Source organism: Qipengyuania qiaonensis (assembly GCF_019711515.1).
Lineage (GTDB): Bacteria > Pseudomonadota > Alphaproteobacteria > Sphingomonadales > Sphingomonadaceae > Qipengyuania > Qipengyuania qiaonensis.
Genome location: NZ_JAIGNO010000008.1, coordinates 1 through 115,343, shown reverse-complemented (window position 1 = coordinate 115,343; position 115,343 = coordinate 1). Strand labels below are relative to the sequence as shown.

Annotated in this window: 86 protein-coding genes and 1 riboswitch (1 of these 87 running past the window's edge); of the genes, 36 read left to right on the top strand and 50 right to left on the bottom strand. The window is 59.8% G+C overall.

Annotated elements, in window-relative coordinates; all coding sequences use genetic code 11:
- From gcvT to K3174_RS12730, 5 genes are all read right to left on the bottom strand, one after another.
- Positions 1–691 carry the 5' portion of a glycine cleavage system aminomethyltransferase GcvT gene (gene gcvT, locus K3174_RS12750; RefSeq protein WP_221559076.1) on the bottom strand. The gene continues 485 nt to the left of window position 1, outside the view, so the window shows 691 of its 1,176 coding nt (coding positions 1–691); its start codon is at positions 689–691; its stop codon lies beyond the left edge, outside the window.
- A 149-nt stretch (positions 692–840) separates the two neighbouring features.
- Positions 841–936: riboswitch (glycine riboswitch) on the bottom strand.
- A gap of 56 nt (positions 937–992) precedes the next feature.
- A complete protein-coding gene (gene metH / locus K3174_RS12745) occupies positions 993–3,596 on the bottom strand; it encodes a methionine synthase (RefSeq protein WP_247712153.1) in 2,604 nt (867 codons plus the stop codon).
- 102 nt (positions 3,597–3,698) lie between these two features.
- Complete coding sequence (locus tag K3174_RS12740) at positions 3,699–4,739, bottom strand: homocysteine S-methyltransferase family protein (RefSeq protein WP_221559072.1); 1,041 nt, start codon at positions 4,737–4,739, stop codon at positions 3,699–3,701.
- A complete protein-coding gene (metF, locus tag K3174_RS12735; RefSeq protein WP_221559152.1) occupies positions 4,736–5,641 on the bottom strand; it encodes a methylenetetrahydrofolate reductase [NAD(P)H] in 906 nt (301 codons plus the stop codon). Before metF ends, K3174_RS12740 begins: the two co-directional genes overlap by 4 nt.
- 17 nt (positions 5,642–5,658) lie before the next feature.
- Complete coding sequence (locus K3174_RS12730; RefSeq protein ID WP_221559070.1) at positions 5,659–6,630, bottom strand: ArsR/SmtB family transcription factor; 972 nt, start codon at positions 6,628–6,630, stop codon at positions 5,659–5,661.
- Positions 6,631–6,762: 132 nt separating this feature from the next.
- On the opposite strand from K3174_RS12730, the gene K3174_RS12725 reads away from it, so the two are divergent.
- Together K3174_RS12725 and moaA are read left to right on the top strand one after the other, a co-directional pair.
- The gene (locus K3174_RS12725; RefSeq protein ID WP_221559068.1) at positions 6,763–8,793 is read left to right on the top strand and encodes a glycoside hydrolase family 3 C-terminal domain-containing protein; all 2,031 of its coding nucleotides are present in this window, start codon (positions 6,763–6,765) and stop codon (positions 8,791–8,793) included.
- A 102-nt stretch (positions 8,794–8,895) separates the two neighbouring features.
- Positions 8,896–9,873: a GTP 3',8-cyclase MoaA gene (moaA, locus tag K3174_RS12720; RefSeq protein WP_221559066.1), complete on the top strand. Its 978-nt coding sequence runs from the start codon at positions 8,896–8,898 to the stop codon at positions 9,871–9,873.
- Between the two features lie 66 nt (positions 9,874–9,939).
- Here the strand turns inward: moaA and K3174_RS12715 are convergent, their stop codons facing one another.
- From K3174_RS12715 to K3174_RS12695, 5 genes are all read right to left on the bottom strand, one after another.
- Complete coding sequence (locus K3174_RS12715; protein WP_221559064.1) at positions 9,940–11,976, bottom strand: glycoside hydrolase family 97 protein; 2,037 nt, start codon at positions 11,974–11,976, stop codon at positions 9,940–9,942.
- Positions 11,977–11,978: 2 nt separating this feature from the next.
- Positions 11,979–13,598: an alpha-amylase family glycosyl hydrolase gene (locus K3174_RS12710; protein ID WP_221559062.1), complete on the bottom strand. Its 1,620-nt coding sequence runs from the start codon at positions 13,596–13,598 to the stop codon at positions 11,979–11,981.
- Positions 13,595–15,424, bottom strand: a complete 1,830-nt coding sequence (locus tag K3174_RS12705; protein WP_221559061.1) for an alpha-amylase family glycosyl hydrolase — start codon at positions 15,422–15,424, stop codon at positions 13,595–13,597. Before K3174_RS12705 ends, K3174_RS12710 begins: the two co-directional genes overlap by 4 nt.
- Positions 15,421–16,938, bottom strand: coding sequence for a tryptophan halogenase family protein (locus K3174_RS12700; RefSeq protein ID WP_345719649.1), 1,518 nt, complete (start codon positions 16,936–16,938; stop codon positions 15,421–15,423). The genes K3174_RS12705 and K3174_RS12700 overlap by 4 nt, the downstream gene beginning before the upstream one ends.
- A 104-nt stretch (positions 16,939–17,042) precedes the next feature.
- On the bottom strand, positions 17,043–19,844 hold the full coding sequence (locus tag K3174_RS12695) for a TonB-dependent receptor (RefSeq protein ID WP_221559060.1): 2,802 nt from the start codon (positions 19,842–19,844) through the stop codon (positions 17,043–17,045).
- Positions 19,845–20,145: 301 nt separating this feature from the next.
- On the opposite strand from K3174_RS12695, the gene K3174_RS12690 reads away from it, so the two are divergent.
- From K3174_RS12690 to K3174_RS12650, 9 genes are all read left to right on the top strand, one after another.
- A complete protein-coding gene (locus tag K3174_RS12690) occupies positions 20,146–21,186 on the top strand; it encodes a LacI family DNA-binding transcriptional regulator (RefSeq protein ID WP_221559059.1) in 1,041 nt (346 codons plus the stop codon).
- 115 nt (positions 21,187–21,301) lie between these two features.
- The gene (locus tag K3174_RS12685; RefSeq protein WP_247712152.1) at positions 21,302–22,834 is read left to right on the top strand and encodes an MFS transporter; all 1,533 of its coding nucleotides are present in this window, start codon (positions 21,302–21,304) and stop codon (positions 22,832–22,834) included.
- A 2-nt stretch (positions 22,835–22,836) separates the two neighbouring features.
- Positions 22,837–23,787, top strand: a complete 951-nt coding sequence (locus K3174_RS12680; RefSeq protein ID WP_221559058.1) for a sialate O-acetylesterase — start codon at positions 22,837–22,839, stop codon at positions 23,785–23,787.
- On the top strand, positions 23,778–25,172 hold the full coding sequence (locus K3174_RS12675) for an alpha-amylase family glycosyl hydrolase (RefSeq protein WP_221559057.1): 1,395 nt from the start codon (positions 23,778–23,780) through the stop codon (positions 25,170–25,172). The genes K3174_RS12680 and K3174_RS12675 overlap by 10 nt, the downstream gene beginning before the upstream one ends.
- Before the next feature lie 453 nt (positions 25,173–25,625).
- The gene (locus K3174_RS12670; protein WP_221559056.1) at positions 25,626–26,423 is read left to right on the top strand and encodes a LuxR C-terminal-related transcriptional regulator; all 798 of its coding nucleotides are present in this window, start codon (positions 25,626–25,628) and stop codon (positions 26,421–26,423) included.
- A gap of 223 nt (positions 26,424–26,646) precedes the next feature.
- A complete protein-coding gene (locus K3174_RS12665; RefSeq protein WP_221559055.1) occupies positions 26,647–27,948 on the top strand; it encodes a UDP-glucose dehydrogenase family protein in 1,302 nt (433 codons plus the stop codon).
- Positions 27,949–28,261: 313 nt separating this feature from the next.
- The gene (locus tag K3174_RS12660; protein WP_221559054.1) at positions 28,262–29,398 is read left to right on the top strand and encodes a glycosyltransferase family 4 protein; all 1,137 of its coding nucleotides are present in this window, start codon (positions 28,262–28,264) and stop codon (positions 29,396–29,398) included.
- A gap of 17 nt (positions 29,399–29,415) precedes the next feature.
- Entirely contained in the window at positions 29,416–30,363 is a 948-nt protein-coding gene (locus K3174_RS12655; RefSeq protein WP_221559053.1) for an ATP-grasp domain-containing protein, read from the top strand.
- Complete coding sequence (locus tag K3174_RS12650; protein ID WP_221559052.1) at positions 30,341–31,042, top strand: HAD family hydrolase; 702 nt, start codon at positions 30,341–30,343, stop codon at positions 31,040–31,042. Before K3174_RS12655 ends, K3174_RS12650 begins: the two co-directional genes overlap by 23 nt.
- Here the strand turns inward: K3174_RS12650 and K3174_RS12645 are convergent.
- The 6 genes from K3174_RS12645 to K3174_RS12620 form a co-directional block, all read right to left on the bottom strand.
- Positions 31,039–31,605: a sugar transferase gene (locus K3174_RS12645; protein ID WP_221559051.1), complete on the bottom strand. Its 567-nt coding sequence runs from the start codon at positions 31,603–31,605 to the stop codon at positions 31,039–31,041. The two genes, K3174_RS12650 and K3174_RS12645, sit on opposite strands and share 4 nt — an antisense overlap.
- Positions 31,606–31,620: 15 nt before the next feature.
- The gene (locus K3174_RS12640; RefSeq protein WP_221559050.1) at positions 31,621–33,966 is read right to left on the bottom strand and encodes a GumC family protein; all 2,346 of its coding nucleotides are present in this window, start codon (positions 33,964–33,966) and stop codon (positions 31,621–31,623) included.
- A 204-nt stretch (positions 33,967–34,170) separates the two neighbouring features.
- On the bottom strand, positions 34,171–35,403 hold the full coding sequence (locus K3174_RS12635) for an outer membrane beta-barrel protein (protein ID WP_221559049.1): 1,233 nt from the start codon (positions 35,401–35,403) through the stop codon (positions 34,171–34,173).
- Positions 35,403–35,939: a polysaccharide biosynthesis/export family protein gene (locus K3174_RS12630; protein ID WP_247712151.1), complete on the bottom strand. Its 537-nt coding sequence runs from the start codon at positions 35,937–35,939 to the stop codon at positions 35,403–35,405. The genes K3174_RS12635 and K3174_RS12630 overlap by 1 nt, the downstream gene beginning before the upstream one ends.
- Positions 35,940–36,191: 252 nt before the next feature.
- On the bottom strand, positions 36,192–37,391 hold the full coding sequence (locus tag K3174_RS12625; RefSeq protein WP_221559048.1) for a DegT/DnrJ/EryC1/StrS family aminotransferase: 1,200 nt from the start codon (positions 37,389–37,391) through the stop codon (positions 36,192–36,194).
- On the bottom strand, positions 37,381–39,402 hold the full coding sequence (locus tag K3174_RS12620) for a polysaccharide biosynthesis protein (protein ID WP_221559041.1): 2,022 nt from the start codon (positions 39,400–39,402) through the stop codon (positions 37,381–37,383). Before K3174_RS12620 ends, K3174_RS12625 begins: the two co-directional genes overlap by 11 nt.
- A 473-nt stretch (positions 39,403–39,875) precedes the next feature.
- Between K3174_RS12620 and K3174_RS12615 the strand changes: the two genes are divergently transcribed.
- From K3174_RS12615 to K3174_RS12605, 3 genes are read left to right on the top strand one after another with little or no spacing between them, the layout of a single operon-like run.
- On the top strand, positions 39,876–41,096 hold the full coding sequence (locus K3174_RS12615) for a glycosyltransferase family 4 protein (protein ID WP_221559039.1): 1,221 nt from the start codon (positions 39,876–39,878) through the stop codon (positions 41,094–41,096).
- Between the two features lie 6 nt (positions 41,097–41,102).
- On the top strand, positions 41,103–42,020 hold the full coding sequence (locus K3174_RS12610; protein ID WP_221559038.1) for a methionyl-tRNA formyltransferase: 918 nt from the start codon (positions 41,103–41,105) through the stop codon (positions 42,018–42,020).
- Positions 42,017–42,706 carry a PIG-L deacetylase family protein gene (locus tag K3174_RS12605; RefSeq protein WP_221559036.1) on the top strand — a complete coding sequence of 230 codons (690 nt, stop codon included), beginning with the start codon at positions 42,017–42,019 and terminating at the stop codon, positions 42,704–42,706. Before K3174_RS12610 ends, K3174_RS12605 begins: the two co-directional genes overlap by 4 nt.
- Positions 42,707–42,860: 154 nt before the next feature.
- On the opposite strand, the gene K3174_RS12600 is transcribed toward K3174_RS12605, so the two are convergent.
- Positions 42,861–43,127, bottom strand: coding sequence for a hypothetical protein (locus K3174_RS12600; protein ID WP_221559034.1), 267 nt, complete (start codon positions 43,125–43,127; stop codon positions 42,861–42,863).
- A 121-nt stretch (positions 43,128–43,248) separates the two neighbouring features.
- Here K3174_RS12600 and K3174_RS12595 point away from each other — a divergent pair, with 121 nt between their 5' ends.
- From K3174_RS12595 to K3174_RS12585, 3 genes are all read left to right on the top strand, one after another.
- Complete coding sequence (locus tag K3174_RS12595; protein WP_221559032.1) at positions 43,249–44,670, top strand: hypothetical protein; 1,422 nt, start codon at positions 43,249–43,251, stop codon at positions 44,668–44,670.
- A 207-nt stretch (positions 44,671–44,877) separates the two neighbouring features.
- Positions 44,878–46,089: a glycosyltransferase family 4 protein gene (locus K3174_RS12590; RefSeq protein WP_221559030.1), complete on the top strand. Its 1,212-nt coding sequence runs from the start codon at positions 44,878–44,880 to the stop codon at positions 46,087–46,089.
- A gap of 36 nt (positions 46,090–46,125) precedes the next feature.
- The gene (locus tag K3174_RS12585) at positions 46,126–47,073 is read left to right on the top strand and encodes a class I SAM-dependent methyltransferase (RefSeq protein ID WP_221559028.1); all 948 of its coding nucleotides are present in this window, start codon (positions 46,126–46,128) and stop codon (positions 47,071–47,073) included.
- A gap of 9 nt (positions 47,074–47,082) precedes the next feature.
- Here the strand turns inward: K3174_RS12585 and K3174_RS12580 are convergent, their stop codons facing one another.
- Together K3174_RS12580 and K3174_RS12575 are read right to left on the bottom strand one after the other, a co-directional pair.
- The gene (locus K3174_RS12580) at positions 47,083–48,231 is read right to left on the bottom strand and encodes a glycosyltransferase (protein WP_221559026.1); all 1,149 of its coding nucleotides are present in this window, start codon (positions 48,229–48,231) and stop codon (positions 47,083–47,085) included.
- Between the two features lie 28 nt (positions 48,232–48,259).
- Positions 48,260–49,624: a pectate lyase family protein gene (locus tag K3174_RS12575; RefSeq protein WP_221559024.1), complete on the bottom strand. Its 1,365-nt coding sequence runs from the start codon at positions 49,622–49,624 to the stop codon at positions 48,260–48,262.
- Between the two features lie 274 nt (positions 49,625–49,898).
- Between K3174_RS12575 and K3174_RS12570 the strand changes: the two genes are divergently transcribed.
- Positions 49,899–51,257 carry a hypothetical protein gene (locus K3174_RS12570; RefSeq protein ID WP_221559021.1) on the top strand — a complete coding sequence of 453 codons (1,359 nt, stop codon included), beginning with the start codon at positions 49,899–49,901 and terminating at the stop codon, positions 51,255–51,257.
- Positions 51,254–52,609 carry a lipopolysaccharide biosynthesis protein gene (locus K3174_RS12565; RefSeq protein WP_221559019.1) on the top strand — a complete coding sequence of 452 codons (1,356 nt, stop codon included), beginning with the start codon at positions 51,254–51,256 and terminating at the stop codon, positions 52,607–52,609. The genes K3174_RS12570 and K3174_RS12565 overlap by 4 nt, the downstream gene beginning before the upstream one ends.
- Positions 52,610–52,617: 8 nt before the next feature.
- Here K3174_RS12565 and asnB read toward each other — a convergent pair whose 3' ends face one another.
- The 4 genes from asnB to K3174_RS12545 form a co-directional block, all read right to left on the bottom strand.
- On the bottom strand, positions 52,618–54,561 hold the full coding sequence (gene asnB, locus K3174_RS12560; RefSeq protein WP_221559017.1) for an asparagine synthase (glutamine-hydrolyzing): 1,944 nt from the start codon (positions 54,559–54,561) through the stop codon (positions 52,618–52,620).
- Between the two features lie 114 nt (positions 54,562–54,675).
- Entirely contained in the window at positions 54,676–55,809 is a 1,134-nt protein-coding gene (locus K3174_RS12555; protein WP_221558997.1) for a nitroreductase family protein, read from the bottom strand.
- Positions 55,810–55,949: 140 nt separating this feature from the next.
- Positions 55,950–57,164: a polysaccharide pyruvyl transferase family protein gene (locus tag K3174_RS12550; RefSeq protein WP_221558995.1), complete on the bottom strand. Its 1,215-nt coding sequence runs from the start codon at positions 57,162–57,164 to the stop codon at positions 55,950–55,952.
- A 443-nt stretch (positions 57,165–57,607) separates the two neighbouring features.
- A complete protein-coding gene (locus K3174_RS12545; protein ID WP_221558992.1) occupies positions 57,608–58,549 on the bottom strand; it encodes a sulfotransferase family protein in 942 nt (313 codons plus the stop codon).
- Between the two features lie 318 nt (positions 58,550–58,867).
- Between K3174_RS12545 and K3174_RS12540 the strand changes: the two genes are divergently transcribed.
- From K3174_RS12540 to K3174_RS12525, 4 genes are read left to right on the top strand one after another with little or no spacing between them, the layout of a single operon-like run.
- Entirely contained in the window at positions 58,868–60,373 is a 1,506-nt protein-coding gene (locus K3174_RS12540; protein ID WP_221558990.1) for an MBOAT family O-acyltransferase, read from the top strand.
- Positions 60,264–61,598: a hypothetical protein gene (locus tag K3174_RS12535; protein ID WP_221558988.1), complete on the top strand. Its 1,335-nt coding sequence runs from the start codon at positions 60,264–60,266 to the stop codon at positions 61,596–61,598. Before K3174_RS12540 ends, K3174_RS12535 begins: the two co-directional genes overlap by 110 nt.
- A 25-nt stretch (positions 61,599–61,623) precedes the next feature.
- A complete protein-coding gene (locus tag K3174_RS12530) occupies positions 61,624–61,869 on the top strand; it encodes an acyl carrier protein (protein ID WP_247712150.1) in 246 nt (81 codons plus the stop codon).
- Positions 61,866–63,755, top strand: a complete 1,890-nt coding sequence (locus tag K3174_RS12525; RefSeq protein ID WP_221558986.1) for an HAD-IIIC family phosphatase — start codon at positions 61,866–61,868, stop codon at positions 63,753–63,755. Before K3174_RS12530 ends, K3174_RS12525 begins: the two co-directional genes overlap by 4 nt.
- A 330-nt stretch (positions 63,756–64,085) precedes the next feature.
- Here K3174_RS12525 and K3174_RS12520 read toward each other — a convergent pair whose 3' ends face one another.
- The 14 genes from K3174_RS12520 to K3174_RS12455 all read right to left on the bottom strand — a co-directional run bounded on the left by K3174_RS12520 (position 64,086) and on the right by K3174_RS12455 (position 82,297).
- Complete coding sequence (locus K3174_RS12520; protein WP_221558985.1) at positions 64,086–64,784, bottom strand: carbonic anhydrase; 699 nt, start codon at positions 64,782–64,784, stop codon at positions 64,086–64,088.
- Positions 64,781–66,361, bottom strand: a complete 1,581-nt coding sequence (locus K3174_RS12515) for a SulP family inorganic anion transporter (RefSeq protein WP_345719647.1) — start codon at positions 66,359–66,361, stop codon at positions 64,781–64,783. The genes K3174_RS12520 and K3174_RS12515 overlap by 4 nt, the downstream gene beginning before the upstream one ends.
- A 141-nt stretch (positions 66,362–66,502) precedes the next feature.
- Positions 66,503–67,186, bottom strand: a complete 684-nt coding sequence (locus K3174_RS12510) for a carbonic anhydrase (protein ID WP_221558981.1) — start codon at positions 67,184–67,186, stop codon at positions 66,503–66,505.
- Positions 67,187–67,271: 85 nt separating this feature from the next.
- Positions 67,272–68,621 (bottom strand): sensor histidine kinase, encoded by a 1,350-nt coding sequence (locus K3174_RS12505; RefSeq protein WP_221558979.1) that lies wholly within the window; start codon positions 68,619–68,621, stop codon positions 67,272–67,274.
- Positions 68,618–69,343, bottom strand: coding sequence for a response regulator transcription factor (locus K3174_RS12500; RefSeq protein ID WP_221558976.1), 726 nt, complete (start codon positions 69,341–69,343; stop codon positions 68,618–68,620). The genes K3174_RS12505 and K3174_RS12500 overlap by 4 nt, the downstream gene beginning before the upstream one ends.
- Before the next feature lie 616 nt (positions 69,344–69,959).
- Positions 69,960–70,169 carry a hypothetical protein gene (locus K3174_RS12495; RefSeq protein WP_221558975.1) on the bottom strand — a complete coding sequence of 70 codons (210 nt, stop codon included), beginning with the start codon at positions 70,167–70,169 and terminating at the stop codon, positions 69,960–69,962.
- Positions 70,166–70,630, bottom strand: a complete 465-nt coding sequence (locus K3174_RS12490) for a thiol-disulfide oxidoreductase DCC family protein (protein WP_221558973.1) — start codon at positions 70,628–70,630, stop codon at positions 70,166–70,168. Before K3174_RS12490 ends, K3174_RS12495 begins: the two co-directional genes overlap by 4 nt.
- Positions 70,631–70,868: 238 nt before the next feature.
- Complete coding sequence (locus K3174_RS12485) at positions 70,869–73,619, bottom strand: TonB-dependent receptor (protein ID WP_221558971.1); 2,751 nt, start codon at positions 73,617–73,619, stop codon at positions 70,869–70,871.
- Between the two features lie 116 nt (positions 73,620–73,735).
- Positions 73,736–75,277: a CehA/McbA family metallohydrolase gene (locus K3174_RS16895; RefSeq protein ID WP_221558969.1), complete on the bottom strand. Its 1,542-nt coding sequence runs from the start codon at positions 75,275–75,277 to the stop codon at positions 73,736–73,738.
- A 23-nt stretch (positions 75,278–75,300) separates the two neighbouring features.
- Positions 75,301–77,808: a TonB-dependent receptor gene (locus K3174_RS12475; RefSeq protein ID WP_221558967.1), complete on the bottom strand. Its 2,508-nt coding sequence runs from the start codon at positions 77,806–77,808 to the stop codon at positions 75,301–75,303.
- Positions 77,809–78,042: 234 nt separating this feature from the next.
- Complete coding sequence (locus K3174_RS12470) at positions 78,043–79,011, bottom strand: FecR family protein (protein WP_221558965.1); 969 nt, start codon at positions 79,009–79,011, stop codon at positions 78,043–78,045.
- Positions 78,978–79,568 (bottom strand): RNA polymerase sigma factor, encoded by a 591-nt coding sequence (locus K3174_RS12465; protein WP_221558963.1) that lies wholly within the window; start codon positions 79,566–79,568, stop codon positions 78,978–78,980. The genes K3174_RS12470 and K3174_RS12465 overlap by 34 nt, the downstream gene beginning before the upstream one ends.
- 379 nt (positions 79,569–79,947) lie before the next feature.
- Positions 79,948–80,847: an alpha/beta hydrolase gene (locus tag K3174_RS12460; RefSeq protein ID WP_345719646.1), complete on the bottom strand. Its 900-nt coding sequence runs from the start codon at positions 80,845–80,847 to the stop codon at positions 79,948–79,950.
- Between the two features lie 571 nt (positions 80,848–81,418).
- Positions 81,419–82,297 carry a LysR family transcriptional regulator gene (locus K3174_RS12455; RefSeq protein ID WP_221558960.1) on the bottom strand — a complete coding sequence of 293 codons (879 nt, stop codon included), beginning with the start codon at positions 82,295–82,297 and terminating at the stop codon, positions 81,419–81,421.
- A gap of 104 nt (positions 82,298–82,401) precedes the next feature.
- On the opposite strand from K3174_RS12455, the gene K3174_RS12450 reads away from it, so the two are divergent.
- Positions 82,402–83,262 carry an alpha/beta fold hydrolase gene (locus K3174_RS12450; RefSeq protein WP_221558957.1) on the top strand — a complete coding sequence of 287 codons (861 nt, stop codon included), beginning with the start codon at positions 82,402–82,404 and terminating at the stop codon, positions 83,260–83,262.
- Positions 83,263–83,584: 322 nt separating this feature from the next.
- Here the strand turns inward: K3174_RS12450 and K3174_RS12445 are convergent, their stop codons facing one another.
- The 6 genes from K3174_RS12445 to K3174_RS12420 form a co-directional block, all read right to left on the bottom strand.
- Positions 83,585–84,454: an alpha/beta hydrolase gene (locus tag K3174_RS12445; RefSeq protein WP_345719645.1), complete on the bottom strand. Its 870-nt coding sequence runs from the start codon at positions 84,452–84,454 to the stop codon at positions 83,585–83,587.
- 328 nt (positions 84,455–84,782) lie between these two features.
- Positions 84,783–85,748, bottom strand: a complete 966-nt coding sequence (locus tag K3174_RS12440; protein WP_221558947.1) for a CPBP family intramembrane glutamic endopeptidase — start codon at positions 85,746–85,748, stop codon at positions 84,783–84,785.
- A 107-nt stretch (positions 85,749–85,855) separates the two neighbouring features.
- Positions 85,856–87,901 carry a prolyl oligopeptidase family serine peptidase gene (locus K3174_RS12435; protein ID WP_221558944.1) on the bottom strand — a complete coding sequence of 682 codons (2,046 nt, stop codon included), beginning with the start codon at positions 87,899–87,901 and terminating at the stop codon, positions 85,856–85,858.
- A 219-nt stretch (positions 87,902–88,120) separates the two neighbouring features.
- Complete coding sequence (locus tag K3174_RS12430; protein ID WP_221558942.1) at positions 88,121–88,732, bottom strand: TetR/AcrR family transcriptional regulator; 612 nt, start codon at positions 88,730–88,732, stop codon at positions 88,121–88,123.
- Between the two features lie 78 nt (positions 88,733–88,810).
- Positions 88,811–89,026 (bottom strand): hypothetical protein, encoded by a 216-nt coding sequence (locus tag K3174_RS12425; protein ID WP_221558939.1) that lies wholly within the window; start codon positions 89,024–89,026, stop codon positions 88,811–88,813.
- Between the two features lie 25 nt (positions 89,027–89,051).
- Positions 89,052–89,261, bottom strand: coding sequence for a M24 family metallopeptidase (locus tag K3174_RS12420; protein WP_221558937.1), 210 nt, complete (start codon positions 89,259–89,261; stop codon positions 89,052–89,054).
- 193 nt (positions 89,262–89,454) lie between these two features.
- Here K3174_RS12420 and K3174_RS12415 point away from each other — a divergent pair, with 193 nt between their 5' ends.
- The 3 genes from K3174_RS12415 (at position 89,455) to K3174_RS12405 (ending at position 91,773) form a co-directional block, all read left to right on the top strand.
- A complete protein-coding gene (locus tag K3174_RS12415) occupies positions 89,455–90,129 on the top strand; it encodes a response regulator transcription factor (RefSeq protein ID WP_221558936.1) in 675 nt (224 codons plus the stop codon).
- A 41-nt stretch (positions 90,130–90,170) separates the two neighbouring features.
- Complete coding sequence (locus K3174_RS12410) at positions 90,171–91,481, top strand: sensor histidine kinase (RefSeq protein ID WP_221558934.1); 1,311 nt, start codon at positions 90,171–90,173, stop codon at positions 91,479–91,481.
- A 145-nt stretch (positions 91,482–91,626) separates the two neighbouring features.
- Entirely contained in the window at positions 91,627–91,773 is a 147-nt protein-coding gene (locus K3174_RS12405; protein WP_221558932.1) for a DUF4177 domain-containing protein, read from the top strand.
- Between the two features lie 28 nt (positions 91,774–91,801).
- Here the strand turns inward: K3174_RS12405 and K3174_RS12400 are convergent, their stop codons facing one another.
- Positions 91,802–92,482, bottom strand: a complete 681-nt coding sequence (locus K3174_RS12400) for a CPBP family intramembrane glutamic endopeptidase (protein WP_221558930.1) — start codon at positions 92,480–92,482, stop codon at positions 91,802–91,804.
- 242 nt (positions 92,483–92,724) lie between these two features.
- Here K3174_RS12400 and K3174_RS12395 point away from each other — a divergent pair, with 242 nt between their 5' ends.
- The gene (locus K3174_RS12395; RefSeq protein WP_221558928.1) at positions 92,725–93,087 is read left to right on the top strand and encodes a hypothetical protein; all 363 of its coding nucleotides are present in this window, start codon (positions 92,725–92,727) and stop codon (positions 93,085–93,087) included.
- Positions 93,088–93,192: 105 nt separating this feature from the next.
- Here the strand turns inward: K3174_RS12395 and K3174_RS12390 are convergent, their stop codons facing one another.
- Entirely contained in the window at positions 93,193–94,092 is a 900-nt protein-coding gene (locus tag K3174_RS12390; RefSeq protein WP_221558926.1) for a LysR family transcriptional regulator, read from the bottom strand.
- Between the two features lie 106 nt (positions 94,093–94,198).
- On the opposite strand from K3174_RS12390, the gene K3174_RS12385 reads away from it, so the two are divergent.
- Positions 94,199–94,924 (top strand): NAD(P)H-dependent oxidoreductase, encoded by a 726-nt coding sequence (locus tag K3174_RS12385; RefSeq protein WP_221558924.1) that lies wholly within the window; start codon positions 94,199–94,201, stop codon positions 94,922–94,924.
- On the opposite strand, the gene K3174_RS12380 is transcribed toward K3174_RS12385, so the two are convergent.
- Positions 94,907–97,549: a TonB-dependent receptor plug domain-containing protein gene (locus tag K3174_RS12380; RefSeq protein WP_221558922.1), complete on the bottom strand. Its 2,643-nt coding sequence runs from the start codon at positions 97,547–97,549 to the stop codon at positions 94,907–94,909. The two genes, K3174_RS12385 and K3174_RS12380, sit on opposite strands and share 18 nt — an antisense overlap.
- 119 nt (positions 97,550–97,668) lie before the next feature.
- On the opposite strand from K3174_RS12380, the gene K3174_RS12375 reads away from it, so the two are divergent.
- Positions 97,669–98,958 carry an aminotransferase class V-fold PLP-dependent enzyme gene (locus tag K3174_RS12375; RefSeq protein WP_221558920.1) on the top strand — a complete coding sequence of 430 codons (1,290 nt, stop codon included), beginning with the start codon at positions 97,669–97,671 and terminating at the stop codon, positions 98,956–98,958.
- A 661-nt stretch (positions 98,959–99,619) separates the two neighbouring features.
- Here the strand turns inward: K3174_RS12375 and K3174_RS12370 are convergent.
- The 3 genes from K3174_RS12370 to K3174_RS12360 form a co-directional block, all read right to left on the bottom strand.
- Complete coding sequence (locus tag K3174_RS12370) at positions 99,620–100,768, bottom strand: PepSY-associated TM helix domain-containing protein (protein WP_221558918.1); 1,149 nt, start codon at positions 100,766–100,768, stop codon at positions 99,620–99,622.
- Positions 100,768–102,774, bottom strand: coding sequence for a TonB-dependent receptor (locus tag K3174_RS12365; protein WP_221558916.1), 2,007 nt, complete (start codon positions 102,772–102,774; stop codon positions 100,768–100,770). The genes K3174_RS12370 and K3174_RS12365 overlap by 1 nt, the downstream gene beginning before the upstream one ends.
- A 1,288-nt stretch (positions 102,775–104,062) precedes the next feature.
- The gene (locus K3174_RS12360; protein WP_221558913.1) at positions 104,063–104,446 is read right to left on the bottom strand and encodes a response regulator; all 384 of its coding nucleotides are present in this window, start codon (positions 104,444–104,446) and stop codon (positions 104,063–104,065) included.
- 157 nt (positions 104,447–104,603) lie between these two features.
- Between K3174_RS12360 and K3174_RS12355 the strand changes: the two genes are divergently transcribed.
- A complete protein-coding gene (locus tag K3174_RS12355; RefSeq protein ID WP_221558911.1) occupies positions 104,604–104,864 on the top strand; it encodes a hypothetical protein in 261 nt (86 codons plus the stop codon).
- Positions 104,865–105,168: 304 nt separating this feature from the next.
- Entirely contained in the window at positions 105,169–105,342 is a 174-nt protein-coding gene (locus tag K3174_RS12350) for a hypothetical protein (RefSeq protein ID WP_221558909.1), read from the top strand.
- Positions 105,343–105,680: 338 nt separating this feature from the next.
- Here the strand turns inward: K3174_RS12350 and K3174_RS12345 are convergent, their stop codons facing one another.
- On the bottom strand, positions 105,681–106,811 hold the full coding sequence (locus K3174_RS12345; protein ID WP_345719644.1) for a YihY/virulence factor BrkB family protein: 1,131 nt from the start codon (positions 106,809–106,811) through the stop codon (positions 105,681–105,683).
- 108 nt (positions 106,812–106,919) lie between these two features.
- Here K3174_RS12345 and K3174_RS12340 point away from each other — a divergent pair, with 108 nt between their 5' ends.
- From K3174_RS12340 to K3174_RS17160, 4 genes are all read left to right on the top strand, one after another.
- On the top strand, positions 106,920–109,151 hold the full coding sequence (locus K3174_RS12340) for an autotransporter assembly complex protein TamA (protein WP_247712149.1): 2,232 nt from the start codon (positions 106,920–106,922) through the stop codon (positions 109,149–109,151).
- Positions 109,151–113,359, top strand: coding sequence for a translocation/assembly module TamB domain-containing protein (locus tag K3174_RS12335; protein WP_221558900.1), 4,209 nt, complete (start codon positions 109,151–109,153; stop codon positions 113,357–113,359). The genes K3174_RS12340 and K3174_RS12335 overlap by 1 nt, the downstream gene beginning before the upstream one ends.
- Positions 113,360–113,574: 215 nt before the next feature.
- Positions 113,575–114,746, top strand: a protein-coding gene (locus K3174_RS12330; protein WP_221558898.1) for an IS3 family transposase whose coding sequence is annotated in 2 segments (ribosomal slippage) — positions 113,575–113,827 and positions 113,827–114,746 — 1,173 coding nt in all. Because the reading frame shifts where the segments join, the coding sequence is not laid out codon by codon here.
- 36 nt (positions 114,747–114,782) lie between these two features.
- The gene (locus K3174_RS17160; protein WP_221558896.1) at positions 114,783–115,094 is read left to right on the top strand and encodes a nucleotidyltransferase family protein; all 312 of its coding nucleotides are present in this window, start codon (positions 114,783–114,785) and stop codon (positions 115,092–115,094) included.
- Positions 115,095–115,343: the final 249 nt, after the last annotated feature.

The following is a 115,343-nucleotide window of genomic DNA, read 5'->3' as shown; positions in this document are numbered from 1 at the left end:
GCGCTTCGGCGAACTCGGCGGGGACCGATATCTCGAACCCATCCTCGCCGGTATAGCCCGAGCGCGTGATGCGCAGTGGCCATTCGCCGAAATCATGCGTCACGCTCTCCATAAACACCATGTCGTCGATGACATTGCGCATCACGCGGTTGAGCGCAGTGGCCGCATTGGGCCCCTGCAACGCGATAAGCGCATGCTCGTCCATGTGGGTTAGTGTTACTTCATCATCGATAAACTCACGCAAATGACCGATGTCGTCCCACTTGGTCGCGCCGTTGACGACGAGGTAATAGGCCGGTTCACCCCAACGGCCTTCGGAGCCGGCCTCTTCGTCGCCCTCGATCCAGGGCGTCGCGTTGGTGACCATGAGATCGTCGAGAATGCCGCCATTCTCGTCTACCAGCAGCGAGTAGCGGACTTTGCCCGGCTTCAGCGAGGCGATCGCCCCCGGAAGCAGTTTCTCCAGCTCTTCGGCCGCCTTCTCGCCGGTAACCAGCAGTTGTCCCATGTGGCTGACGTCGAACAGGCCCGCCTGCTGTCTCGTCCAGTTATGTTCGGCGACGATCCCTTCGAACTGGATCGGCATGTGATAGCCGGCGAACGGAACCATTCGCGCGCCCTTGCGGCGATGCCACGCATCCAGTGGCAGCGTCTCGGTTTCCGGTTCCTCGAATTCGTCCTGGTCGCTCATCAACTATCCCGACAGCATGGCGGCCCCGTTGCCGGAGCGGCTGTGATCCATGCCCCCTCTGTCGGGAAACCTGAGAGACTGGCGCACTGATGAGTACGCTTACCCCTTCGGTGGCCACCGCATGTGCAGAGGCGCTTTCCAGAGTGTCGATGGTGCGCACGGTCCCTTGGCCTGAGAGTTTCCGGGGCGGTTGCTCCTTCGGCGCCGGATGGACGTCGCCGTCCGGGCTCTCCCATGCGCGCCTGCCGCAGAATCGCTCCTGCAGCCGACAGAACAGCCCTGCGCGATTACCGCGCCCCGGTCAATCCAGGTTTGGCCGCAGCCAGCGCTCCGCAGTGGCGATGTCCACACCGCGGCGGGCAGCATAGTCTTCCAGCTGGTCGCGCCCGATCCGGGCCACACCGAAATACTCCGCCTCTGGATGACCGAAATAGAAGCCGCTGACCGCCGAGGTGGGATACATGGCGAAATTCTCGGTCAGACTGATGCCCGTCTGCGCTTGCGCATCTAGCAGGCCGAACAGAATCGGCTTGAGGCTGTGATCCGGGCAGGCGGGATAGCCCGGAGCCGGACGGATGCCGCGATATTCTTCCTTGATCAGGGCCTCGTTGGTCAGCTGTTCCTGCGGTGCATAGCCCCACAGGTCGGTACGGACATGCTGGTGCAGCCGCTCGGCGAATGCCTCGGCAAAGCGATCGGCCAGCGCCTTCAGAAGGATGTCCGAATAGTCGTCCTTGTCGGCAAGGAAACGCTTCGAATGCTCCTCGATGCCGTGGATGCCGACCGCGAAACCGCCGATCCAGTCACCTGCCGGATCGATGAAGTCGGCCAGACACATATTCGCCCGGTCGCGGCTCTTTTTCACCTGTTGGCGCAGGAACGGCAGAACCGTGTGCGTTTCGCCTTCTGCATCGTGAATGGTAACGTCGTCGCCGTCGCGCGCGCAGGGCCAGAACCCGACCACCCCCTTGGCTGTCAGCCACTTCTCACCGATTATCCGGTCCAGCATGGCATCGGCATCGGCTTTGAGCTGCCGCGCAGTTTCCCCCACCACCTCGTCGTCGAGAATTTTCGGATAGGTGCCATGCAATTCCCAGGCCCGAAAGAACGGGGTCCAATCGATGTAATCCCGCAGATCGGCAAGCGCCCAATTCCCGAACCTATGTAAGCCGGGCTGCAAGGGAGGCGCCGCCTTGTCGCTCAGATAGGCATCGAAGTAGTTGGCGCGGGCTTCGTCGAGGGTCAGCAGTACGCTCTGCGCCTTCCCCTCACGTGCCTCACGAACCTTGGCGTACTCGGTCGCCGTTTCGTCCACGAACCCGTCGCGCTGGGTGTCGGACAGCAGACGACTGGCGACGCCAACCGCGCGGCTCGCGTCGAGCACATGGATGACCGGCCCCGGATAGGCCGGATCGATCCGCAGCGCCGTATGCACCTTGCTGGTCGTCGCCCCGCCGATCAGCAGGGGCATGGTCATGTTCGCCGCCTTCATCTCTTCCGCAACGGTCACCATCTCGTCGAGCGAGGGCGTGATCAGGCCCGACAGACCGATCATATCGGCATCGTTTTCGTTGGCCGCCTCGAGAATCCTCGACCACGGCACCATTACGCCCAGATCGATTACTTCGTAGCCGTTGCACTGCAGGACGACGCCGACGATATTCTTCCCGATATCGTGAACGTCGCCTTTGACGGTCGCCATCACGATCTTGCCCTTGGCGCGCGCGCCTTCTTCCTTTTCCGCCTCGATGAACGGGATCAGGTGGGCCACTGCCTTCTTCATCACGCGGGCGGATTTGACCACCTGCGGCAGGAACATCTTGCCGCTGCCGAACAGGTCACCGACGACGTTCATGCCGTCCATCAGCGGGCCTTCGATCACTTCGATGGGGCGGTCGAATTGCTGGCGTGCCTCCTCCGTATCGGCGACGACATGCGCATCGATGCCCTTGACCAGCGCATGCTCCAGCCGTCGGCGCACATCCCATCCGCGCCATTCCTCCGCCGCCTTTTCATCGGCCGCGCTCTTGCCCTTGTAGCTTTCGGCAAGCTCGATCAGCCGCTCGGTCGCATCGTCGCGGCGCATCAGGATCACGTCCTCGCAGGCCTCGCGCAATTGCGGATCGATCTGGTCATAAACGTCGAGCTGTCCCGCATTGACGATCGCCATGTCGAGCCCGGCGGGAATCGCGTGAAAGAGGAACACCGAATGCATCGCGCGGCGGACGGTCTCGTTGCCGCGGAAGCTGAAGCTCAGATTGGACAGGCCCCCGCTCGTTTTCGCATGCGGGCAGCGCGCCTTGATCTCTTCCACCGCCTCGATGAAATCCAGGCCATAGCGATCATGCTCCTCGATCCCGGTCGCCACGGCGAAGATATTGGGATCGAAGATGATATCTTCGGGCGGGAAGCCGATACCGGTGAGCAGATCGTAGGCCCGCGCGCAGATTTCGACCTTGCGCTCCTTCGTATCGGCCTGCCCGGTCTCGTCGAACGCCATGACGACAACGGCAGCACCGTAGGCCATGCATTTGCGGGCATGGCCGAGAAACGCGTCCTCGCCTTCCTTCATGCTGATCGAATTGACGATCGGCTTGCCCGATACGCATTTCAGCCCGGCCTCGATCACGCTCCATTTGGAACTGTCGATCATCACCGGCACCCGCGCGATATCGGGTTCGGCGGCGATCAGTTTGAGGAAGGTGGTCATGGCCTTTTCTGCATCGAGCAGGCCTTCGTCCATATTGACGTCGATCACCTGCGCGCCATTCTCGACCTGATCGCGCGCGACCTCGACGGCGGTTTCGTAATCGTCCGCCATGATCAGCTTCTTGAACCGGGCTGACCCGGTCACATTGGTGCGTTCGCCGATATTGACGAACCGGGCGGTCGTGCGATCGTTCATAGATTCAGGTCCGTTCGAAATCGCGCGCCGGCACGACTGCGTCGTAAAGGGTTTCGCCGACATCGAAGTCACGCTTGACGATGCGTTCGAACCGTCGTTCGGTCATGCTGCCACCGAAAATGGTTCGAGCCCGGCCAGCCGCATATCGGGTGCAACGGTCGGCAACACGCGCGGTGCGAGGCCCTTCATGGCTGCAGCCATCGCTGCGACATGCTCGGGCGTCGAACCGCAGCAACCACCCAGCGCGTTGACGCGGCCATTCTGCGCCCAGATGCGGGTCAGCGCGGCAGTCGTCTCGGGCAGTTCGTCATATTCGCCGAGATCGTTGGGCAGGCCGGCATTGGGGTAAGCCATCAACCAGGTGTCGGCGATGTCGGACAGCAGTTGAACATGCGGGCGCAACTGCTCCGCACCGAAGCTGCAATTGAGCCCGATCGTCAGCGGTCTAGCGTGCCTGACCGTGTACCAGAAGGCTTCCACCGTGTGACCCGACAGATTGCGGCCGGAGAGATCGGTAAGCGTGAGCGAAATCATCAGTGGGATATCTCGATCGAGCTCACTTTCAAGCTGCTTCACAGCCATGATCGCGGCCTTGCAGTTGAGCGTATCGAACACCGTCTCGACAAGAATGAAATCGGCCCCGCCTTCGATCAGCGCGAGACATTGTTCGCGATAGACCTCGACGATTTCATCGAAGGTCACCTCTCTGAATCCCGGATCTTCAACGTCCGGCGACAGCGACAAGGTCTTGTTCGTCGGCCCGACCGCGCCCGCGACAAAGCGCGGCACACCGTCATCGCAGGCATCGATAGCTGCGCGAATGATGCGCGCGGCAGCGACGTTGATCTCGTGTACCAGGTGTTCGGCGCCATAATCGGCTTGGCTGATGCGATTGGCATTGAACGTGTTCGTCGCGAGGATATGCGCCCCGGCGTCGATATAGCTGTCGCAAATTCCGCGTATCACATCCGGCTGGGTCAGATTGACGAGATCGTTGTTGCCCTTCTGCTCCTGCTCGAGATCGGTCCCTGCGGCATAGTCCTCGGGCGAAAGCCTGGCCCGCTGGATGGCAGTGCCATAGGGTCCGTCCTTGATCAGAATTTGCTGCGCGGCGGCAGCTTCGAATTCCTCGCGCTTGGTCATGATTCTATCCTGGGGCGCAGTCCGAGCATGTGGCAGATCGCATAGCTCAGCTCCGCGCGGTTGAGCGTGTAGAAATGGAACTGGCGTACCCCGCCGGCATACAGACGGCGGCACAGTTCGGCGGCGATGGTCGCGCTGACCAGCTGGCGTGCTTCGGGACGATCGTCGAGCCCGTCGAACAATCCTTCCATCCAGGACGGGATGGCCGTGCCGCACAGGCCAGACATGCGCTGGACCGCCGCGAAACTGAGAACGGGCATGATACCCGGCACGATTTCGCCTTCGATCCCGGCCGCCACTGCCCGATCGCGGAAATCGAAGAAGCATTGCGGATCGAAGAAGAATTGGGTGATCGCGCGCGTCGCCCCCGCATCGAACTTGGCCTTGAGATTGTCGAGATCGGCCTGACGGTCGGGCGAATCCGGATGGGTTTCGGGATAGGCGGCAACCGAAATCTCGAAATCGGCCACATTCTTCAGCCCCGCGATCAATTCCGCGGCGTTCGCATAGCCGCCGGGATACGGGGCGTAGCGCGATTGGCCGTCGGGTGGGTCCCCACGGAGCGCGACAATGTGACGAATGCCCTCTTCCCAATAATGACGCGCGACCTCGTCGACCTGCTCACGCGTCGCCTCGACACAGGTCAGGTGCGCCGCAGCCGGAATGCCCGCCTCGCTCTGGATACGCACGACCTGTTGGTGGGTGCGCTCACGCGTCGAGCCGCCGGCACCGTAAGTGACGCTGGCGAAACGCGGGCCGAGAGGAGCGAGCGTTTCCACGCTGCGCCACAGCGTGCCGTTCATCTTTTCGCTCTTGGGCGGAAAGAACTCGAAACTTACGTCGATATCGCCTGGCAGGCCGGAGAAAAGGGGCGCTTCGAGCGCGCGCTGGGCCTCGCGCATCTGATCGAGGGTCGGGCTCACAATTCTGCCTTCCTGCTTTCGGCGCTTCGCTGCGCAATCCAGATTTTCACTATCAGTTCGCCATCGTCGAGCGCGATCGGCGCGGTGGGTTCGAACCCCGCTCCATCGAGCAATCCCGTCATCTGGCCGTCCTCAAAACCAAGGCGCGCATGGGCATGCCGGTCCCGCAGTTCTTCGCGCTGGTGCGCGGCGAAATCGACGATTGCGATCCGTCCGCCAGGTCGGGTGACCCTTGCGGCTTCCCCCAGCACCGCGCCGGGCATCTGTGCGAAGTGCAGCACCTGGTGGAAAAGCACGGTATCGAAGCTCGCGGCGGCGAATGGCAGCGAGCCGAAATCGCCCTGCACCAGTTCAACCCGCTCCGTCGGGAAATGCTGTAATTTGGCCCGTGCCACGCGGAGCATTGCGAGGCTCTTGTCGAGCGCGACGATCCGTTCGGCGCGTTCGGCGAACAGTTCCGCCATTCGCCCCGTGCCCGTGCCTATGTCGAGCAGGCGACCCAACGGCGCATCGCCAAGGGCATGGGCCAGCTTCTTTTCGACAGCTTCGTCCGGAGAATGAAGGCGACGCAGTTCGTCCCAGTCATGTGCATGGTCGGAAAAATAGGCCTGGGCCTCACTCTCCCGATGCTGGCGGATTTCGGCGAGCCTGCGCCGATCATGGTCGCATTCCTCGGCGAACCGATGATCGACGGCTTCCGCTTCGGCCAACAGGTTGACGATCGCAACATTAAGCGGCGGCGCTTCGCCGATACTGGCGCACGCGCGCAGGAACACCCAGCTGCCTTCGCGTCGACGTTCGGCAAGGCCAGCATCGCACAAAATACCGATATGACGCGATACCCGCGGCTGGCTCTGACCGAGAACCTGCGCCACTTCTCCGACGGCCAGTTCCATCGAACCGAGCAGACGCATTATCCTGAGACGCGTCGGATCGGCCAGGGCGCGAAAGAGGGTGTCGGTGCGCATCGCAGCAGGTGATATAAAGATATTTTTATATCTGTAAATCACCTGAGGATGTTGGCGACCAATTGTGCTTTCGCAGCGACGAAATTTCAAATCCAAACCTGATATTTACCATTCTGCCGGAAACCGGTGGGCATGGCCCTACGCCCAACCCAGAACGCCGCCGAACGCGAGCGCTTCGTCGAAGACCTGCTCGATATCATGTCGACGGAAGAGAAAATCGGTCAGCTCGTGCTGCGCCCGGTCCCGGCCCAGGGCGATACCAGCGATACGCGATATCTGCGCGATCAGTTGAAGCGTGGTCAACTCTGCGGTCTGGTCGGCAGCGGATCGCAGGTCGAACTCGCCAAGTTCAGACGCATTGCCATCGAGGAAACACGCCTTGGCATACCGCTGCTTATCGCGGACGAATTGGGCCGGGGCGACACGGTCGTCATGCCCAGCCCTTTCGCGCTGTCAGCCAGCTGGGCACCCGATATCGTCGAGAATGCGACTAGAATCATAGCCGGCGAAGCACGCGATGCGGGGAAGAACTGGCTGCTCGGACCGGACGTGTCGCTGAGCAGTTGGCCTACCGAAGCGGACATTTCGTCGACCTGGAGCGCATCCGAACTACTGGCGCGGTCGCTCGCATCGGCCAGCGTGCGGGGAATCCAGCACGACGATGGTAGTGACGAAGGTTCTCTCGCCTGCCTCAGGGTGGACGATGCGTCATGGACCAATCGTCGCATGCCTCACACGATAGCGGAGAAATTCAGGCTGGTAGCCGGTGTTCTGCGCGAATCGCAGCCTGCAAGCGTGGCGCTCGACCCGGTCACTCAGGATGCCTTCGACATTGGCGGCGACGCCGATGGCCCAGCCTTCTCGATCGGCGGACCCGGCGGATACGAGGGGATCGATCTGGCCGAATGGGGCGAAGTCGCACGCGGAGCCGGTCAGGACAGTCGCCGCGCACCTTATGTCGGCCTTTCGGTCGGCGCCGTCATGGCGGCGCTCAACGAAGGCCGGATTACCGCGCTGCAAATCGACGATGCGGTCCGCAGAGTACTGGGCGCGAAATACGATCTTGGCCTGTTTCGCGCGGATGGCCCGGACGAACGCCCGTCGCGGTCACAAACACCCCGCGACGCACGTACGGTTGCGCTCGACGCGGCGCTGCATTCGATCGTTCTCCTGCGCAACGAACCGGCCCTGCTTCCGCTGAGCGTCGACTCCGGCGCAATTCTCGTCGTGGGCCTCGCCGCAACGGACCGTTCGCTGCCTACCGCCCAAGCGAACCGCGATGGGGCCAGCCTCATCGACGGTCTCGACGCGCTGGGTCTCAGGCACAAATACGTTCCGGGCCTGGCCCTTCGCGAAGAGCGCGACCAATCGCAGTCGGGCAGACTGGTCAATGCCGACAGAATGGCAATCGGCATGGCCAGTGAGGCTGCCCGCCGTTCCCGAACGGTGATCGTGGTTCTTGGCGAGACGGACGAGCTGGGTGAAGCACAGCAGACCCTGCTGGAAGCGCTGCGGGTTGCAAACGGCAACGTCGTGCTGGTTACGCTGGGCTCGCGCCCGCTCGATCCCGATATCGGGGGGGAGAAACTGCCATGCGTGCTGCATGCAGGGCAGTTGGGTACAACGTCGGGCCATGCCATCGCTCAGGTGCTGGCCGGGAAATTTGCTCCGTGCGGACGGCTATCTATAGGCCTGATCGACAAGGGCCGCACCGGTCTTTCGCTGGGCCATGGGCTGGGATTTTCGGAGTTCGCGCTCGAAGACCACAGTGCCGAACTGGGCCATGACCGCGTAGTCGTCAGCACGGTGCTGCACAATGTGGGTGATCGCGAAGGACTGGAGACGGTCCAGCTCTATTTGAAGCGTCCAGCGGGCAGAGGATACGGGCGTTCCGAACTGTCGGATTTCCAGCGCGTGTCCCTCTTGGCAGGCGAAAGCCGCAGGCTACTGTTCGAGATCGGCGGCAATCAGCTCGGACGTTTCGAGAGGAACGGCAAGTTCGTTATCGATCCCGGCAGTTACATGGTCGCGGTAGGCCTCAGCGAGGGTCAAGCACACGCGGCGGAAATCTCCATTCCACCCGCATTGGCGCAAGCGATGGGCAAAGCGCGCTCCATCGACCCGTTTCCGGCGCTGTTCGGACGGATGCGAAATTCCGCGTAAGGTCTCGAGGCGGCACCTTCGGGCAATCTCAGACCATCGCCAAAGCCCGGCGAGCCGATTATTCCGTTTCGACATGTGCTGCCACTGTGTAAAGATGTGTGCATGCACGACGCGCACGGTCGCAGAATTGACTATGTCCGCCTTTCCGTCACGGATCGTTGCAACCTGCGCTGCTCCTATTGCATGGCCGAGGACATGCAGTTCGTTCCGCGGCGCGAATTGCTGACCTTCGAAGAAATCGAGAAACTGGCCCGGCACTTGGTCCGGCGCGGAGTGAAGCGGATCAGGCTCACCGGAGGCGAACCGCTGGTGCGCAAGGGGATAGTCGATCTCATCGCGCGGCTCACAAAGCTGCGGCAACGTGGCCTGGAAGAAGTGACCCTGACCACGAACGGTACACGCTTGCCGGAACTGGCTGGGGATCTGGCCAAGGCCGGGGTCCGCCGGATCAATGTCAGCCTCGACACGCTCGATCCGGCAGGTTTTGCGCGACTTACCCGGCGCGACGAATTCGCCCGGGTCCTTGCCGGAATAGAGGCGGTCCGCGAAGCCGGCCTTGCCATTCGTATCAATACTGTGGCCATGCGTGGTCTGAACGAGCGGGAACTGCCCGCTCTGCTTGCCTGGTGCGGCGAGCGCGGCTTCGATCTCGCCTTGATCGAAGCCATGCCGCTGGGCGAAGTTTCGATCGATCGCCAATCGACCCATCTACCGCTGGCAGAAGTGCGTGCGGCGCTGGAGCGGGATTTCACGCTGATTCCGTCCGCTCACCGAACCGGCGGTCCGGCGCGCTATTTCGACATTGCCGAAACCGGCACGCGTATCGGCTTCATCACGCCGCTGAGCGACAATTTCTGTTCCGGCTGCAACCGCATTCGCATCGCTGCGACTGGGACGGTGTATGGATGCCTAGGGCACGATCAGAAGGTCGAATTGCGCGACATCATCCGAACAGGCGGACCTGACGGGCTGGATCAAGCGCTCGATCGACTGCTTGCCGGCAAGCCGTTGAGGCACGAATTCGACATCACGCGCCGTGCACCGGCATTGGCCCGGCATATGAGCGCAACGGGTGGTTAGAATACCGTAGCGGATTGATCGTTTCACCGGTCGATACAGCTACGGCATTCATCAACGGCCGTTCGATCAATTGCGCGGTGTCATCCGCACCGCCAGACCGCCTGCAGGAGCCAGCCGGACGGTAAACGTATCGCCCTGCTTCACGGTCAGTGTGTCATAAGCAATCTGATGCCGCGCCTCGGTCTCGTAGTTCGCGTCCGGGCCATCCTTCCAGACAGTGGCGGTGTAGGTCTTGCCCGGCTCGAGGAAATCGAACGTCAGCGTTACGGTGCGCTCGGTGGCATCGTTGACGCCGCCGACATACCAGTCCGCGCTGTTCCGGTCCTTGCGGGCGAATATGGCATAATCGCCGATCTCGCCTGCAATCAGGTGGCTTTCGGCCCAGTCCGCGGGAACCTGCTTGATGAATTCGAGCTCCTTGGGATGTTCCGCAAGGCTTTCCGGGAAGTCTGCGGCCATCTGGATCGGCGAGTAGATCGCGAGATACAGACCAAGCTGTTTCGCCAGCGTCGAGGACATGGGTACACCATCGCCGCCGACCAGTCCGAGAACGCCCGGGGTGAAATCCATCGGCCCCGACAGCATGCGGGTGTAGACCAGCGTCGGTTCGTGATCCGGTCCGTTGCCGTATTTGCTCCAGGCATTGTATTCCTGTCCGCGTGCGCCCTCACGCGCGACCCAGTTGGGATAGGTGCGGCGGAGACCCGTATCCTTGATCGGTTCGTGCGGATTCACCGCGACTTTGTTCTTCGCCGCTTCCTGCACGACCTTTAGGTGGTGCTGCACCTGACGCTGACCATCGTGCCACTCGAAAATTTCCTCGCCGCACGGGTCGGCAATGTCGGCATTGCAGGAGATGATCCCGCCAGCATCGGCGACGTAACCGGTCTTGACTACATCGACGCCCAGTTCGCCGTACAGTTTCATGGCATCGGCCAGTTGCGCTTCGTAAACCTGAATATTGCCGCCGGTTTCGTGGTGACCGATCAGGTGGACGCCCTTGCCGCGCGCGTAATCGGTGACTTCTTTCAGGTCGAAATCCGGATAGGACTGGGTAAAGCTGTAGTCGCGCCCATTGCCGAACCAGTTACCGTCCCAGCCGACGTTCCAGCCCTCGACCAGCACACCGCGGAAACCATGCTCGGCGGCAAAGTCGATAACCTGCTTGGTTCGTTCGGTCGTGGCGCCATGATCGGGACCTTGTGCCCAGCTCCAGTCGCCGCGGATCATGCCCCACCAGATACCGATGTATTTTGCCGGCTCGAACCAGGAAACGTCGCCAAGCTTGTTCGGTTCGTTGAGATTGAGATCGATATCGCTTTCGACCAGAGTGGCCGGTGTCTCGCCAATTCGTATGGTACGCCAGGGTGTTACGACGGCGCCTTTGCGAACGACCTTTGCGCCGCGGCTCGAAGGGGCCAGCAGTGCGCGCAGGCGCGTCCCGTCCATCCGCTTGAGCCACATGCCCGAATAATCCACCAGCGCCGCTTCATGAAAGGCCAGATAGGTGCCGCCATCTAGCTTCATCGTCACCGGAGTGTGGACGGTGGAAAGCGCGCTTATCGGGGTTTTGGAATAGAGATATTCGTAGCGGTTCCAGTCCCCCGCGGGGATCGACCATGCCGTGCCATCTTCCGCGATGTTGAACTCGGTCAGTTCCTCGGCGATGCGGTATTCGGGCTGGGCGGCACTTTCGGGAAGTTCGTAGCGGAACCCGACGCCATCGTCGAATACGCGCATCCGCACCGTTACCTGCCGCGCTTTCTCGTCGCGCTGGCGGAACGTCAGTGCCAGTTCGCTGTGATGGTCATCGACCCATTGACGCTCGCCCCAGGGCTGTTCCCAGCGCGTTTTTACGCTATTCTTCGTTTCGCCTGCGACTTCGAAATTGCGGCGCATCGGATCCGCATCGGTAAAATTGAAACCGAGATTGGATTTGGCGATCAGCGCCTCACCGTCGCGGGTGATCTCGTAATAGGGAACACCTTCCGCGTCGGCGTCGAGCGTGGCGACTATCCGGCCATTGGGAGAGGTCACGGTCCCGGCATTGGCGGCGGCTGCAGGCACGCATAGTGCGCAGGCGAGCGCGATCAGGCGGTTCATCGTTAAATCTCCCAGATCAACGTGCCGAAGGGGGGAAGGGCATCTGCCGATGCGCCGTTTTCGGCGTGTAGAATGTTCCCGTTTGCCGGTTTCAGTGCGATAGTGCCGGCTCCCAGGTTGAAGCGGCATCCGATGGTCTGCCCGGCAGCCTCGCGCCGGAATTCCAGAAGGTCGCCTTCCACATGGCAATCGACGACCTTGCCGTAGCGCAGCGCCGCATGTGCGTTGCGGAGCGCAATCGCCAGCCGGGTTGCGTTGAAGAGCGAATGCTCGTCAAGCTCCTGGATATCGGCGGCACGGGCCAGATTATCCTCACCCATCGGCAGCCAGGGCGATAGCGAACCGAAACCGCCATCCGCCGCATTCGAATTCCATGGCATTGGCGTACGGGCGCCGTCGCGCGACAGGGTCAGCGGCCAGTTGGCGATGGCCTCGGGATCGTGAAGCTGGTCGAACGGAATATCGACCTGGCCCAGCCCCAATTCTTCACCCTGATAGAGGATGATGTTTCCCCGCAGGGAGGAGAGCAGAAGAATCTTCATGCGCAATGCGGCATCGCGGTGTTCTTCCGGCCACCAGCGGCTTGCTGCACGCGGCGCATCGTGATTCTCGAAGGCCCAGCTCGGCCAGCCCACATCCGGCGCATCGGGCCACTCGGCCAGTGCGGCGCAGACCAGGCCCGGCGTCAGCTTCTCGGCATAGAGGAAATTGAAGCCATAGGCGGAGTTGAGATGGCTTTCCCCGGTCGTGAATGCCTTCATCTCCGCTTCCGCTTCGTCGCCACCGACCTCCGCGACCGTGAAGATGCCGTCATATTCTTCCGTCAATGCCCGGATCCGGGTGATGAATGCCGGTATGTCGGGATGCGACATATTGTATTTCTTGAGCTGGAAATCGAACGGCCGGGTGCGCGGCCTGTCGGTCGCCGGTGCAGGCGGATTGTCGCGCAATTCGGGATCGTGCATCGCGAAGTTAAGCGCATCGATACGGAAGCCGTCCACCCCGCGATCCAGCCAGAACCGCATAACGCCCAGGATCGCGTCCTGCACGGCCGGGTTGTGCATATTGATCTGCGGCTGGGAACTGAGGAAATTGTGCAGATAGTACTGACCGCGCCGGGCATCCCACGTCCATGCCGGCCCCCCGAACACCGATTGCCAGTTCGATGGCGGCGACCCGTCGGGCTTGGCGTCGGCCCAGACATACCAGTCGCTCTTCGGATTGCTTTTGCTCGAGCGGCTCTCGGCAAACCAGGGATGTTCGTCCGAGGTGTGCGAATAGACCTGGTCGATAAGGAGTTTAAGCCCGAGCTCGTGCGCACGGGCCACGAGTGTATCGAAATCGGCGATCGTGCCGAAAATCGGATCGACATCGCAATAATCGGCAACGTCGTATCCAAAATCCTTCATCGGCGATTTGAAGAAGGGTGATATCCAGACCGCATCGACCCCGAGGCTGGCCACATACGGCAGACGCTGCGTTATGCCGGGAAGATCGCCGATGCCGTCGCCGTTGGAATCCTGAAAGCTGCGCGGATAGATCTGGTAGATCGTTGCACCCTTCCACCAGGGCATGGCAGACAACTCCGAGCTGACGTTTTCGAAGGTGGCGGCGCGGTTCATTCGGCTGTCTCCGTCACGCGGCAAAGCGCCCAACCGAACGCTGGCAAGGTAAATGCAGCACTTCCGGGTGCTGTCACGGCGCCCGGACAATCGCCGGTTAGCTGCTCGAAGCTGCGCGCCGCGTAACCCACGGCAATATTCGCGCTGCGCTCAGCCCCGGTGGTGTTGAAAGCGGCAAGATATTCCGTTCCCGTGTCGGGATCGAACCGGCTGACGGCAAAGATGCCGGGCTCCTGTTCGTACTGACGGACCAGCTGCCTGCCACGCATCAAAGCCGGGTGTGCTTTGCGGATGGCCGAAAATTCCGAGATCAGCTTGAAAAGCGGATGCTGCTCGTCGAAATTGCTCTGCGCCGTAGTGGCATCGGTGCCAATCAGGTCGTTGTCGTTGTAGACGGCGGTTTGGGAAGGAAACATGTCTTCGCGCGCCGACTGATCGTTGCCGTCGCCGACGAAGCCCTGTTCGTCACCGTAATAGATCACCGGCGAACCGCGCAGGCTGAACATCATGGCGTGGCCCAGCATGACGCGCTGGAGCAGTTCCTCTTGGGAGATATCGGGCATGTCCGCTTTGATCAGCGTGGAGAAGCGGCCCATGTCGTGATTGCCGAGGAAGGTCGGCAGACCGAGCGCAGTTTCCTCGCCGCCTTCATAAAGCACGTCGCCATCGAACATATGCGCCAGCACCACCGTACCCTTTCCCCGGCCGAGCACGTCGCGCATCGCTGCCTGAAAAGCGAAGTCCAGCACAGCGGGCAGCCTGTCGCGGCGGGTATACTCCGCTATGTATCCGCTCTCGGGAGCTTCCTTGTAGACCTCGCCGAACATGTGGAAGTTCGGGATACCGTTCTCCGTGGCCACCCGTTCAAGGGCCGGGACGAAGGTCTGCCAGAAACCCGGATCGACGTGCCGCGCAGTATCGATGCGAAAGCCATCGACGCCGAAATCGCGCACCCAGTTCGAAAAGATCTCGATCATCCCGGCGCGCACGCGCGGATGTTCGGTAAACAGATCGTCCAGTCCCGCAAAATCGCCGAACCTGCTATCCTCGCCCGTAAAACTGCTGTTGCCGCGATTGTGGTAAAAGATCGGATCGTTGAGCCAGGCGGGAATTTTAACTTCCCGTTCCGCGACCGGCACTTCGGGCGTGTATGCGTAGTTCGGATCGACCAGCTTCGCGAAGTTTTCCTCGCTAGAGTCCTCATCCCCCATGAAACCGGGATTGATCGGCGCACCTTCGGGCCCGCCGCGGGTTGAATAGGGATAATCGCCCTTGCTGCGATATTCGAAGTTGGTGGCATCGCCGTCGGCGTAACTGATGACGTCGGCCGTATGGTTGGTGATGATGTCCATATAGACCTTCATCCCCCTGCCATGCGCGGCATCGACGAACGCCTTGAACTCCTCACGCGTGCCGAAATGCCCGTCAGGCCGGGTGAAGTCGGTCACCCAGTATCCGTGATAGCCCGCGCTTTCGTCGCCCGCCGGGCCTTGCACGGGTTTGTTCTGGAAGATCGGCGCGAACCAGATGGCCGTGACGCCGAGCCGTTCGAGATAGTCCAGACGCTGGGTCAAGCCCTTCAGGTCACCACCATGGAAGAAGCCCTTGGCTGTCGGATCGTAGCCCGTGGCGAGGCGGTCGCCGGTGAAGTCGCCCGTGTCGTTCGACGGATCGCCATTCTCGAACCGGTCGGGGAGCACGAAATAGACGATCTCGTCGGACGGCGCGCGCTCACGGAAGCTCCTTTCGGCGGGCTCCGGCGCGGCCTGCGCATGGACGCATGCGGGAAGGACGAGCGCGAGCAGCGGCAGGGCGAAACGGATCATGCGAGTACTTCCTGTGACTGGAGCGAATTAACGAGGTGCTGCACGAAATCGAGATGGCGGGGCATGTGTCCGACCTCTTCGACCAGTGCGGTTTCGGTATCGTGGAGCAGCTTGCGCAGATCGCCTTCTGACAATGCATCGGCCAGCGGATTGTAGCGGCGGGCCTCGACGCCCTGCCCGGCCAGCACCTGAAACCAGCCTACTTCGGTGAACAGTTCCTCGTGCTCGCGATGGATGAAGCCTGTGCCTTGCCACTGGTCTATCTTGGCGGAGAGCGTGTCGGGCAAGTCCATGGCGCGCACTGCGTCCCAGAAGGGTTCGCCTTCGCGTGCATTGGCGGTGTAGTGGAGCACGAGGAAATCGCGGATGCGCCTCCATTCGAAATCGCTTTGCGCGTTAAACCAGTCGATCGCGGCCGGGTCGGGAGCGCCCGATGGTAGCACGCTCAGGAACCGGCTGATGCTACTCTGGATCAGATGGATGCTGGTTGATTCGAGCGGTTCCATGAATCCCGCCGCGAGGCCGAGCGCGAGACAGTTGCCGACCCACATCCTGCGGCGCTTGCCGGTGGTAAAGGGGATCGCGCGCGGCTCGCCCAGTGGTTCGCCGTCGAGATTGCCCAGCAGCATATCGGCGGCTTCCTCGTCACTCATATGTGCGCTGGAATAGACTAGGCCGTTGCCGATCCGGTGCTGCAGCGGAATGCGCCATTGCCAACCCGCCTTGCGTGCGATCGACCGCGTATAGGGCGTGAAATCGCCGCCGTTCGCGCAGGGTACCGCCAGCGCGCGGTCGCAACGCAGCCAGTCGGTCCAGTCCTCGTAACCGGTGCCGAGCGCCTGGTCGATAAGCAGCCCGCGAAAGCCAGTGCAGTCGATGAAGAAGTCACCCTCGACCGTGCGGTCGCCGTCGAGCCGCAGAACGGTGATCGCGCCGCTTTGGCCGTCCTGTTCGACGTGCTCGATCAGACCTTCGTGGCGGACCACCCCGCGGGCCTCGGCATAGCGGCGCAGGAAGGCGGCGTAGAGCCCGGCGTCGAAATGGTAGGCGTAGGGCATCTCGTGCATGCGCGCTGCGCGTCGCCCGCGCTGCATGCGCAATTTTCGCGCCGCCTGCTCGTTGAGCGAATAGCTGCCCACCGGCTTGGCGAGACCGAGGCCTTTCGCACGTAGCCAGTAATGGTGGAACGACAGCAGGCCTGAGGCGCGCCCCACCGGGCCGAAGGCGTGCATGTAGCGTTCGCCTGCGCGCGACCAGCCGTCGAATTCGATGCCGAGCTTGAAGCTCGCCTTGGTCGCCTGCACGAACTCCGCTTCGTTCACGCCGAGAGCGCGATGCAGCAGATGGAGTTGCGGGATGGTGGCTTCGCCGACCCCGACGGTGCCTATGCTGTCGCTCTCGACCAGCGCGATGTCCGTTCCCCGCGGGACGAAACGCGCCAGTGTGGCCGCTGCCATCCAGCCGGCGGTGCCGCCGCCGGCAATCACGAATCGAGGGGGAGTGCGTTGGGTCACAAAGACTTTCCCTCATCGCCACGTCCAGCATCGGCTGCAAGCGCGACGAACCGCTCGGTGGGCGGAGAGAGGCGCATTTGCATCTCTCCGCCCACCCTTAGCGGTCAGAACTTGTAGGTGAACCCGGCGAGGAAACGGCGACCGTATCTCTGGTTGTCGATCACCGCTTCGGGTACCGGTACATCGAATTGCGAAACGAACGGCGCGTTGGTCAGGTTTTGCCCCTGTATGTAGAGCGACAGACCTTCAAGCGCGCTGCCCGACTGGAATTCGTAGCCGATCTGCGCGTCGACGATGGTCTCCGCCCGGGCCAGACGACGTGTCGCCGAACCGCCGAAGCCGGTGAAGTCGGCAAGAAACTCCGAGCGATACCGAACGCTGCCGCGTGCGCTGAACCCGTTCAGGTCGTAATACAGCGTGCCGTTGGCGACCCATTCCGAATAGCCGGGGATCTGGTCGACATCACCTTGAGCGTTCTCGATCTTGGTCTTCGTATAGCCGACGCCGCCCGTAGCGCCGAAGCCGTTCAAGGCGCCGGTAAAGATGTCGAACGGGATAGTTGCCGACAGTTCCGCGCCGTAGAAATCGCCGCCACCGGTGTTGATCTCGGTATCCAGGAAACCGATCGGCGTGGCAGGCGTCTGGCCCGCCGGGACCGGGAAAGCGCTATAGTCGAATATCGTCCGCGAGCCGTCGATATAGCTGACGATGTCCTTGTAGAAAGCCTGGAGCGCGACCACGCCCGCACCGCCCGCGAAGTATTTCTCAACATTGAAATCGACGGCGTTCGCCCGATAGGGACGCAACAGCGGATTGCCGCCGCTGCCGCTGATGAAGGGCGCAAGGCCGGTCGGGCTTTCGGCCTCGTTGTTGTTGATGCCGTAGCTGATCGCAACGCGCAGGTCGTCCAGCTGTGGGCGCTGTATCTGGCGGCTGGCGGCGAAGCGGAAGACCCACCCGCTGTCGAAGCGTAGCGAAAGGTTCATGCTCGGCAGCACGTCCCAGAAATTGTCGCCGAGCGACAGGTCGACACGATCCTGGGTACCGTCATTATCAAGATCGATGAAGGCGAGACCGGTAGAGTTCTGCTCGGTGTTGATGGCCTGCACGCCGAGATTACCGGTCAGCACCCCTGCGCCGAGCTCCTGCTCGATATCCACCTGGAGATAGGCGGCCATGAGCTTTTCCGAAATCTGGTAGGCCTTGGCCGGAATGTCGTTCGACGTGTTCGGGTCAAGGATCAGAGTGCCGTCGGCGATCAAGTCGCGGGCATCATAGCTGACGACAGGTCCCAATCCGAGATAATCCAGATTGGTACTCCGCAGCAGCGCGCTTTGCGGAATCGGCGCCTCGGTCGCACCATCGGGAAGCGACACGAAGAATTCGTCCGGCGTCAGGCCTTTGGCGCGATCGGTATAATTCAGTCCGAAACGGATCGCCGAGAAGAAGCCTTCGATCTCCTTGGCCACGCCGAGACGATACTGGAACAGCTCGTCTTTGATGATGCGGTTGTTGTAGTAGCCGGCCTGAATCCGGCTTCCGCCCCAGCCGAGAGGGTCGGTCAGCACGATCAGGTTCGGATCGCTGTAGTCGAGCGTCGGATTGAAGCTCGTTCCATTGCTGTCCGAAATGAAGTCGATCGTGTCGGACAAGCTGGTGCCATCCCCCTGAGGATCGAAACCGTCGCCATTGTAGCCAGTGCCCGAATAGCTCTCGATGCTCAGCTCGTTGCGGTCGGTACGCGAATAACCGAAGTCGAAGAACGCGCTCCAGCCATCGTCGCCCTCGTAATCGAGATTGATGCCGCCCGAGTAGAGATCGGCTTTGCGCTGGAAGATATCGTTGCGGACAACACCCCGGACGTCGGTAAAGGTTCCGCTGTTTGCAAACTCCCCGAAGGCTGTGCTGGTCGTAGTCCCGGTCGCGGGATCGTATGGATCGACATCGAACCCACCGCCGAAGGCCAGGGGAAGCTCGATGCCGCGCTTCGACTGGTCGTCATTGAAGTTCGAATAAAAACCGTCGACCGTTACCATAAAGGTCGGCGAGGCTTCCCATTGAACCGTGCCGTTGACGCCGAAGCGCTTGAGCTGGGTCGAGGTGACGAAGCTCTTGCTGCCGCCGATCACGAATGGGTTACCCGCGGTTCCGTCGCCCGCATAGCCCCAAGCGTTGAATTCCTGCAGCTGGTAGGGTTCGTCGGTATAGGCGGCCGCCAGCGCAACGCCCAGCGTGTTGTCAGCGAATTGGTCGACATAGGTCGCATTGACGCGATAGCCGAACTCTTTCGACCCGGCGTTGAGCGCACCCAGATCCGCATAGGACCCCTTCGCACCGATCGCGATGACCCGCTCGGATGTTTCGAGCGGCCGGATCGTGCGCACGTCGATCGTGCCGACCAGTCCCTGGCCCACAAGGCTGGCAGAAGGCGTCTTGTATACCACCACCTGATTGACGACCTCGGACGGGTACTGGTCGAATTCCACCGCCCGATTGTCGCCGGTCGAGGTTTGCTCGCGTCCATTGAGCAGCGTCTGCGAGAAATCCGGGCCGAGGCCGCGGATCGCGATGGCGTTGGCGCGACCGTTCAGACGCTGCGAGGTTACACCAGGCAGACGCGCGATCGATTCACCGATCGAATCGTCGGGCAGCTTGCCGATGTCTTCGGCCGTCACCGATTCCAGGATCAGGTCGCTACGGCGTTTTTCGGCAACCGAGCTTGCCAGCGATTCACGAAAACCGGAAACGATGATGACATCGTCAGAGCTCTCGCCCGCCTCTTCGGTCGGCTGAGTCTCAGCGGTTTCGTCGACGTCCTGCCCAAAAGCCGGCACTGCTATACTGCCGAGCACCACCGCGCATGCCGACAGGCTGACGGTTGCAGAAAGCTTGCTGCGAATTGCCATTTCAATGCACTCCCCAAGTGCCCGGAACCTTGCGCGGTTGCCTAGGCTGTATTTCCTCGCTCCCACGGACTTCGCATTCTGTTGCGATTTCCGTTCGAGAACCGCATATGTCGGGATCAGGCGGTTGCGATAGAGAGCATACGTATGTGATTGCGTGGCAACACCCGACGGTGCAACTTTACAATATCATCACGAAACGGATGGAATCCGGGACTTCCCAAGGCCTTGTCGTTGCTTTGGCGCGGCGGTCTTTCTATGCAAGTGTCTTAGAGCCCGGGCATGGCCCGAGCGGGAGAGAGCCATGGGCCGAAAGCCGACCGGTCGGCCGACCAGTTTCGATATTGCCTACGAGGCCGGGGTGTCGCAACCCACTGTCAGTCGTGCGCTCCGCGGCGACAAATCGGTCAGCGCCAAGACTCGCGCCAGGATCGAACAGATCGCGCGTGAACTGAACTATACGGTCGACAAAAATGCGTCGTCGCTGCGCAGCCAGCGCTCGAATACCATCGCGCTGTTGTTTTTCGAGGACCCCACACCCGACGAGAGCATGATAAATCCGTTCTTCCTCGCAATGCTGGGTTCGATCACACGGGCCTGCGCCGACCGGGGGCTCGACCTGCTGATCTCGTTCCAGCGGATGGAGGACGACTGGCACGTTCAGTATCAGGATAGCCACCGCGCCGATGGGCTGATCCTGCTCGGTTATGGCGACTACACCCAGTACCGCGAGCGGATGGAGCAACTCGCGCGGCAGGGCACGCATTTCACCCGGTGGGGTTCGGTATCGAGCGATGCGAGCGGGGTAACCGTAGGAACCGACAATGTTTCGGCCGGCAGGCTGGCAGGCGAACACCTGATCGAACGCGGACGTCGGCGGATTGCTTTCCTCGGCCATGCCGACGATCACTATCCCGAATTTGCCGGGCGCTACCGCGGATTGGTCGAAGCGCTGGAGGCGGCCCGTATCGCACCTGATCCCGCGTTGCAGTTCGATGCGCTCACCACCGAGGAGGAGGGTCACGCAGCCGCGCAGGCACTGATCGACAGTGGGACAGCGTTCGACGCCATCTTTGCCGCCAGCGACCTGATCGCCATCGGTGCCATGCGTGCGCTGACCGAAGTAGGCTGCAAGGTTCCGCAGGACGTTGCCGTGGTTGGCTTCGACGACATCCCCACCGCCAGCCTCACCACCCCACCGCTAACCACGGTGATGCAGGACATTCGCGGCGCCGGGCAAGCGCTGGTAGAAACGCTGATGGCGCAGATCGAAGAACGCGATCTCCCACCCCGCAGGCTGCCCGGCCGGCTCGTCGTGCGGGGCAGCAGCGGGACCGCAAACTAGTCCAGCGTATTCGTATACGCACTTGGCGCTGACGGCACGCCGTGCCAGCAATCCTGTGCTGGCAATTCCATAGCGGCACCAGAAAAACCGCATGGACAGGGACGAGGAACTTTGCATGGACCAGATGCTGCGGGAAAAGCCGCGTCAGAATTTCGCCGGACTGTGGAATATCAGCTTCGGGTTCTTCGGCATCCAGATCGGTTTCGCGCTGCAGAACGCGAATATGAGCCGCGTCTTCCAGACACTCGGCTCGAGCATCGATGACCTGCCCGCCTTGTGGGTTGCCGCTCCTCTTACCGGCCTGCTCGTTCAGCCTATCATCGGCCATCTGTCTGACCGCACCTGGAACCGCCTCGGGAGGAGACGCCCCTATTTTCTGACCGGCGCGATCCTGTCGGCGATCGCGCTGTTCCTGATGCCGCTAAGCCCGGCCATGGGCGCACCGCTGCTGTTCGCGGCTGCGATGCTGTGGATGCTGGATGCCTCGCTCAATATCTCTATGGAGCCGTTTCGCGCCTTCGTCGGCGACATGCTGCGCGCGGACCAGCATGCGGCAGGTTATGCCGTGCAGACCGCGTTTATCGGCGCGGGCGCCGTCGTCGGTTCGATCTTTCCCTGGTTCCTCGAACACCTGGGGGTGAGCAACGTTGCCGCGGATGGCGGCCTCCCAGATACGGTCAGGTGGAGCTTCTGGGGCGGTGGCCTCGCACTGTTTGCCGCTGTGATGTGGACCATACTCACGACCCATGAATACAGCCCGGAAGAGCAGGCCGCTTTCGCCGGGGCCGAGCCGGAGGAAGCATCGCTGCAACCCGTCCGTGCGCTGGCGAGCAAGAGTTATCTGGGCAGCGCGCTGTGGATCGCCGCAGGCCTGGTGGTCATCCTCACGGTCGACGGCTTTGGGCTGGAAAAGGAAGTGCTGCTACTCGGTGCCTTGCTCGCCCTGTACGGTCTCTTGAGCGCCTTCGGCATTCACTTCGCCAAACGAGGCAGGACAGCCAACATGCTCTCCAGCATTGTCGGCGACTTTTCGGGCATGCCCGAGGTGATGAAGCGCCTCGCGTTGGTACAATTCTTCAGCTGGTCGGCGCTGTTCATCATGTGGATCAACACCACCCCCGTGGTCACGCAATATGTCTTCGGCAGCACCGATACCGCGAGCGCCGCGTACAATGAAGGCGCGAACTGGGTGAATGTGTTGTTCACTGTCTATAACGGCGTCGCCGCCGTCGCAGCCCTCGCTCTGCTACCCTCGCTAAGTCGCAGATTCGGGCAGGTGATCACGCATTCGATCTGCCTGACGCTGGGCGCGACCGGTTTCCTGATGTTCTTCCTTGTTCGCGATGCGAATATCCTCTTGCTGGCCGAAATCGGCATTGGCATCGCTTGGGCAAGTATCCTCGCGATGCCCTACGCCATCCTCGCCAGCAACCTGCCGCAGGCCAAGCTCGGCATTTACATGGGGTTGTTCAACATTTTCATCGTCGTGCCGCAATTGCTGGTGGCGACAGTGATGGGATCGGTCATGCAGGCCTTTTTCCCGGGCGAACCGATCTGGACGATGCTGTTCGCCGCCATTTTGTGGCTGATCTCGGCTGCCGCGATGCTCCGGGTACGCACCACCATCTCATATGGAGGGGAGAAGTAAATGTGACGCGCTTCGCTCCATTGCTCGCCGCAACAAGCCTTTTTGCCTGTGCGCCAATGCAGATCGAAACCACCGCCGCACAAGCGGACGTGGGCAATCCCGGCCATGTCTACGAGTTATATTTCCTCGGCGGTCAGTCGAACATGGAGGGGTTCGGCTATGTCGCGGAAATCGATCCGGCGCTGCGTTCAACGCCCGACAATGTCGTTATCTACCACGGCAAATCGGTAGAGGACGGCAAGGATGGCGGCGGTGCCGGGCTGTGGGCACCACTCAAGCCCGGCCATGGCCTCGGTTTCGACACCGATGGCACCACGAACATGCTTTCCGACAGGTTCGGCCCCGAGCTGACCTTCGCCCACAGCATGAGCGCAGCCGCGCCGACAGCACGCATTGCCATTGTCAAGTTTTCGCGCGGGGGCACCGGCTTGATCGACGGCGTTTCTGGGTTCGGTTCATGGGATCCCGACTACACCGACGCAAACGGCCGCAACCAGTACGACAACGCGCTCACCGCAATCTCCGAAGCCCTGCGTACCCGCGATGTAGATGGCGACGGTCATGCCGACCGGCTGGTGCCCGCCGGGATCGTCTGGATGCAGGGCGAAGCCGACGCCTTCGACAATCAACCCGCCGCCGTCAACTACGCCGCCAACCTGGCACGGTTGATATCGCTGTTTCGCGCAGCACTGGGCGACGACGACCTGCCGGTGGTGATCGGGCGCATAAAGGACTCGGGCGACACCGAGGAAACTCGGGTAATGACCTATTCACCCGTCGTCCGCGCGCAACAGAAAGCCTTCGTCGAAGGCGATCGCTGCGCCACGCTTGTCACCGCGAGCGACAATTTCGGCTTTCTGCCCGACGGTTGGCACTATCGTTCGCAGGACTACGTGACTCTAGGCAGGGAGTTCGCCGCCGCGATGCGCGAACTGCAAACACAATGCGGATAGCAAAGACACTCGCCCCGATACTCTTCGCGTTGTCGTCGGCGGCATATGCTTCCGGCGCCCAGGCGAGCAACGATCCATGGACGCCGCAGTCGCTCGTCGAAATCGAGAACCCCGATTGGGCCCGCGATGCGGTACTCTACCAGATCAACACCCGCCAATTCACACCGGAAGGCACCTTCAAGGCCGCACAAGCGGAACTTCCGCGCCTGAAGGAACTGGGTGTCGATATCCTCTGGCTGATGCCGATCCACCCGATCGGCGAGGAAAATCGCAAGGGCACGCTGGGCAGCCCCTACTCGGTACGGGATTATTACGAAGTAAACCCCGAATTCGGGACAAAGGAGGAATTCAGGGCCTTCGTCGATGCGGCGCATGCGCAAGGGTTCCATGTCATCCTCGACCTCGTCGCCAACCACACGGCGTGGGACAACGACCTCGCGAAAGAGCACCCCGACTGGTACGAAAAGGACTGGAAAGGCGATTTTCGCCCCACTCCCTGGTGGGACTGGTCGGACATTATCGATCTCGACTGGTCCAAGCCCGGCGTGCGCGAACATGTCGGCGGGGCGATGGAATATTGGGTGCGCGAGTTTGACATCGACGGCTACCGGGCCGATGTCGCCGGATATGTCCCGCTGGATTTCTGGGAAACGGCCCGCGCCCGGCTCGAGGCGATCAGACCGGTCTTCATGCTCGGCGAAGTGCAGCAGGCAGGTTTCCACCACGCTGCCTTCGATGCGACCTATGCCTGGGACTGGCACAACGCGTCCAAGAATGTCGCGCAGAGCAAGGGAAACGCCACCAGTTTCTATGGCTACTACGCCGAGAACGAAAGTCTGTGGCCGCGCTCAGCGATGCGCATGACCTATATCGAGAACCACGATTCCAATGCCTGGGAAGGCACCATGGAGGAGAATTACGGCCCTGCACTCGAAGCGATGACCGTGCTTTCCTTTACGGGCGAGGGCCTCCCCCTCATCCACAACGGGATGGAAGCATGCAATGCGAGGCGATTGGAGTTCTTCGAAAAGGACCCAATCGAATGGGGCAAGCGCGAGAATTGCGATTACGGCAAGCTCCTTCACGACCTCATCGCCTTCCGCAAGGCCAACCCGGCCCTGGCCAATGGCGAGTGGGGTGCGCGCATGCACAAGCTCGAAACAGACATGCCAAAGCAGGTCTTCGCCTGGGTACGCCAAGCGGACGGGAACAAGGTTGCCGGTCTATTCAACTTCAGCGGCAATGCGGTGAACGTGACCCCGACAAGTGCCTTGGCCGATGGCATCTACGAAGCCTTTGGCCAAGATCGGTCGGTCGCAATAGGGCAAGGCAAGGCGATAACCATCCCGGCCTGGGGCTATCTACTCCTGTCGTCGAACGAATGAGCTCTTGTCGCATTTGGCGGCGAGGGAGGGAGTGTTCGCACCCTCACGGTCATGCCGATAAAAGCCGTCGCGCGCCTGACAAATAGTTCAAACTGACCCTGCGCATCGACCTGGAAATAAGCTCGGCGACCTCGATCGCCCGAACCTTCGCCTGCCGGCTGTCTATCCCAAGGATCGGTCATAGGATTGTCGTGAAAGTGTCCCGACCGAGGAGGAGCACCAATTGGAGAGGCATCATTCCAACACGGTCCCCATCTGGGACATGACGGCCAAAATGGCGTAAATCTACTAGCCCGTGAAGCAGAATTGGGTTAGCCAACCGTTAACGAATCAAACAACTTGGCTACTTTCAAAGATCGATCAGATCACGAAGTTGGCGTAGATCACCGATTTATGCGCAGCCAAGGATATAAAAAATGGGAAGCATAGTTTAGGCAACCGGGGGGCGCAATCATGCGTACGGTATCAACAAGTGTTTCTCTTATCTGTTCCAATTCTATCACAAGCGAAGGACTGAAGTCTATTTTGCTTGACGAAGAATTCTCAATTGTCGGTCAACATAAAAATTGTGCAGCGCTGATCACCGCCAAAGAAGAAGGCGGGGTAGACGTGGGTATGATCGTTGTCGACGCCGACGCGCTCGGCAACGTGGCGAAGGAAGTGGTAGAGGTCCGTCAGGCCTTTCCCGAATCTCGTGTCGTAGTCTTGCATGAAGATCTCACGGTCGAAAGGCTCGTCGATGTCTTCGACGCTGGCGCAGACGGCTATATCCTCAAGGAAATCTCCTGCGAATCACTCGTCAACTGCTTGCAGCTGGCGGCCCGCGGAGAGAAGGTCGTCCCGGGTCAGCTCGTCAAGCAACTGCCTCACTTTGCTCGCGCCACGGCCGATCAAGCCAAGGCCGAAGGTGAGCTTTCGGAACTGCTCTCCGAACGCGAAATTGCAACGCTGCGCTGTCTCGTCATGGGCTACCCGAACAAGGTCATCGCTCGTCGTCTCGACATCGGCGAAGCGACAGTGAAAGTCCATGTGAAGGCCATTCTGCGCAAATTGAATGTACAGAATCGCACGCAGGCAGCGATTTGCGCGGTCAATCACGGCGTGCAAGCCACCATGTCCGACCTCAATCTGCGCGCACTGGGCACTAAAGCCAATGACGCGATGGGGCTTGAGGAAACATGTGACACGAACGGCGTGGCACCCTTTATGTTGGCGGACAACCACGCTCAGGCCCGCCCAGCGAGCGCCTGAACACCGCAACGGCAAACGGCCCAGACCGCCAAAGAAAACCGTATCCCGCAGGTCGAAATGTATCCTGTTTCGACCTGCGGGATATTGGAGATGGCTGTCGTCGCATGGTCAAACTGCGGTCCATGATCTAATCCATCCAACTCTCCCGAAGCGGCAAATCGGTGATTTGTTCGGTAGTTGTCGGTCGCAGGTTCCAGATCCCACTTGGTGAAACGGAAATGCTATGAAGATCACGATGATCGGTTCCGGCTATGTCGGCCTGGTTTCAGGGGCCTGCTTTGCCGATTTCGGCCACGATGTCGTTTGCGTCGATCTGGACAACGCCAAGATCGATGCACTCAAGGGCGGCAAAGTGCCCATATACGAACCCGGGCTCGCGGAACTGATCGAGCGCAATGTAAAGGCCGGAAGAATCTCGTTCACCACCGAACTGGTTCCGTCCGTCGCTCGCGCGGACATCGTGTTCATCGCGGTCGGCACGCCGTCACGTCGAGGCGACGGCCATGCGGATCTCAGTTTCGTCGAAGCTGCCGCGGCGGATATCGCCCGCGCCATGGACGGCTTTACCGTAGTCGTGACCAAGTCGACCGTTCCTGTCGGCACCGGCGACGAGGTCGAGCGGATCATTGCGGCCACGCGGCCCGACGGTGATTTTGCGGTGGTTTCCAACCCCGAATTCCTGCGCGAAGGGGCCGCGATCGAGGACTTCAAACGGCCCGACCGAATAGTGGTGGGCAGCGAAGATCCGCGTGCGCTTGCGGCTATGCGCGAGGCTTACCGCCCGCTCAGCCTCAACAAGTCGCCGATTCTCGAAATGAACCGCCGCTCCGCAGAACTTACCAAATATGCTGGAAACGCGTTCCTGGCGACCAAGATCACTTTCATCAATGAAATCGCCGACCTGTGCGAAAAGACCGGCGCCAACGTGCAGCAGGTGGCGCGCGGGATAGGACTCGACAACCGCATCGGCAGCAAGTTTCTCCATGCCGGCCCCGGTTACGGAGGCAGCTGTTTTCCCAAGGATACGCTGGCGCTGCTCAAGACAGCCCAGGATTTCGAGGCCCCGCAGGCCATAGTCGAAGCCGTCGTGCAGACCAACGAGAAACGCAAGCGCGCAATGGGCCGCAAGGTGATCCAGGCGATCGGTGACGACGTCCGCGGCAAGGTAGTCACCGTTCTTGGCCTCACCTTCAAGCCCAACACCGATGACATGCGCGACAGCCCGGCAATCGCTATCGTTCAGACGTTGCAGGATGCGGGCGCCGTGGTCCATGCTTACGATCCGGAGGGCATGCCCAACGCCCGCGATGTCCTTCGAGATGTTGTCTATTTCGACGATCCCTACGAAGCCATGGACGATGCCGAAGCGATCACCATCGTTACCGAGTGGGACGAGTTCAGAGCGCTGGACCTTGGCAAGGTACAGGCCAAGCTCAAGGGAATGGTCCTTGTCGACCTCAGAAATATCTATGATCGGGACGAAATCGAAATGCTCGGCATCAAATATATCGGTGTCGGCCGTTGACCGTCTACCCGAAGGCCGTGAACCTGCGGGGCGTTGGGTTTCGCCTGCCTGACGGCATCGGAACGCGTTCTCCGGTCGGTGTCGGCGCCGGCTCGATATTTTCGAAGGCACTGTGAAACGCCATGGACAACCGGTTGGCCGTCTGCCCCCCAACGGCCAATCGCATGGCAGCATCAAGAGAGATGCTCTTCCGGGTAGCGATCTGTCCAATCGTGGTATCTCTGATGCATACGCATCGACGACTGCTTGTCTGTTATAAGAGTTGTCAGATCTTTGGAGGGCGCCAGGCGCCGTGGACACGACAAGGTATGCGATGCCCAAGGCCATGTTTGTCATCTCGGGGCTCGGCGCGGGCGGCGCGGAACGTGTGATCTCGCAGATTGCCGACCACTGGCAGGCGCGCGGCGTCACAGTTGGGATTGCGAGTTTCGATTCCCCCGCAGATCCCGAATTTCACCAGTTCGGCGCCGAGATCGCCCGCTACCGACTGAGACGGGCCGATGGCGGTAGCTTTAGCGGCAGACTTTCTAAATTGCATAATCTGCGCGATCTCAGGCAGCTATTGCGCAGGGAAAGGCCGGATGTGGTCATCCCCTTCCTCACAAAGAACAACCTGCTCGCTTTGATTGCAACGGCTGGCCTGTCGATACCGGTGGTCTGCTGCGAGCGGAACAATCCCGAGCGGCAGAAAAAGCACCCTGCATGGAATGCCATGCTCGGCCTGGCATATCGTCGGGCCCGGCTGATCATCTGCCAGACAGAGGCGGTCAAGCGCTGTTTTTCAGAGGATATTCACGACCGTCTGCGCGTCATTCCCAATCCCGTCAGCGCCTGGCCGCAACGGCGCAAGGACAGCGAACATTTGCGAATGGTTGCGGTGGGGCGGCTGACCGAACAGAAGGGCTTCGATATCCTGCTGGATGCATTCGCCGCACTTGGGACACGGGCGGCGAATTGGCGATTGGAGATTTTCGGAGAAGGTCCGCTCCGCGGCGCGCTCGAAGCGCAGATCGCCCGCCTCGATATCGCCGACAAAGTGCAACTGGCGGGCAATAGTGCCGCACCGGGTGCGTGGGTGGAAAATGCCGATCTGTTTATCCTGTCATCGCGCTACGAGGGCTTCCCGAACGTGCTCGGCGAGGCGATGGCCGCAGGACTGCCGGTAATCGCCAGCAACTGCGAATTCGGGCCCGCCGAAATGATCGAACACGGTCGATCTGGTCTGCTCGTGCCACCTGAAGATGTAGACGCGCTGTCCAGAACCATGCAGGTCTGCATCGAGGATGCGGAACTGCGCGAGTTGCTGGGCACCACCGCAAAAAGCGCAATCGGCAAATTTGCTCCGGCATCGGTGATGCGGCGATGGGATGCGGTACTTGCCGAGGCGCTTTCTTCGCATATCGCCACTCCGAAGGGGTCGGTAAACAGCCTTGAAGAGCCTGCCGAATGAGCAAGCCAGCGCTGAAAATGCTTATTACCTCCGCCGGCAGGCGCGCAGGTCTGGTCGAATGTTTTCGTGCTTCCGCAGCGCGTATGGACGTGGCGCTGGAAGTACACGCCTGCGATCTCTATCCCGAGCTGAGCGCAGCCTGCGCGTTGGCCGACGCGCGCTTCGCCGCGCCGCGTTGCACCGATGCAGATTATATTCCCAGGCTGCTCGATTACGTGCGCGACAACGGCATCGGGCTGGTCGTACCTACGATCGACACCGAACTGCAGCCGCTCGCCGCCGCGCGCACGGACTTTGCCTCCCAGGGCACCTATGTGCATGTCTCTTCCGAGGAGGCGATCGATATCGTGCGCGACAAGAAGCGCACTATGGATGTGCTGGCCAAGGCGGGCGTTCCGGTTCCTCGAACAGCGACGCTCGAACAGTTCCGGCAGGATCACGAAGGCTGGGCCTGGCCACTGTTTATCAAGCCCGTCGCTGGCAGCGCCAGCAGGGGCATCGCGCTGCTGCAGGACCTGTCCGAGTTGAAGGGCGCATACTCCGAGCCAATGCTGGTGCAAGAAGCGCTTGGCGGCGACGAGTATACTATCAACCTCTTTGTCGGTGAAGACGGCGTCATGCACGCTGCGATCCCGCATCTGCGGATGTCCGTGCGCGCCGGCGAGGTGGAAAAGGGCCGCACTGTCCGCCGTGCCGATTTCGAAATCATCGCTCGTGATCTCGCCACAGCTTTGCCTGGGGCGCGGGGGGTTCTCTGCTTCCAGCTGTTCGACGATCCGCGGTTGGGCCCGCGGATCATCGAGATCAACGCCCGCTTCGGCGGCGGCTATCCGCTGGCCGATCGGGCGGGCGGACATTTCGCCGAGAACGTCCTGCGCACTGCCATCGGGCTGCCGCTGGTGGCTTGCGACGACTGGCAGGATGGGCTGACTATGCTGCGCTATGACAATGCCGTTTTCGTCTAGCAGTACGGTCGTGCGCGTCCTCGTCTTCGACCTCGACGACACACTCTATCTCGAGAGGGACTTCGCCTTTAGCGGCTTTGCCGCGGTAGAGCGGCATTTGCGTGTCCTGCATGGCGATGCGGTAGTTCCCGGCACCTGCCGAACCTTGTTCGAGCACGGTGTGCGCGGCGAAATCTTCAATCGTGCACTCGAAAGGTTCGGGATCGCGTCCGACGCGAACACAATAGCCACGCTGGTCGAGGTCTATCGCGGGCATACACCGCGAATCCGCCCGTGCCCCGATACTGCGCGCTTCCTCTCCGCCGACAGCCGTCGCCGTGCGATCATCACCGATGGCCCGGCCGCAATGCAACGCGCCAAGATCGACGCGCTCGGCATTGCCGACCAGTTCGACCTTGTCATCCCGACAGGGGAGCTACCGCATGGTATGGGCAAGCCGCATCCGCGGGCCTTCGAACAGGTGATGGCGTGGTCGGGAGAAACGGGGGCTGCGCATGTCTACATCGCCGACAACCCCATGAAGGATTTCATCGCCCCTCGCGCGCTCGGCTGGCGTACAGTGCAGATTGACCGCGTCGGGCGAGTACACTCACCAGAACCGCAATCTTCCGATCACGCGGCGGAGATGCGAATTGGCTCTCTGGATGAACTGGCTTCGGTGCTGGCCACGGCTGGCTAGTTTCCCGTTTCGCGCACCGCGGAGCCGGTCCGCCGTTCACCGCCGACCATGACCAGCAGCGTCCGCAGGATGATCTGCAGATCGAGCCAGACGTCCCGATTGTCGATATACCAGATGTCGAGCGCCATCTTCTCGTCGAGCGTGAGTAATGTGTTGCCGTTGACCTGCGCCCAACCGGTGAGCCCGGGACGGACCTCGCCGCGCCGCCGCCCCGCCTGCCCCTTCTGTGCGATGGTATGCGGCAGCAGCGGGCGTGGCCCGACGAAATTCATTTCGCCACGCACGACATTCAGCAGACCCGGCAATTCATCGAGCCTCGTGCGACGCAAGAGGCTGCCCACCGTCGTAGTGCGATCGGCGTCGGGAAGAAGTTCGCCTTGCGCATCGCGCGCATCGTTCATGCTGCGGAATTTGATGAGAACGAAGTCTGCCCCGTTCTTGCCGGACCGGATCTGGCGAAAAATGACCGGCCGACCCATTGAAAGTCTCACCAGCAGCGCCAGCAGGGCCAGCAGCGGAAGCGCCAGGATCAGCAGAAACAAGGCAACCAGTCGCGACACCATGATGCTTCGCGAAGGCTAGTAGGCGAACTCATCTTCGGCCCGCTTCTTGCGGAAAATTCGCATGATGCGGTCCTTGAGCGATGGCGGGCCTTCGTGATGATCGGAGTAATAATCCGATGCGGCAACGTAGAACTGGATGGCATCGCCATACTGCCGGCGCGCGTGTTCCGCATAGTCCACATGGTCGAAGACGACCCCGTCGGCGCGACCGGAGAGCGTCTCCAGCGTGGCACTCATTTGTTCGATGGTGGTCCTTCCCCAGCGCGAAACCACCAGCGTATGATCGGTAAAGTCGCACATGGCACGCGCGTCGCGTACGGCAAGCGCAGCGGGCGCGTTGATGATCAGCAGATCGAAGTGGTTCTTAAGCTCGGTCAGCAATCGCCGCAGGCTCTGTGCGTTCAGTATCGCAGCGGGATTCTCGACCGCCCGTTTGGCGCTCAGAATTACTATACGGCCATTGTCCTGCGCGAACGCGCTGTCGATTTCGTCGGGGCTCAAGCCATCGGGGGTATCGAGCATGGGTTTGACTTCCGGATCCCGCAGCAATTCAGCCAGATCCGCACGACCGGTCAGGACATCGACGATATCCGGGGTATCCAGGTTGCTTTGAACCTCTTTGAGCAAGCCTTGGACACGAAGGTCGAGATCGACCAGCACCACGCTCTGCCCCATCACCTTTGCAGCGGCGGCCAGCGTGAGGGATACGGTCGACTTGCCATCATTGGGAAGTGGGCTGGTGATCAGCACCGATTGCGGCCCACGCTGCGTTCGTAGCGAGCGCATCTCCGAATAAGTCGAACGCGCGGCCTCGGCGAACAGCGAATGAGGGTCCTGGATCACCGGGCTCTCGCCGATCTTGTCGGACAATCCGGCTTCGATGCGCGGCAACATGCCGAGTGTCGGCAGACCGAAGTGCCGCGCCACATGTGCGGATGTCCGCAACCGGCCATCTGCCAGCTCGAGCCCCAATGCAATCATCACCGCCAGCACGGCCGAGCCGAGCATCGCCATCAGAGTCATTTTCGCCGGCGCAGGCGAGATACGATCGTAGTTCGCAACCGCCGGCGAAACCACCGTGGTATTCACCCCTTCGAGCTGCATCTGCGCGCGCACCTGCTCGATACGTTCGACGATCGATGCAAAGGCTGCATTGGCAAGCGCGTCATTGCGCTCGAGCTCCGACAACCGGACCGAATTCTCGTTGTTCTGGAACGCCTGCGACCGCACAGAGGCAAGCGCCCCTTGCAAACGGCTTGCACGCGCCGCGTCTTGCGCTGCCTGGCTGCGTGCCATTTCCCGCATTTGAGCCGATTCGGCGTCGGCAACGGCTTGGGCCGCGCTGCGCGCATCGGCGCGTTGCGAAGCCAGCGCCGCTTCGACAGAGGCCAGTTCGCTGGTTACCCGCATCATGTCGGGATGACCGGATCCGAACGTGGCTCCCAGCCGCGCCCGTTCGGCGACCAGCGTGGCCTGCTGGCGCTCGAGCTGCTGGACTGCGGCGGAGGTTGCCTGCGCGGTACTGCGAAGGCCAGCCGCACCCGCAATGACCGCGCTCCGCGACGACGACCCGGCGCTGTTGGCGCTGGCAGAGGCCGCTTCGGCGGCGATCTGGTTCATGTATGACAGGTTCTCGTTCGCCCCGAGGCCGAAGGGCATGCGCGCTTCGCTCCGGAAGGCCGCCAGTTCGTTCGAAGCGCTTCGGGCAGCTTCTTCGCGTTCGTCCCGCTCGGCGAGCAGCGATTGCAGCAGCTCTCCCCGCTGTTCGGCACCGCGCTGCGTGCGAACCTTGCTCACCGATAGCGGATACTGATTGGCAATTCGCGCTGAAAGCTCGGGCGATTCCGTTGTGATGGTCACCTGAATGAGGTCGGAATTCGGCTCGCTGGTCACGGTGAGCTTGTCGAGCAGCGTGTTGATCGCTCTGTGCATTTTCACCGTGCCGCCTTCGGCGGACTCACCCATTTCGTGGAGAAATTCGGGATCGTTAATAAGGTCGAGGTCGAGAACCACCGCTTCGGCCGAAGATCGCGAACGATGCAGGCGCACCGCATTCGTCACGCGCACCTCGTTGCGGTTACTGACGTCGGCCTGGTTGATACCGACCTCGTCAATAAGCTGAACCTGGACTTGCGAGGTAGAGCTATACAGGTTCGGCGAAAGCAGCTGATATGCGAGGACCGGCAGGGTGATCAGCGCAATCACAGCCAGGATCATGCGCTTGTGCCGTTCGAGCAAACGCACAAAATCGCGCAAAGAGAGTGTATGGTGCGCAACGGCTTCGGGCCGATAGGTCCAGGGGAGGCGCCGCTCCGCTGGCAGATTGTTCTCGAATTCGTTGACTTCTACCAGATTTGCCATGCGATTTTCAGCCTGCTGCTACCTGTTCGAAAGCAGCCCCCTTGAAAGTTTCCTGCGCCAGATAATGAGCACATCGCGCGCATTTCGGCACTTCATCATCGGTATCGCGGGCGACTTATATAGGTTAGCCCATTTTGATATGCCTGTCGGGCAATTGTGCGCCGGATTTCGCAAGCCCGCGGTAACGGCGCTGCATTCGGGTCGTCAGAAACGCAGCCTCAAGCCCGCACCTGCCTGGAAACGGCTGTATTCATCCAGCGGGTCGTCGCTGTTGCGGTTGCTGTAGCTCACCCTGCCGAACGCCGACAGATGACGGTTCAAAAGATATTCCAGGCCGCCGGTCGCTCGCCACCGCTCCTGGTTGGAGCTCCCGCCGGAGAACTTGACCCGCTCCCATTCGGCGCCGATCGATCCGAGCAGATTGTGGCGAATTTCCTGATCGACCGTCAACCCGATGTTCGTTTCGATTCGCGTCGAACCACCGGAGCGGAAGGATGTAACGTCCCCGTTGAACAGATTTAGCCTGATCGCGGTCCGTTGGCGCGGGCGATAGGTCAGTTGGCCCTGCAAGGAGAAGCCCGTGCGGCCTTGGCGGGCCGGATCGTCGGCTGTCAGCCTGAAGACGCCCGCCCCCACTCTGCCTTCGATCAGCCCCCCATCGTCGAAGCGGATACCCAGGAGACCTCCGATCGTGGACACATCGCGATCGATATTGGTGATCGCCTCGGGAAGCCGGAATTCGCGCCTAGTATAATAGCCGGTGCCAGTGAAGTAGAACGGCCCGCCGGAGCGATAACCCAAAGTCACCCGGCCCGAATAGGTATCGTAATCGCGATCGTCGTCTATTGCTGCGAGTGCGTCGACATTCTGGATATCGCCCGTGACCTCGACCAGGAAACGAGATCCGCGGCGACTATAGCCGGCCGTGCCCCCCAATATGCGATAGATGCGTGGCCCGATGCCCTGAATCTGCCGCGCTTCAGGGTCCCCGCGATCTTCGACCACGCGATTGGCCGAGCCACTGATATAGAACGATTCGCCCTCTTGCGGGCTCCACAGCGTGGTGAGCTGTGCCGTTGCCGCTTCCGCATTCTCGATGCCGAAATCCGCGTAGCGACGCAGATCGAGCCTTGTCGAAAGCGTGGTCTTAAACGCTCCGGCCGTGTGCTCTATCTCGGCATATGGGCGGATCCGGGCCACGACGTCGCTCTCGGTATCGACGGGCTCGGCGTAGATGTTGCTGTTGTATTCGAGCTGCGCTTCGCCCCCCACCTCGATGGTGAAAGGGCCGACCGAGATCGGGTCCCGCCGAAATTCCGGATCGTCTCCGAATACGCTAGCAGCCGTCGATCCGATCTCCTGCGCCGAAGCAGAAGTCGAGGAACCGGCGATAGCGCAAACCGCTGCTGTTGCGAGCCAGCAGTGCTGGCGGCGCATCAGAACCACTTCTCGTACACGCGAATCCGGTCACCCGGCAGAATGGGTGCATCTTCGCTCGCCCGCGAGCGGACCTCTCGACCGTTCACCGAGCGGACCACCTCGACCTCGCCTTCTTGCGCGCGGTAGGTGTAGCCGCCGGCCGCTGAGATCGCCGAAAGAATCGTCATGCCCTGACGATAGGTGAATTCGCCCGGCGACGTGACTTCGCCGATCACGTAAAACGGCCGCAAAGCTCCCGGCTGAACCGATATTATCGGACTGGTCAGTACATTGCGCGAGCGATATCCTTCCGCAATGCGTTCTTCGATTGCGCGCAAATCGAGCCCCGCGACCTCGACTTCCTGCAATAGCGGCAAAGAGATCATCCCGCCGGCATCGATGATGTAGGAACGATCGGCTTGTTCGACATCCTGGATCGTCACCAGCAGTTCGTCGCCCGGTTGCATCCGATAATCCGCCATGCTTGCGGGCGGCGTCGATGGCAGACTGGAAAGCGAGGTGGTGCACGCGGCAAGCAGGGCGAATCCCGCCATGCACATCAAAGCTCGTATCAGGTCCCTGGTGCGTTGCATCATGTCAAAGCCCTCCCCATTTTTTCAATCTGCCGGAAAGTCGATGTCCGGATCAGTCCGGCAGCTCCCCGGCCCCATATCGTGGCCAGTTCGAGATACACCCGCAACTTCGCCACTCCCTCATGTAGAGAAAACCTTAGTTTCGTTTCAGTCAAGCCCATCGAATTCGAATCCCGTTTCCAGCAGGCCAGGGTCGCGATATTGTGGCGCTATTCACGTCGCGAGCTCCCACAGGGCCTCCGCGACAAGCGCCATGTCTTGCTGATCGAGCGTATGATCGACCAGAAGCATCAGCGTCTGATGACCCAGCATATGCGCATTCGCCAGCGTGCCATCGCGTCGGCAACCAAGGCCTTGAAGGCCCAGCTCGAGGCTCATGTCGGGGCACGAACCTGTACCGCAGGGAATACCCTTCGCCACCAATTGGCCGATCATTGCCGCCCGACGCGCTTCGGTATCGGCCGCATCGGGACGCAACAGCAGATAGAACTTGTACCAGGCATGCGTGATGGCCGCGTGAACCTCGGGCACGATCAGCAGCGGATGGCCCGTCAACGCTTCCGATAGAAATTCCGCATTTGCCCTGCGCGCCGTTAGCCAATCGGGCAATTTTCTCAGTTGCACCCGCCCGATTGCCGCCTGCATCTCCGTCATTCGGCCATTGCTGCCCAAGCTGTCGTGGATGTAGCGGAACTGCCCGGGCGCACCCTTGCCGTCGGCGATCTTCGTCGGGTTCTTGCCATGATCTTTCAAGGACCAGGCGCGCTGGTGAGCCGCCTCGTCGCGCATGATCAGCAGCCCGCCTTCGCCACCGGTCGACATGATCTTGTCGGTGCAGAACGAGAAGGAGGCGGCGTCACCGAAGGTGCCGACCTTGCGCCCGTCGATTGCTGCGCCGTGAGCCTGTGCGCAATCTTCGATCAGGAACAGGCCGTGCCGCTCGGAAATGTCGCACAGCGCTGCCATGTCGCAGGGCCAGCCCGCGAGGTGCACGCAGATCACGGCTTTGGTGCGCGAGGTGATCATCCGTTCGACAGAAGCCGGATCGATGTTCTGGGAAGGCGACAGCACGTCGGCGAACACGGGCAAGGCGCCCACCGCTGCAACGCAGCTGGCGGTGGCGAAAAAGCTGCGTGCCGGAACAATGACCTCGTCCCCCGGCCCCACGCCGAGCGCGCGCAGCGCGATCTCGAGCGTCACCGTGCCGTTGGCCATGCAGATCGCCTGGTTGGCACCGATAAACTCGGCAAATTCATCGGCGAAGCCGTTGCACTCGTCGCCATGGACCAGCGCATTGACCTTGCCCGTGGTGAGAACCTTCATCACGGCCTCGCGCTCGTCTGCCTCGAAGAGCGGCCAGGATGAACGGACCTGTTGCGGCACGGCCGCTATCGGCATGGCGTTAACGGTCATTGTTAGCCTCGGCCAGATAGGCTCGTTCGAACAGCATGGTCAGATCGGCGGCCGACGAATATAGCAGCAGATCCTGGTGATTGCCGTTGGCAGGATAGCGCGCCAGCCCATGGACGAGCCTCACGATACCCTCGTCCTCCCCGGCTGCCGCACGTTCGGCAATACGATTGATGGCCATGGTGATGAAGGGCAGCGGGATCGGCCGGGAGCGCGCCTCGAATATGCCCTCGATTCCCGATTCCACCTGCTCCTCGCAAATGTCGAACAGCTCTTCGTAGAGTTTTTCGCCCGGCCGGAGGCCGACGAACTCGATCGGCACGTCCTCTTCCGGTTCGAGACCGTACAGCGCAATCATGCGCCGGGCGAGATCGACGATCCGCACCGGGTTGCCCATATCGAGTACGAAGATCGATCCTCGCTGGGTTTTGGATTCGAGCGCGCTCGAGCTGCTCTGCAGGATCAGTTGCACCGCCTCGCGCACGGTCATGAAGAAACGTTCGATGTCCGGATGGGTCACGGTAAGCGGCTTGCCTTCGCGCAACTGGCGCTCGAACAAGGGGACGATCGATCCGCTCGATCCCAGGACGTTGCCGAACCGCACGGTCATGAAGCGCGGGGCATCCTGGTCGTCCACCCCGCACATGTCGAGCGCCTGGCAATAAAGCTCGCCGACGCGCTTGGTCGCGCCCATCACCCCGATCGGGTTGACCGCCTTGTCGGTCGAAACCTGAATCATGGCCTTCGCGCCGTACAGACACACCGCGTTGGAAACGATGCGGGTCCCAACGATATTTGTCATTGCTCCAGCACAGGGGTTGGCTTCCACGATCGGCACATGTTTCAGTGCGGCAGCGTGGAATACCATCAGCGGCCGGTTCGCTTCGAACACGCGATTGACCGCCGCCGCATCGCAGATGCTGGCGATTTCGGCTACGATATCGATATCGGGATAGAGCTCCCGCAAGCTCATCTCGATTTTATAGAGATTGAACTCACTCGAATCGAGCAGCACCAGTTTCGATGGTTTGATCTGCGCGATCTGGCGGCATAGCTCCGAACCGATGGTTCCGCCTGCCCCGGTCACCAGGATGCTGCGGCCGGCGATCTGTCGCGATACGCTCTTGTTGTCGAGCTTGTACTCGCTGCGGCCCAACAGTTCCTCGATCGGCAGGCCTTGCGCTTTGGGCCCGGAAGAATGCTGTAGCAGCTGCCCCCAGGGGTCGCGCACCCGGGAAACCTCCACCTCATTTTCGCGGCATGTATGGATAATGCGCGTCACGTCTCGGTTGCTGAGGAAAGTCCCGTCGTCGCAGACGATCACATAATCGGGCAGGTTGCCTTCGAATTCGAGTTGGCGCAACACCGCCGCAAGTTCGTACTGACTGCCCAGAACCGGAACATCATCTACCCGCACGAGCGAGTCTTCTTGGCGCGGGAGGAGCACGCCTTGGATTTCCACCGAGGATCCATGGTCGGTCTGCGCAAGGTCTATGGACAATCGCGCCCATTGCCACGACCCGACCAGAATTGCTTTCTTGCGGACGGTTACCTTGGGCCGTTGGCGGACAGCCGACCTCTGCCGCACGGAAAACTGCCGCTCGGAAAATTGCCGCTCGACCCGCCGGATCATTCGCACGCTGAGCATGCCGAGAGTCGCGAATGCCCACTGAACCGCAGCCACCGGAACCAGCGCCGCCGCGTCCGCTCGGGTCACCGACAGGGCAAAGGCAGCCAGCCAGGCCAGCACGAGCCCGCCCAGGATAACCAGGCCAAGGAAGCTGGAATGGGTGAAATCCACAAACCTCCAACTGCGCCTGTAGAGCCCCGAGAGGACAAAAACAGTGGTCGCGACACCCGCAAAGGCCAAAGAAAATACCGCAAGACCGGGCCACGGATCGAAGATGCCCACCGGATGCAGGATGAGCGCGACATAGAGCGTTACGAAAACGATGGTAAAGTCGATGCCTATCACCGCCATGTCGCGGGTCAGGCGCCGAACCCTCTTTCGCATGCGTGACGAAACGTAGCCGGCCTGCTCGTCCCCGAGCTGCGGATTCCTGCTTTGAATTATCTTCTCAGGCTTGTTCATCAGCTCTGGTCCATTCCCCTGTTGCCCGATCCCGCATCTTTTCGTTGGGCACGACAACTTCGTGCTGGGGGGATATGCTAGCGCACCGGACCGACACTGGGGCATGAGCAAGCAGGCAATAGCCGGATTAGTCGTCAGCCCGCATGAAGCACCCGGTCAGCTAAGGTTGCAACATTTTGGCTGAACTTCACTACCCACGGTACAGGACGATATTCCAAATGGTCCGCCCGAACATATCGAAAGGATAGTAGCCGTCTGCCGTGGTTGCTTGACCAAGGCCTTTGCCCTCATATCGCGAGAGTGACTTTTGGGATTGATCACCGATTACCGGGCGCTCGACGTGCTCGTCAGAACCCCTGCGGTGCCAAATCCGGGTTTGCGCGAGATTGGCTTCGGTGAAAGTCCTTGTTTTCTCGAGCTTAGCCTATTCGCTAATCAATTTTCGCGGTGACTTGCTCAGGGCGATGGTCGACAACGGGCACACTGTCATCGCCTGCGCGCCCGACCGTGATGAAGATACCGAGAGCAAGTTGGCAGCGATGGGCGTCCAGTTTCGGATCACACCCATGCAGCGCACGGGCACCAATATCCTGTCCGATCTCGGCCTGGTGTTCGACTACATTCGACAGGTGCTGCGGGAGAGGCCCGATATCGTCCTTGCCTATACGCAAAAGCCGATCATCTACGGGGGCGTAGCGACCCGGATAGCCGGACTCGTCGGCGCGAAATCGCGGTTCTTCGCGCTGATGTCTGGCCTTGGCCAGGTGTTCAGCATGGACGGCGGCTATTCCAACCGACTGCAGGCGGTCGTAGCCCGGCTCTATCGCGCTGCCCTTGCACGGGCGCAGGCCACATTCGTTTTCAACGCCGACGATCGCGACGATATGATCGAATTGGGAATCGTCGACCGCAAGCAGAAGGTGATCCAGGTTCCCGGGTCGGGCGTGTCGCTGGATCGTTTTCCCGCCTGCCCTCCCGTTATCCGGTCGATAAGGTTTCTCATGATCGGTCGACTCATGCGCAACAAGGGAATCATGGAATTTCTGGAAGCTTCGCGCATCGTGCGCCGAAAATACCCGGCGTGCGAGTTTCAGATCGTCGGCCGATGCGAGGACGAAAATCCTGCCGGCATTTCCCGCAGGGAAAGCGAGAAACTGGCCGCCGAATACAATGTCGAATTCGTGCCCGGCACCAATGACGTGCGCCCCTATCTGGCCGCTTGCTCGGTATTCGTCCTCCCCTCCTATTATCGCGAGGGACTGCCCCGTACGATCCTCGAAGCGCTGGCCAGCGCGCGCCCGGTGATCACTACCGATCTACCCGGATGTCGCGATGCCATTGAGGTGGACGTCAACGGTTTCCTGGTTCGCCCGCGCGATGCCGGGGACTTAGCGACGGCCATGATGCGGTTTGCTGCGGAACCGGGCCTCGTCGAGGAAATGGGCGAAGCCTCGCTGAAAGTGGCGCGGGAGACATACGACGTGCATAAGGTCAATCGCCAGCTGCTTGGCGAAATGGGCCTGTTGCGCATCGTCGGCGAGCGGGCATCTGCTGGAGTGCATGGCTCACCGGAACATGTGCCGCCGGGCCATTCTTTCGCCAGCCCCGGGGACTGAATTTTTATGCTTAAGGCAGCCCTTGTTGGATGTGTTGGCAGTACAGCGCTAGCCGCCGAAATCCTGGCCCGCTCACCGGACTGGTCGCTCGAGCTGGTCGTGACGCTGGAACTGGCGGCTGCAAAACGCCATTCGGATTTCGTAGATCTTGCCGGGATAGCCGATGCCGCCAGCGCCAGGCTCTTCCGCACGCTCAGTTCCAACAGTGCCGAATGCCTGCAGGCGATAGTCGAAGCCGATGTCGACTTTATCTTCGTTATCGGCTGGTCCCAGATTTGCCGCGCGGAGTTCATGAACCTGAAGCCGGACAGGATCATCGGCTATCATCCAGCCGCTCTTCCGAGGCTGCGCGGGCGCGCGGCACTGCCCTGGACGATCCTGCTGCAGGAACCGATTACGGCTGGCTCACTGATGTGGCTCGGCGACGATGTCGACAACGGCGACCTGATCGATCAGCAATTCTTCCACGTAGCCGCCGACGAGACTGCGGAATCGCTCTACGCGAAACACCAGGCCGCGCTGGCGGAAATGCTCGAAAGGTCGCTCGCCACCATCGCCAGCGGGCAATTGCCGCGCCAGCCACAGGATGCGCGTTACGCCACCTATGCGGCGAAGCGGACGCCCGCTGACGGGCTGATCGACTGGAACGACAGTGCCGGCACAATAGAACGTCTGGTGCGCGCGGTCGGCAAGCCCTACCCTGGGGCTTTCACTAGCAACGGCGAAGACCGTCTGACGATCTGGCAAAGCCGCGTGCTGCCCGACAGCGGAAACTACCACGCCATGCGAGGCCAGATCGTAGAGCGCACGGAGGAGCATTTTACTGTCATGACCGCTGAAGGCTTGCTGAAGGTGGAAGTATGGGAAACGGTCTCAGGCAGAGCGCCCCTTCAACATGCCGTATTGGGTAGAAAGCAGTCATGAAACTGTCTGACCGGTTTGGCCGCGTTCTCGCCATAGCTCCCCATCCCGACGACGAAATCCTGGGCTGCGGGGGAACGCTTGCACGGTTGGTCGAAGAGGGCGGCGAAGTCACCATTGCCATTGCCACAACCGGCAAGCAGCCAAGCTTCCCTCGCGAACAGGTTGAGCAGGTACAACAGGAAATGCGGCGCGCGCATGCCATCATCGGCGTAACCGATACCCGGCTGTTGAACCTGCCAGCGGCCGAACTCGACACGATACCGGCCCGGGAATGCAATGCCCCGTTCGCGGAATTGGTCGACGCGCTTCGCCCTGACACGCTACTCTTGCCATTTGTCGGCGATATCCATCTGGACCATCAACTGACCTTTCTGGCAGCCATGGTGGCTGCCCGTCCACGGCACGCCGCGGCCCCGCGACAAATCCTGTGCTACGAAACGGTGAGCGAGACGAACTGGTACGCCGCTCCAACCACTCCCGCCTTCGTTCCGGACGTATTCGTCGACATCTCCCGTACGCTCGAGCGGAAGCTCGAAGCCTTTGCAGCCTTTGCCAGCCAGGTCCGCCCCTTCCCCGACGAACGCAGCCCGGAGACGCTACGCGCACTCGCTGCCGTACGCGGTTCGACCGTTCATCTGCCAGCGGCCGAGGCGTTCATGCACGTACGGTCGATATTCGGCAGCTGAGAAGCCGGCGTCAAGACTTTAACGCAACATCCTATTTACTGGCAGATCGGTAGAAACCGAGCGCGAGTCTGGTCGACGGACCGGAGGTCCACAACTCGACGCTTTCAATGCACGACTCGTCAACTTTCTTGGCGTAATTCTTCATACCCGTTTTCTAGATCATCAAAGTCGTCATAGGCCGGCTTTCATAGAACTTGTCATGTTCGATTTCGTTCACTGCAGACGGATATAAGATGCCAACCACAATACAAGAGTTTAAGGCCAACAAGACTAGTGGTTTTATTGGCCGTATCTCTTTGACAACATTGACGTTGGCTCTTCTTTCCGCCTGCGGTTCGGGAGATGGTTCGGCGCCCGTTTCGGCCACGCCCACGCCCAGCGTCACTCCAGCACCCAGCCCAACAGCCACATCGGCACCCACGCCAACGCCGGCAACAGGGAACGGGGCGGCCTTTGCCGACCCGGACAACGGCGGAATTCCCGAGGCTAACCGTCATCCCCTGGCCTTTCCGACAGCGATAGGCTTCGGAGCCCGGACCAGCGTGCGCAGCCCGAACGCGGTGGTCTACCGGATCAATAGCCTTGCCGACACAGCAGACCCAAGTGACGGCCTGATCACGCTGCGTGAATGCGCCCTCGCGCTGCAGGTTACATCCCCCTATGCCATCCCTGCAGGGCGTCCCCGCTATTGCGTGTTCGACGTAAGCGGGCAGATTGTCGTCCAGTCGGAAATGCGCATTACCGTGGACGGTCTCTACGTCGCCGGCCAAACCTCCCCCAGAGGCATCGAAGTGGTGCGCGGCAAGGGATTGGTCGACGCGCCGTTATTCTACACGCGGGGGCAGGCCAACACTATCGTAAGGCATATGCGTTTTCGCTATGGCAACCACACGGATGCGCCTAGCAGCAATGGCGATTCCGTTCGTATCGGTGACAGTCGCCTGCAAGTGCTGGATCACGTCACAGCCATGTTCGGGACCGATGAAAGTCTCGACGCCGTATGCAGCGATTGCACCGTGCAGTTCTCCATGATCGGGCCGAACCTCTGTCGCGACGCCGGCCACGATCCGGGCAACTACCATTGCAAGACGTTTTTCATGAAGCCAGTAAACCGAGTAACGGTAGCGTACAATTTGTCGCAGCACGGGGACGAACGCGGCGCCAACATCGCGGGCGGGATACCCCAGGAAATAGCCGGCAATACCGGCCAGATCGATTACATCGGCAACACGGTTTACAACTTCATCAGCGAGCCGGGTCTTATTTCCAACCAGTTCGGTAGCGTTTACCTCAATTGGGTGAACAACAGTCATATGGAAGGTGTGCTGTCTCAAGACCGACCTGAATCGTTCTTTCCCGCACTGTTCGACCGCGCGAGTATCGTATCGTTCGGTTTCTCGATCTACAGGGCAGGCAACCAGAGCCGCCGGGGCTTCGGCGCCTATCCGGGTTCGACGATCAGCCCCAACGCGTACAAGAGCGACTGGACCTATGCACCGGGGATCACTCAGAACTACCTTCCTGCGTGGATGCTGGCGAATGCAGCCACGTCGCAGCGAACTGTCCTTGAACAGGCGGGTGCGACCCTCTGCCGGTCAGGCTCCTGCCGCGACAATGTGGACGCAATGTATATCGATGACCTGCGAACCTGCGACCGCGCGCCCTATCTGTTCCAGGGCGGCTTCACGAGTGGCAACCCCGCTGACTATGGCGGCTTTGCCCGCATTGCGTCGGGTCATGATCCGTTGGCTGACAGCGACAACGACGGCATGCCGGACGCGTGGGAAAACCGGTTCAACAACGCCGATGCCAACCGCTGGGATGCAAACGACGATAGGGATGGCGATGGCTATCCGAATATCGAAGAATATCTGAGCATGCTTGCCGCAGATCACACACGCTACGGCCCCGACGAGTTCTTCAGTTCTACGGGTCAGCTCCCGGCTGCAAATTGCGGTAGATGAGGGTGTCGGTGAACTACTTCGAAAGCTCATCCACCGGATGCCGCTTCGGACTATACCAATGATACCTTGAGCTTCCCGCTCTTCGCATCGACTATCAGGCCCTGAATACAAGCTCGTGCCCGGCCCCGTTTCCGTCACACGCTCGATTGCGTGACGCGGCGAAACAGGATCGGCACAACGGAACTGGAGCATATTGGGCCTGTCCGGATGACGACCGAGCAAAAAATAACGATCGGCATCGCCTTCGCGGGCGACAGACTTGGTGGCAGCCATATCTCGCTGAAGGGCTTGCTCGATGCCCTTCCAGAGAGCCTCTACCGCGTGATTGTGATCCTCGAGGTTCCGGATGGACGGATTGCCGAGTATTTCAGCGAGTATGAGCAGGTCGAGGATCCTTGCGCGCTTGAAGAACCCTTCAAGGTAGGACGCAGCTTCGGCATTGGGAGCGCGTTTCGCACCTTGCCGCGTGCATTTGGTCGAGCGCGGTTGCTGAAAGACCTGGGGGTCGACATTGTTCACACCAATGATGGTCGAAGCCATGCAAGCTGGGCGCTTGCCGGCAAACTCGCGGGTTCGAGGATTGTCTGGCATCACCGCGGCGATCCCGATGCGCGGGGCACCAGCCTGGTTGCGCCCATTTTGGCGGACCAGATAATATCCGTGTCCGAATACTCGCTCCCGCGCCGCCGCTGGGGGAAACTCAACAAAGCACGGGTCATCCACAGCCCCTTCGATGTTGATGTCTCGGTCGATCGCGTGGAGATGCGGCAGCGATTGCTGACCGAACTCGGCTGCCCGGACAATACCATCATCTGCAGCTATTTCGGGCAATACATTGTCCGCAAACGCCCTGTGGCCTTTATCGACGCGGTGGCGGAACTGGAGCGGAGATCCAAACGCCCTGTCATCGGTGTGATGTTTGGCGAGCCCAAAGACGACAAGCTCTATGCAGAAATGCAGGAGCGGCTTGACGTGCCTTCCGGACGCCCGCCGGTCAAACTGATGGGCTATCGCGAGCCCGGGCACGATTGGATCGCCGCGTGCGACGCGCTATTGGTTACTGCGCTTAACGAGCCGCTCGGCCGCACGCTGGTTGAAGCCATGTTGGTCGGAACACCCGTGATAGCGACCCAATCGGGGGGCAATGCCGAAGCGCTCACTCCCGACTGCGGGATTATAGTCCCACCGGACGATCCGCACGCCATGGCGGTAGCGGTGCACGATCTCCTGGAGGCCCCTGATCGATGCGAGGCCCTAACCCGCCGGGCCAGAAACATGGCTGAGAAACGTTTTACCCGTGCGCGCCACGTGGACCAAGTGACGGACGTATATCGGGAGTTGGTCGACAAGCAGCGCCGTCCCGGAGTCCCGGTTCCGGCCGGCAACGGAGCGTCTTCATTTCCGTCCTCCGCTTCTTGAGGCGGAGGCGATAACATTCAAAGGCGGACCGGACCAATGCTTGCCACGATCGACGAACTAGACGGCGCCCTCCGGTGCCCGCGAACGACCAGACCGATCCGCTTCGCCGATGGACAGGTGATGTTTCAGGGGGCGGACGAGGATGGCGAATTGTGCGACTACCTGATCGCGAAGAACAAGCCTGTACTTATTGATTTCGACAAATCGGTGATCCAGCGCGACGACGTGGCCGATAGCGGCGGCGCAAGCGTAGTCGAGCGACCGAACCATTCCTTCTTGGCGAAGTTTGTCAAATCGCTGCTATCGCCCGAGAAGAAGTCGACGAAGCGCAATATCGCTACATTCATCGACAAGCTGAAGAGTGCTGCAGAACGGCCGAAGGTACTGGTGATTGGCGGCGGCAGCGTTGGGCAAGGTCTGTCAGCACTCTACGATGATCCTGGCATGGCGGTCTATGCTTTCGATATCTATGCCACACCGCGGGTCCAGTTTGTCGCCGATGCACATGATATCCCGATCGTTGACGGACATTTTGACGGGGTAGTGATCCAGGCTGTACTCGAACACGTCCTCAAACCGCAGCGGGTCGCCAGCGAAATCTGGCGCGTCCTCAAGCCGGGTGGCTTGGTTTACGCCGAAACGCCTTTCATGCAGCAAGTTCATGAAGGCGCTTACGATTTCACTCGTTTCACCGAACGAGGACACCGTTACCTGTTCTGCGGGTTTGCGTGTATCGATTCAGGTGCGTCCGCCGGTCCGGGGCGCACATTGATGTGGGCGGTCGATTATTTCGCGCGCGGCGTTTTTCGTTCGCGCATGGCAGGTAAAATCGCCAAACTGACCTTCTTCTGGGCCCAATATTTCGACGCTTTCATTCCGGAAAGCTACGCCATGGATGGCGCCAGCGGAGTATACTTTTTGGGAGCAAAAGCTAACGAGGTGGTAACGACCGAAGTGCTGATCCAGAATTACCGGGGAACGTAACAGACGCGCTTATTGTTTGCCGTTTCGCGCCATCTGTTCAAGACAGGCAGCATGTAACTCTTCGTATCTACCAGCGACATTCGCAAGCGCATATTCGCGCACAATTCGCTCGCGGCCAGCTGCACCCATAGCTGCGCGTTCCGACGCCGATCGTGCTGCCATTGCGATGATTGCGTCGGCCATGGCGTCGGTGTCGTTGGGCGGAACGATCAATCCGTTCCGACCTATGATCCGCGCGCTGTCTCCGACATCGGTTGCAACCACGGGAACCCCGCAAGCGAGCGCTTCGCCGATCACATTGGGAAAGGCCTCCCCCCAAGCCGACGGAACCGCGAGCAGGTCAATACCCGGCAACCAGTCCGCAACGTCGGTACGTGCGCCGCTGGTAGTGACTCGATCAGCCGGAATACGCTTCTCGATAAGTCGTTTGAGCTCCGCAGGAGGGTCTTCAAGGCCGTGGCCCACAAATACGAGGTGGATGTCGCACCCACGTTCACGGGCGATAGCTGCCGCCTCAACTAGCCGCGCTTGGTCTTTCATCGGGTGCAGCCGTGCGACGCAGGCCACGCGAAATGCGTCCTCGGCCAAGCCGAAGATCGCCGTCGCCGCATTCCGCGCGTTCGGATCGGGGGCGAACCGCGCAGTGTCGAAGCCGTTGGGAACGACCATCCCTCGCTCAGCCGAATAGCCGATCGCCTCGTGTTGGTCGCGCGAGACATACGCGTTGTAAACGATCGCCTCCGGGCCACCGGAAATCCGTGCACTCAGCTTGAGCAATACCCGCGTCTGCCGGCTCTCCATCGCAAGATCGGGGATCGAATGGCGGATGTTCCACACCAAGGGCAGTTTGCGCCGCGACCGGCGGCGCGCGAAGCTGGCGGCGAGGTTGCCGTGGTACATCCATCCGTGGATCAAGTCGGGCGCTATCGTTTCGACCAGTCGCGGTAATCGCAGCATGGCTCCCGGCCCCACAATGCCGCGCCGCATACCTAGCGAATGGACACTCACCCCTCGTGCAGTGATCCGCTCCGCGATCGGGCCAGGCGACAAAAGGGAAAGCACCACAGCCTCATCCGCCCCACCCTGCTCGATCAGCTTGGCGAGCATATTTTCGGCCCCGCCAATATTGAGCCCGGTAATTACATGCAGAACCTTCATCCCGTGGATAACTTCGCCGAGAAGCGGATCACGAACCGTTACCCTGCGGCGTGCGTGTTCCGGTTACTTCGAGATGCCGCTCTTCAAGCCAGGCATCGAGATTGGCTACGCCATCGCCATCGGCATCTTCCCACGCGTCGGGGAACTCGGGGCTGGACCCATGCGCCTCTTCCCATTCGTCAGGCATGCCGTCGCGGTCGGTATCGGGGGCTGCACGTGCAGCAGCGACCGGCGGAATGGTGCCTGGCGCACGCATGATCCCGCCCGACCGGCTCCGTACTTCTCCGACGACTTGCCGATCAAGAGGATCGCGCGGGAACGCCCCAGCCCTACCGAGAACCGCTTCGTAAGCTTGCTTCGGTGAGGTGGGCGCAATCGTCGTCGTGCAATCGGCCTGTGCCAGCAAAACTTCATCCAGCGATGGATCCTGCTTTCGGAATTCGCCGACGAATTGATTGTCTGCGACATAAACTCGCGCTGGCCCGCCGCTTGAGATGCGTTGCCTAACAATGCCTATCGCATCTTTCGACGTATCGGGACCGGCGACGAAAATATTGCCGATGATCGCGACAGGCGTCCCACCATAGGTTTCCCAAACCTCGGCGAATTCGGACTTTGCATTGTAGAACACATTGTTGAGCACCTCGACACACGACCCTGGAGGAAAATTGATGTCGGGATTGCGATCTCCGCTGTGCGCACAAAGGTTGCCGATGAAGCTGAAGTGCTGGGCCGAGCCAGGGTCGGACGCGAGCAAGGCGCATTTGTCGTGGTCGGGAATCCCCCACGAAAACATCGAATTGCTGACAGTGATAAAGTTGTTGCTGTCGTAGCCATTGACCAGTTCGTCACGCGCCCAGCTGGCGCTGACATGGTCGATGATCACGTGCGAACTTTTCTCGATCGTGATCGAGTCTTCGCTGCCACGACGGTCGCCGACGCGATCATTGCGAATCCGGATGTGACGCACGATAACGTCATTGGTGTCCTTGATGACCAAGGGGGTGCGGCCCATCTCGCCGCCACTATGTGCCAAGGTGATTCCCTCACCCGGCGCGGATTGGCCGGCGATGGTGATGAACGGGTGGCGTATGCGCGGCGGCTGACCGGTGAAGCGGATTACCCCGGAAACGCGGAACACGCATACGCGCGGTCCCATCGCTTCGATGCATTCACGCAGTGTTCCCGGGCCGGAATCTGCCAGCGAAACAACCTGCATAATCCTGCCGCCGCGACCGCCCTTGCTGCGCGAACCATAGCCTTCGGCGCCAGGAAAGGACGGATTTTGCGGAGCTCGCCAGAGTTCCCGGCCCTCATCGACCTGCGTCCCACTTTCCGCCGGGCCCGAACAGGCCACTAGGCCCACGGAAAGCGTCAGCCACAAGTAGCGCAACGGGAGGAGTCGTTTTAATCGCATCACAATCACAATATCCGATGGTCCCAACTGTCGTTGCTGAGGAACGCGAAGAAAAAGTGCATCGCGCATTGGCGGCTGTCCATCACTCACTGGGGTAATCGCAGCAACAAAGTTGCCCGGCGGCTCAACGACACTCCCTCATAGGGTGTAGTCGCGTCCTCATAATCGCCAAACACGCCTCGCCTTAGGGGACATAGATAGCCAAACCCTCGTTTGGCCGGTGTCCGCCAATGCTTTAAACAACAGTGCAATGAGCATTTTCGAAGACGAACCGCGCTCCAATCCGTCCGCCCTCTATGGCAGGGCCGGTGCCGGCAACTCGGCTTCGGGCCCGACGGTCGCGCTCGACAAGCTGTTGGCTGTCTTTCTGCTGATCGGTGTCTTTTCAGTTTCGTGGCACATCGCTCGACCGGGCGACGTTAACTTTACGATTTCGGACGCAGCCTTTCTCGTTGTCATTCTCGGCCTGGTCGGCACGTCCAGGCTGAACCTTGCTCCGATGGGGGGGCTTTCTCCGGCCTGGCTATTCTCGCTGACGATCATGCTGGGCACCCTGTTCGTGAGCACGCTTATAAATGGCGAGATAACGCGGTGGTTGATCGTCGCCGTTCAGTATAGCTTTGCCTATCTGCTATTGCCGATGATGTTCGCCAGCTTCGGCCACAAGACACTGCAACATTGCGTGGTCTTCTACGTTCTGGGCGTAACCTTCTCTCAGGCAGTTGGCAACATCGCCAATATATTCTTCGACTACGCTGATACGGCACCTTACCTGGGAAACAACTTCATCACCGGCATGGGACGGCTTGGAGCTTTTTCCGGGAACGCCAATAACAACAGTGCCATGGCCGGTTTTGCCCTGGTCTTTCTGTTCTACGTGGTTAGCCACAGGCTGATGAATCCGTTGCTCAGTCTGGTGTGTGCAGTATTCCTCCTGTGGGGACTGCTCTCTTCGGCCAGCTTTGGTGGCTTTGTCATCTGCCTCTCGGCCAGTGCTCTTGTGATGCTCGTTCGCTGGCCGCAGAAAGCCATCTTCGCGCTGCTGGCCGTTGTGGCTTTCGGCGTGTTCTATATTTCGAGCGGCCTGCCGCTGCCCGCACCATTCGAACAGCGCGTGCTCGGGGCTCTGTCTGGCGGTGGCCTTGAGGAAGCGGGCACTTTTACAGGTCGGATGGAACTGGCGGAGGAGGCTTGGCGTATTGCTGGCGATACGCTCGTAATCGGCCTCGGAGCAGACAGTTTCCGAGTGATCAGCATGCATCAGGCGCCAGTTCACGTCTTCCCTCTGTTACTGCTCACCGAGGCAGGCCTGCTTGGACTGGTCGCATTCGTAGGCCTGCTCGGACTAATGTGGTTCCAGGCACTCTCGGGAATGTCTAAAGATCCGAACCGCGGGATAATCTGCGTTGGCGTGCTCCTGATCTTCTCTCTGTTCACCCTGACAGTACCGCACATGTACGCACGACTTTGGCTGGCACCGGTCTTTCTCGCCTTGCTGACCTGCCTCAAGGCGGAGCCCGTTAAGCCAGGATCGCTTCCCCGCGATCGATACATGCGACAATACGCAGAACAGCGCCGGCAAACGGCTGTTCTGGAAATGCCCAGATGAGCGAAGGCACCGTCAAGCCCGATGCGGCCGCAAAGTCGGTGCTGCGCTCGCGCATCGAAAGTGTGCTGCATCTAATGACTGGCAGTGTCGGCAATGCCTTCGTGATGATCGGCAGCATTGCGTTCGCCACTCGTGCGCTCGGCCCCGAGGCGTTTGGCATCCTCGCAATGACGTTGGCGGTCGGGCGCGTTTGCGAACGGATCGTGCGCTTCGAATCGTGGCAGCCACTCGTGCGCTTTGCTGCGACAGAGGAAGGAACGAGCGATCCCGAGCGACTATCGAGACTCTACCTGTTCGGCTTAATTCTCGACATAGCGGGCGCGCTGGTTGCCGCGTTGCTTTCGGTGATCGTCGCCTTTGTTCTGACGTCCTACTTCGATTTCCCTCGAGAGATGCTCCCGCTCGTAGCAATCTACGCCGTCGCCATCGCGCTCAACCTGCGCGGGATGTCGTCGGCCGTGATGCGGATGGCGGGCATGTTCCGGACAATGGCATATATAGTGTTCATTGCCGGGTTTCTGCGTCTGCTCCTGGCAGCTATATTCTACTGGGCCGGCAGCGGGTTAATGACCTTCGTCTGGGTCTGGACCATCTCCCAAGTGGTCGACGCGCTGCTGTATAACTTTGTCGCCTTTCGCCAGCTCTCACGCGATGGCACCCCTTCGCCTCTGCGGGCGCGCGTGGGCAATCTGATCCAGGACTTCCCGGGCTTTCTTGGCTTCGCCTTCACCACGAATGCCTCTAGCGCCCTGCGAACGATCACGCATGAGGCGGACACACTGATCGTCGGCGCGCTGACCGACAGCTCCGAGGCGGCGGGTTTCTACCATATCGCCAAGCGAATGGCGAAGGTGGCCATGGCCTGCGGCGAGATGATCCAGATGGTCGTATACCCCGATCTTGCGAGAATGTGGGCGGGCAAGATAAAGCGGCAATTCCGCAAGACCGTTGTCAGCATACAAGGCCTTCTCGCGCTGATCATGGGAAGTATCCTGGTCGTCGCCGCAGTGATCGGCAAACCGCTGGTGTTGCTTGCATTCGGAGCCGAATTTGCACCTGCTTATACGATCCTCATGGCACATCTGGTGGCGGTCTTTCTCATCATGCATTCCGCCCCGGCGCGCTCCGCTTTGTTGGCCATGAACTGTCCGCAATATGTGCTGATGACGGCAACATGTTCGACCGTACTTTTCCTTGGAATCGCGTTTTACGCGATACCCATATACGGCGCGATCGGAGCAAGCTTTGCGCATATCGGCTTCGGCATCCTTACCGCCGTTCTGCTCGACGTCTGGATGTGGAGGAACTTAAATCGGCAAGCTTCTTCCGAGGACGCCGTGGAACTGACCTGAGAAGTCGTTCAAGCGGTCATCCATTGACGGTGCCACATGCTAAAGCAGATACAGCTCCACAGATGGAAGCCCCAGTTGCGGCGGCCCGAAAGGTGTTCGACCCAACGCTTGCTGACCGCCTGGCTATCGAAGTAGCCGAGCGCTTCCATCTTTCCGGGGTTCAGGTGATCCTCCGCAAGTTCGCGTAGCGGGCCCCGCAGCCATTCGTTCAGCGGCACTCCAAAGCCGCGTTTTGGACGGTCGATCATGTGCTCGGGCACACGCCGCGCGAGTAGTTTACGCAGGGCAATCTTCCCTGTCGTACCATCTGGCATTCGCAGACTGTCGGGCATACGCCAGGCAGTGGAGATCAATTCGTAGTCGAGCAGTGGAGAACGAACTTCCAGACTGGTGGCCATCGATGTCCGATCGACCTTCACCAGAACATCGTCTGGCAGGTAACAGATCGCATCGAGGAACATCATCTGCTCAAGTTGACCGAGACCCTCGGGAAGCTCTACCGCGGTGAAAGGGCTAGGGGGCGATCCGTGCGGGGGGATCCACTGCGAATTGAAGTGTTCGTAGCGGTGACGGAAGTCAGGTTGAGCAACGATTTCAACGATCTTTTCCGCCCGATCACCGCTTAGCTCCTCGGCGCGCCCTCCAGGCCTGAGTAAACGGCCTGCCTTGGCGCCGGCGTCGAGCAACCAAAACGGCGTGGCTTTCGCCGCATGCCGCAGTGCATCGGGCACCCGCTGCGCCAGCCGTTCCATCGCCAGCATGCGCGGATAGCGCTTGTAGCCGCCGAAAAACTCGTCGCCCCCGTCGCCCGAGATGGCAACGGTTACTTCGGATCGGATGAGCCGAGAAATGAGCAGTGAGGGGATTTGCGAAGGGTCCGCGAAGGGCTCATCGAATATCTGCTGCATCTCGCCGACGGAATCGAGCGCTGCGCTCGGGTTGAGCGGAAGCTCCGTATGCTGCGATCCAATATGCGCGGCAAGCTCAGCCGCATCCGCTGTCTCGTCGAACTCACTTTCGGCGAACCCAACCGTATAGGTCTTCGCATTGCCGCTAAGTCGTTCCTGCATCAGCGCACAGACAAGGCTTGAATCGACGCCGCCCGAGAGGAAGGCGCCAACCGGCACGTCGGATACCAGCCGCTGCTCGACCGCAACTCCCAATCGCTCCTCAAGCGCATCAAGCGCCTCGGCCTCATCCTGAAACCGCCTCTCGATCCCGTCTTGGGCGGCGGAATGCATGCTCCAGTATGCGCGGGTTTCCGCCCGGATGACCTCCAGGCCCGGTTCTTTCCCCTCGAGCGGGAGGACGATGTAGCTCGCCGGCGGCAGCTTGCCGACGTTCTTGTAGATCGAGAGCGGTGCGGGGATATAGCCAAGCCGAGCGAAATGTGCAGCGGCCTGTCGGTCGATTTCCAGCTTCGTGAACAGCGGATGGCGGCGCAGCGCCTTCAGTTCCGATCCGAACGCCAGCGAGCCCCCGGCTAAGCCGATATAAAGCGGCTTCTTGCCCAGCCGATCACGCGCGAATGCAACTTCCTTTTTCTTCCGGTCAAAGAGCGCCAGCGCGAACATACCATTGGCCCGCTGGAGCGCCGCGACCAAGCCAAAGCGCTCGATCGCCTCAAGCAGAACTTCGGTATCGGACGTTCCGCGAAAGGTCGCCCCCAACGCCATCAGCTCGGTACGGATAGCCTGGAAATTGTAGATCTCGCCATTGAAGACGATGGCATAGCGTCCGGAAGCAGACTCCATCGGCTGCGCCCCGGTTTCGGACAGGTCGATGATCGAGAGGCGGCGATGGCCGAGCCCAACCCGCCCCTCTGCCTCCACTGCCGATCCGCCCGCATCGGGTCCACGATGGAGCAGCGTATCGCGCATCTCGTCCAGCAAGCGCGCCGGGTCGACCTGCAATTTTCCAGAAAAATCTACGAAGCCCGCAATTCCGCACATGCCTACAAGCTTACGCCAGGCACCGCGCTACGCGAGTGCAAATATGGGTAATTCAAGGGGCCTAAAGTTGGATAGCCAAGGCTAAGCAATGGCCATCGACCGTATCGTAAAGGCTCAGAACGGGTTGATTGGGGGGTTGTACACGCGCATGACATCGAGCGGGCGTTTCTGGGAGTACGCGACCATAGCGTCGGGGTCTGGGTAGCCTACTCCCATGAAGAACACGGGACGCTCGTATCCCTTCAAGCCCAGGACCCTCTCCGCCATCTTCTCGCGTTTCTCGATATCCGGCCAGTTGAATATGCAGGAGCTTAGACCGAGGGTTTCCAGCGCGTAGGCAAATGACATCGCGGCAAGGGAACCGTCGATGTAAGGTACGTGCCGATCACGTTCGCTGTAGAACGCATCCAAGGTGCCCAAGACTGCCACCATCACCGGAATGTTATGCTTGAAGCCAGCGGTCCCTCCCGGCACCCCCGCCACCGTTGCGACCATCTCCGGGTCGTCGAAAACGAGGAACCGGTAAGGTTGCCGGTTACAGGCGCTCGGCGACAGTCCGGCCACCGTGAAGGCTTTGTCCAGCAATTCGCGGGGCACGGGCTTCTGCTCGAACCACCTTACCGATCGCCGCTTGACGGCCAGCCGCTCCAGCTGCCCGAAGGAGACCGGGTGTTCATCAAGGTTGCGCTTGTAAGGAACCCTGTTCCCCGCTCCCTCGCCACTGCCGTCAGGGACCGGACATTGCCCGAAAATCTCGCGCGCGTGATCGAGTACCGGGTCAGCGGCTACAGCTCTGAAATATTCGCCGAGTACGTCGTACGCCCAGATCAACGACTCCGCGACACGCTCGCCGGAGCGCACAGGCTCCGCAACAATCTTGCGATATACGTTGACCGTTTCGAGAATATATTCCTTCGCAAACACCGGGCGTCGGGGACGCATCAACAGCCCTTTTTCCAGCCGATGGACGTTTCTGCGCATCAGGAAGATGTTGGCATCGTCCTCTTGAAGCTCCGCGTGGTACTTCGCGAGCCCGAGCAGGACCGCGCGTTCCTCTCGCTGAAACTGGCGCGACAGCAAAGAATAGTACGCGGACGCCAGTGGCTTGACCTGCGACGCGAACCTCAAACCGGCGGTCTGCGCCGATCTGGCCAATCGTCTCACCCCCGATGCATTAAAGAAGAGTCGGGCGTCGCGAAGTTGATCGCGCTGGTCCTCGGGTAGGATTTTGTTCACGAGCGGTTTCATCGCCAGACGGCCTCCATAGGTATATCTTTCCTGGGGTTTGGCAGCGCATCGTTAGCGCATAGGATCGTTGCGATATCAGTCATATGAGACTCGAGGTCCTGCAAACGACTTCGCATGCCGTTGACTGTCGCCAAGAAATGTCACGCCTCCAATGCGCTCACAGCTTGCTGCACCACAGATGTGGTCTGCATATTTTCCAGACAGTCTTTTATGTTCTGTGATTCTTCTGCGTACTTCGCGCCCATCTGGTCGATCCGTTCGATGATCCGATCGACACCTGGCTCCCTGATATCGAACACATTATCCTGCTGCTGAAAGTGTGCCGCCAGATCGATATATTTGCTGGCCCAACCGAGTATGATTGCAGGAACACCGCTCCTGTAAGCGAATACGACGGAGTGGTAACGTGAGGCGACGACATACTTGAATCGACCGATGATATCGATCAGCTCCGGGCTTGAATATTCTCCGGATATTATTCTCACCTTGTCTCTGTTTTTGACTTTGTCGAGAACGCTTTCAACAAGGTGTATATCGGCGGTGGATGTATTCAGAATGCAAACCTTCTCACCGTCGTCCACCAGCTTATTCAGTATGCGTGCATACAGGTCGAGCACCGCATCGGGGTCTCCGATCCTGAATACATTCTCGTTGATGATGAAGCCGATGGACCCTGGAGAAGGATAATCTACTTCTTCTTCATATGATGCATGAATGTCGCTGGCTTTGGGAAAGGCTTTCTCCCGAATGACCATGTCCGCAGATAATTCGACATTATCCAGACCCAGCGACTTCAGGCACTTATAACCCTCGATCTCGCGAGCGTAGATCTTCGTGCAATAGCTCAATTCCTCTTTCACCTCTTTGAGGAATTCCGCGTCGTCCTCCTCGCCCCAGTCGAATGGCCCAAAGCTTTGCGGCATCAATATTATCGGCTTGTTGTAGCGTTTGGCGATCTTTATCGTTTGCAGCAGCAGCCTGCCGCCTCCTTTGCCCCACCCGGAGCCGAGCGTGTATCCGCTTGCATCCAGAATCGCATCTGCCTCTTGTAAGGCTTTCTCCATCTTGGCGATCTGGCCATTCCACTTGTCGGTCTTCCTCGAGACTGAGGCTAGGGTTGTCACTAGCGGAGCCAACAGTGGCACGCTGTTCAACCGGTATTTGAACACGAGTCGCGTGTAGTCGTCATAGGGGAGCAAATTGAACGAATATTGCTCCGGTTGGTCGTATTTATTGGCGAACCCGACTACATTGCAGTTCTCAAATAGAGATTTCAGGCCGTAATATAACGATAGAAACATCGCCTGAGAGCCTTTGTTTCTCATCTGTATGCCAGTTATTACGAAATTTTTCATGTTACGTAATAGCCCTCTTGATGATTATTCGCCTCGGCGTTTGAGTGCCTGCCAGCAACCTTGGTCCCGTAGTGATATTCGATACCCCCTAATGGTATCCGAGCACCGTTCAATCCGCTGGCAAAACTTGAAAACAGGCCTCGATGCCAGTCGAAAATTGCTGCGGCGGCGCCGCCGAGACCCATTGGCTTGGTGACCTCTTCACTACCGTCGAGGCCTTCGTCGTGCGAACTACCAGACGGTGTGCCGTAGCGCAGTTGGAATAATCGGTTAGCCCATATTTGACTTTCCTGCCGACCAATTGGGTCTGCACGAAACCCGCTTTGAGCGCTTACCCACATTGACCATCGCAACCGCGCCTTCTGGCCTAGCGGGCGGCTTGGGTGGCGGAAACGGGCATCGGCACTGGACAGCCTGCACACCGCCAGGCCGGTGAACCAACCCTAATTGGCGCTATCCGCCCGCCCATACCAGTGACGAAGAGACTGGCCGCTTATCTGCTCGAGTGCCTCGACAGAAGGGCCATAATATTCATCTAGCCGCTTTCTGAGGTCCTCTGTCAGCTGGGGGTACTCCGTCTTGCGCGCGATCAGCCCCCGGGCAGCTTCGAACGGCGCGGTCCCACGCAGGGGGCGAACCACCGGCTTCATCCATGCAAGTCGCTTGCGCAATCCGGCGGGCACGAGCGGCGCAGCCTTGTCTTTTACTTTTCCTTGCCCCTCTCGTGCCAGAGCACGCGGCGGCAAGCCCAAATGGGCACGGACCCGCGATATCTGCGCCTCGGGAGCTTCCGAAACCCCTTCGAAAAACAGGATAAGAAGTCGTTGTCGGCCGAAGAGATCGATAAAGGATTGCAGGTGAGACGCGAAGCTCCCCGAACCGAGGATCTGCATATTTTCGCTTAGTGAAGGATTGAGATATGACTCGATATCGGCGCTCACTTCGCCGCGCCTGAACAGCATACAGTAGCTTGAATATGCCCGCTCGACAGGATTGCGCAACTGCGCGATCAGCTTCACTTGGGGCAGATCGCGATGGAGACGGGCAGCCGCTTCGGGCACATAGAGGTAGGAATTGGATTTCTCGCCAACAGTCCTACCGGCCCCCTCCTCGCTGAACTGCGACAAATACCAATCCCGCCCCCGATCATACTCCCTTGAGAAATAGTGGAGCTCCGGGTCCGGCATATAAACCGCCGGATCCGACTGCAATTGTGTTTGGAGCCAAGTCGTTGCCGACTTTGCGGCACCAATGATAACAAAATCGATGTCACTTAGCTGCATTGGCTGCTGGCACCTCTGGTTGATGCGCTGGAACGGGTAGCGAAACACGCCATCAAATCGCACAGCTAGAGGCGGTCTCACACTTGGCGAAGTCTTTGACATGCCCTGCGGAGCGGAAATCCACCGGCGCGACAACTTGAGTGAACGAATGGCTGCGATCGTTCAAGCACCCCTTCGCAGTAACCACTTTGATTTCCGGCATCTCATTGCGGGCGCAAGGATATACCAATGCCCTCTTTTTCTAACGGAGCAAATTTGGCAACTCGTTGCACCAGATCTTGAAAGGTTCGGCGCGCGCCGGGCAATGGCATAGGCAAAAACAGATTGTGTAAATATCAATGTTGAAGGGATGAAGATTTGATATTTACCGACCCTCTATTTCTGTTTGCATTTCTACCGATCTCCTTGATTGCATTCTATATGATTGCATATTTCTTCGGTAAGAATTATGCTCTGGCCGTACTTTTCATTTCCTCTGTAGTATTTTATATTCCCTATGGAATAGCATCTGCCATTTTGTTAATATTAGCACTTGTCGTTAATTTTTCCGTCGCGGCAGCAATCACTATTATCGGAGATGACAATAAAAACAGAAGGAAGATTTATCTAGCTGGCCAAGCTTATAATATAATATCCCTGTGTTACTTCAAGTACAAGATTATAACTCTTCTTTTCGGTCCAAGCGCCGGTATTATGGTTGATATCGCCGGGATCGCAATTCCCGCGGGCATTTCCTTCTATACGTTCCAAGGCGCCGCCTTTCTGGCAGACGCCTATGCACGCGAGAAAAACGTCGCCCAGTTCCTCGGCGGGTTGGGCTCGACGAAATCCATATGCTCGGCTTTCGGCAGATATGGCGCATTCGTAAGCTTCTTCCCGCAGCTCATAATCGGACCGATTACCTATCTCAGCGAGTTCAACCCTCAGATACAGTCCAAACGGTTCCTTCGCCTGAACCCTATCGATCTCGCTGTCGGGCTGAGCTTCATATCGATCGGCATGTTCAAGAAGGTCGTTATTGCCGACAATCTGGCGCCTACAGTCGATATCGTTTTCGGCGCCGCTCACGTGGGCGCCGAAATTCACCCGCTCCAGGCGTGGATTGGTGCGCTGGCTTACATGGGCCAGCTCTATTTCGACTTTTCCGGCTATTCGGACATGGCACTGGGTCTCGCGCGCATGTTCGGATTGCGTTACCCCATAAACTTCTTCTCGCCGTTCAAAGCGAACGGAATCATCGACTACTATCGTCGCTGGCACATGACCCTCACGCGAGTAATTGCCCGGTTCCTCTATACTCCCCTGTCGGTCGCCGGAACGCGCTACAGCATGTTCAATCGACTTGCCCCGGTTCCGGCGCATCTCCTCAGCTTATGGCTGCCGATGTTGATCAATTTTCAGATCATCGGCCTTTGGCACGGAGCCTTGTGGACTTTCTGCGTCTTCGGACTCATGCACGGTTTCTGGTACGCTCTTGAGACGGAAGTCCGGGCGACAAAATGGTACAAGGCAGTCAAGAAGACGGCGTCCCCGATCATCCTCGGGTTTATCGAGCGAGCGGTGTTTTTCTTGCCGCTTCTGCTCAGCCTGGCCATGTTCCGTTCGGAAAGCGTGAGCGGCGGTTTTCATCTGTTTTCGCAGATGTTCGGCACCGCGATCGACGCTCGTTCGCTTTTTAACATGCGCGAGCCCGTAGTGATGCTGACGGTGGCATTTTCGATCATCTACCTCTGCCCGAACAGCGTCGAGATCATGCGGCGATACCGGCCTGCCATCATGACCTACGAAAACAAGAGTTACGGGCCGGCGTTCCTACGTGGCCTCTGGCGTCCGGGCTGGGTACAAGCGAGCTATATTTCCATACTGGTCATCGCTTCGCTTTATTACGTGTCCCGCCAGCCGCCTTTCCTCTATCAGGGATTCTGACGGCATGACGAAACCGATCCTGTCAGCGAATTTTGCGCCACCTGGGGCGCGAGCCCCCGTCAAGGCCTCTCTATCCGCGATTCGCTGGCGGTCGACACGCCCGATGATCTTGGCGGCGTCTCTTATCACAGTCATTTATCTGTCGCTTGCAGCCATCGTAATCGCGGTCGATCCCCACAACATCTACAGCTGGGGCGCCGAACCGCGCATAGAACGAGGTGACACACCCAGAGACTTGGTTATCGACTGGATCGATGTTGCGGCCAAGGATCCGGCCTACAACACGTTCCTCGTGGGAAGTTCGGTAACCGCGATGTACACGCCAGAATACATGAAGGGTGTTCTCGGCCCAGACGCCCATGTTGCAAATCTCAGCTATGGTGGTCCCCGACCTCGCGACCGGGATCTGGTTCTCGATCGGCTGGTTGCAAATCCGACGATCCAGCATGTGATCCTGACATTCGATTGGACATACATTCAAGACCCCGAAGTCACCAATCGCAGCTTTCCGGCGTTTCTCTATGATAGCGATATCACCAACGACCTTCGTATGGTGAACTTCCCCACCATCCGAAAAGCATTCGATATACTGGGCGGCAATCTATCGTACAGCAATCCGGACGATGCGACCTACAAAACCTATGTCGATAAGATGTATGAGGGCTTTCAGCATCCGTCGGAAATGACCAAGATCGCGCGATTGGTCGAGCGCCATCGAACGGAGATCGGGGCTTCGAGCGGCAGGGATTGCGCCAGTTTTCATGCCATAAACGATCAACTCGTCCCGGATGTGAGGGCGCTCTCCGACAGAGGAGTCAAGGTGGACATAATGATCCCCATCGCCTCCTATGCCTTTTACTATGTCCGTCGAAACGATATCAGCCCAACCCTGCTCGACGAACAGATGATCGCGCGGCGCTGCCTTGTGAATGCCGTCGGCGACCTGCCACATGTGAACATCTTCGCTTTTGACGACGATCCCGCCGTAGCCGGCGACCTCGCCAATTTTCGTGAGGTCGGACATGTGTACGACCCTGCAATCCTGCGCAGGTTTGTTACTGCTACAACGACCGGAACCGGTCGCTTGACCCGCGACAACTTTCCGACCCACGAAAGAGCCATTCGCTCCGCAGTTGAAAATTATCGCCTCACAAACAGCTATCTGGGTCGCGCGACCGCCACGGAACCATCCGAAAACACGCGATCGAATTCGAGCACCTCATAGTCAGCCGACTAGAAGGATTGAAAACATGTCAGAACACCAAGCCATTCTCGACAAGGTCACCGAAATCATCCGGGACCTGTTCGATGAATATGACGGTCCCGTCACCATGGAAACAACCGCAAACGATGTGGCTCAGTGGGACAGCCTTTCGCATGTCCGGTTGATGGTCATGATCGAGATGGAACTGGGCGTTCATTTCGGCACGTCCGAAATGCAGAGTTTCAAGAACCTCGGAGATCTCGTCAGAGCGGCTGCGAAACAGAGCGGATGACGGTCGGCAATTTTCCCTGGCGACCTCCTTTGGCGCAGGACTGGGCCGAACGGCTCACCGATATCGAAGGTGTATTCGCAGACGGTCGCGAGCCGGATTATGTCGCGCTCAAGACTTTGGCCAACCAGCAATTGGGTATGCGCGAACAATTGCGGATCGAGCGCCTTGCCAAAAAACTGGATAAGGCGGGTCTAACGGGTTCCTCATTTACGCCGGTAACCATCGGACTTCTTGGCAATCGTACGCTGAGCTATCTTCCTGATCCACTGGCCGCCTCTGGCTTGGCCCGGGGTCTCAAAATATCTTCGGTAGAGGCACCCTACGACAGCGTCGCAAGTTTTGGCTACTCGCCTGCCAACTGTTTTGGTCGTTCTCTGGATGCGCTGCTGGTAGTGCTCGATGAAAGCGCGTTTGCAAGCAAGCGACCGATGCTCGATCAAGCTGCCGAAGACGAAGCGCTTGCGGATGCAGCGAACCTTGTCGCTGCCTTAGCCGCCGCCGCTCAAGAGAAATCGGGCTGCCAAGCAATATTTGGTACTCTTCCTGGGGCTCTACAGGTCTCATCGTCGGAACTGGCAACACCCGGCACATCCGCGCGCTTCCGGCATCGCATCAACCTTTTGCTCGCAGAAGGCGCCAGGGAGGGTCGCTGGCTAATATGGGATCAAGCGGCGCTGGCTAGCCGGGTTGGACTGGAAACCTGGCTCGATCCCGTCCGCTACCACGCGGCCAAGATACCTTTCAGTGTTGATGTGTGTCCCTTGGCCGCCGACAATATTGCCGCTTTGTTGGCAGCGATGAAAGGGAAGGCAGCGCGCGGCCTTGTTCTTGATCTCGACAACACGTTGTGGGGCGGCGTTATCGGCGACGACGGTCTCGCTGGGATCAGGCTGGGCCAGAATTCGCCTGAGGGAGAAGCGTTTGTCGCATTTCAGAATTTTGTCCTGAGCTTGCGCGAACGCGGTGTAGTGCTGGCCGTATGTTCGAAGAACACCGATGAAATCGCCCGCGAGCCATTTCGCAAGCATACCGAGATGGTTCTTAAGGAAGACCATGTCGCCGTGTTTCAAGCGAACTGGAGCGACAAGGCTACGAATATCAAAACGATAGCCGAAACGCTCAGTCTAGGTCTCGAGTCCTTCGTATTCGTCGACGACAATGCCGCCGAACGCGAACGGGTAAGGCAGGAGTTGCCTCTCGTTTCGACGGTGGAAATCGGCGACGATCCGTCTTTCTACATCGAACGGATCGCCCAATCGGGCCTGTTCGATCATCTTCCTCTGAACAAGGAGGATGTTTCTCGGGCAGAGAGCTATGGCGGGCGGGCAGCGGCTGCCGAAATTCGAGCCAAAATCGGGAACTACGAGGATTACCTAACTTCACTCGAAATGCGCATGACGATCGCGCCGTTCGACGAAGCCGGGCGTAGCCGCATCGCTCAGTTGATCAACAAATCCAATCAATTCAATCTGACCACACGGCGCTACAGCGAAGATGAGGTCAGGAGAATGGAGGACGATCCGGGCCTGATAGGATGGCAGGTTCGCCTAGAAGACAAGTTTGCTCAGCACGGCATGATCGGTGTGGTGATCGTGCGAAGAGATGACAATGCCTGGTCCATCGACACATGGCTGCAGTCATGTCGTGTGTTAGAACGAGGTGTCGAGCAGACCGTGATGAACAACCTGTTCGAAGCCGCCGCGCAAGCGAGAATCGAAGAAATCCAAGCGCTTTACATCCCTACGGACCGGAACGGTATGGTGTCCGATTTCTACACAAGACTGGGCTTCACTCTAGTCGACGAAAATGACGATGCATCCATCAGGTATTCTTGTGCGGTGACAGACTACGAGCCCCATCTCAGCTTTATCGATGTCAGCCTCTAAGTTGGCTCGACTCGGCACCGCGAGAACTACTGATTGCCCCAACTACGCGCCGGGCAAACGGCCAGGTTGATAAATGACCATTATGCGGTTTCGCGATTTTCCAGATCAGGCCGCGTCGGACTGAACAGGCTCTCGAAAGCGGGCTTGAAGATTTCGCTCAAGTCTGTCCGTCGTCAAAACATTCAGCAGAATTCGTCGGTTATGCTGAGGGCGAGCGGGCGGGGAAATTCTTTCGCCTGCCCGGCAAGCGATTTGGACCTTGGGCGTTTGGGCTTCATCTTTGTACCTTCGGCACTACGACGAAGCCCAATTCCACCTTAAATCATGACCTCAAACCTGTGCCATCAGTGCTGGCGGGGACAAGGCAGCGTGTCCGCCCGCCTTACGTTTTGCTTTCTCTTCCAAATCCTGCACAGCGATTTCTGACAGTTGCCCGGTCGGGTCGATTTCCAACAGCTCAGCCAAGAGCCCGCTGCGCAAATCGTAGACCCAGCCATGCAATGTCAGATCTTGCCCCCGTTCGAAGGCGGAACGGACGGTGTCGGTGTTCGCCAGGCGGACCAATTGTTCGCGCACGTTAAGTTCGGCCATTCGGTCCTGCCGTTGCACCCGATCGTCGATCGCCTCGAGCTCCGCGCGATGCATGGCGAAAACCTCTCGCGCTGCCAAAAGCCACGAACGCACGTGACCGGACCCACCATCCGTCATCGCCGTTTGGAGACCGCTGCATCCGTAATGGCCGCAAAGGATGATATGCGCGACCTTGAAGTCCTCGATCGCGTGCTGGAGATCCGCCATAAGATTGTCGTCATCCTGATAAACAAGGTTGGCGAGATTTCGGTGAATGAACAACTCACCAGGGCGGGTCTGCGTTATGTGCTGTGGCGACACGCGGCTGTCCGATCCGCCGATCCACATAATCTCGGGCGATTGACCAGACGTTTGCTGCGCGAAGTAGTCCTTCTTGCGCTCCCGCATCTCTGCAGACCACGTCTTGTTCGACAGAATCAGTTCGCGGATGGTTTTCATGCGTAAGCAACCTTCTTTCGTGGAGCATCGAGCCGCACGGCGTCGAGGTGGTCGATATCGCCCCGGATACTCAACGTGATGTCACGAAATTTCGCGTTACGCGCGAAGCTGTTGATGATGTCGACATTGTCAGGATCGACGAACTCCGCCCGCTCGAGATCGATCACTACGCTGGCGCCATCCGGCACCTTGCCGAGCGATTTTTGCAGTTCGTATTTGTGGATGAAATAGAGGTTGCGCCTGGCGCTGACCAACCAGAACGCATCGTCGTTCGCCACGCTGACCGCAGTGCGAAAATTGCGCGCGACGACAAAGACAAAGCCAATGGAGAGGCCGATGATGATGCCGCGCAGCAAGTCCGTGAACAGGATCGCAGAGATCGTCGCGATGAAGGGCACGAACTGGTGCCATCCCTGCTGCCAACGCCGAAGGTAGAGTTCAGGCGTGTTGAGCTTGTAGCCGACCTGGACCAGGATCGCGGCAAGAGCCGCGAGCGGGATCAGGTTCAACAGCGCGGGGACCAGTAGCACGCTGAGCAAAAGCCAAAAGCCGTGGAGGATAGCGGAACTCTTCGTTTCGGCCCCTGCCGCGACATTGGCTGAGGAGCGCACGATGACCGAAGTGAGCGGAAGACCGCCGATCAGCCCAGAAAGGAAGTTGCCTCCGCCCTGCGCCAATAACTCATGATTCTTGTCGGTCGTCCGGCGGCGAGGATCTAGCTCGTCAACCGCTTTGACACAGAGCAGGGATTCGAGGCTCGCGACGATCGCTAGCGTGAGAGCCACGATCCACACATCCGCCATGCCGATGGCGCTAAAGTCAGGCGTGCGGAACTGGCCCACGAACTCGCCCAGCGAACCGGCCATTGGAACCTGTACCAAGTGGCTCGGTTCGATGGCGAGCGCTGGTGCAAACAGCCTGAAGGCCTCGTTGGCCAGAACGCCAAAGATCACCACGACCAACGGGCCAGGAAGTAGCCGCAACGGGCCGTCTTTCGGTTTTTTCGCATCCCACCAGAACAGGAAACAGAGCGATATCAGGGCGATCAGCATCGGCCCTGGAAGGAAGAAGTCCCGCGCAGCGTAGAACAACGCGGAAAGCGTGTTGAGCCCATCGGGCTGGAGGAAGCTGAGGCTGCCTTGGAAATCGCCGTCGTAGCCGAGGGCATGGGGGATCTGCTTGAGTATCAATATTAGGCCGATAGCCGCCAGCATGCCGGTGATGACAGAACTGGGAACGAATTCCGAAAGCGTGCCCGACCGGGTGAAGAACAGCGCCACCTGGATTAGGCCGGACAGGGCCACCGCGAGCAAGAAGACCTCCCAGCTAGGAAGGACCTCCAAGGCATCGAGCACGATGACGGTCAGGCCTGCCGCAGGCCCGCTAACCGACAACTGCGACTTGGACAGGGTGCCGACCACGATGCCGCCGACGATACCGGCGATCAGACCCGAAAAGAGCGGAGCGCCGGATGCCAGGGCGATGCCGAGACACAGTGGCAGGGCCACCAACGCCACAACGATCGATGCGGGGATATCCTTGCCCAGCGAGGACAAGAATGTCGTTTTCTCAATCACGTCGATTCCTTTGCATGCATTCGAGTATTTGAGCGCGTGCCGAGCCATTCCGACCGGCAGCAATCGTCTGCGGTAGAAAGAAGGTTGAGCCGGCGCGGCGGGTTCTCCTGCGAACAACGCACCGGCTCAAAAGCGAGGGGCTTAGGCCGCTTCTTTTTGTGCGGCAGGCTCTGAGCGGGCGTCGGCGACAGGCGGATCGCCTCCTTCGCCCAAGGCGGCGAACCGGCCGGTGCTGCCATCAAGCGCACGGATTGAACCGCTTTCGATATCGAACACCCAGCCGTGCAGCCTCAGCTTACCGCTGGCGAGCGCGGCGGCAACGGACGGGTGACTGCGCAGATGCACTAGTTGAAGGATAACGTTTTCTTCCACCAGCCGATCGAGTTTGTCCTGTTCGCCGACGCCCTCGCAACAGGCGTGGACAATGTCGCGCGCGGCGGTGGAATGGCCGATCCATGCCTTGACGGACGGCATGGCGTCGAGCGCGCCGGCGGGTGCGAAATGCGCCTTCATCGCGCCGCAATCCGCATGCCCGCAGATCACGATGTCCGTCACCCCGAGCCCTACCACCGCGTATTCGATGGTCGAGGTCACACCGCCGTTGATCGCCTGCCACGGCGGCACGATGTTGCCTGCATTCCGGATCACGAAGAGGTCGCCGGGAAGCGATTGGGTGATCAGTTCAGGAACGACGCGGCTGTCCGAACAGCTGATCATCAGCGTCTTCGGATTCTGTCCTTCGCGTCCGAGGGTTCGCAGGTTCTCCTCGTGTTCGGGATAGATATCCTCGCGGAACCGCGTGACGCCTTCCATCAATCGTTTCATGGTGCACTCCTTGGTTGCAGGCCGATGGCCCTTTGTCGCAGTGCACAATCTGATCCGCGCGTTTCCGCAAGATGCTCACTTTATTTCAAAGTTTTTCCGGTGGCTGTTTTCGCGGTATGATGAGGGCGGCGCGCAGACCCGTTGGTTCCAGCCTTGACAGCTCGAGCCTTCCGCCATGAGCTTCCGCTACGTTGACCACGATGCTCAGTCCCAAGCCCATGCCGGGATAGCGATCGGACCGGGCGGTATCGAGCCTTTCGAACGGTTGCATCACGCGCCTCATGTCCGCCCAAGGTATCCCGGGACCTCGATCCTCCACGGCGATGATTGCGCAACCGCCATTTAGGGCGAGGCTTATCGTCGGATCCCTTCCGTACTTCACGGCATTGTCGGCTAGGTTTTCGATCGCTCTGGTCAGAGAACCGTGCAGCGCATCAACAATCGCCCGTTCGGGTCCCCGGTAGCGGACGTCGAACCCCAGATCGTCAAATTTCTCTCCAATGGTCTGACACAGGCTGGACAGATCGGTCGGCTGGTAATCCTTCTGCAAATCGCCGGTCTCGAAGAAATCGAGCAGTTCCTGCAGCATCCTAGTCATTTGATCGATGTCTGCGCGAGCCTCTGCACAGTCCTGCTCATCACTGATCGCACCGATCCGAAGCCGCAACCGGGCAAGCGGCGTGCGCAGATCGTGACCGACGGCCATCAGGGCCTGCGTGCGCTGGTTCATGACGCCCTCAATGCGGTCCTGCATCGAGTTGAGCGCGTGAGACACCTGGCGCAATTCAAGCGGTCCGGACTGCTCGTCGAACGAAATGCGCGCGGACGTACCGATCAATTGTGCATCTGAGGACAAGCGTCTGAGCGGCGCGCTCAGAGTTCGCACGAGCACCGCTGCCGATCCGAGGACCAGAAGCGCCACGATGCCGACCCGTATCGATGTCCCGATCAGTGCAGTCCAGCCGGCCACCGGTTCGTTCGCCTCGAACGCGATCCAGACACCCTCGTCTATTTCGAGGGCTCCCTTTAGATGGCGATCGAGATCGAGCGGAGACCTGCGGACCAGAGCCAGGCGCAGGGAATGATCGCCAAGTTCCGGCTCCCAGAGCATGATCGATTGGGCGATTTCGCTGGCGTCGGATTCGATGCCTGGGCCGATCTCGGGCTCCCCTTCGACGAGCCACATTTGTAGATGTATGGTCGAAAAGCTTGTGAGCAACGGTACACGGTCGGACGGTGCAACGGCCTCCACGACCCGTTTTGCGATCAACAGCTGCTCGGCGATCCGTTTGCCAAGATGCTGGCGCTGGATGTGGGTTTCGCCGGCGCCCATCAGGAGACTTCCGGCCAGGAACTGCACGAGTACGGCCAGCGCCAGGACCAGCGTGACACGGCCCGTGAACCCTTTCGGCCAGAGCCGGCCGCGACCGATCACCGTTCGACTTGCCCGGTGAAAACGTAGCCGACACCGCGGACGGTGCGGATAAGTTCGCGCCCCCCTTCGACCGAACCGAGCTTGCGCCGCAACCGGCTGACCAAGACATCGACGCTGCGATCGCCGCTATCGCGTCCCGGCAGGCGGTCGCGAGAATGTTCTAGAAGCGTGTTCCTGCCGATCACGCGCTGCGGCATGTCCACCAGCACGTTCAAGAGATCGAATTCTGCCTCCGAGATCGATAGGCGTCCACCGTCCGGAGCAAACAGCTCTCGACGGCGCCGATCAATCTGCCAGCCATCGAACCGCGCGATCGCCGAATGGTCCTGCGTGTCGCGGCCGGCTGGCTGTTCATGTCGCCGAAGGACCGAGCGGATGCGCGCGACCAATTCGCCTGGATCGACCGGTTTGACGAGATAATCGTCGGCCCCTAGCTCAAGCCCCACTATGCGGTCCGTATGGCTCGAGCGCGCGCTGATGAAGATGATCGGCACGGTGCTTCGCTGACGTAGCCATCGGCACAGATCAAGGCCGCTCGTGCCGGGAAGCATGACGTCTAGGATGACCAGATCGTATCGCTCCGCCGACGCGCGGAATTCCGCCGCGGTCGCATAGCCTCGAATAGGGAACCCGCTCTGTCGGATATGCCGAGTCAGCAATGTGCGAAGGGCGCCGTCATCCTCGACAAGCGCGATTTCATAGATGCGTTCGTTGAATTGCATTGGCAGGCCTGAGTGCCGGCCCTGTAGAGCCATACGGGGCGAACGAAAAGCACGATTTCGTTATCCGTGTTCGCCCATCATTGTGGGAACCGGTCACCTGTCCGGCGCCCATCTCCTGCCGCAAGAACGCCGCGAGCGAGGCGCGCTTTTTTGCAAACGCGCAGCTTGTCCGGTGGCTTGCGACAGGCAGAAATTCGGCTCGCAGGGGGACCGCTGCGACCGCCGGGAGAAACCTTGTGGGCATAACGATGGCATTGGCCACCTTGATGGTCGCGTCCGCAACATGCGGGACCGGCGCGATGGCAGGGCGGCCCGGTGTGAGCAGACTGATCCAGATAGGCATAGCCACTCCTATTGGTCGATACCGCAAGGGTTTGGTGCGCGAATGCCAAGCTGGCGATTTGCCATGCTATAATCGGGATCTGGCTGACATGAATACGCAGTGAGACATCAGATGATGGGACGAAGCCTTCGTCCAAGATTGGCTCTTCTTCATGTTGCCTTCAGCAGATTGGCGGAGCGGCGTTGCGCGACAGCAATCGGTCGCGAGACCAAAGTCGGCGTTGAGACGTGCGGTCTGGAAGTGGTTACTTCGCTTCCAGCCTCTAAACCGCCACTATGCCGGTCTCAGCACCCCCCGATAATGCACGATGCGCCGCACCGACGGCAGCGCGATCGGAACGTCGAAGTGTAACACGCCGCCCTCCTCCCATTCCCGCGCCAGAGAGCGGCCGGCGACCACGACCTCATGCCCGGCGTCGCTCAATCTGCGGCTGATCCGCCCGCCAAAACCGCCATAGCCGCCGAGCACGAGAATAAGGCTCACAGGATACGGTCCTGCCAGCGTGCATCGGGCACAAAACACTGTTCGCGCCAGCCGAACAGGCGATAGCGGTTGCGAGCGATCAGACGGTAGACGAAGTCGCGCAGCGCGCGCGGGATGAGCTGGAACACGGTCGAGACACGCCACGGCCAACCCAGCCCCGCCCAGATCGCCAGTACCGCGTTGCTATCGCGGAGCACGCGCATACCATCGACGACGATCAGCGTATCGGGATCGTCTGGGTCGACCCCGACGCGTCTCATCAGGGCCGCACCTGCCGGTCCCTGCATAGCGGCAAGCCGAAAACGCCCCTGCCGGTCGTGCTTGAGCACGAACCGTGCATTCGCCGAGCACAGCACGCAATGACCATCGTACACAATTACCGGAGACACTTCAGCCGGCGAACTAGTTTGGGTTGATGACTCTGGTTCAGACGTAAGCTGGTTTGACGATCGATGCTTCATGCGTCCGGATTAGCATCCTCGCTTTGTCCGCGCACTCGGCAATCCCCGGGAGCGCCACAATCGAAGCCACGCGAGGCATATCCACCGCCATCTCTTCACCGCTAGCCAGGGGGTCAGAGGCTCGCTCAACAGCAATATCTACCGGGCCATGGGCCGGTGCCGTTATGCGGAGCAGAGCCACTGACGGGTCGTAACGAGGCGCATCTGCACTACCTCCCGGCACTTTCAAGCTCGACAGTTAGAAAGCTAAAGCTAGCTCAACCCGTAGTGCGCGGGCAAATTCTGGACGCGCGTAGAGATAGCCGCCAGCATTCGCGTCGAGATCGAAAGAGCCATTGCGCGGATTGCCTTCGGTTAGTCCCAATGCGTTGGTTAGATTGGTGACATGCGCAGCCAGGGTGATCCGGTCGGTCAGCAGTGCGCCAATGTTCAGACCGATCAGCGTATATGCGGGCAATGGCTGCGTATTGGCGATATCGCTGTAACGGCGAGAAAAATACTCGCCGGTCAGCGCGATCTTCAGTCGGTCATTCAGCAAGGCGACACGCGGCACCGCGCGCAGAGACAGGCGTGGCACGCGAATGAGCCGATTGCCCGAATAATCGCACAGCACCGGTGCATCGTCCAGAATCTGGGTAAAGGCGAAATTGCGATAGCGCCCATCCTGCAGCGTCGCCTGAACCGCCAGATCGAATACACCGGTAGGACGCCAGAGTGCCTCCAGTTCCACCCCGATGGTTCGTGTATCGGCGATCTCGGTCCGCTCGACATAGGCGTTTGTGGCTGTATCGAAGCGGAAATCGCTGAAGGGTAGGCGCTTGAAACGAGTGCCAAATACAGTGGCCGACAGACTCAACGATTCGGCAACGTAGTTCACCCCCAGCTCGGCCATGGTGATTGGCACTGTTTCTTGGTCGGTGCGCAGCGGGGCGGTATTGAAGTTGCTCGCGCTGGGCAGGCGAAAGCTGCGCGTGTACCGTGCGAACACACCCAGATCGGGTGACAGTGTGTAGTTGCCGCCGACCGACCATCCGAAGCCGGTGTCGCGGCGCCGAATGGGAATGGAGGTACCATCGGGACCAAGCAGCTGGTCGTCGGCCAGGGTCGATGGATCGCCGAGGTCGATGGCTGCCTGCCCAGCCACCTCGCCGTCGATCCGGTTCACTTCCCAGCGCATTCCGAAATCGACGCGTGCCGCCGAAGATATCTGCCATTCGTCGGATGCATGCACTGCCAGCGCATCGACGGCCATCCGCGCAGAGTCGAAAATCGAGCCGTAGCGTTGTATGCCGCTATCGGTATAGCGGCCCGTCACATCCCCTAACACATCCAGCGCGACTGCATCGATCAATCGCGCCTCGTCCGCGACTTCCAGCAATGCAGTGCCCATATAGCGGTCAAAGCTATATGCATAATGCGCCACACCGATACTCAGTGCGACATCATGCTGGCCGGCACCCCACAGGGTAGACGTCAGCTTGGTTTCGGCGAGCACCTCATCTAGCGGAACGGAGACGGCCAGCAGGTTGGCACCCGTGAGCAATGCATTCGCGGATTCCGAAAATGCCGCGTCATCCGATACATATTTCAGTGCCAGTTGTTCGAGATCGGGAAAGGCTTCTCGCATCTGGCCCTCGATCGAGGCGAGGTAATCTTCCCCCGTCATCGGGGCGCCGGTTGGGAACAGGGCATTGCGCGTCGTGGCGCTATCGCGCCAGCGCAGCGCGCCATGCCATTCGCTGCCGCCACCAAGGTCCAGCGTTCCGCGCAGCGTGATCGCGGTCAAACGCGTATGCGTTCCCTTGGAAAGGTCGAAAACGGTCGGTACGAGGCCGTCGTAAAGCGGGACTTTCAGCGTCTCCGGACCAGCAAGTGAATCGCGCAGGGGATCGAACCCCGCGATTGCTTCGGGCAGGCCGTCGTCTCCCAGACCGAGAGGTACGGGCAGGTAAAATGTCACGCGGTCGTCCAGATGGCGGACATCTAGCGACAAGCTGTTCCCTCCGCTGCGATGATCGAGTGCCACGCGCAGCTGCCCACCGCTGTCGGCGGTATAGCCGGGCAATCTGCGTCCGCCGTCACGGCGATAGAAACCACCGGCTACCAGCCCCCATTCGTCCGAAAGCCGCAGCGCTTGATAGCCATCGAGCCGCGCATAGCCGCGATCGCCGCCCGTGAGCGTAACGCGCCCACCCTGTTCGTCGAGTCCCGATCGGGTTATAAAGTTGGCTACGCCGCCGGGCGCGTTGGGCATGAACAGGCTTGCAGGACCACCGCGCACGACTTCGACGCGCGCGATCGTATCGTCGATGCGGAAAGACTGGTCGGTATTTAGATAACCAAGTGCACCATCATACTGAACCGCAATGCCGTTTTCCGCAAAGGCGACTGCCGAAAATCCGTCGGTCGGTATACCGCGCGAACGGACATTGTTTCCCGCCTCTCCGCCGGACGATTCGACCCAAAAACCGGGAACTTGCCGGAACAACGACGCAGTGGAAGGCGGCGCGGTGAAATCCAGACGCTCTCGCGAGATAGACGTTAAAGCGTAGCTCATTTTACTGGCCGCGATCGGCGAGTCGACGGCACGGCCCGTCACTACGATCTCGAGCGGTTCTGCTGGAGAAGGGGGATCTGCCGATGGCGACGGCAATCGGGCAGACCTTGGTGTCGCGCGGGGTTTGGCGGCTTGTCGCGCTGCAACCGCGCGCAGGGTTATCCGTCGCGCATCATGGGTCGCCATGGACAGTCCCTGCCCCGCCAAGAGTCGCTCCAGCGCTGCCGCCACTGTCATCCGGCCCTTCAGCGCGCGGCTGCGCTTTCCCTTTGCGGCATCATAGGGGAACAGGATCTGCACGCCGGCCTGCCGCGCAAATTGCTGAAGTGCGTCGGCCAAATCGTCAGCCGGTACATCGAATGTACGCTGGCTTTCCCGCGCATGGACCGTCGATGGAATAGCGCACAGCGCGAAGCCCATCCAGAGCTGCACGCCAAAGGCAAGAACATAGGCTGGGGAAAGGGCACGCAGCGCAGTGCGTACTGGGCCAAACATAACACGGCTCTAGCCCGCCATTTGGTCACTATCGTGTCAGCAGGCTGACTGCCCTAGCGCTCTCCGGTCTCGATCCGTAGCGCATTGCCGACAGCCAGCAAGGCACCAGACGCGGATCTGATCCGCAGATGAACCGGATGGTGTCCGGAAGCGAGTTCGACTTCAACGCCGCCAGCGGCATTGGCCAGCGGCAGGTCCGCGATCAGGCGTGAGCCGTCATAGACCTCGATCGTGCTGCCCTCCGGGGCCTGCACATCGGGCATCACCCGTACCAGCGGTCCATTGAGTTGCAACGTCCCGCCCATGCGCGCGGTCCTACCTTCTCCGGTAGCCGAAAAGTCGAGATGTAGTGGAGCGACGGATGGATCGACCACAACGAAACTGCGGCCATGGCGAATCCCGTCGAACAGCGCCTGCGGCGTCAGATCCCGCGCCTCGATCACGGTAAGCGTATGTCCGATCGCACCCAGCTCTCGTACATCGGGATCATGATTGTCGCTGCCGCCCAGCGGCGTCAAGGCGAACCCATCCTCCAGGCGCTTCGTCCAGAACGGAATGGCCGAAATCGATCCTTCCGCATCGCGATCCGTCGATGCCAGCGAGGACCCGTTCACCAGTTCCATCGCATCGACCTTGGCGTAATCGACATCGTCCATGGTCCAGCCACAGCCCATACAGATTTCTCCACTGGGTAGGCCGGGATGGTTGATCGATACGATCCCGTCCAGTTCGTGAACTCGGTCGGCAATCGAGTTGAAACTGATCTCGCCGCCCTCGGTAATGCGAAAATCGATCGGGCTGGTGATACCGAAGATGTTGAAATGGCCGAAAAACGTAGTGATCTCGCGCCCCGGGATCAGCAGCATATCGTCGAAATAGTTCTGCGCTTCGAACAGGGCGCTCGCGTGGCTGGTGGTGTTGTGTTCGGTGATGGAAATGAAATCGAGCCTGCGTGCCTTGGCCGTTTCGACGGTGCGGAACAGCGGGCAAGGCACGCGGCGACCGGCAAGGCTGTCGCAGGAACCGTCGCTGTGGCCTGTATGCATGTGCAGATCGCCGCGATACCATCCTGGTCCGCGTCCGGCAGTAGGGGATGGCGGCATTTGCGCCTCGGCTCCGCGCAGGAACCAGATTCTTGCATGCCACCGTGCCGTCACGCCCTGCCGTATATTTGGAATTGCCAGGGCCAGCGCCCATTCACCCGCATCGATCGGGCCCGGCAAATAGGACGGTGTCGCGTCACTGCGCGCAATGGTGAATCGCGGTTTGTTGCCCCCGCTTGCCCCGCGGAACCCATGCATGTCTTCTATGCCGAGGTCGATAACGGTTTTTTCTTCGCGACCATCGTAGTCGAAGGCAACGACCAACCGGTCCACACCCTTGGGCACGTTGAATGCTGCCCGCTTGTAGCTTTGGTGGTCGGCACCCTCGATTGTGCCGGTAAGCTGCAAATCGGCTTCGCGCGCGGGAAGCGTTTTTTCTTGCTCCGGCGATTGCGCGAAAATCGCTGCCGGGGCCAGAGCGCTGCCGATCAGGATCGGCAGCGCTCCAAGCATCAATTCACTGAGCACGAGTGCCGCTCTGAAGAACGGCACTCTTCTTCCAAAGCGATTGCGCATCAGAACATGAAGCTCAACGATGCGCGAACCGTACGGCCGAACACCGGGCGGGCAAGGAAATATTCCGCATTGGCATCGCCGGCGTCGAACGAACCGGCTCTCGGATTGCCCTCGGTCAGGCCCAGTTCGTTGGTCAAGTTCGTGATGTTGAGGCCAAGGATGATATTGTTGGTCACCTCGCCGCGCGCATTGATGTTCAGCAGCGTATAAGAGGGAAGCGTCTGGTTGTTCGCAATATCGGGATAGCGCTTGGTATAGTGCTCCACTTCAAGTTCGGCGCGCAAGCGACCGTCGAACAGGTTGATCCCTGGCACCGCACGCAATGCCAGCTTGGGTACGCGGATCAGCTGATTACCGTCATAGTCGACCACATTGCCAGCCTGATCGGTATAGGTGAACCCCTTGTACTGCGGATCCTGCCATGTCGCCTGCAGCGCGAAATCGAAGAACTCGGCAGGTTTCACCAGAGCTTCCAGTTCGACGCCGAACGTCTCGGTATCGGCGATCACGACCTGCGGATCGTCGTACTGGTTCGTTTCCTCGTTGAAGCGGTAATTGGTGAAGCTGACACCTTCGAACTTCGAATAGAAGGCAGTGGCAAACAGGTTGAAGACGGAACTGCCATATTTGACGCCCAGCTCGGCCATCTTGATCGGTACCGAACGTTGGTCGGTACGCGTCGGATTTCCGTTGTATTCGCCCGCACTCGGCAGGCGGAATGTATCGGTATAGCGTGCAAACACGCCCGCATAGCGCGAGAACTGATAGTTCACCCCGACGGTCCAGCCCCAGTCGTCGAACGACCGGTCGACTGGGGTGAAAACACCGTTACCAGTCAGGACATTATCGTCGGCCAGCGTGCTGTCGTCACCTAGACTTACGGTCGACTTCTGGGCGACCAAGCCCTTGATATTTATCTTCTCCCAACGCGCCGCGGCGTCCACACGCAGCTCGGGCGTAATCTGCCACTCGTCACCGCCATAGATCGCCACGTTTTCCGCACCAATTGAGACGTTGTCGTAGATCGAGCCATAACGCAGAAAGCCGCCGTCCGTAACCGAACCGAAGACATCGCCGTTGGCATCCAGGGCGACGACGTCAACCAATCGAGCGTTGCCCTGCACGTCGAGCAGCGATGTGCCCATATAGCGGTCGAACCGGTAATCCGCGCTGCCATACGTAATCCCCAGCGCAAGGTTATGCGTGCCGCCTGCTTCGACTTCGGCGACGAGACGGTTGTCGGCAATGATTTCGTCGATCGGTACAGAAACCGACAACAGATTGCCGCCGATAACGAGACCATTGCCATTCGTGGATGAGGTCAACACTTCACCGTCGCTGACATACTGGGCCTGCAGCCCGGTCGCACCCGGAAACGCTGCCAGCGCCCCCGACAGCGAGGCGAGATAATCGTCGATTGGCGTGACGTTGCCGGTTGGGAACACGGCATTGCGCAGCATATCCGCATTCTTGTATCGCGTCTTCGATTCCAGCCTCACGACATCGCTCAAGGCCAACGCACCGGTCAGGGTGACCTGCGTCAGCTGAGTGTGCGAGCCCTCGGTCAAGTCGAAATCGTAAGGCTGGCCGACATTCAGGATGTCGATGCGTGTCGTGTCGCCGCCCGCCAGCGTGTCCGAGCGCGAATCGAAACCCGGCACGTCGGCGATATCGCCGTTCTCATCATAGGTCAGCGGGACGGGCAGATAGAAAGGCACCTTGTCCTCGATATGCTTGACGTCGAGCGCAAAGCTGTTGCGACCGTCGTCGTAGTCGATGGTGCCGCGGATCTGGCCGCCCTTCTCGGCTTTGAACCCCATGTCACGCATACCATCGCTTTCACGATAGAAGCCGCCGACGAAAACACCCCAGTTGTCGTCGAGGCTGGTGCCGTAATAGGCATCGACGCGGTTCAATCCATAATCGCCCCAGGTGTATTTTACGAGGCCGCCCGGATTGTCGCTGCCCTTGCGCGTGATGAAGTTGACGACACCGCCCGGCGCGTTGGGCGCATAGATCGATGCCGGGCCACCGCGCACGGCTTCGACTCGCGCGATGGTTTCGTCGAAGCGGAACGACTGGTCGGCGTTCAGATAGCCGAGGCCACCGTCATACTGCACCGAAATGCCGTTTTCCTGCAACGCAACCGAGGAATAACCATCGGTTGGGATACCGCGCGCACGGACATTGTTCGACCCCTCGCCGCCCGAAGATTCGACCCAGAAGCCCGGGACCAGTTTGAAAGTTTCCGCAGCGGACGCGGGATTGGTGATACGCAATGCCTCATCGCTCAGTGTGGTGACGGCATAGCTTGCTTCGGCTTTGCGCAATTCGCTGGTGCCGGCCCGGCCGGTGACGATGATTTCGTCGAAGCCGCCGCCGCGCTGGCCTTCGGCTTCGCTTGCTTCCTGCTCTCTGTCCGTGTCGGTGGCATCCTGTGCCATGGCGGGCGCCGCCAATGCCGTTGCGAGAGAGATGGCCGAAGCCGCGATCAACTGCTTCTTCATAATACCCCCATGAGGTGAAATCCGTTTGCGAGCGCTCTTGCTTCGGGCACGACCTCGCCGCGTCCGGCATCGCTCACGCTTCGCTGCGTGCGTACCGGTTGGCGGCATTGCCGAGCCCATCTTTGAACACTCTGATCCCAAGACGGAGGAGAGCGAAAATTCCGCCATCGAAGGTGCAGAATTTTTACGAAGAGCTGCGGAATAGAGCGCTAAAGCTCCAAATCGCGGCGGTTTTTATTTTTGGTAGAGCAGAATGGCTGTATCGCTCCGACGGCTGGCGATACCGAAACCGTCATACAGGCTTTGCAGAAAGCCGGATGGATCGTCGGTGCGGAACCGCCCCCCCAACCGGATCGCGCCGATTGCTGGATCGCCCAGCCGGATCGGCTCGGCCAAGTAGCGATTGAACTCATCCAAAGCGGCCGACAATTCCATTCCGTCGAAGATGATCTCGCCGCGCTGCCATGCACCGGTTTGCGCGAGTTCCTCGCTGGCGAGCGGCAGAGTCAGAAAGCCGGATGCGCTGGCGGTAAGCACCTCGTTGGCATGCAACATATCCGTGAAGCCACCGGCGGCGCTGACCGCAGCACTGCCCGCCATCACGGCAAAGCGGGGACCTTGTTCGAACAGCCGAACATTGTAGCTGCCACCGGCAAGCTCTGCACGCATCGTGGCGGCATACAGTACCGCACCCACCGCGCCTTTGCCCGCCAGCCTGAACGCCGCTTCACCGCTCTCGATCCAGATTTCGAGCGTTTCGCCCATGCGCCACGCGATTTCCGTGGCTGTGTTAAGACTAGCAAGTGCGCCGCCCGGCAATCGTACGACGCGCCGTTCGCCAATAGCGGTGGTGGCGGTTTCGCGCCGCATATGCATCCAGAACCCGGCACCGGTCGCAATGGCGGCAATGCTGGCGGCAAGACCTGTAATTGCTGCGCGCCGATCTATGCCTCGTCGCGGCAGTTCGGGCTCGATTGCCTCCATCGCTGAAGGACCGACAGCGTCATCGTCCGTCGAAGCCCAGCGCAAATCGCCGATCCGCTTCCAGGTGGCGGCCATTTGAGCAAAGACGGATGCATGACGCGGATCGCTGCTGCGCCATGCCTCGAACGCGACGGGATCGGCCGAGCCGGTATCCAGCCGGACCAGCCAGTCGGCGGCGGCCTCCGCTATTTCATCCCCTGCTTTCGCATCTTGCGACATTCGCCGACGGATTCCGTTACGCGTGTTTCTTCAGTGTCAGAACCATCGGCGTACCGCCATTTGGCAAGCAGACGAAGACCCTTGGACAAATGTTTCTCCAAGGTCGAGACGGAAATGTCCATCTTTGCCGCTACTTCGCGGGGTGAAAGATTGTCGATTTTTCGCAGACACACGGCTTCGCGGCAGCGAGGGGGCAGCCTCTCCAGATAGCCTGCCATGCGATTCAGATCTTGCCGCGCAATGGCCACGCGATCGGGCAGAGGCTGCTCGTCGACCGGCTCCAGCGCCTGTAGCGAAAGCGACCGGTCAAGCTGCACCACCTGAGCCTTGCGGAAGCGCTCGACCGCTTCATTGTGAATGATACGCAAGGTAAACGCATTGGGATTGGCGATCTCGGCCCAGTTGGACAGGCGGAACAGCCGGGCGTAGGCCTCCTGCACCAGATCCTCAGCCTCGTCGCCGTCGCGCGTCAGTCTCAGGGCATAGGCGCGGTGCTTTGCTCGATAGACAAAGACCTGGTCGGCAAACCATTGGTCGATCGGACGAAGCCATGACATTTGCGCACCCCATCAGCGTGTTTCCGCGCGCCGGATACGAGCCGAAAGTGACAGTTTGCAGTCCGCTTCGAGCGGAACGCGAGAACGCCCTACCCCCCGGAACCTGTTTTTCGATACCAGCGAAAAGGCGGTAGAGAAGAACACCCAGATCATCCGGCATCTGGATTCGAGAGCCGGACGGCGCGGCTTTTTTCAGATTCAATAATTTCTCTATTTCAATGATTTATGAGTAGATAAGTAGGAGGGAATGACGTTTTTGCTGGTTGTCCTAAGCAAATCGACACTCGATCGTCGCGATTCTAGCTCCAGTGCTCCATCTGCGCGGCCCCAAGCTTGGCAAATCGCACCGTCAGGTCGAAAGAAACTTGATCCCGGCGCATCAGAGCGCCGGGCCTCGGCTTCGGGTGAAGTTTGCGATGATCGTGACAATTTCTTCTGAAATAGGAAGGTCCGCCTCTCCATAGGTGGCGAGGTTGTCAGCCGGATCGTTGCCCGAGACGTCCTTCAGCACGTGATTGGCGTCAGGCAATATCTCGATCATGGCAGCAGGATTGGCCGATTTCAGTCTTTTCGCGTCTTCAATCGGTACCTGCAGGTCCTTGCCCCCCTGTACTATCAGCATCGGCAGGTCGACACGCGCCGACAGTTCGGCCGGGTCAAGCGCAAATGCGCTGATCAGATATTCCTGCACCGTCGGACTGAACAGGGGCAGCAACGGTTGCGGCAGGGACGGGGCATCAACCTTCTCGCCGGAAGTCAGACTATCGATCGCGGCATCCGCTGCCGGGATCAGGGACGTGTTTGCAGGGTTGGCACGAAGCTGTTCCCTGATCATCTCGCCCATAGGCTTGCCGGGAGCGGCGACAAGCACGAGGCCACACAGACCGTCGACCTCTTGGGCTGCAGCAAGCGAAACAAGCCCGCCCTCGCTATGGCCAATCAGCCAGACGCAGGATGCTCCGGTTTGCTCGCGTATCTCGCGTACCCATGATGCGGTGTCGGACACGTAATCGGCGATGGTCACGGCATTGGGGTCGGAGACCGCTGCGGCACTGCCAAACATGCCACGCTTATCGATGCGGACGGTCGTGATGCCCTGTGCCGCAAGCCCTTCTGCCAGCAGGCGGTAACTCGATGCCTTGACCCCCATGGGGTTGTTTCCATCCCTGTCAGTCGGGCCGGAACCGGGAATAATTAAAGCGACCGCTTCTTCGCCCTCTGAGCTGCGTAGCATCGTCCCCGACAGCGAGCCGTCCGGTCCCTGCGCCTCGATCGGCACCTCCGCCGCTGGCGTCGCGCCGGCGGAATAAGCCAGCACGCTCGCACAGGTCGCTATGGTGGCAAGTTTGATCATAGAATTCCCTTCGTATCGTTCCATGGATTTTCGGCCCAGCTAACAATTGCCGAAAACCGGAACCACTACAGGTTGGCATCTTGCCCTGTGTGCCCGACCAGTCGCAGCTCCCACAGACACAATCGGAAAGCGGGCGTTCGGTGTTGCCTGTTCCGTAAGGCAGGCCTTTGCCGAAAGTCATAGGCAGTGCACAACAGCAAGGGCAGACTGGGTTTCGCGTTATCGTCCAGACACTGAAGAGCGCGTTGGCCAGCAGATCGAGCGCCTGCTCGATCGCTCCCAGCCGACCCCAGCTATGACAGCGATCGACGGCGAAGAATTGTCAGTGAATGTCGCGGAATACCCGCGGCCTCGTGAACGCATGAATCGAGCAACGCCTCGCTAAGCTCAAATACTGACGCGGCTTCGGCGCGCGTCGAGAAGAGCTCTCATAGACTAACTTGCCCTATCCTGTTGTCGCGACCACCTCTTTGGCGGTCGGTTGTTCAACCGGCCCTTAGATCGCCATGCTCTTGCCAAGATGTTCGGCAACCCGCCTTACGCTTCTCGGGTTTGGTGGGTTATGGCGATGCACGATCTGCACGTCGAGCGGCGGCGCAGCATATTTGCCCAGAACGGGCTGCAGCAGCCCATGCTCTAGCTGGGAGGTGACCTGGTAAGAGAGGGCCTGGATGATGCCACCACCCATTTCGGCGATGCAGATCGACGCCGCCGCATTGTTGGTTGTCATGCTGCATTGAATTCTCTGGGAACGCGGTCGACCGTTATAGTTGAAATGCCATTGTTCGTCGAAACCGGCACCGTTCAATCCGATGCAAAGATGGTTTTTCAACTCGTCGGGACTCCGCGGTTCCCCGGCGCGCTCGATGTAATCAGGCGAAGCGCAGGTCACGCGGCGAACCTGCCCCACCTTGATCAGTTGCAGGTTCGCATCCGGTGCTTTCGCGATGCGGATCGCCAGATCGATACCTTCCCCGATCAGATCGCTCAGACGGTTTTGGAGGAGGAGTCTGATACGCAGTTCGGGGTTCGCCAGCCTAAGCGAATGAAGCGCAGGCACCACGACGAGACGGCCGAAGAGCTCTGGGGCAGTAATGGCAACATTACCGGATAGCGCGCCCTCCGGCTCGCGCCGAGCAAGGCTATCCAGGCGAGCCACGATTTCGGCATAGGCCGACTGATGTTCGCGTCCCTTGCTGGTGAAAGACAAGTGTCGTGTCGAACGTTCGAGCAGGACTTCGCCAGCCTCATTCTCAAGGAGCGTCACAGCACGGGATACGGTAGCTGGCGAAATGCCGAGGGTGCGCGCAGTTGCCGCAAGGGAGCTGTCGGGATCGATCGCCCCGAAAATGCGCATCGCTGCGATCCGGTCCATGGCAGCCTTTCAGTTGATGCAACGAGGCATTTCAGGATTGTCTCCTTATCTGAAATAAGGAAATCATCAAATGAGGTGCCGACTGAACGAGAATGGAGCTTCAGATGAGCACACGCTACAAAACAACCACTGTCGACGGAATCGATGTTTTCTACCGGGAAGCCGGTTCGCAGGACAAACCGGTCCTGCTGCTGCTGCACGGTTTTCCTAGTGCAAGCCACATGTTTCGCGACTTGATTCCCTTGCTGGAAAAAGACTTCCGCCTGATCGCGCCAGATCTTGTCGGCTTTGGGCAGACGCTGGTGCCAGACGGGCGTGAATTCGTTTACAGCTTCGAGAATTTGACCCGGATCGTCGAGGGATTCTGCGCGAATCTCGCGCTCGATCGCTTTTCCCTATACGTCTTCGATTATGGCGCCCCGATCGGTTTCCGGCTCGCTATGCGCTATCCCGAGAAGATCGAAGCCATTATCACCCAGAATGGCAATGCGTATGTCGAAGGCTTCAGCGACGAATGGGGTCCGTGGGAAGAGTACTGGCGCAATCCGACCCCGGAAACACGTGAAGCGTGTCGGCCATCACTCGCTCCTGAAACGATTCGAGAATGGCAATACGGTACAGGCGCTCGAAAGAACCGCCTGGCGCCGGATGGCTACGAGTTGGACATCGCTTACATGGCAAGGCCGGGAGCCGAGGAGAGGCAGCTCGATCTGATTGGCGATTACAAAAGCAACGTAGCGCTTTATCCCGACTTTCAGAATTACTTCCGCGAGGAGCAGCCTCCTTTACTGGCTGTGTGGGGGCGACACGATCCTGCCTTCATCCCGCCGGGGGCAGACGCCTTCAAGCGGGATCTTCCCAATGCTCAAGTCCATCTGCTCGACGCCGGACATTTCGCGCTTGAGACGCATGCCCGCGAAATTGCCGCCATCGTGTCCGAGTTTTCCTGCGCCGGGCCCGAATGAGTGGTGCTGCAAAGCAGTGGAAATGGGGATGGAAGGGCTTCGCCTTTCCATCCCTGGAGGCGAAATTGACCGACGTCGCCTGATGGCCACCCCCCTCCTGCATGGAACTAGCGAAAATCTGTTCTCGCTGGCGCTTCGTCGACCGGTATGACCGAGGTCCTTCACAGTTCGACCCGAGTAATTGATGGACACCTCAAAAAACGGACAATTCGGCCCGCAAACTACCGCGCATCGGGGTGGCATACGGGACTCGATTGCTTTGATGGAGTTCTACAAAGATGAACATCCATGGCCTTCGGTTGCTCGCGCGCCGTCATTCGCCTCATTCGAAAACAGCGGCAATGAACTTGCCGAGTTCTGCTTCGATCTCCTGGTCTTCCGGCGTTCCGCCCATAAAACCGCCATGGGGCATCGCCTCGAATACGTGTAGCGCCGCATCGACTCCGGCGTTCAAGAACGCCCGATGCATGCGGACCGTGTTCGACAGGAACAGGTCGCGCGTACCGGTCTGCAAAAATACCGGAGGGAAGTCCTGCAGATCTCCGAAGAGCGGGGAGAGATAGGGGTCGGCAAGATCCGCACCGTTCGCGTAGAGCAGGTTGTTCGACATCAAGGAGCGCGGGAGCACAAGATCCACCATCCGGTTGGTCTGGAAACTGTCGCCGGATTCGGTCAGGTCGACTTGAGGCGATAACAGCGTCAGCCCCCGGGGCATCGGCAAGCCTTCCGCCTTCGCTCGCAAGAGCATCGCGGCGGCGAGGTTCCCGCCTGCTGATCTGCCACAAATCACTATACGTTCCGCCGCGTGGTGCTCCAGGACATGGCGATATGCTGCTACACAGTCGTCAAGCGCGGCGGGAAAAGGATGCTCGGGTGGCATTCGGTAATCGACACCATAGCATCGCAGATTGTGTCGGTCGGCTTGTCGACGCGCGCTCGTCAGGCAGGCTTCTCCGCCGCCGAAGACAAGCGCACCGCCATGAAGGTCTATCAGTGCGCCGCGCTCATCGAAGGGAGACGAAGGCCTCGCGACATGGATCGTGGCCTGATCGACCGCAATAGTCTCGACTTCGGACCGCAGACTGCCTGCCACACTCTTGAGTGCAGCCGCGTAATGTGCGTCAGCAGCACTCTTGACTGCCATCCACCCGTCAAAGTCATCGGGCTCCGGCATCTGGTACTGCGCGTTCACTGATGTGCCGTCCTCCCCTACAAGGCGCGAAAGTGCCAGTCGCGCTTCGCCGCTAATCGATCTCGGAGGAGGTATCGTGCGCACCGGTATGTGTGCATTACGTTCGATATCAGTCAATGATCGATCCGCCTTGTGTTGTTCAACAAACCGTTCGTGCGCAATCTGCCAGCCGAAGTTGATGTACCGTTGCTACGAGGCCCATGGGAGCTCGTATGTAGCGAACTCTGCACCCTTTCGCAGAACGCATGATCGAATTGCGCAGGTGGGACCCAGCCAGTGATTTTGGTCCATTCAGGTTCGTCGGCTTGCTCCAAGTGGCTCTACTTTCTCAGGAACGGGAGCCGACCGCTACGTTCTGTTCGCTTGAAATCGCCGGCGTCCGTGCTGGTCCGGATTTGCGTGTCGTCCACCAGATAATGGCGGTGATGACCGCGAGCCCTGCACTTGGCACGAGGTTGACGGGTGTACCGACAATCTCGCCGCGGCTGCTGAGGTCGCCTCGAAGGTCGAGGTGGAGCGTTGTCGCCAGGACAATAGCGCTGACATTGTAGACGCCATGCAGCACGACAGCGACCTCAAGGCCTCCCGTTCTCCAGGTTATGATCGCCATCGCGCCGAAGAGTACGAGATATGAGCCCAGAATGTATGGGTCGAGACTGCCGTGGAAGAGCGAGAAAAGAACCGTCGTAAGCGTGATGCCGAGGATTGCGCCGGAAAGCGAACCGCGTGTCCAGCTGCCAACAACGCGGAACATGAGGCCACGAACACCGTATTCCTCGCCAGCGGCCGCCAGCGGTGTAAGCGTCATGCCGATGACGAAAAATGCTATGAGATCCGCGGTGCCCCAAGGGATTCTGTCATCGGGCGCGAAAAAGCCGACGGACATGACAATAAGGACCAAGGGACCGAAAACGAGCAATGCACGGCCGAAAACGCCGAACCGGAAGCAGCCGGCGACGGAATGCAATGAGCGCGCCGGGACTCCATAAAGCCAGCGCTGGAGAAGCATGCTGTACGGAATCAGAAGAGCGAGAGAGAGCGCCCCGGCAGCGAACTGCAGGGGCGTGAAGCCCGTCCGTCCCAATAGCTGACTGTCGATTGCAGAGGCGGCGGCGAGGCACGCCTGCCCGAAGACAATGAGCCCGGCAAACAGAAGGAAAATCGCAACGATCCCGCGGCCGAACCGTCGCTTTTCACCCGCGTACACACGATGGTATTCGACGCCAGGTGGCACCCGAGATGTTCTAACAATCTCGTCGGGCCGCAAAAACCAACTCTCACTCTTGACTGACATAACTCTGCATTCTTTCATTGAACCGACCATGGAACCGTCGGTCAAAATGGGTTTGGTGGTACTCGCAGATTGCGTGAACATGGCTCCTCTCAGACGAACATGACGGTTCAGGGGCGATCGTCTACATGCAGCTTCGTCCAGTGGGCAGCAAAGGCCCAGCGGTCGGCGACCTCGGCAATGGCCTTGTCCTGCGGGGTTCCGGCACCATGGCCCGCACCGCGTGCAACACGTAAAAGGATTGGCTTCGTGGGTTGGACGAGGTGCTGCAGTGCCGCGACGTACTTGAACGAATGGGGTGGCGCCACACGGGTATCTTCGTCCGCAGTGGTCACGAGCATTGCCGGATAAGGGCGATCGGGGCGGATGTTGTGCAGCGGTGAATAAGCGATGATTGTTCGAAAATCGGCTTCCACGGACGGGTCGCCGACCTCGTTGATGAACAGCTTGCCGCCCGTGAACCGGGCAAAACGCAGCATGTCGTAGTGGCCCACACCGGGCAGGGCCGCGGCAAACAGATCGGGGCGCTGGTTTACGGCAGCGCTCACGATCAAGGCGCCGTTCGACTCCCCCTGCGCGACCAGCCCGTCCGTCGAGGCGATCCTCTGCGCCTTGAGGAACTCACCGGCGGCAATAAAATCGTCGAAGCTGTTTTGCTTGTTGCCGAGCCGGCCTGCATCGTGCCAGGCGGCTCCATATTCACCGCCGCCCCGGATGTTCGCGATGGCGTAGGCCCCACCCTGCTCGACCCATGCCATCACGTCCGGCGAGTAGTAGGGCACCATGGAGATCCCGTAACCGCCATAGGCGTAGAGGATGGTCGGCACCGGTCCTGCCACGTCCTTGCGCCGGATGATGAACATCGGCACGCGCGTCCCGTCCTTCGAAGGGTAGAAGACCTGCTCCACCTTGACCTTGTCGAGATCGAAGGCGGTCCGGGGAACAGACCAGGGGGCAACCCGGTTGGTGGCAACATCGTAGCGATAGACCGACCAGGGCACATCGTGTGCAGTGAAGGTGAAAAAGGCTTCGGGATCGCCCGGCTCGCCTGAGAACACCCCTGCGCTGCCAATACCGGGAAGGTCCATCCTGCCGTCGGGCGCTCCATCGAGCCGGAACCGCCGTACTTCGGACTTCGCATCGACGCGATAGACCGCCACGATCCGCTCCCCGACGATAGAGGCGCTTGCGAGCACAGCCGCGTCCTCAGCGACGATCTCGCGAAAGGTCGGCTCTTCTTCGGCAAGATCGACTGTAACTATCCGACCACGCTCGGCGCCTTCCTTAGTATTGAGGAATAGCTTGGAGCCTGCACTGCCCATCACGACCCATGGTTTGTCGACCCTCTTTACCAGGGTTTGCGGTTTCCACGGGTGCTTCTCGAGATCGATGACGCTGAGACCATTGCCCCCTGACACGGCCGACGTGTAGATGATTGCGTAGCGGCCGTTCCCGACCACATCGAGCACACTGGGCAGATTGGGATGCGAGAAAATCCGGCGATCGGCGGACTGAGGTGTGCCCAGTTCATGATAGTAAACCGCGTGGCCTGCAAAAGATGCACTGAGCTCTTCGCCTTCTTCGGGTTCGGGCAGGCGGGAATAGAAGAAACCGCGACCGTCGCCGCTCCACGCAATCAGTGTGGAACGGGCCCAGGACAGCTTTTCGGCAAGGGGATCGCCGCTATCGACATTTACGATGCGAATGGTTCGCCAGTCGGTTCCGCCCTGCTGCAGGCCAAAGGCGACATATTTGCCATCGGGGGATGCGGACCATTCGGCTAGCGCCCCGGCGCCGGTTTGGGCCCAGTCTCGCGGATCGACAAGGACACGGTCCTCGCCGTCAAGCTTCTCGCGCATGATCAGGCGCATCGGCTCATCGCCAGCCGGGTCGCGCGTGAAGAAATAGCGCCCGCCTTCCTTTTGCGGCGGCGTCACCCGCTCGTGGTTATAGAGCGCGGCCAACCGGGAGCGGAATACGTCGCGGCTAGGGAGTTCTTCAAGATAGGTACGGGCTGCACTGTCCTGCTTCTCGACCCAGGCGGCGACCTCCGGATCGCGGCGCATATCCGCCTCGAGCCAGCGATAAGGATCGGCGATAGCCACGCCGAAGTGATCCTCAACGGCACTGCCGCGTTTGGTTTCATGAATGGTCATAGGCGAGTTTCCTGTAGCGCAGCCGCCGAGAAGCGCCGGAAGCACGAGCAGTACAGGCCCGAGCGTATTGCGGATTGGCCATCGCCGAAGCGAGGTATATCGCGGGTCGCGGTGCGCTGTCTTGCGATCCGCCTTGTGAATGCGATTGGTCGGGAACATCTCATCCTCGTTGGTTTGCGGTTCGAAACCCGATCTCTGACAAGCGCGCGCACTTGCTGTTCAGGTCACCGGGTCGCAGATCGAGAGCGTGTCGGTTGTACGGAACGCCGAGGCCAGAAGGTCGCTCGTCTGCTTCATGGTAAATGTCTTTCCGTGGTTTATCGCCGACGAGCTGATATATTCGTCGACGACGCGGAGCGCCGCCATAATGGAGGCAGAACAGATTCGAATTTCAAGGCAGGGTGCGACGCCGAGCCGCTCCGCGACGATCTCCGCCAGGGTTGCCTCCGATTGATGACAGGCCATCAGCCAGGCCGAACGCAGCGCTGGCTCGCGCGGCAGGATCGACACGATCCGCGCCGCTGCGACGGCATCGCGAAGCTGCTGTTCGGTCTCGACCAGAGTGGGCATTCCGACGCCCAGACAAGCCTCGATCGATTGATCTCTCGGCCACTTCCGCAACATGGTGACGAAGGCCAGTTCTGTTGCGAGCAGCAGCGGTTCGATACAGGCCTCTTTCGATCGGAAATATCGCCATATCGTGCGCGTGGACAGGCCCGCCGCCGCCGCAATTGCATCACCGGTGGTTCGACCGACGCCATTTTTCCAGAACAGCTCCGCGGCGTGGCGGGATACAGCAAGGCGCGCCTGATCACTGTCGGTAAAGCTCATCTGTTCGTTCAACCTGAGAAATCTCTGTTCGTCGCAAAGGTGGGCGCGTTCGCCTCACGCTTGATGATGACAAGGCGCTTAGAAGCGCACACCCCACAATGCAGCGCGCAGCTCGGATCTTCTGCCACGTACTAAAGCTGGTAGGGTCTCGCGCTCTTTCAACGTCGACATTTTGAAGCCTGCATCAGTCACTGCTTTGGTGTGCTCGAATTGGGCGGAAAGGCTGCCGTCACGTGTTCTGACATTCCAGCCATCGCTGTCGGTCACCACCTGCCGTCGGCCTGCGTTGCCCATGGGTTCTATAGTGAGGACCATGGCTTCAAGAAGCCAAAACACTGCCGATACGACCGAAATTGAGGGCGTGTGGCTCCTCGTGCATCTCGCGACCAATCCCTTGCCCGCAATAATCCACGACCACCGAGCGGCCATTTTTCTTCGCATGCCTCTCAACAGCAAAGGCGACATCGCCGAGAAGGGCGCCGGACTGCTGATCTGAATATTCGCCGACACGCTCCTCGGCAATTTTCAAGTGACCAGATGCGCCAGCACATGCAATTTTTGGGCTGAAAAGACCCAGGTGATCAACAATTTGGGCAGCGTTTGAAAACTGACCTGACCTAAACTGCAGTGCGCGAGGGATCGCTTCGTCAACACTGCTGTTACTAAGGATTGAATGCAACTCGCCTCGCGCATTTACGCGCTCTGACGCATCGGGAAACGCAGTGAGAATTTTGCTTATCGAAGACGAGCCCGGCCTCGCCGAGTCCGTGTGTACCGCCTTGAGAAAGGAGCGGTTTATTGTCGATCATGTCGACCGGCTTGCGACGGCGCGAGAGGCCAGCCTGTTGGCAGTATTCGATCTGGTGCTTCTGGATAGAAAGCTGCCGGATGGCGACGGCCTGTCGCTCATTCCGGCGCTGCGAGCCAAAAATGCCGGAACCCATATCATCGTGTTAAGTGCATGGGGTGAGGTGGCCGAGCGTGTGGCCGGGCTTGATGAAGGTGCGGACGATTATCTTGTAAAGCCCTTTGCCCTCAATGAACTGCTTGCCCGCATCCGTGCCGTCCGTCGTCGTCCGACCGAACTGGATGCTGCCGAAATTCGGGCGGGTTCAGTGGTTTTCTATCCAGCGAATGAAGAGGTCGAAATACGCGGAGTACGCCTGGATCTCCCGCGTCGTGAACTGCGTGTTCTTGCCGCGCTGATGAGACGTGGGGACAGAACAGTGCTGCGTGAAACGCTCGAGCAAGCCGTGTTCGGCTTCGATGACGATGTACAGTCCAATACGCTGGACTCGCATATCTCGCGGCTGCGAAAAAAATTGAACAGATCCGCAGCGGGTGTCGAAATCCACGCAATCAGGGGCGTCGGCTATTTGCTTCGCGAGCCAGCATGAATAGATCTCCCTCGCTCAGACGGCCACTGATCATCTACCCCTTGGCGGTCAATTTTCTGATTCTGCTCGCCTCCTTCGCGATCATCACTGCCATTGCAATCCGCTTCGACAGCGGTGGTCCATACACCGATGAACAGATCATTCCCATCATAGCCAGCGCGATTGAGCGCAGCGACGACGGGCAGCTCTCGGTCGTGATGACACCTGAACTGGCCGAATTGCGCTCACAGACACCGCAATTATGGTTCGTGGCGGAAGATGATAGTGGGCGCAGCGTAAGCTTCGGGACGGTGCCGCAGCACTACGTATCGTTCACCGGGCGACTGAGCGATTTGTCTTTTGCTCAATTACGTGACCGGCAACCGCCCTATGACCTAGCTGCAGTCGTGAGAAGACAGGCAACCGATATCGGCGATCTCACGATCATGGGGCATGGCGCGCTTTCGAACCTGAACCTCACAGTTGCCCTTGCTTCGAACGTCATCGTCTTGCCCATTTTCGTGCTGCTGGCACTAACCTCGTTTCTGGTCACGCCCTGGATCGTGCGGCGATCGCTCGCAGGTGTCCATCGCATCGCGCACGAAGCATCGACCATCGATGCGCACACACGAGGACGCTACCTCAGCGAGGACTATGCTCCTCGGGAAATTGCGCCGCTTGTCAGTGCAGTCAATGCAGCCTTACGACGACTGGATGAGGCGCATGAGAGGCAAAAGCGCTTTTTTGGATACGCAGCGCACGAGCTGCGCACGCCTATTGCGGTGTTGCTCAGCAAGGTGGAGAGCGCAGAAGACCATAAGACCCGCGCGCTGGCCAGCGACATTCAGCGCCTTGCGACCCTCGCGGAGCAATTGCTCGACCTTCAGCGCATGGAGAACCACCAGCAACAGGAGCGCTTCGACCTTGTATCGCTTGTCCGCAAGGTGGCTGCTGAACTGGCGCCGATCATCATTGCCAAAGGAAAGACGATCGAAGTCGAGGTTCTGGCGAACAAGCAGTACCTTGGCGATCCCTCAGCCATCGAACGGGTGGTCATGAACCTTGTGCAGAATGCCGCCGAGCATGGTGGACGGCATGTCGTCGCGCGCGTGACGGATTCGGGGTTCGAGATCGAGGACGACGGCTCCGGCATTCCGCCGGATGAGCGCGAACGTGTGTTTGAACCTTTCTACCGGTTGCGCCCGTCCAACTTCGGCAGTGGTCTGGGCTTGAATCTTGTGCGGGAGGTTGTCACTCGCCACGGGGGTTCCGTGGCCATTCGCGATACGGCCACAGGGGGTACGATTGTGCGTGTCAGGCTGGGGGCCGATCAGACCCGGATATCCGAGGCGGCATCTGGAGGCGCCGACTAGCTCTTCACGTTTCGCGCCCGGCAATGTTCGCGCAATCTTCGCCTGATTACCTCCTGCCATCATGAAAGCTGGCGGCCATGATTGCCGGTCAGGTCCCCAAGCCAAGGCAAATTGGCCGCTCGCAGCGCTTTAAGGAGAAGATCGAATGAAATGGGAATACAAAGTCGTCGAACAAACACTCAAGCCTGACGAATTCGACAGCCTCGGCGCCGAGGGATGGGAACTGGTAGCGGTCGTTTCTCCCGCTCACTTCGTTGTCCATTATTTCTTTAAACGAGAAGTGCGCGCTTGAAGTTGTTCGGCGCAAAAGCCCGCTTGTTTCAGAAAATTAGCCACTCGACCGAGTGCAGACCATTGTAGACAGCATGGAGAAGGACCGAGGGCCAAACAGATCCTGTCTTGCGAAACAGGGCGCCGGAGATCAGGCCGACCATGATTGCTACCCACAGGATCACGCCGGTGCCATGGGCAAGGCCAAAGATAACGGAACTCAGACCGACCCCCGCCCAGACGCCATATTTGTTGAGGGCGTTGGCAATAACGCCGCGGAAGAGGAGCTCTTCTCCCAATGGGGTCAAAATAGCGCCTCCAAGAACTGCGAGCAAGAATGGGACTGCTCCGCCGCGCACTGCCTCATGAAGAACCGCTTGGGATTGATCGACCTGACCTGTCACGACTGCATTAAGATCGATGATCAGCAGACTCAGGCCATAGGCAGCGATGGCGAGACCTGCCGCGATGGCATACCAGAGCAGGCGGCTGGCGACGATGCCGAACTGATCGGAAGGGGTGCGTCGCACCGCGTACGCGGCGGCGAATCCGCAAAGACCGGCGATGGCGCCGCCATAGGATCCAATCACGCCCTGCCAAATCGGCAGACCGTCTGCCAGATATCCCATTGCCAGGGCAACGATGCTCAGAGCGATCGCGAAGGTTGCGAGGCCCACTCCGATGCTGGCCCAACCCGGCCTGCCGGGACTTTGCCAGTTATCGAGGACCATTGTGACCTGCCTCGGTGTGTTCATCACGCTCGCTCCGAACAATACATAGGTCGGCGCGTACGTCGCCGTGCCATAACCCGACTGTTTCGCTTTGCGATCCCAGGTCGGTCACGAATGCAAACAAATGGGGGAGCGAACTTGCCGCTCCCCCGGCTGCCTGACCTTTCCCGGCGCATCGGCGACGTTGAGAACCGCCTAGGAAACGGCGGCTACCGTTTCAATTAGCGGCGACGACACTCGCGATGATCCGGATCGCGATCGCAGCGCCATGCGCGATCGCGCTCGGCCTGCTCACGGTCGATGCGGGGGCACTCCTTCCGGCTCGGGTCGCGATCGCATCGCTGGGCGCGCGCGCGATCGGACATGATCTGCGCATTGAGGGCAGTTTCACTGGCAAGATTTGCAGCCGCGGCACTTCTCAGGTCGCCGCTGTCCGCCGAGCAGGCAGCAACAGAGACGCCAAGCAGCGCCAAAAGCCCGAAGCTCTTAACGGGTCGAAGGATCTTGTTTCTCAGGTGTGGGGGCATGATTCGTCCTTTCAGTTGGCACATCGCAGGCCGAGCCATTCGCCGACCCCGCATGATGCGCTGTTCGCGCTCAACTGAAAGGCAAAGATTGCCTGAACATGGCGGCCCAGACTTTCTTGATGAGCCTACGAATATCCCCCGAAATGGCATTCCGGGGGGCACGCCGTGCCGATTTCAGTGTGATCAGCTAGCCGGTTGACGCGAGCTGGCCGCGAGACTGCTGGCGACGTGACGCACGACCGGATCGCTTCTGCGGCGACGATGCCATGCCAGTGATAATCTTATGCTTTCCACGGCAATGGGTGGCTGGAAAATTGCGAGTCCGGCTGTGCCGCTGACCAGTCTTTTGGGCACCATGGCGATCATGTGGGTGCAGCGCAGTAGGGGCACCACCAAACCGAAAGTGGGAACCACGACACCGGTTCGTCGCCTCAGACCGCGTTCCGCAAGATCGCGATCCAATGATGTCCGCGCATTCCCCCGACCCGAAACAACGATGTGGGGGAAAGCGAGCCATCGCTCGATCGCGAAATCGCGCGCTGCGGGATGATCTTCGCGCATTGCGACAACATAGGTCTCTTCACTCAGCGTTTCGCGGCACAAATCCTCGTCCCCGGTATCGATTATCGAGACCGCAATATCGGTGGCACCCTCTTTGAGCGCCTGGCAGGCTCCATCTGCTCCGTTCCACGGTTGCAGCACGATGTCTATGCGAGGAGCCGATACGGCAAGCTCGGCGAGCAATTGCTCCAGCAAAAGGAGAGCCGATAGATCGGACATCGTGAGCCTCAGCGTTGCTTCGACCTCGCCGATTGGCAGCGTGGGCGGGTCGATAACGTATTCGGCCGCCGCGAGCAGTTCCTTGAGAGGTTGGCGGAGACTGAGGCCTCTGGGTGTCGGGCGCATGTTACCGCGGGTTCGCTCGAGCAGTTCATCCCTGAAGAGAACGCGACAACGCTGAAGCGCTGCCGACATGGCTGGCTGCGAAAGACCGACACGCTCACCTGCGCGACCGACATGTTGCTCGTCGAGAAGCGCGTCAAGAATGACGAGCAGGTTCATATCTACCGATCGCAAATTCATGCCGTGGATAATAGTTCATAATGATTATCGATTGGAAGGATAATTTGTCGCTTGCCACATCCTAGTTTGACACCCGTAGTGCAACGAACGCCAACCGAGTTGAAACATGCCGATAGAACACCGCCAACCGACAATCCTGATCCTGCTTTTTCACCCGAACCTCGAACGGTCGAAGGTCAATGCCGCGATGGCACAGTCTGCCGCGAGCCTGCCTTATACTTCGATCACTGACATGAGTGCTCTATACCCAAAAGGAATTCAGATGGAACGCGACGGCGCCCGGGAGGCAGCCCGCCTTCTCGACGCCGATGGCATCGTCCTGCAATTCCCGATGCAATGGTATTCGACCCCCGTGCTGATGAAGCAATGGCAGGACACGGTCCTGACCAGAATGGGATATCTGCACCAGGATACCGAGGGCGTCGGCCTTGCCGGAAAGCCCATCATGATTGCAGCAACAATGGGCGCCGAAGAGGCTACCTATCGACCGGAAGGACGCAATCGCTTCAGTGTCATGGAGCTTCTCGCGCCGCTGCGCGCCTCCGCCAACCGCTTCGCAATGGACTGGCAAGAGCCCTTCCTTGTCTATGGCGCAGATCTACTCGATTATGATGGACTTAGCGAGGCCGGACGCGAATATCGCCGCGCATTGTCATCCTTTTCCGCGCGGACGCAGAGGGCAGATCGGATCCAGCAACGCGTATACCTCGCCCACGCGGGTGACGAGGTCGATACCTCCGAGCGTGGTCCGCGATCGGAAGCACTTGACCGGCCGCCGATGGCAAGCGGCGCTGGGCATGCTCCCTCCGCTCCATCAGAAATCCAGACCTAGCCGCACAAAGTAGGTGCGGCCGTTGAAACCGAAGGGCGAGATCGCGTTGTAGGGCTGGGTCCCCGAAGCATCCGCGCCGTTCGTGCCTTCCGCAACGCTCTCTACCGACGACCGGATGTTCTCGTCCGGATAGACATCGAACACGTTGCGGACACCCGCCGTCAATCTGAGGGCGGGAGTGAGCGCATAGCCTAGCTGGACGTCGGTCAGGATCTTCGCACCGAATGTCTGGATGATGTCCGAATTCGCGCTTCCTGCGACCGGCACCAGCTCGACATCGTAACCGGGCGTCAATGCAACGATTTGCGCAGGCGTGCGGTTTGTCAGCGCAACGGTCGAGACCTCACCGAACCGGGTGTTCTGCACCCCGATGCTCAGCGGTCCGCTAATGTAATTGAGATCGAGCGTTACCTTACTTCGCGGAAGGCTGTCGGAGAAGCGTAATTGCTGCGTCAGATCGAACAGCGGCGTCGTCACACCCAATGCCGCTAGGGGCGCCGGCGTATCGGCAATGCGGTCAAACTCCGTGGTATTGTAATTGCCGGCAAGCGTCGCTGTCAGCTCGCTCGAATCCGCGAACTGGTGGCGATAGTTCATCACCACGTCGATGCCCTCGGTGATGGTATCGACCGCATTGGTAATGAAGGAGATCGCTCCGAACCCCGCCTGTCCGTTCGCCGCGAGGAAATCCGTTATTCGTTGATCCTGGAACGTGGACGAGATCGCAATGCGGTCATTCAGATCGATGCGATAGGCATCGACCGTTGCAGAGAATGCGCCGCTTTCGAATACGACGCCGGCAGAAATGTTCTCCGACTTCTCCGGCCGCAACGGTTGTGCACCCGCCAGTCGCGCTGCCGGACTGCCTACCGCGGCAACGCGCACGACCGCCTGCTGTCCGTTCAGAATAAGCGTGTTCGAAGCGTTGTATCCGGACTGCGCAAGAGCCGGTGCACGAAAGGCCGTGTTGTAGGATGCCCGAACCGCAAGCCCGCCGCCGATCTCGAAACGCCCGGCCGCCTTGTAATTTGTGGTATTGCCGAAGTCGGAGAAATCCTCGTAGCGGACTGCGCCCTGAAGCAGGAGGCGATCGAAGAATACCTTCTGAACCTCGGCATACACGGCCTTGCTGTTGCGACCGATCGAGGCTCGGTCATCGGGGCCGGCCGTCGGTCCGGGCTGTGCACCGATCGGGGCAGGACTGCCCGCACTGGGGCCGTCGAGAATGGGCACGCCGCCATTGCGGAACCCGTCGATATCGCCTGAGAACAGACGATAATCTTCCTCACGATATTCGGCGCCGAAAGCGAGCTGAACCGGCGATCCGTCCCCGATAAAGATGTCGCGCGTAAGATCGAGGTTCGACGTCCATTGGTAGAAATCCGCCCCGAGACGATAGAAACGGGTCGGAGAATCAAGGCCGAGCGACACATTGGCGCTATTCTCGTAGAACAGGTCCTGCGTATTGACCCCGTAGACCGTCGAGAGGTCCCAGCCAAAGCCCGCGAGATCCTCGCCACGCAAACCGAAAGCTGCCGAAAAGTTCTCTATCCGGCTGTCCAAGCGTGGCCGGAAGCCATCGGGATAGAAAGCGCGGATGGTTTCGTTCTGACCAGGCCGCCTAAAAAAATACTCGATGTCGCCCTCTAGCCGATTATATCCGCCGAACGCGTAGACCTCGACCGTATCGGAGGCGGGCGCCACGAAGTTCGCGAAGAACTGGGCATTGGTGAAAGGCTGATCGCCGAACCGGAAGACGTTGCGATCGAATGTCGCTTCGCGCGGGTCCAGCGTTCCGTTCGACGGCGTCAGCCCTGTGCCCGACCCGAAATTCCCGGAAATGGCGGTCGGCTGTCCGACCGCATCCGTGCCGAAATATTGCTGGCGCGTATCGGGATCGGACCGGTTCGTTCCTTCCCGGTCCAGATAGCTCGCAGTCAGCCGCAGCACGGCATCGTTGCCGAGGTCGATACCGGATGAAACGGAGGCCTCGTAGTATTCGCCATCGCCCCTTTCGGTAATCCCGTAAGTTGCCATGGCACGCGTGCCGACGGACCGATCAAGAATGAGATTGATCACACCTGAAATGGCATCCGAACCGTATTGCGCGGCGGCGCCATCACGCAGCACCTCCGCCTGAGACAACGCAAGCGTCGGGATCGCGTTCAGATCGACCGCCACGTCGCCGCGGCCGATGCCGTTGCTGGCGTTGAGGTCCGCCGTGGTGTGACGGCGCTTGCCGTTTACGAGAACGAGAAGTTCACCTGGTCCAAGCCCGCGGAGTGAAGGCTGCAGAATATAATCGCCAACACCCGACCCCAAAGGCCGCGGGAACGAGAAGCTTGGCACCTGGGTCCGCAATTGGTCCAGCAGATCCACCCGGCCGCCCTGCTGCAGGCTCTCGCGCGAGATCGCGTCGACCGGCACCGCCGATTGCGTGGCGGTGCGCGGCTGAAATCGCGTGCCGGTAACGATAATGGCTTCCTGGTCGGCGATACCGTCATCGACACCGATCTCGACCGGATCGGATGTCGGTTCTTCCGGCAGACCCTGCTGCGCGAACGCCGGGGAAACTATAGCGGTGCTGCCCGCCATGGCAGCGAAAAACGACAAGCGGAAACGCATGAGAATACCCTTGATGTAATGATGTAACGTGCCCAAAGCAGAGCCTCGAACGTTAATCAAGGAGCAATTCGTCTCACGGGCAGTGCCTGTGTTTCGTAGACGAAAGGGTGGTGCAATCGATGTCGAATGAAAGAGCAATCAGTCGCCGGACGGTGCTTGCTGCAGGGGCGGCCGTGCCCGCAGCGGCCATGATGCCCGGGGAAATTAAAGCGCGGATGCCTGCTATCTCGCCGGGCGCGGGACCGTTTACCGATCTCTACGATATCGACAGGTCCATCGTCAGCCTCGATGCGGCCTATTACGGTGCGATGACCCGCGCGACGCGGGCGCTCTATCGCGAGAATACCGAATGGGTGAACAGTCATCACTCGGTCTTTCTGCGCAGCGCTTTGCCTGGTCTGTCGCGAGACGAACGCTTGCAGCCAGCGACCGATGCGGCCGCCACGCTGATCGGAGCCTCGCCGGACGAGATCGCCCTTTGTGCTGGTGGAACCGAAGCGCTCTACGGCTTGATCGTGAATTACGCGCCGCTCAAAGCTGGCGATGCCATCGCCATGGCCGACGTAGACTACGATGAAATGCAGTACGCCATGGAGCATCTCGCAGTGACGCGGGACGCCAAGCTCAAGCGGATTACGATGCCCGAGCCCTCCACAACAGCCACTATTCTCGAAACCTACGAGCGCTTGTTCCGCGAAACGCCGCGCCTCAAGCTGTTGCTGCTCACCCATGTATCAAACCGTAACGGCCTGACAATGCCGGTCCGGGAAATCGCCACGATGGCAAAGGCGCGCGGGATCGACATCATTCTTGACGCCGCGCAATCAGTCGGTCTGTTGCCAGTCGATGTCGAAACGATGGGCGTCGATTTCATGGGCTTCTCGCTCCACAAATGGCTCGCGGCTCCGTTGGGCACCGGGGCGATCTACATCCGTGAAGAGCGCAAAGCGGACATCGCGCCCTGGCTCGGCAACCGCATCCGCGATCCCGACGACATCCGCGCCCGCGTGCCCACCGGAACGATCGACTTCGCCGCCCGGCTGACGGTTCCGCAAGCTGTCGCGCAGCATCACGATCTCGGTCCGGAGCGCAAGCTAGCTTATCTGCGCGGTCTGCGCGATCGTTGGGTGGCAGGGATCCAGGACATTCCCGGCCTCGAGATAGTCCAACCCGACGACCGCGATCGCTACGCGGTCATCGGCGCATTTCGCCTTCCCGGACAAAAGAACTTGGAGCAGGCGAAACGGGTGCAAAGTCTGTTCGCAAAGCGACACAGGGTTCTGGTCGTTGCGAAAGCAGGTCTTGCCTCGGGCGCGGTCATGCGGGTTACGCCAGCACTGTTCAATACAGAGGACGATCTCGATCGTCTGGTCGCTGCCATTCAGGCCGAGCGCTCCATGTTTGCATAGGAGCCGACGGAATGGCTGGCTGGCGTTACTCGGTTCGAGATGTCGCTCCTCGTCGAAGCCATGTGGCCTGAGTGCAATGCCCTTTCCCATTCTGGCTCGCCGCCGCCACCGGAGAGCGTCGCAGAACGCGGCGGAATTGCGGGCTTCAGGAGGCCCGGCCGCAAATCTTGCAAAGAACCCAGACCAGGTGGCGGAGCAGGAGGGATTCGATCTAGCATGCTAAGTCTATGGAAATATTGATTCCATTTGACCAGACATTGATGTAATACCCTCACAAGTACCCCGCTTTGCCCAAGCTTTTTACCCTTAGGTCAGGATGCTTGCAGATTGAGGCTTCGATGACGCCCTGCATTTCGACCAGTTGCGCCTTCAACCCACCTTTCCCGATATCCGATGCTTTGTCATCAAAGGCAACGGCCGCTTTGCGCCCTCATCTCGGTCATTCGAATGCTTGCGGTTTTTTCCCGAAAGCGGTCGTTCGTTAAGACTGGCGTCGATGACAGCTACGCGCCCCAAATATGGTCATTCGATTGTAATCGGTTTAGCCCGAGGCCGACGTTCGATTTGATATATTTGAGTTTCCATTCCGCTGCCGCGCCTTCAACATGTTGGCTCAAAGTATCACAGCGGCAAGCGACGATCTTGCGGCATTTTTCGCGAGCTATTCGGCGGGAAACCAATCCGGCTGACTGGGTGTTCGACGCTTGCCTCTCAGAGTGCGCGTGAAGAACACGATCACGCCACTGACGCTGAAAAACACGAGAGACAAACCCGTCAACAAAACCAGGATCGGCCCCAATACAGGGCCAAACACATAGCCGCCATGGAGCGAGAGCATCATGTTGCCCAGCTGCGTTGGAATTCCAGTTGCAGCCACATGGATAGCTTTGCCAGTTCCAGCGCATGTCGGATGTTGCCAATAGATGGCATCGCCTTCCATACGGTTGAGGTCGTTGCGACCACGCAGGAACACGTGGATTGGCTCGTTCGGAACGAGATAGATAGTCGAGACCTCACGTCCAGGAAGCCGCGTCAGAGCATTCGCCGCTGCCATTCCGGGCGAGACTGCGCCATCGCATAGCCGCTTCCACTCTGCTCCGACCGGTTCCAGCGCGTCGGCATCGGCTAGCGCCGGCCCGAACCAGTCCGGGCGCGCGGTTGCGGTGCCGCTGAGACCGAACACGACGACCAACAATGCGGCCCAGACCCCGAGCCAGCCATGGAGCGAGAAGAGTTGCATCGACGCCTTGCCCTTGAGGCTAGGCGCACGTGCCTTCTTCCAGACCGATCCCTTGCGCGGCCACCAAAGCCACAAGCCGGTCAGCGCGAAACCCAAGAGGAGAAGGCCGAGCAGGGCTACGAAGGTGGCCCCGGCCTGTCCCATCGTCAGCTCGTAGTGGAAATCGATCATGTCATGGCCAAAAGCATCGCCAAGGGAAAAGGCGCCCTTTGTCTCGCCGGTCCACGGATCGACGCTGACCATCATTGGATAATCCGGATCGCCGCCGTCCTCCATGCCGAAGACCATTGCAGTTTCGACCTTCGGCACACGCGTATGCGGCATGAGCAGGCCCATCGGCGTGAAGGCATCGCCCCGTGCTTCCTGAGCCGAGGCGAACAGCGCGTCGATATCGACAGGCCTGGCGTCAGGAGCGGGCGCTTCCGCCTCCAGCACCTCGCCATATTGCGCCAAAAACATCTCGCTCATGAAAGCCAGGCTCGCGCCAGTTCCCGCCACGAGCACGATGAATAATGCGAGCACCGACCCGATCCAGCCATGCGTCAGGCGCAGGAAGCGGCGCACGGACATCAGAACCGCGCCTCGACTCCGACACCATACTCTTGAGGTTCGCCGAGCGATCCGAAATCGGGTGTGTAGAGCTGAGTCAGGTAGAACTCGTCGAGTAGGTTGCGACCATAAGCGAAAAGGGTTAGCGGACCCAAGCCATAGGACACCCGTGCGTCGACTACGGTCGTGTCGCCAATCGCAAGCGCGCGCGTATTCGCGTCGTCGCTGAAGTAGCCGGCATTATGTCGAATCTGCGCATTGAGATTGAGGCGGTCAAGCGGCTCCCAATTCACAGACGCAGCAGCGCTGAATTTGGGCGCACGCTCGAATTCATTGCCGAGGATCGGATCGGTAGGATCGAGCGTCTGCGTAATCTCGGTATCGAGCAGGCCGATACCAAAGCCCAACCGGAAGCGCGGGGTCACCGAGAAATCGACTTCGGCCTCCAGGCCATAGGTGCGCGCCTCGGGCGCGTTGTCGATCTCGACCGACACGACTTCCGAGCCATCCGGTCGCGTGGTGACGAAAGTCTGCGGGCGCTGCGCGTTGTCGAAGTCGGCGTAGAAGGAGTTGAGGCCGAGCCGGAGGCGTCCGTCCAGCAACGCTGCTTTCAAGAACGCCTCATAGTTCCACAGTGTTTCCTTTCCGAACGTGTCCTGTTGACCGGTCTCGAACGAGATCGTGGTCCCGCCGGGATTGTAGGCGCGTTGGACAAGCAGGCCGATGGTGGCATCGTCCGACAGTTCGTAGGTCAGTGCCGCCTTGGGCAGGAAGGCATCGAAGCTGCGGTCATAATCGACCGTGAAGCCGAAGTCCGATGTTCCGAGAAATCCGTCGCGATCCTGGCTGTCGTTCTGGTAGCGCCCTCCCAGCGTGATCGAGAAGCGCGGAGCAAGCGTCACTTCGACCTCGCCGAAAATACCGTAGCTTTCCTGATCGTCGGTGAAATCGCCATTACCCAGAAAGGCGGTCAGGTCGATGAAATCGGTTTGGCTGGTCGTCAGATAGGAAATGCCGAGAACCCCGCCGATCCCTTCGGCCGGCCGCCTGCTGGCAATCACCTCGATCGCGAAATCCTCGACATCGATGCGCCCGACGCCCTGGCCCGGCGGCGAAAGGCGGCGGATCACACTGTCGCCATAGGACGTGGTCACCGCCAGACTGCTATCGCCGCCAAGTTCCTGCCGAACAACCGCAGTTATCGAGTCTGTATCCGTGCGCCACAGTCCGCCGCCGCCTTCGGGGTTGGCACGGTCCTCGAATGGCTCGCGCACCGTGTCGGCCTGCGGCGCAGCCGTGTCGGTGTGGGCGTAGATGAATTCCAATCGCAATCCCGGCAAAGCTTCCGGCTCGGCGAGCAATTTGGCGCGTACATTGAAGAAATCGTCACGCCGTTCGTCCACACCGTCGATGAAATCTGGCACCACGGTCTGCGCGCGGCTTTCGCGGTAGTCGACCGCGACACGCGCGGCGAGCTGGTCGGCCACGATGGGGCCGGAAACGACGCCGGACAGGCCCAGCGTGTCGTAATTGCCGACGAGCGCGCGGGCACGCCCTTCGAACTCATAGGTGGGATCGGCGGTCTGGATGAAGATCGCCCCGGCAATCGAATTGCGGCCCTGCGTAGTGGTCTGCGGCGTGCGGAAAATTTCCACTCGATCCACGTCCCATACCCCGGTGGCGCCGTAGATCAGCTCGTTGAAACCGAGGTCGCGCCCGTCGAGGCGAATGGTCGCGCGCGGACGGGTGCCGCCGAGAAAGGCATCGGCTCCTTGCAAGACGCCGGTGGCATTCTGCCCACGGATCGCCGGGCCTTGTTCGCCCGAGCCAAGTTGCACATTCGGCGTTTGCGCAAGCAACTGCTCGACGCGATCCGCCTGCCGCGCCTCGATCTCCTTGCCATTGAGCACCACAACACTATCGGGAGTGTCGACCAGCTCGCGCTCGGCCCTTGTGCCGATCACGATGATCGTGCCGCGCCCCTCGTCGCCGTCGGCTTCAGACGTGCTCTCTTGAGCGTTCGCCATGCTCGGTAATAGCAATGCGCCTAAGGTAGCGTAAATTATGGTTGACCTCATGCAGCCCTTCCTGCGAATCGTTTGCAATTCGACTATGCGGGCCGCACTCTCGTGTCAACGCGAATGCCTCGCAATAGCGCCTTGCGGAGTTGCAATGGGCGGGCGGTTGCTTTGAGCATTCGTGAACACAGTGGACTGCTGTAGCGCTGGGCGCAGCATGAGCTGATGGCCTTGTAGGTTCCTGATTGATCAATGAATGGGTAGCACTAGCCAGAACTGCGTCAGTGAGAGAATCTTCCCAGATGAGGCGAGCTTCGCGCACATCATAATCGGCTGTGAAAGCCTTTGCTTTGTCGCCTCAGTCGAGTTGTTGTGACAAGCTCTGTGGTCAGTTCGGACGAAAATATTCGGCGAATTGCCGAAGACACCTAAATCTGGTCGCGCACGAAACCGTCTGTTAAATATCTCTTGGGTTGCATCGATCATGGAGAAACCGAAGATGCGGAGGAATGTCTATCCAGCGATATTGGCTAGTTTTGCCGTTTGCTTGGCTGCATGCAGCAGTGGCGCTCCGCCGGAGGAAAAGGCCGAGGGCGACCCGAAGCCAGCTGCCGGAGTGCTTGATGACACACAAGTCGCGCAAGTTTCGTCAGATGCTACCAATTTCCATACGACTGGCTCTATCGGCGAGAACATGGTTTCGCCGTCGCCCGGAGTTGCCAGCGCCGGCAGCGACCTTGTCGCCTTCGTCGGCAAGTTTCCTTTCGAGACGGTGGGCGGAGTGACTTGGCACGATCACCCAGTGGTTACCGCCGGCATTGCCAAGACCGTAACCGACGCCACAGTTTTGCGCGCCATGCAGTCGCCTGGCGGCCCATCAGCGCCAATCTCAAGATACCAGGGAAAGATCGGGTCATGGGGGTGCCAGCAGCACAATTGCGACGATCATCAGTGGGCTGTGCTCGTAGACCCTATATCGGGGGCAACCGATGTTTGCTATCACAATGCCGCCCAGACTGGGGAAGCTTCGCGATGGTACCTCGCAGACAGCAGAAAGGAAACCAGACCAGGAAATTGTTCCGTGGTGTGATTTGCCCTGTAGACCGGCTGGTTCGGGAGCCGCGAGAACTGCAAATTTGAAATGGGAAGCTGTCCGCGCTTTAATCGAGTGACTCCTATATTGTTTGGGTTTCCCAGACGACCTCATTTAGACAGAAGTCACAACCAGTCGGAATGACCGCTTCTAGCCACCTACCGCCTAGACCGGACCGTCGGTTTCGAATCCTCGGAGCTAACTTCAGGCGCGCCCTACACCGGCCAAGCCTTCGCTCACCGCCCCTAAGAGATCATCGTCGCGAACCGGCTTGGCAAGCATAACGCTTCGCTCGATCCCGCTGTCCTTCCAGTCATCGGTGCTATCGCCAGAAACGAATACGATAGGCAAATCCTCTCGTTTAGATCTTGCATGGCGCGCGACGTCCCATCCGTCTCGCCCAGCGCCGAGACGGATATCTGTCAATAAAATGCTGATGGATTCCGATTTTGCATCAAGCATTTTCTCAGCACTCGATGCGCTATCGGCATCCAGAACGACAAAACCCGCATCCTCGAAGATTTCTATGAGGGAGAGACGGATCAACGCTTCGTCTTCGACGATCAGAATGGTGGGCTTTGAAGTCAAATATGTACCGCCAACCGACGCGACCCGGAGATACATCAAGCGATCGACATAGGGGTTTCGTTCCCTGTGTTCCGCGATAATTGTCAGCGGTGTTGCCTTTGTGCACAATCTCACAAATGTGAACTGAATTCATATTGGCGAACTAGGAGTAAAGGCTATGCAAGAGGGTCTAGACGATCTTGCCAGTCGTGCACGGGCAGTCGCTGAGAAGGCGATTGCGGCGAAAGACGGCAAATCGACTAGTTTCGATGCCTTGCATCAGGCGATGATGGCTTATCGCGCTGCTGCGGTCGGTTACATGGCCCACCCGTCGGTTGGCGATTATGTTCGCAAAGACGCACTTAGATATGAAGGGCCCACGCGCGAAGCAGTAGAGAAAATTGCGGCGTTGATCGATGATCTGAACGACCTGCGGTAACCGCGCGCTATTTTGTCCAGCGCCGAGGCGCGATGCGAGATGCGCGCGCCAAGCCGCGGGCAGAGGCTTCTGCGCTGGCACTACGATTTACGTCATCCAGTTTTGCGGCTGCTATGGCTAAAAAGACGCAATCGGATAGCCGATCGTTACCTGTTTTAATAATATTTGCCCAGAAGTGACTGGTCCGTAGGTTGCCGACCTGGTTGTGTTCAAGACCGGTCGCGACCTCGCAGCCTTGATCGATCTTGCACCCAAACGGAACTAATCCAGCGGCAGTTAGGTACTGGTGGTCGGAGCGATGGCCGTGATCCGCTGTACCGAGCGGCACGGCACGAATTGGCCATGGCTCGTTCAACTGCTGGCTCGCCGACCGGCAAAAGTCCTTGCCGTCGCGCTGGCGAACAAGAACACGCGCATGGTCTGGGCGCTTGAGACCAGTGGCGAACGCTACCGTTACCCGCAGGAGATAGCGCCGTAGAGTTCAGGCGCGGGGATGCCGCGCCGACGATGTTGGAAAGGGCGAGGAGGAGTTGATGCGCAAAGCCGGTTGAAACTCCCAAACCGGGAAACCTCATTCGGAGCCGTTGCGTTTGCAGTGGCGTGCCATAGGTCGGGACCCGGTTCGCGCGAAAGGCACCGTGGCCAGCAGCGCCACATTCAAATTCTGGACATATGGCCGCCTCAATCAGCAGAAAGTTCAACGCCGGAAACCCTTGTCAACGAGGGGACGTCCATACACGGCCCCAGAGCTGACTTACCAGCTACCGTTCCGGCTCGCTGCGATTGCAATTGGTCAATGCATCTTATTCGAATGTCTTAGACTTTAGATTTCGATATGAACATGCTGGACCGCAGATGCCGTCGGACGGCACGACGTTCTGCTTTTTCCATCCATTGCCTGATTGAAAGACCGCCTTCTGCCAGATCGGCAAGAACCGCGCCACGCTCTCCAATCGGTAATTCTGGACCGGTCGTCGTATCGACCGTCGTCTGACGCTCGATCTCGGCGTTCAGCAAGGCGCCCGCGAGTACCCCGTAGGCGGACAGAAACAGCCACATCAGAAAGACCACGATAGCAGACAGCGACCCGTATGTTGCGTTGTAATCGCTGACATAAGCCACATAGATCGAAAACCCGAATGAAACCGCGATCCAGAGCAGTGTCGCAACCATGGCGCCGACAGCCAGCCAGCGCCATCGAGCCGGCTCACGGTCCGGCCCATATCGCATTATGAGTGCGAAGCCGGCGCTGCCGAGCAATACGGATGCAACCCAGGTCAGGCACTTGATCGCAAATTCCGCGGCTTCACCGAAAAGACCACCTGCCTGTGTTTGCAGCCACGCGAACATTCCGCTGCTGATCAAGCCGGTCAATGCGACGAAGATCGCTGCCAGCGTAAGCGCCGCGGCCCGAAAAGTAAGCGAAATGATCCCACGTGTTTCGTGTTCCTCATTGATGATGTTGAGAGCACCGATCAGCCCGTTTGCCGCGCGCATCCCGCCGTAAATAGCAAAGCCAAGAGCTATAACTAACGCCAGTCCTGTAACTCCGGCATTGGCAGTTACCACACCCATGAGCTGGTCTTCGATGACGGCGGCTGCCTGGCGGGGAACAACTTCGATGATGGCTTGCATCTGCCTCTGCACGGTGTCGACATCACCCACCAGTCCGTAAACCATAACCGTCGCAGCGATGAGCGGGGTAAGCGCAAGAAAGGTAAAAAATGCCACACCAGCACCCAAAAGCGACAGGTTGTGAAAGCCCCACATGGTCCACGCTCGCCTAAGAATCTGTTTCCAAGCCGCTTTTGGCATCTGCCAAGGGCTTTTTGCAGTTGCGCCGGGCGGGTCTTTGAGGGATGAACCAGGTCCGAGGGAGAGATTGTCGACTTCATTGGTATCCTGCCGACCGCTTGGCGACGATCCGGTTCGTCCTTCGTTGTGCACCTTGGGTCGCTTTCTATGGTCGTCGCTAGTTCGTTTGTTGTTCAAACACCGCTGCAGAGCAATCGTGCCCGGGCCGAGCGGTCCGCCTCCTCGATTTTCGCTTTGGCAATGGCGCTCCTTGCGTACCCCGCGGCAGCGCAGAACAGCGAGATCAATGATAGCGAAGCCTCCGGATTGGACGTCCCCGCCCCTCCTTCCGACGCCAACCTGCCCGTCATCGACCCGGTCATCACCGACGAGGAATTCGAAGAAACGGTACCGGACCTGGACCCCTCTAGCGATCCTGCGCTCGACGCGCCGCTTGAATCGATAGAGGAATTCGAGCGACGGATTGCGTCCGAACAAGCCGATGCGGAACCGACGGAGGGCCAAGCGGCACCGCTCGGCGATCCGGTGCTGGCCGACGGTGATACGACCGAGGAAATCGGCGATGCGCCTATCCGTGACGCCGAACTGACAGCACCGCTTCCTCCGCTTGAGCAGTTTGAAGTGGAGCCGGTAGAGTTCGCGCAGGAGGAGAATGACGATGAAGTCATAGAGGTCGCCTACGCAGTTCAGATTAACGGGCTCGAGGTGGCCGACGAGGAAACGGAATCAAGCCTTCGCGATCAGTTCGACGATCTCTCCGCGCTGGAAGATGGCGATGGTGAAGCCGCCAATGTCGCTCAGGTATCCGCCAGGCTGACCGAGGATAGCGCTCTTATGCAGCGCATTCTCGCAGCGGAAGGATGGTATGAGGCGCGCTCTGCCACCCGGATAGATCGGTCCAATGAAGTCAACGGGCAACCTTTGACTGCAGTGATCGAAGTCGTCCCGGGGTCCCGCTATACCTTCTCCGACATAATCATCGATGCCGATCGAACCGAACCTCCCGGATTGATCCGCGACAATCTCGCGTTGCAGGTGGGCGAACCGATCGTTGCAGCACGCGTGCAAGGTGCAGAGGCGCAGGTAGCGGTCACTCTTCCAGAAAACGGCTATCCTTTCGCCGAGATTGGCCAGCGGGACATCCTCCTCGATCAGGAAACGGGCGACGGGGTCTACACCTTGCCAGTCACCACCGGTCCACGCTCACGCTTCGGCGAGATCCGGACGACCGGCAATCTCGCGTTCGATGCCGACCATGTGGAAGTCCTCGCCCGGTTCGAAAGCGGCGAACTGTACGATAGCCGCATGGTCGACGATCTGCGGCAGGCGTTGGTCGCGACCGGCCTGTTCAACACTGTCTCCGTGCTGCCTGAGCAGAGCGGCGAACCGGCTGGCGACGGCACCGAATACGCGACGATAGTCGTCGAGCAGGAAGCCGGACCGCCGCGGACCCTAGCGGGAAGCGCCGGCTTCGGCACCGGGCAGGGCTTCCGTATCGAAGGCAGCTGGACGCATCGCAACCTGTTCCCGCCCGAAGGAGCTCTGATAGCCCGCGGTGTTGCTGGAACTCAGGAACAGGGCGCGGGCCTGACCTTCCGCCGCTCGAATGCCGGACAGCGCGATCGCACGTTCCAGGTGACTGCGGAAGCGCTGCATAGCGACTACGACGCCTACGAGGCCTTCACGGGACGACTTTCCGCACTGATCAGCTACGATTCAACCAATATCTGGCAGAAGCCGTTTACCTATGCCTATGGCGTCCAGCTGATCGGCACCAATGAACAGGACTACGATTTTACGCTGCAGGACCTTGACCGGCGGACGTTCTTCATCGGCGGCCTGATCGGTCAGATCGGGATTGACCGTACGAACAGCCTTCTCGACGCGACCGAAGGTTTCAAGGTTACGGCGCTCATCGAACCGGAAGGATCACTCCAGGACGGATTTACGCCATACGTTCGCGCGCGGTTGGACGGTTCGGCCTATTTCTCGCCTACCGATGCGCTAACGCTCGCGGGCCGCGTGAGAGTGGGCACCATTCAGGGCATCGATCGCTTCGATCTCGCCCCATCGCGGCGCTTCTACGCCGGCGGCGGCGGATCGGTCCGCGGCTTCGGTTATCAGCAGCTTGGGCCGCGCGTCATTCTCGACAATCCCGACTTCGATCCGGACGATCCGGATGAAACAGCCGATCCCTTCATCTACCGCCCGCTGGGCGGACGCAGCCTCAACGAAGCGGCGGCAGAGGTCCGTTATCGTTTCGGTAATTTCGGCGTCGTCGGGTTTGTCGATGCCGGCCAGGTTTACGAAGACTCTTTGCCGGATTTCAGCGATCTTCGTTTCGGTGCCGGCATCGGCGGGCGCTACTACACCAATTTCGGCCCCTTGCGCATCGATCTGGCCATGCCGCTTGACCGACGTGCAGGCGAGAGCAAGTTTGCCGTCTATGTCTCTATTGGGCAGGCGTTCTGATGGCCGAGGAAACAGACATGGTCAGCTCGCGCCATCATCGCGCCCGCAAGATCGCGAAATGGACCGGGGTCGTGCTCGCCAGCCTTATGGTGCTCGTCATAGCGCTGGTGCTTGGCCTTAACACGGCTCCGGGCAAGCGGTTCGTCGCCAGTCAGATCGCAGCGCTCGAATTTGAGAACGGCATGGAGATCGATGTCGGGCGCATCGACGGATCGCTATATGGCGAGATGGTGCTGCACGACGTGTCGCTGTCCGATCCGAAAGGCGTGTTCCTCACTTCACCCGAGCTCCGGATGGACTGGCGCCCTTTTGCGTTCATCGGCAGGCATATCGACATCCGCTCGCTCACCTCACGTCTGATAACCTTGCAGCGGCTCCCCGAATTCGCCGAGACAACTCCTTCGGAAGAACCGCTGCTGCCGGATTACGATATCGATATCGGCACGCTGCGCATCGACCGCTTTGTCGCTGAAGCCCCGGTCAGCGGCGAGGTCCGCGTGGCTTCACTTGGCGGCAAGGCGCATATTGCCGACGGACGCGCTCATGCGACCTTCGATGCCCAGACCATTTCCGGTCGGAACCGCGCGGGGGGCGATCGTATCGCCTTGGTCGTCGACGCGGTTCCGGAGGATAATCGGCTCGATCTGAACCTCGATCTGAACGCTCCCGGTAACGGCGTCCTTGCTGCAATGGCGGGTCTGTCGGATCCATTGAGAATTCGGCTCGACGGCCAGGGAAGCTGGGAAGCGTGGAACGGGAGGCTCGACGCAAACCTGGCAGGCAACGAACTCGCCCGTTTGCAAATTACCGCCCGGGATGGGACCTTTGCCGTCCGCGGGCCAACGCGGATTGCACGTATGTTCGAAGGGCCGACCGCCGCTTTGCTCGGACCAGTCATGAACGTCCAGATGTCCGCCGCCATGGACGAGCGCCGCGTAACGCTGGCGGGCAATCTCAACAGCGACGCTTTCCGCCTGAACACGAACGGCTTGGTCGATCTGTCGGACAACAGTTTCGAAGATCTGGCGCTCTCCTTCATGTTGCTCAGACCTTCGGCAATGGCCGAAAACCTGCGTGGCAGCGGCCTGCGCGCGCTGCTTACGCTCAATGGCGAATTCGCGACCCCGCGCGTTGAATACGCGCTCAACGCCACCCGCCTGGTGATGAACGATATGGGTCTGGAAAACCTGCGCGCCAGCGGCGAAGCAACCGTCAATGCCGATCGGATCATGATCCCGGTGGAGGCAAGCGTCTCGCGCATCGTCGGCTTGGATACCGTTGCCGGGGGAACGCTACGCAATGTCCGCCTTGCAGGCGATGTCGCGATCGACGGCACCCGCATCCTGTCGGACAACATGCGTATCCGCTCGGACCGGATCGATGCCGGCCTGATCCTGCTCGCCGACACTTCAACCGGGCTCTACACCGGGGCCATCGACGGCAAGATCGACAATTACCGCGTCGAAAGCGTCGGCATTTTCAATATCGAAACCGATGTCGATCTTGAATCTCAGGATGGTGGCTTCGTCTTGGCAGGACGCGTACGGGCACGCTCCACCAGCCTGTTTAACGAAGGGGTACGCGATTTTCTTGGCGGCAATGCTGTTGCTGCGACCGACGTTCGCTACGGACCTGACGGGATAATCCGCTTCTCGAACCTTTCCATGCGCGCGCCCGCCGCTCGCATCACCGGCGGAAGCGGTTTCTACGCCCCCGACGGAAGGCTGGCGCTCAATGCGAACGGCATGACCGATGCCTATGGACGCATCGGTGTGCGGGTGGCTGGTACGCTCACCGATCCCGATGCCGTGGTGACCGCTGAAAGGCCGGATCTGGGTATCGGCCTGGCAAATCTCCGCGCCAATATTACCGGGGCGCCGAACGGCTACCGTCTCGCCGCGACCGGGGATACCGATTACGGCCCGCTGACCGCCGACGTTGTCCTCGGTATGGGCAACCAGCTAACGCTTGACATCAACAACGCCAACCTCGCGGGTATCGGGTTTGCGGGATCGCTGCGGCAGACACCGGCGGGGCCATTTGCAGGTCGTCTCGATGCGGATGGCCAAGGCTTGGCGGGCATCGTCCGCCTTGATGCAGCCGGACAGTATCAGCAGGCCCTGATAAACCTGCGCGCCCGGAATACCGTGCTTCCCGGCCCTGCCAATCTTGCGATCGGCTCCGCCATCGTCGACGCACGGATCATTCTGTACGATCAGCCCTATGTCGTTGCCGATGCGCAACTTTCTCAAACGACCTTCGGCAGTCTTGATCTCGCCGCAGCACGTGCCAAGATCGACTACCGCGATGGCAACGGAACCGCGCGTGTGCTGGTTGAAGGTGTCAGCGGTGTGCCATTCCGTATCGCTGCCAATGCCGAGCTGAAGCCTGATCTGTGGCGCACTGCACTGAAAGGCCGGGTGCGTGGGATCGAGTTCGCGACCACTAGCCCGGCCCGCATCATTCCGAATGCGAATGGATACGAGTTACTGCCCACCCGCATCGATTTTGGTCGTGGCAATATCCGGCTCGCTGGTAATTATGGAGAGGGAATCAAGGTTCAGAGCCGCCTCGATTCGCTCGACCTGACGATAATCGAAGCATTTGTTCCCGGTCTGGGTATCAACGGCCGTGCGACCGGTAGCCTGGATTTCGACCAACCGAATACGTCTGCGTTCCCGCGCGCCGATGCCCGGTTGCAGATCGCCAATTTCAGCCGCACCACGGCGGTTTCGGTCAGCCAGCCCATCGATATCAATTTCGTCGGCAAGCTTCTTCCGGATGGTGGCGAAGCACGCGCGGTGATGCGTCGCCGCGGCAGCGTGATCGGACGTCTGAACGCTTCCCTGAGGCCCCTGCCGCCGGGTTCGGGCAGCTGGACAACGCGGCTGCTGGCAGCACCGCTGGACGGCGGGATCCGGTATAATGGGCCGGCGGATACGCTGTTTTCCTTCGCCAGCCAGCCCGATCAGCGCCTTTCGGGTCCGATCGGCGTCGCAGCAGATTTTTCCGGCCGCGTACAAAGTCCTCAACTGGCCGGCATCGTCCGCGCCAACGATTTGACATACGAAAACCAGACTTATGGCACGAGACTGTCGAACATAGCTATCGATGGTCGTTTTACCGGCGACCGCTTCGCCATAGAGCGCCTGACGGCGACGGCGGGTGACGGAACGGTTGCTGCCCAAGGTTATGTCAGCCTGGCAGAAGCAAGCGGCTATCCCATGAATGTCGAAGTGGCTCTGGACGATGCGCGGCTGGCACGTAGCGATGCGCTTTCCGCCACCGCTACCGGTAATCTGCGCTTGGCCAAGGCCGCGGGCCAGACCGCACTGCTGTCAGGCGAAATTACTTTGCCGGAGACGCGCTACGAGATAATTCGCCAAGGATCGGTCGAAGTTCCGGAACTTGCCGGCGTGCGCTTCAAGCCGCCGCGCGGTCCGAAGCGGATTACTGGCGATGAACCTGCCCAATCACAGCCGGGACTATTCGACCAGTTGCGGCTCGACATCGCCCTGAGCGCACCTGAGCAGCTCTATGTGTCGGGAATGGGTCTCGAATCCGAATGGAGCGCCGACCTGCGCTTGAGTGGTACTAGCACCGTGCCGCGCGTATCCGGGGACGTCCAACTGGTACGCGGAACACTCGGCTTCGCAGGACGATCGTTCGAGTTAAGCGAAGGTCGGGTTGACTTCACGGGCGGCGGCACGATCAATCCGGTTATCCGCCTGACGGCGACCGAGGATATCGAGGAGGTGACGGTCAACGTGAACGTATCCGGTCGTGCCTATGACCCCCAAATTGCGTTTTCCAGCGTCCCTGGACTGCCGCAGGATGAAATCGTCTCTCGTATCCTGTTCGGGAGTTCCATCGGCAACCTGTCCACCATTCAGGCCGTGCAGCTTGCTGCGTCGCTGAATTCGCTCCGTGGCAGTGGTGGTGGGCTCAATCCACTGGGGAAGCTGCGCTCTGCGACGGGCGTCGACCGGCTCCGCATCCTCGGCCCCGATGATACCAACGGTCGTGGAACATCGCTTGCCGCAGGACAATATCTGACCGACGATATCTACGTCGAGTTCATTACCGACGCGCGCGGCTTTACCGCAACGCAGCTCGAGGTGAGCCTGACGCCGTTCCTGTCGATCCTCAGTCAGGCCGGTGGTTCAGGCGCAACAAACGTCAATGTCCGGTATCGGAAGAACTACTGATGCGCGCTTCAGCAGGCCTGCTCGCCCTCGTTGCTCTCGCCGCGTGTGAAAACGAGCCGACCTTCGACGAACGATACGAGTCCGCGCAAGAGCAGATCGAGGACAAAGCGAAAGAACTTGATCATGAGTTGGACACATCTCGCTCGTCTTGACGTGACCCCCTGATTTCCCCCCAAGTTCGATTAGAGTCCGGCCCTGACAAAAGGACGGACAAGATGAAGAGAACGAGGTTTACGGAAGAGCAGATCATTGGCGTGCTGAAGGAGGCCGAGGCGGGCGCGAAGACCGCCGACCTTGCGCGGCGACATGGCGTGTCGGAAGCGACGATCTACAACTGGAAATCGAAGTATGGCGGGCTGGAGGTGTCCGAGGCCCGGCGACTGAGGGAGCTGGAGAGCGAGAACGCGAAGCTCAAGCGATTGCTGGCCGATGCGATGCTGGATCAGGCTGCACTGAAGGATCTTCTGGCAAAAAAGTTCTGACGCCCGTCGCGAAGCGGGAGGCTGTTGCTCATCTCCAGTCCTGCCACGGGATGAGCGAGCGGCGGGCGTGCCGTGTCATCGATGCCGATCGCAAGAGCGTGCGCTACCGTTCCACGCGGGACGATGATGCCGATCTGCGTGAGAAGCTGCGCGAGCTGGCCAACCAGCGTCGCCGGTTCGGCTATCGCCGTCTACATATCCTGCTGCGCCGGGAGGGGATCATGATCAACCGGAAGAAGACACAGAGGCTCTACAAGGAGGAAGGGCTCGCGGTCAGACGACGACGCAACCGCAGGCGTGCTGTCGGCACGAGGGCACCTGCTCCGGTGCTCGCCTTGCCGAACCAGCGCTGGAGCCTGGACTTCGTGCATGACCAGATGGCCTCCGGTCGCCGGTTCCGCGTGCTCAACGTGGTCGATGATGTGACGAGGGAGTGCCTGGCAGCGGCGCCGGACACCTCGATCTCGGGCCGCCGTGTCGTGCGCGAACTGACACGGCTGATCGAACAGCGCGGCAAGCCGGGCATGATCGTCAGCGACAACGGCACCGAGCTAACCTCCAACGCCGTGCTGGCATGGTGCGGAGAGTTGGGCGTCGAGTGGCATTACATCGCACCGGGCAGACCGATGCAGAACGGCTACGTCGAGAGCTTCAATGGCCGGATGCGCGACGAGCTGCTCAACGAGACGCTGTTCATGAGCCTGGCACAGGCCCGTGTCGAGATCGCCGCATGGGTCGATGACTACAACCGGGAGCGACCGCACTCGTCTCTTGGCTACGCAACCCCGGCGGCGTTCGCCGCCGAACTGGATAAGCAATGGCCTGCTTCGCTACGCCCTACGGGCTCCGCTACGCAGCCCATTGCTTCAACCGCGCAGATGCGCAAAACAACCGCCCGGCTCTAATCCCAGCTGGAGGAAAGCTGGGGGTCACATCAGTCTGTGAAAAATCAGGCGCGGATGCATGGTCGAAATGCAGATAGACCTTACCAATCGGTGGCCGAAGCTATGAGATATTGGCCAGAGACAGCAACCGCGATCGCAGTGCGGATTGATTGCACAGGCTTAATCGAGGTCAACGCTCCACTCGGGCTTGAAGATCTAATCACATTTCAACTGCGTCCTGGGCCACCATTTCGGGAAGAGAAGTTGCCGATTTTCTTCGAACGCGTATCCGCAAAAAACTGGATTAAGAGATATCCAAAGCTCGAAATGGCTGTGTCCGCTTCTGGCACTTCTTCACGATACGGTTGATGTCCGCAATTAGGGTCTTGGCGGCTGGTCCGGTTTGAAACCGGAAAGCGCGGAAGCGGCCTGTCGGCTAAGGGGCAAGAGCTGTGATCTGGAAGCGCATCCGGAGGCGAATGAGCTTTGCCCAGTCATTCGGCGCTGGTTGGGGCATTCTCTGACGCCGGCCGAAGAAGCCTGTTCCCCGTCAGCGCCTATGGCACAGATTTGGGGTTGTGATTTAAGGAGGATTTGGGCTTCGTCGTAGTGACGAAG

Coding starts and splice junctions, on each gene's coding strand:
- metH (WP_247712153.1), bottom strand. CDS start 3,596: ATGAACGATCGCACGACCGCCCGGTTCGTCAATATCGGCGAACGCACC.
- K3174_RS12740 (WP_221559072.1), bottom strand. CDS start 4,739: ATGACCAAGCGCGAGGAATTCGAAGCTGCCGCCGCGCAGCAAATTCTG.
- metF (WP_221559152.1), bottom strand. CDS start 5,641: ATGCGCGAGGCCCAGCGCGCGCTCGAAGCGCCCCTTTTCTCCGGCCTG.
- K3174_RS12730 (WP_221559070.1), bottom strand. CDS start 6,630: ATGCGCACCGACACCCTCTTTCGCGCCCTGGCCGATCCGACGCGTCTC.
- K3174_RS12725 (WP_221559068.1), top strand. CDS start 6,763: ATGGCCCTACGCCCAACCCAGAACGCCGCCGAACGCGAGCGCTTCGTC.
- moaA (WP_221559066.1), top strand. CDS start 8,896: ATGCACGACGCGCACGGTCGCAGAATTGACTATGTCCGCCTTTCCGTC.
- K3174_RS12715 (WP_221559064.1), bottom strand. CDS start 11,976: ATGAACCGCCTGATCGCGCTCGCCTGCGCACTATGCGTGCCTGCAGCC.
- K3174_RS12710 (WP_221559062.1), bottom strand. CDS start 13,598: ATGAACCGCGCCGCCACCTTCGAAAACGTCAGCTCGGAGTTGTCTGCC.
- K3174_RS12705 (WP_221559061.1), bottom strand. CDS start 15,424: ATGATCCGTTTCGCCCTGCCGCTGCTCGCGCTCGTCCTTCCCGCATGC.
- K3174_RS12695 (WP_221559060.1), bottom strand. CDS start 19,844: ATGGCAATTCGCAGCAAGCTTTCTGCAACCGTCAGCCTGTCGGCATGC.
- K3174_RS12690 (WP_221559059.1), top strand. CDS start 20,146: ATGGGCCGAAAGCCGACCGGTCGGCCGACCAGTTTCGATATTGCCTAC.
- K3174_RS12685 (WP_247712152.1), top strand. CDS start 21,302: ATGGACCAGATGCTGCGGGAAAAGCCGCGTCAGAATTTCGCCGGACTG.
- K3174_RS12675 (WP_221559057.1), top strand. CDS start 23,778: ATGCGGATAGCAAAGACACTCGCCCCGATACTCTTCGCGTTGTCGTCG.
- K3174_RS12670 (WP_221559056.1), top strand. CDS start 25,626: ATGCGTACGGTATCAACAAGTGTTTCTCTTATCTGTTCCAATTCTATC.
- K3174_RS12665 (WP_221559055.1), top strand. CDS start 26,647: ATGAAGATCACGATGATCGGTTCCGGCTATGTCGGCCTGGTTTCAGGG.
- K3174_RS12660 (WP_221559054.1), top strand. CDS start 28,262: ATGCCCAAGGCCATGTTTGTCATCTCGGGGCTCGGCGCGGGCGGCGCG.
- K3174_RS12655 (WP_221559053.1), top strand. CDS start 29,416: ATGCTTATTACCTCCGCCGGCAGGCGCGCAGGTCTGGTCGAATGTTTT.
- K3174_RS12650 (WP_221559052.1), top strand. CDS start 30,341: ATGACAATGCCGTTTTCGTCTAGCAGTACGGTCGTGCGCGTCCTCGTC.
- K3174_RS12645 (WP_221559051.1), bottom strand. CDS start 31,605: ATGGTGTCGCGACTGGTTGCCTTGTTTCTGCTGATCCTGGCGCTTCCG.
- K3174_RS12640 (WP_221559050.1), bottom strand. CDS start 33,966: ATGGCAAATCTGGTAGAAGTCAACGAATTCGAGAACAATCTGCCAGCG.
- K3174_RS12635 (WP_221559049.1), bottom strand. CDS start 35,403: ATGCGCCGCCAGCACTGCTGGCTCGCAACAGCAGCGGTTTGCGCTATC.
- K3174_RS12630 (WP_247712151.1), bottom strand. CDS start 35,939: ATGGCGGGATTCGCCCTGCTTGCCGCGTGCACCACCTCGCTTTCCAGT.
- K3174_RS12625 (WP_221559048.1), bottom strand. CDS start 37,391: ATGACCGTTAACGCCATGCCGATAGCGGCCGTGCCGCAACAGGTCCGT.
- K3174_RS12620 (WP_221559041.1), bottom strand. CDS start 39,402: ATGCGAAAGAGGGTTCGGCGCCTGACCCGCGACATGGCGGTGATAGGC.
- K3174_RS12610 (WP_221559038.1), top strand. CDS start 41,103: ATGCTTAAGGCAGCCCTTGTTGGATGTGTTGGCAGTACAGCGCTAGCC.
- K3174_RS12605 (WP_221559036.1), top strand. CDS start 42,017: ATGAAACTGTCTGACCGGTTTGGCCGCGTTCTCGCCATAGCTCCCCAT.
- K3174_RS12590 (WP_221559030.1), top strand. CDS start 44,878: ATGACGACCGAGCAAAAAATAACGATCGGCATCGCCTTCGCGGGCGAC.
- K3174_RS12585 (WP_221559028.1), top strand. CDS start 46,126: ATGCTTGCCACGATCGACGAACTAGACGGCGCCCTCCGGTGCCCGCGA.
- K3174_RS12580 (WP_221559026.1), bottom strand. CDS start 48,231: ATGAAGGTTCTGCATGTAATTACCGGGCTCAATATTGGCGGGGCCGAA.
- K3174_RS12570 (WP_221559021.1), top strand. CDS start 49,899: ATGAGCATTTTCGAAGACGAACCGCGCTCCAATCCGTCCGCCCTCTAT.
- K3174_RS12565 (WP_221559019.1), top strand. CDS start 51,254: ATGAGCGAAGGCACCGTCAAGCCCGATGCGGCCGCAAAGTCGGTGCTG.
- asnB (WP_221559017.1), bottom strand. CDS start 54,561: ATGTGCGGAATTGCGGGCTTCGTAGATTTTTCTGGAAAATTGCAGGTC.
- K3174_RS12555 (WP_221558997.1), bottom strand. CDS start 55,809: ATGAAACCGCTCGTGAACAAAATCCTACCCGAGGACCAGCGCGATCAA.
- K3174_RS12550 (WP_221558995.1), bottom strand. CDS start 57,164: ATGAAAAATTTCGTAATAACTGGCATACAGATGAGAAACAAAGGCTCT.
- K3174_RS12545 (WP_221558992.1), bottom strand. CDS start 58,549: ATGTCAAAGACTTCGCCAAGTGTGAGACCGCCTCTAGCTGTGCGATTT.
- K3174_RS12540 (WP_221558990.1), top strand. CDS start 58,868: ATGATTGCATATTTCTTCGGTAAGAATTATGCTCTGGCCGTACTTTTC.
- K3174_RS12530 (WP_247712150.1), top strand. CDS start 61,624: ATGTCAGAACACCAAGCCATTCTCGACAAGGTCACCGAAATCATCCGG.
- K3174_RS12525 (WP_221558986.1), top strand. CDS start 61,866: ATGACGGTCGGCAATTTTCCCTGGCGACCTCCTTTGGCGCAGGACTGG.
- K3174_RS12520 (WP_221558985.1), bottom strand. CDS start 64,784: ATGAAAACCATCCGCGAACTGATTCTGTCGAACAAGACGTGGTCTGCA.
- K3174_RS12510 (WP_221558981.1), bottom strand. CDS start 67,186: ATGAAACGATTGATGGAAGGCGTCACGCGGTTCCGCGAGGATATCTAT.
- K3174_RS12500 (WP_221558976.1), bottom strand. CDS start 69,343: ATGCAATTCAACGAACGCATCTATGAAATCGCGCTTGTCGAGGATGAC.
- K3174_RS12490 (WP_221558973.1), bottom strand. CDS start 70,630: ATGAAGCATCGATCGTCAAACCAGCTTACGTCTGAACCAGAGTCATCA.
- K3174_RS12475 (WP_221558967.1), bottom strand. CDS start 77,808: ATGAAGAAGCAGTTGATCGCGGCTTCGGCCATCTCTCTCGCAACGGCA.
- K3174_RS12470 (WP_221558965.1), bottom strand. CDS start 79,011: ATGTCGCAAGATGCGAAAGCAGGGGATGAAATAGCGGAGGCCGCCGCC.
- K3174_RS12465 (WP_221558963.1), bottom strand. CDS start 79,568: ATGTCATGGCTTCGTCCGATCGACCAATGGTTTGCCGACCAGGTCTTT.
- K3174_RS12455 (WP_221558960.1), bottom strand. CDS start 82,297: ATGGACCGGATCGCAGCGATGCGCATTTTCGGGGCGATCGATCCCGAC.
- K3174_RS12450 (WP_221558957.1), top strand. CDS start 82,402: ATGAGCACACGCTACAAAACAACCACTGTCGACGGAATCGATGTTTTC.
- K3174_RS12440 (WP_221558947.1), bottom strand. CDS start 85,748: ATGTCAGTCAAGAGTGAGAGTTGGTTTTTGCGGCCCGACGAGATTGTT.
- K3174_RS12435 (WP_221558944.1), bottom strand. CDS start 87,901: ATGACCATTCATGAAACCAAACGCGGCAGTGCCGTTGAGGATCACTTC.
- K3174_RS12430 (WP_221558942.1), bottom strand. CDS start 88,732: ATGAGCTTTACCGACAGTGATCAGGCGCGCCTTGCTGTATCCCGCCAC.
- K3174_RS12425 (WP_221558939.1), bottom strand. CDS start 89,026: ATGGGCAACGCAGGCCGACGGCAGGTGGTGACCGACAGCGATGGCTGG.
- K3174_RS12405 (WP_221558932.1), top strand. CDS start 91,627: ATGAAATGGGAATACAAAGTCGTCGAACAAACACTCAAGCCTGACGAA.
- K3174_RS12400 (WP_221558930.1), bottom strand. CDS start 92,482: ATGGTCCTCGATAACTGGCAAAGTCCCGGCAGGCCGGGTTGGGCCAGC.
- K3174_RS12395 (WP_221558928.1), top strand. CDS start 92,725: ATGATCCGGATCGCGATCGCAGCGCCATGCGCGATCGCGCTCGGCCTG.
- K3174_RS12390 (WP_221558926.1), bottom strand. CDS start 94,092: ATGAATTTGCGATCGGTAGATATGAACCTGCTCGTCATTCTTGACGCG.
- K3174_RS12385 (WP_221558924.1), top strand. CDS start 94,199: ATGCCGATAGAACACCGCCAACCGACAATCCTGATCCTGCTTTTTCAC.
- K3174_RS12380 (WP_221558922.1), bottom strand. CDS start 97,549: ATGCGTTTCCGCTTGTCGTTTTTCGCTGCCATGGCGGGCAGCACCGCT.
- K3174_RS12375 (WP_221558920.1), top strand. CDS start 97,669: ATGTCGAATGAAAGAGCAATCAGTCGCCGGACGGTGCTTGCTGCAGGG.
- K3174_RS12370 (WP_221558918.1), bottom strand. CDS start 100,768: ATGTCCGTGCGCCGCTTCCTGCGCCTGACGCATGGCTGGATCGGGTCG.
- K3174_RS12365 (WP_221558916.1), bottom strand. CDS start 102,774: ATGGCGAACGCTCAAGAGAGCACGTCTGAAGCCGACGGCGACGAGGGG.
- K3174_RS12355 (WP_221558911.1), top strand. CDS start 104,604: ATGCAAGAGGGTCTAGACGATCTTGCCAGTCGTGCACGGGCAGTCGCT.
- K3174_RS12340 (WP_247712149.1), top strand. CDS start 106,920: ATGGCGCTCCTTGCGTACCCCGCGGCAGCGCAGAACAGCGAGATCAAT.
- K3174_RS12335 (WP_221558900.1), top strand. CDS start 109,151: ATGGCCGAGGAAACAGACATGGTCAGCTCGCGCCATCATCGCGCCCGC.